Genomic DNA, 87,180 nt, shown 5'->3' with positions numbered 1-87,180 from the left:
AGTTGGTATCCTTAGTTTTCTATTTATACTTTAATTATATTATACTAACTAGTTATAGAGCTCTTCAATTTTTAACAATTGATTAAAAATCGAAAGGTTGTCTTGAGATGAAAAAGACTCAGCACGACTTTACCCAAGGAAATATACTCAAACAGTTAGTTAACTTTTCCGGTCCATTAATTTTAGCAAGCCTCTTACAAACATCGTACCAATTTATCGATAGCTTGTGGGTAGGGAACCTACTAGGCGATGATGCGCTAGGTTCTGTCGCAATCTCAAGTACGATTATTTTTACATTGCTCGCCTTTGCGATTGGAATCAACAACGCCTCTCTTACGATTTTGTCGCAACAAAAAGGACGAGATGATGAAGAAGGCTTGCGGCGTTATTTGAATGGATTTGTTGTAGTATTAACGATTTTAGCCCTGCTCATGGGGACATTGGGATATATTTTTGCTGAATCACTGTTAACCCTACTAGGTACCCCTTCCGCCATGATGCATGAGGCAAAATTATACTTACAGATTAACTTTTTAGGAATCATCTTCTTATTTGGTTATAACTTTATTAGCACAGTATTACGTGCGCTAGGCGATAGTAAAACGCCACTTCGAATCGTTGCTGTGGCCGTGGTTCTGAATATTATTTTGGATCCATTATTCATCTCTGTGTTTGGATTTGGGATTTCGGGTGCGGCGTTTGCGACGATTTTTTCACAAGGCGTCTCGTTTTTAATCGGTTTAGTGTTTATTTTAAAAAGACAGCTCGCACCGTTTACGGTTCCATTTTTACCGAGTAAGGAAGAAGTAAAATTGATCCTGCATTTAGGGATCCCATCAGGCCTTCAAATGACGATGATTTCTGCTGGAGTTGCGGCGATCATGTCAGTCGTCACCTCATTTGCCCCGACTGTCGTGGCTGGGTTCAGTGCTGCGCAACGTCTGGATAGCCTAATCATGTTACCAGCACATGCTTTAGGAACGGCAGTTAATAGTATGGCTGGGCAAAATATCGGAATAGGCAACATGAAGCGAGTCAGTAAAATTGCCAAAACAGCGTTATTATATAATTTCGGCATTATGTTTACAATCGGATTGCTCGTCATTCCGCTTGCTAAATACGGTGTGTCGCTATTTATTGATGAAACGGAGGCCATTGAATTCGGGGCGAGATACCTTCAGGTTATTGCGCTATGTTATCCGTTTTTAGGAATAAATTTCGTTTTAAATGGAATCGTCCGCGCATCAGGGGCGATGTATCAAGTGCTTGTGTTGAACATCATTTCGTTCTGGGTGCTGCGATTCCCACTAGCCGCCTTATTTTCGGACATATTCGGCGAGGTTGGCATTGCGATCGGTATGGGGAGCAGTTTTATCATCAGCAGTTTATTCGCCTACCTCTATTTCAGGTTCGGCAAATGGCGCGAGAAGGTGTTGTTTGACTAGTTGCGAAGTAAATTTGTCTAGTATTTATAAAAATTTTCTAGTAAAAACGCGAAATTGTCTAGTAAATTCCCAAAATTGTCTAGTAAAATCGTGATTTTGTCTAGTAAACACCCCAGATTGTCTAGTAAATCCGAAATTTTTCTAGTAAATTAGCTAAACTAAAAAGAGAGAGGCCGGGACAAAACTTTTGTTAACCTAAAAAAGACGAATATTATGGAGCGTGTGACTCCTGATATTCGTCTTCATTTTTGCTAAGTCAAAATGCATCGCTTACCGCAGGCACGGCTTCAACTTCCCCAAACTCACTTCCGTTCGTTTGGCGTGATTTTCAGCTCGTGCTGTTCCTGCAGGTGTCTCAGCATTTTGACTACGCTAATAGCACTCAATATTCGTTTTCTAATCAGCTACTTTTCTTATGTCCCAACCTCTTCCCATTACACATACTCATAACGAGGGCGTTCAATCGCCTCGCTGATTTTCTTCTCGTCATCAAACCTAACAGCGCGGTAGTAGGCATCATGATAGAACACGAACCAGCTCCCCGCTTCATACGCCTCATCTTGTAGCTTTTTCTTCTCATGAACACTCGTCACCGGAAAATCATCGTAAGCTAATACCCATAGTGGATTCTGGTGCGCGTGCGTTGGCATTAAATCCGCCATGTGTATGAACGACTCATCACCATCTTTGAACTTAATCACCGAGTGCCCATCACTGTGCCCGCTTGTATGATGCATCGTCAAGCCTGGCACAATTTCAATCTCATCTTCAAACGTATTAACCTGATGCTGAACGGGCTTCCAGTTCTCCTCCCAATACGTATTCTTAGAACGCATATTAGGATTCCTCATTTCATCCCATTCAACTTTCGAGGTGAATATTTTCGCATTCGGAAACGTGCTGACAAGCTCGCCATCTCCAGGTTTCGTTAACCCATTCGCATGGTCAAAGTGAAGATGGGTCATTAACACGTAATCGATATCGTCAACCGTTAAGTCAAGCTCACTCAATGACTCTTCAATCTTGGATTCCTCTAACACACCAAAATTGCGTTTCATCTTATCATTTAACTTGTCACGGCCTACGCCAGAGTCGATGACCATGTTCTTCCCATCCACTTGAAGTAAAATCACATCACAACGTAACTCAATTTGGTTTTTGTCATTGTGAGGATACTTCTTGCTCCAAAGCGGGTAAGGTACGACGCCAAACATTGCCCCGCCATCCATATGGGTAACGCCACCATTTAACCACGTTAACTTCGCACGTCCAACTGTCAATGTCTCCATTCGATCCGCTCCTTTTCAACTATGACTGAAATGTAGCAATACAACGATAAATAGGTTGTCCTTTGCTAGAAAACTTCTCTTCATATTCTGTCATCACATTGTTGTCATCTTCTAGAGTGTGTAGATCTAGTGAGACATCTTCAAGCTTCATCCCATATTGTGAAAAGCTCGTTAACGAGTATTCAAATAAACCACGATTGTCCGTTTTTAAAATAACTTTACCACCGTCTTTTAACACATTTTCGTATTGTTCTAAAAATGACTTATAAGTTAAACGACGCTTTTCATGCCTTACTTTTGGCCATGGATCGGAAAAATTTAAGAAAATCGTATCCACTTCATTCTCCGCAAACATATCCCGTAAATCCTCGGCATTTTCATGAACTAAATGCACGTTAGAAACGTCTGCATCTTTCACCTTTTGAATCGCCGTCACTATAATACTCTCGGCCTTTTCAATTCCGATAAAATTCATCTCGGGATGTTGTTTCGCCATATTCGCGATGAACTGACCCTTACCAGTTCCAATCTCAAGTCCAATCGGCTGTTCGCTATCAAATAACAACTGCCATTTCCCTTTTTGTTCAAATGGTTCTAGCACCATTAGGCCTTCATGTTCTTTTATATAATCAGCTGCCCATGGTTTATGTCTTAAACGCATGTTGTCACTCCTAGTTCGTCTATAGTGTAAATCTATTATACTAAAAAAAATCTATATCCAAAAGGCGCCTTTTGGATATAGATTCTCACTTTATGAATATATAGCCATTTTATGTTCCATTAAACGTTGCTTCCACTTATTTGAATACTCCAGATTACCTTTTTCTAAATACCAAATGTAATATGATAGTGATGAAGCAATCATGTACCATTGAATTCTTAAATATAAATTATCATCAAGCTCAACACCATACATTTTCAACCAATTTGACCATTCATTACGTGGCACATATTGATAAAGTAACATACATAAGTCTAATGCTGGATCAGCGATCACGGCTTGATCCCAATCAATTAAGTACAAGTGATCATCTTCACCTTGCAACCAGTTTTCATGGTTGATATCAGAATGACAAACGACCATTTCTTGCGTTCTAACTTGATCCAAATGTTTATGTAAAAACTCTAACGCGTGAGCAATCAGTGCTTGATCAACGTGTTGATTTCCACGATATTGATTAATTAATCGAACTAATAGATTAGAAGGTTCAAGCGGATGTTTCCCCATTCTCATGAACAAATGTAAAATCTCTGATGAGTGGTGAATTTTACTTAATAATTTTGCGACCTTCTCTTTTTTCATTTCTTCTTTTGAGAGAACGCGACCTTCTAACCATTTTTGTGCGGTAATCACATCACCGTTTTCTAACCGCTTCGTCCAAACGAGTTTTGGTACGATACCTTCAGCAGATAACACTGCTAAAAAAGGTGACGAGTTACGCTTTAAGAATAGTTTTTGATTTTCATTTTGTGCTAAGAAAGCTTCTCCTGTAGTACCACCTGCTGGAGATATAACCCATTCGGAACCTAGTACATGTTCCAATTCACTCACCCACTTTTTGCACATGATGTCTTCGTGTTGGCATCCCTAAAATTTAGAGATACTTAATAAGATTACCTTATAATCAGACTCTATTTCAAGAGGATTTCATAAATTTCCTAGATTTTTCTGACCACATTCCGAGATGTCGGTTCTTTCATAACCTCACACTCAAAGCATTTACCAGTAAACCCATCAGCATGATACGTCAACGTTTCCTTCGATTTAATCGAAATCTCAGAACCTATTAACGTCTCAACCTCTTTGAGTCTCGTGTGCTGGCCGAAAAAGACGGTCAAAAATAATAATAATAGTTTCTTCTTAGAAATTTGATGAACAATCGTCACATGAAATGTTTGTTTATTTATTGTAGCATCTGGAGCTATTTTCATGCCACCACCAAAATAAGGGTGATTCATAATGGTAAGCATCCAAATTCCCGTCATTTCACGTGTTTTTCCATCAATGGTTAAATTAAAATTTTTCGGTTTAAAATTAAATATAGTCGATATAAGTCCAAACACATAAACAATGGATGATAAACGAAGTCGATTGAACCATCGCTTCCACTTTGATTCATTCGTCTTTTCAGCCACTTCAGCATCGAAGCCAAACCCTAAACTAGATGCGAATAACTTTTTTAATCTATCAGGTTTTTGATCTGTTAAATAAGTCCCCGCCCAATACGGTTTAAATCTTTTTGTTTTAAAAATAGCTTCTAAACTTTTTCTCGGATTAAGTGGCATGCCACATCCTCTAGCAAAATCATTTCCTGATCCTACCGGAACAAATGCTAGCGGAATGTCTTGAAACTTTTTCATACCGTTTAGGACTTCATAAATTGTTCCGTCTCCGCCTACGACAATTAACATTTGAATTTTGTCTTCATGAAGAGACACGACTTGTTCTACTAGTTTCGTAGCGTGTCCCGGATAATCAGTATAATACGTTTTAAATTTATGTTGGTCACGCCTTTTGTTTAAAAACTCCTTAACAACCTCAATCCCCTTACCTCGACCTGCCACAGGGTTTATAATTAGCACATACATCTCATGACTCCTCGTGTTCTATTTCTAACTCATCATCTAACCAAACCGGACGTTTAACGTAATGGCGTAATGTATGTTCCAGTAGTTTCTCACCAACTTTAAGCTGCAAGGCTTTAATCGGATAACGAGATTGTCGCTGTCTTTGAAACCATTCGTCATAGTTCTGCTTGTCTACGTATTCAGTTTGGAAGGGTACAGATTGATGATTAATTAAACTATCTTTTGCAAGTAAATACTTTTTGATTGGAAAATCAAGTTCATAATAATCAAGTATACTTTGAACTAGTTTCTCGGTGCGCTTAAGACTAATCACAGGGTTAACAATTGTACGCTCTCGCCCCGCTTCAACGACCTTCCACTTACGGTCATCCATTGGGGTAAAAACCGCATCGTTAGTTTGACGATCTAGCACCGAAATACACATCACTTCAGTTGGTGTCAGCATCAACACTTCACCTTCTATGGTCGCATTCTTCAACTTGAAATTAGGTTGATAGAATACGAGATACGTATCAGGAAAACGTTGAAGAAAATATTTAAGCCATGGGTCTCGTTCATATTTACGGTCAAAATAAGACACTTCTTGAAGAGTGCTCGAAGCCCATACAAGTTGTGTTGAAAAGACTTGATCTAAAAAGTGATGCTTGAGCTCTTCTTCATTAGTTGGAAGTTCAACCGTCGCCTCTTCTTCAAACTCTTCTACAAGTTCATCCTGCTTTTTTCGTTTAAATAAACGTTTAATGAGGGATGCTGATTCTACTTCTTGCATCGATTCTTCAGGCTCATCTAAATAAACACCACGTTGCTCCTGTTCCCAACGTGAAACCAATCGTTCATACTGGTCTTTTTTCATACGAATAAACTGACCAGGATACTTATACATGTCAGTTTCATATCTTGATATGTAATCTTGTAATTTAACTAATTGCGCCATAACAACACCTTACTTTAACTCAAAAGTTTCAATCACTTCATACTTTTGTTCCCGACTCGGATGAATACGATATAGATTTAATTGCTCTACTCCAAAAGAAAAAGTTCTTGGCTCTTCTAACTTATTTTCTAGTGCTTCTTTTGATAGGTGTAGCTTACCTTTACCCCATTTCTTAGCGATCGTAATATGTGGTCGATAAGGACGCTTTTCTTTCTCAATTTCAATGGTTTCTAAGTAATCATCCACTTGCTGCTTAAAGTCTAGAACTTCTTGATTGCGTTCAATCTCAGCATACATAACGCGAGGTTGATCTTCTTTCCCAAAAAAATTAAGCCCACTCATCTTCAAATGAAGAGGTGATTGTTCGATATTTTTCAAAAGTCGTTTAATATCACTTAATTTCTTTGCGTTGACTCCACCTAAGAAACGCACCGTAATGTGAAAATCTTGTCCATGAACCCATTTACGATAATCCACAAAAGGCTTCAAGGCCTCCTGCCACTTCGTTAAGTACTCCTTATATTCTTGCGGCACTGGAAACCCGATAAAATAATGAGGATCGTCAGGCATTTACTCGTCACTTCTCTTTCTATTAAAAATTTTTTGATTTTTTTATTTATTTTATAGTACAATATTTTTAAATCAATCATATCATGTATTCAAAAAATTTCCAGAGGTGGTTTTTTGAGTTACCCGTCAGAAACAATGTTAAACCGTATTAAAGACATTTATATGTATCTGAATGAACGAGGAACAGCCACAACTAGAGAACTGTCTGAGCAATTTGGACTGTCAGACCGCACCATTCAACGAGATATTAATATTTTACAGTATAATGGATTAGTTGAAAGTTACAGAAAAGGGGAATGGACGACGACGGATAAAAAAGTCAAACTTCCCAAAGTAGATTAATGCGCTTGTAACTGTTGAATTTCTTCTTCTGTCAATTCGCGATAATCACCACGTTCTAATTGATCATCAAGCACTAGACTTCCCATTTGTAAACGCTCTAATTCAACTACTTTATGACCAAGGGATGCGAACATTCGCTTGATTTGATGAAATTTTCCTTCTGTAATGACAACACGCACATACGAGATGTCACCCGCTTCAGCAATGATTAAATCAGCAGGTTTTGTCACATATCCATCGTCAAGCTCAACACCCTGTTTAAAAGCTTCAACGTCTTGGTCTGTCACATATCCTTCTATGTGTGCTTCATAAGTCTTCTCAACGTGTTTTTGAGGAGATAATAACCTGTGAGCTAATTCCCCATCATTCGTTAATAACAATAAGCCCACCGTGTCTTTGTCCAAACGCCCGACCGGAAACAACGAAAAAGGTCGATAAAATTTGTCTAATAAGTCAGTCACACATGTTTCCACATGGTCCTCTGTCGCGGAAATTACGCCTTTTGGTTTATTCATCATAATATAAATATAATCACGATAATCCAACACTTGTCCGTTCACAACAATTTCGGACTCTTTAGGATCAACGTGGAAAGACGAATCTTTAATCGTCTTCCCATCTATTTGAACCTTACCTTTTTTAATGTACTTCTTCACATCTTTTCTCGAACCAAACCCTTGATTGGCTAAAATTTTATCTAAACGCATGTAGATCCCCCTTATGGGAAAAGTTTTGCCAGACGATTAACACGATCACCTAATAATCGTTGGAGCAAGGTTGTCTTGTATGCTAGCCATAAGTAGACATATCCACCAACAGGAACCGCAACAAGCACTTGTACTATAAACTTGGCACGTGTAGGTTCTGCATCGAACGGTAGACCGACTAGCCATCTCACAATCACAACCACAATAGCCATAACCGCTGTTAAAATCGCAATTAATAAGGACTGCTTAAATAATGGTTTTACTTTAAAGCGCGTCACACGATGAATTTTATAAAAATTTAAAGACGCAGCCGTTAATACAGCAATCCCCGTTGCAAAGACGGCACCTTTAGCTTCGAATATGAATATGAGTGGAAAGTTAAGGGCAATTTTTAACGCTAGCCCGATTCCCAAACTCACGACCGCAAAGTTCTGTCTATTAATTCCTTGTAACATCGCTGCACTCACAGTGAATAAAGCAAAGAATAATGACACAGGTGCATAATAACTCAGTAATGACCCGGCATAATCAACCGCGGTCTCAACCTCATATAACGTACCGTATGCTTGTACTGATAAAATGGACAAGCCAACAGCAGCTGGGAGCACTAGTAACATGACAATTAGAGTCGCTTGATTAATGTATTGAGTATAAAGGTGTCGATCATTTTCAGTATAAGCTTTTGTAATAGCAGGTAAAACCGCCATCGCAAGACCAATCGCTAATGTCACAGGGATGATGACTAGCTTGTGACCGTACACTAGGATTACGGATAACATTTGTTCAGAAACCTCTGCAAGTCCGATTGATGACATAATCCGGTTAAACGTAAACTGATCGACCATTTGATACATCGGTGTCGCAATACCTACTAATATAAAAGGACCAGCATAAGACAACAACTCTTGATAATATTTTTTATCTGGTAAAGCTAATGTTCCACCTGTTTTTTCAAGTTCCCGATCCATCGTTGGTTTATGCCTTCTATAAAACCAAAACAGCACGAAAGCTGATGCAATTGCACCGATGAACGCGGCGAATGCAGCTAGTCCAACAGCATTTCGAATCGTTCCATCCAAGACTTTAATGACGATAAACGCACCTACTAATAAAAACGCAATTCGGACAATCTGCTCGACTACGATCGACACAGCACTTGGAGCCATATCTTGATGTCCCTGGAAATACCCCCGAATTAAACTCATCGGCGCAACTATAATCAGCGCAAAACTCACCATTTTTATCACAAACGCTGCATCATCAGCAGAGTTAGCCAAATCCTCATCGGAAATAAAGTACTGTGCTAGCCAATCAGCACTGAAAAACATAATTAAAAACGTCACAAGCCCCATTAACATCATAAACATGATGCCTGTTTTAAACATCGACTGTTTCGTCGCATGGTCTTCTAATGAATCATACTTGGCAACGAATTTAGCCATGGCCATTGGTATGCCTAATGACGATAAGGTTAAAAATATTTGATAAGGATTATAAGCATATGAATAAAGCGTTCCCCCTACATCACCTACTAGTGCGTAAAAGGGAATCACATATAACATTCCTAGAATTTTAGATGTATAATTGGCACCCGTCAGCATCATCGTGCCACGGATCATCTTGTTTGACATGTTTTCACCTACAATTGTTGTTCAATCTAACCATTATATTTTATCATATAATAGAATGGTATAAATTAAGAAACGCGTACAATCGACCCAATGATTGGGACAAAAGTTATGCATACCCATAAACATTTTATCCTACTTACTTTTAAACAGAAAGGCTTGAAACTAAATTGAAATATGATGTTGTTGTAATAGGTGGTGGCCCTTCAGGATTAATGGCGGCGATTACAGCCGGCAGGAACGGCGCAAACACCCTACTTATTGAAAAAGGAAATAAACTAGGACGCAAGCTTGCAATTAGTGGCGGGGGCCGATGTAATGTAACAAACGTGTTACCTGATGAAGAATTAATCGCGCATATTCCGGGTAACGGCAAATTTTTATATAGCGCGTTTTCGATTTTTAATAATTCTTCGATCATTGAGTATTTCGAATCGCTTGGTGTGAAATTAAAAGAAGAAGACAAAGGCCGCATGTTCCCCGTGAGCGATAGTGCGAAAACGGTTGTGAGCACATTGGTGAAACAGTTGGACGTGCTTGGGGTTAAGGCTCGGATGAATACGAAGGTTGAAGCCGTTCACTATGGTGAGGATTCGCATGAGATTATTTTAGAAAATGAAAAAATCGCAACGTCGTGTGTCGTCATTGCGGTTGGCGGGAAATCTGTTCCGAACACAGGCAGTGAAGGTCAAGGTTACGCCTGGGCCAAGAAAGCTGGCCATACGATTACCGAATTGTACCCAACTGAAGTGCCTTTGACGTCTAATGAGGCGTTCATTAAAGACAAAACGCTTCAAGGCATTTCATTGTACGACGTTGAAGTAACAGCTTTAAAACCTAACGGCAAACCGATTCAAGCTCACAGATGGGACATCCTGTTCACCCATCAAGGCTTATCAGGACCTGCCGCCTTGAGACTCAGCCAGTTTGTCGTTAAAGCATTGAAAAAGTTCAAAGTTGATTCGCTTGATGTCGCGATCGATTGCTTACCAGATGAAGGTGAGCAAAACCTGGCTGATAAGCTGATGAAGATGGCAAAAGAAAGCCCAAATAAGTCGGTGAAACAAGTGTGGAAGGGGCTTGTACCTGAGAGATATTTGTTGTTCCTAATGGATCAAATCGGATTGGACCCAAGCACCACGTATCACCATCTCAAGAAAAAAGAAGTGCTGGATTTAGCAGCCATGATGAAGGGCTTTAAAATGAAAGTTAACGGAACCTTGTCGATTGAAAAAGCCTTTATCACAGGCGGCGGCGTATCGCTTAAAGAAATCGTGCCGAACGAAATGGCATCTAAAATGATGGATCGCCTGTACTTCTGCGGCGAAATTTTAGACATCCATGGCTACACAGGTGGATTTAATATTACCGCTGCCTTTTCAACCGGCTTTGTCGCAGGACTGCACGCTGCACAGAGAGCGAGTGAGGTTAAGGGTTAATGTAGATGCTTTTTCGCTAGTGCGAAAAAGCGACCATATGAATTATAATTGGAGGCTTTTGCGCCTGGCGCGCAAAAGCTTCTTTTTTGAAACTTTTATCTACCCCTTTTTCAGGTTTATCTACCCCGTTTCGGAATATATCTACCTCGAAATTTGTCGACGAAGTAAAAAACGTCATTTTATCTACCCCACAAACGAATTTATCTAACCTTTTAGAATGACGTAGCATTTTCGCCCAAGCGAAAATGCACGATAACAATACCAATTGAAGCTTTTGCCCCCAGCGCGCAAAAGCTTCCTAATTAAAAACCCCTCACCGACACTGGCAAGGGGTATGACCTATTGAAACCTTAAATCATCTATTCTTATATTTTCAAAATCAACATCTTCATCGACAACAATCTTACCTTCGTAAACTGTTTCTCCAGTTGTCGCATCAATAACATGAATGGCATTTCCATCCAGCATGTAAACCCGTTGATCTTTTACATCAAAGAATGGTGATGTTTGATGTTCTAAACCAGATTCTATTTCTGGTTCCGATTGCGGCATTTTAATTCCATCCATGAACTCTTCACTCTCAATATCATAAGGTATAATATTTAGTGATTCTTCGCTAGGTTGCATGAAATAGATCAACTGTCCGTCAAATCGTTGTGCACTTCCGTATTCTTCTGCAGGTAAATCCAGTTGTGTCATCTCACCATTTTGAATGTCATATTTATAGAGCTTCTCTTCTCGTTCCGTTTCGCGAAGACCGTCTTCCCCTTCTTCAAGAAGAACCTCTGTCGCTCTTAGTACCATCGAATCGGCAGGTTCATGCATGATTGATTCTCTTAATTTTCGTACTTCTACATATCGATTTTCACCCGGTTCATCGCTTTCAAACACTTCTTGATCACTTACCATCACTTTCGATTCAACATCGTAGACAAATTCTCTAACCTTTCTTCGATCATTTTGTTGCACAAACTCAACATATAAGTAAATTCGACCATCAATGTACTGAACTTCTAACACATTGGCATAATGAGTATTCTCAAGATTAATGACTTTATGTTGTTCCTCTTCAGTATCCTTATTTAGAAATGATACACGTAGCTCTGCACGAGACTGTCCATTAAAATAGTCCCACTCAGAGTCCACAATCACTAAGGCATCATCACTATTATAAAAATTATCATAAAGGTAAGGTTGACCTCTCATAAAATTACGATATTCATTGATTAATTCGTCCTCAAGAGTCGAACGCCTTCCGATAATCTCTTCAGTAAACGATCGCTCACTACCATAATTTGTATCCTCTCCATCGAAATTGAACGTATTATAACGATTGTCAACTATATAAGAACCTGAAAGTCCTATACCCTCAACTAGACTTTCATCGCCACTGACATGCTCAATCTGGATACGTGGCAAATCACTACTTGCTAATGATGATTGGATAAGATACGTACTTAATCCAATCACAATAAACGCGAGTACAACAACCGACTTCCAATACTTTTTCATAATTTCTCCCCCTTACACACGAATTCGATCGTTTAATAATTTTCGACTAACCATAATTGACACAGCTGCGACAATGACAAGTAATACACCCATAATCGCTAGTAACTCACCATCATATAAATACGCCCTTGATAAAACTTCATAATTTAAAATCCCAGGCAATACTACTAATGCAAGACTTAGCACAAAATAAATCGCACCCAGAATAATCCCTTTAATACGAAAGCTTCGTTCCATTAGGATTCCCGTGAATACAACCATCACGGAAACTAAGCCTATTCCGTACATAATAAAGAAGCCATCGATGCTCTTAGGTAAAATCATATAGGTAACAGGATAACCTTCCATTAACATTCGTAATGACATATCCGCTCTAAACATCTCAGATAACATCGCATCGAACAATGCTCTCTCAAGTACAAGCGCCACAAACTGGAACGTCGCAAGCGCCAGCGTCGCGATGAAAATGGCAATAAGTTTAGAAAAGAAAATATTTAAACGTTCTGTCGGCAACATCAACAGACGATAAATAAACGTATTCTTGCCAAACCAATCACGATACCAAATTAAAAAGATATAAAACAAGATCGCACCAACACTAATGAAAATCGGTCCTAAGAAAAACATGTTGTACATAACCATTTCAAAGGACAATGGCCCCATCTGTTCAAGCGCTTGCGCCTGAGACATCTGGCCATCCGTAATCAAATCATTTAAGCGATTTTTATATTCCGATACAACATATACAACACCGATCATCTGAAATAGCAACACAAATCCCATTAACACAAACAACATCTTACTCATACGGTTAAATTCAAAGTTCGTTAATTTTAAAAATTTCTTCATCCGCGATACACCTCCCGCATGACATCCACAACGGATTTACCTTCCGTCTCACGTATTTCCTCAGTACTGAACTCTTTGTAAATCGTTCCTTCATCTAATAACACAGCTTTGTCAATTAAATGCTCTATATCCTGAATCTCGTGCGTCGTAATAATCACGCCACGATCTTCGATTAAATGTGTCGTAAATACTTCTGCAATCTGTTCACGGCTGAAAATATCTATCCCCGAGAATGGCTCATCCATTAAAATGTAATCCACATCTAATGCAAGGCCGAGTAACAGGTTCACCTTTGCTGTATTACCTTTAGATAAGCTCGAAATTTTTTCTTCGCGTTTTAAGTTAAAAAACTTAAGCAGATCATCTGCGCGCTCTTGATTCCACGCCTCATAATAGTCATTCATGAAATCCATCGCTTCATCGATTGTAAAACTCGGAATCATCGTCGTGGAATCAGGTATAAACGCAATGTTCTCAAATGTCTTTTTCGTGACTTTTTCGCCATCTACTAAAATGTCACCCTTAAATGGCGTTAATTTCATAATGGAATTTAGGATCGTTGTTTTACCAACACCATTGACCCCAATTAAACACGTAATTTCACCTTTATTGGCAGTGAAGCTGACGCCCTTTAATACTTCTTTACGGCCGAACTTCTTTACCAGATCCTTCACTTCAATCATTGGAATCCCCCTTTTCATAATTTCGTTTGACGAGATTTAACGCATCATCAAGTGGCACATTAATCGATTTGACCGACGTGACGAACTCATCGACCGCTTGAACAATTAACTCATCTCTCAAGTTTTGTAATACCGTCTCATCAGAGGTCACACGACTTGGTTGATTCTTCTCTGTCTTAATCAAACCCTCTTCCTCCATTTCCTTATAAGCCCGCTGTGCCGTATTCGGGTTGATCTTCAGCTGATTGGCTAGCTCCCTCCGTGAAGGAATCGCCTGCCCCGGCTCTAGAAACCCTTTCGCGATTTGATTCTTAAAATGGCGAACCACCTGCACATAGACGGGATCACGATTGTTGAATTGTATATTCATCTCAAACACTCCCGTTGTTTCTGAAGTAAGCTTACTCGAGTTAGTGTATTAACACCTTAATACACCCTGCGCAAAAAAAATATGTATTAAGTGCTTAATACACCGATAACTGTATTATAGGGTTAATACACTTCGTAAGTCAATCACTTTTTCGAAAAAAATTTTAATATGGTAAAATGGTGGTCGGAAATTAGAGAGGAGATTGACACCCTATGAAACTCGTATCCTGGAACGTGAACGGCCTACGCGCTGCCGTAAGAAAAGGTTTTTTAGATTATTTTAATGAAGTCGATGCAGACATTTTTGCCGTACAAGAAATTAAATTACAAGAAGGCCAAATAGATTTAGAGTTAGAAGGTTACGAACAATATTGGAATTATGCTGAGAAGAAAGGCTATGCAGGAACGGCTGTTTTTACGAAACACACGCCACTTAATGTTACGTACGACATGAACGGCGACTCACACCCAGAAGGACGAATCATCACACTTGAATTCGAAAACTATTATTTTGTCACGGTCTATGTACCGAACTCACAGCGTACACTCGCGAGACTCCCTCACCGCCTTGAGTGGGAGGATGAGTTTTTCAACTATATTCATAGACTTGATGAAGACAAGCCTGTGATCTTGTGTGGCGATATGAACGTTGCGCACGAAACGATTGACGTACGAAACGACAAAACCAATCATGGTAACTCTGGTTTTACTAAAGAAGAACGTGGAAAAATGAGCCGCCTACTAGACAGCGGCTTTATCGATACCTTAAGACACTTCCACCCCGACCGCGACGACATCTTCACCTGGTGGTCCTACATGAAAACCGTCCGAGAACGCAACATCGGTTGGAGAATAGACTACTTTATTGTGTCTGAACGCCTTCAGGATCAATTAATAGATTCCGACGCCCATACAACGGTCATGGGGAGCGACCACTGTCCGATTTGTTTAGAGATTAACTTATCATAAATTATTAGAAAAGAGGATGGCCAAAAGAAAAAATAGCTTATTAGAAAACGAATATTGATTGTTATTAGCGTAGTCAAAATGCTAAGACTCCAGGTCGGCTAAGGTCGGCCACGTCCTGTGGCCAACGCCGACACTAGACCATCCGGGTCGTCGCAGAACAGCACGAGCTGAAAATCACGCCAAACGAACGACAGTGAGTTTGGGGAAGTTGAAGCCGTGCCTGCAGAAAGCGAAGCATTCTGACTACGCTAATAGAGATGACGAAAGTTAGGAATAACTTGACTCCTAAGTCTAATTCAAAGTTAAGATATATTTTGCCCCAGCCTCTTCTCTATTTTTGTGAGTTCTTAATCAACTTTACTAGTTTTAATTTTTCTAGAAGCAACGAAAAGCATGATACCTGATACGACTAGTGTGACAGGTATCGCATCGTACCATCTCTCGTTTTCTTGCGTTAAAATTGCTTGTTCAGGCAAGACGTATTTAAATGGATTAAACCATGCTAAAGCATCCATTGAAATAGTAGTTGTTAAAATGTAACCTAATACTAAAGTCCCTAACAGGGCAAACAATGTCATAATCGTTTGTTTAAACAACAAGTTGTAAAGTAAGTAAAGTGAAATCGTGAATATCACCATGACGCTCATTAATCCAACAGCCTGTGCTACATACTCAACAACCGTCAGTGCCCTTAAAACACCATCCACTTCAATAATGACTGGGTATTGGAAATCACCTTTCGTCCCAAACAGATAACTAACTCCGAGTGACGCCAACAATACAACCACTAAAACCATTAAATAGACAACTAGAGAGCTTACAAATTTACTGACAATAATATGAGTCCGATTAAATGGTTGCGTAAACAATAAGTTAATCGATCGACTTTCAAACTCATTGGTCATCAAGTCACCAATTAATAGCAATACAACCACTAACGCACCTAACGTCACCCATAAATTGACTACTTGAAGCAAAAAGTTAGGTGGCGCTTGACTATAGTTTTCTATTTCTTTCGGAAGACCTTGTGTTAAAAGTTGATAGTTTAACGCGATCGTATGACGAATTTCCTCTTCAGAAATGGGATACTCTCCCCCTGCCATACGATAATCTCTTACTTGTTCCATGAAAGATACTTCAACATTTAATTGCTGTTGCCAATGATCTGTCCCAACCAAACTATGAAGTTCCTTAGCTGTAACCAAAAGCTCCAAGTTCATCTCTTGAAGCACTTCAATTTCTTCGTATTCTTCTGTACCTTCTTCAAGATGCTGTTCAAGCTGTCGATTATAATGACTTGCATTCATCTCACTTACTTCTATTAAATAGTTGTAGTCAGATAGCTTTTCATCCAAGACATAATCTTCTAAAATAACATTTCGAAAAAACAACAGTATAACTAACGCGACCAAAAAAGCCAATAAAACTAAAAACTTTTTCGAAAAGAACAATTTCTTAAATTCAAAGACTAGTAACTTCATACAGATGCGTCCCCTTCAAACAGCTCACGATAGCGTTTCTCAGCACCGACACGTTCATTTTCAATATCTAAAATTGCTACATCCTGCTTATTTAAATGATTAATGACAGTCTGAAGTTCAACATCTGTTTCTTCAAATTTTATTTGTTCTTGGTTATAAAGTGAAAAAGGGACTGCAGCTCCTTCTAAAACATCTTCAGCCTTCTTCAAGTCATCAACTGTTAAGTAATATTCTTTTGTTGCAAATTGCTCGAGTGACTCTTTTAAAAGCGCCCCATCTTTTAAAAAGTATATTTTATTCGTCAGTCGATCAATTTCATCAAGGTTATGCGACGATACAATAACCGTCGTTCCTTTTTCTCTTAGCTCTAACAAAATATGACGCATATCAATCGCACTCGTTGGATCCAACCCCGTTAACGGTTCATCCATTAATAATACTTTTGGATTATTAATAATAGCCATCGCTAACAACAAGTGCTGCTTCATCCCTAAAGAGAAATTTTGTACGCGTTTCTTTAAGTAACTTTCCATCCCAACGCGCTTAGCGACTTCTTCAACTTTCGATTTCGGCAATCCTTGAACATCGCAAATAAATTTCAAATGATCATAAGCGGTTAACGTTCCGTATAAAATTCGATTATCTTGAAGATATGATACGTCTTTGAAGATTTTCGTATCAGTATTTTTCTGACCGAGCAATTCCACCTCACCTTGATCATACGTCAACAAATTGGTCATGCAATTCATTAATGTTGTCTTACCCGCACCATTTGGGCCTACTAGCGCAATAATCTGTGGTTCTTCTACTTCTATATCGATTCCTTTTAAAACCCAATCCTTTTTGTACTTTTTCTTTAGACCTTTAACTTTAACAATCATGCAAAAACCCCCTCACTACTTCATTCTCACTTTCATTGAAAAATATGACACGATTAAAACTAGTAAACTACTAATTCCAAGTGTCACCACACCATTGACGAAATTGATGTTAAAATTCTCCTGTACTAATGCTGTTTCCAGCGTGATTATGTCGTACACTTCGAAATATAAAAATGGATTATAAGTACCAACGATTAGATCATTGAATTGCACTCCCAAAAACACGACAGCTAAGGTTAAACCAATCGCAATCGATGTTCGTCTTGCTAATACTGAAAATAAAAACAGCCAAGCATAACAGAAAACGAGTACCATTAAGAACAACAACGCCGACCATAATAAAAATATTCCCATCGGCATAAAGCTAAACTGGAACTCAGGTTCATAGATGAGTACAGGATAATCCCATGCACCCAAACGATCAAAAACGACCCCTAGCAGTAACGAAAATAAACCAACACCTACAACCGTCAATAATGACAACATCGCAATGGTGATAACTTTACTGACGTAAACAGATTCACGTCGTACTGGTTGTGTGTATAGAAAATGAATCGGACCATTTTGCCCTAATCCTTCTCTCGTCATGACATTACCAAACAAGAATAAGAAAAAAGCCGCACCGAATACCGTTAAAAACATTTCAAACAATCGGTATAAAAAATACACACCAGTTGAGGAATGGATATTACTAAAGTCATGAGCAATTTCTTCTGCTATTTCTGAATCAAACACTTCATCGTACACCGTTAATTCAGAGAAATTATGAATGGGAAATACGGGACGAATCTCACGGTCTCGAAGCCAGCGATTGCGTTCTAAGTGAACTTCCAGACTGAAGTGTGTCGGCCAAGTATAAACTTGTTCTTCTGCTTGTGTTGGGGATCTTTCAAAATGTTCTTCACCCACACCCACCTCGACTTGTGTAACCTTTTTCCAATCTTGGTTTTCATACGCTTTAAGTCTTGTTTCATTTCTTTCAATTAGCATGAGAATGTTTTCTATTCTTTTAGCGTCTGATAGGGATTTTACGTCATCTATGTCGTCCCCTATTTCAAATCCCATTTCTTCTAAAAAACCTTCATAGCCTATAAGTTGCCGCTCTGTCTCTTCTATGCTGTCTTCCACACGTTCGGTGTTTATGTAATTGTAGATATAATAGCCACTAACCACTAGAACTAATAAAGCTAGCAATATGTAAAAGAATGCGGATTTTGTGGCTTTCTTCATCTCAAACATGATGAATTCATACATAAGATTGCGATCTCCCCTCATAACTTTCAGTGGAAAATTTCCAATATTTCTAATATTTATTTTCTATATATTTTTCAAAATCCCTTCTCGTATGGAAAAAAATTGAATTTATCTAAACTTAATGCTAGAATATTAAAAAAACTCCCATAACAAAGGAGATGTGATAGTGAAGAGATTATTATTTTTACTTTGTGGAATTCTTATATTAACTGCATGTATAGGTGAAGAGGTAAAGCCACCTACTAACGACCTTGAATCAGAGACAGAAATCGTCCAGGAGAACAAAGAGGAGGAGTCAGAAGAAAACGCTAGATTAGATCGTCCGCCCACATTTGAAGTAGCAGTAAGTAATAAACTATATTTTTCTCCACGTGACACGTTATGTTGGGAACCTGAACAAAGGCCATGCGACCTTGAAAAGAATGACCCTCAAGAGATTACGAGTGAGCTACATAACATTACAGTCAATCCTAACGATCAAATATCTTATGAAATCAGCACAACGGAAGAAATTATGGAGAAAATAGGAGACTTTGCTCCTGAGCCTGATCGTGTCGTTGTAACGCGATACCATAAAGGAGAAGTACAAGAAGAATTTGAAATGGAAAATAAATCTTTTAACGCTCCTGAAGAACATGGGTTACATTATTATTTATTTCATGTCATATGGGATGATGAGTATTACGGGGAAGCAATTCATGGCTTTAAACTTTACGTACGGGAGTAATAGTTATGTACACTCTACCTTCCCTTACGAATATGTAAAAACTCCACGGCCCGAGCCGTGGAGTTTCTGTCATGAAGCGACGCGTTGCTTAACGGTTTCTCTCTTAGTTACTTTCACACTTGCTTCCTGAAAAGCACAGTACACAAACATCCCCGCAACGATTAAGTAGCCGAGTGAATACTGAGGAGCTGCATTGAAGGCTAACTCAGGTGCGTGCATGAAGCCTGCAAAAGATAGTCCTGCTGCCACTAACGCGAACAACCCTGCTTTCACAAACTCACGATCAATCACAAACACGGTGATCGCACCTAAGATAATCGCGGTAAACATCGCGCCTTGACCGAGCGGCACGATGCCTTCCGAGATGCCCGCAACCGTCTCACCTGCGCTATTATTAAAACGCGTCATTACATAATTCGCAAAATACGGAAGCATCGCAATCGCCACTGCTGGAAAATATTTTGCTTCGTTGGATTGAAAAGCCGTCCCTACCATTGATAGACCAACAAATACTAGAATCGGTGCTACCGCCGCAATTGGAATAACCGCCGACAACGCCGCAATCACACCGGTCACAGCGGCAAGTCCAAACACGCCTGCGTTTAAAATACTATACCCTCGACCTGCTCCCATTTCTTTTGATCCAACCGTCGCAATATAAATCGTCGTTGGAAACAATCCGCCAAAAACAGCACCTAACATCGTACCAACGCCATCAACAGCCTGACATTCTCGTACATCATACGAATCACCCGCTGCCGCCATGGCATCCACATTGTTCATCGTTTCGATCGCATTGTATAACGTTATCGGCAAAATCACTGCTAACAAGCCAACTAATGCCGTGAACAACAAACTCATTCCATCAAATGCGGCTAAGCTAGGTAAAATAGGGTAAAACCCAACATTCGAAAGACCTTCAGATACTTTATCCGCCGATTGATACCCAAGTGTTAACGCCAACACCGTTCCAATCACAATCGCAAATAACGTTGGCGGAATATTAAATGGCATCGCAACTTTACCGATCACGCCAATAATGATAATGACAAGCGTCACCAACCCAACCACAGGAATCGAAAACGTATTAAACAACATTTCCCCTGCAATAAACGTCAGTGCAACACCGGCTAAAGCCCCGAGCATCGCGGCTCTTGGAATCTGTTTACGGACCCAGTTTCCTGTAAAACTTACTAAAGCTTCAATCAGACCACTTAAAAACGCAGCCGCCACTGCTACTTTCCAAGCAAGCTCAGGGTCATTCGTTAGCGCAAGAGCTGGCGCCGTTACACCAAATAAAAACACAAACATCACAGGCGTGCTAATCCCATAAGACATCGCCGTGACATCGGTTCGGCCCTCTTTTTTCGCCAAACGATTTGCCATATAAGCGTAATACAAATTTCCAACCATCACAGCCACTGCCGCACCTGGTATCACTTTTCCGAACACAATACTAGCCGGAAATCCCATCCCAAGCATCGTCACCGCGATAATCACAAAGTTCGCGAGGTTATTTTGAAAAAGCGCGAAAAACGCATCCGTATCTTCTTTTTTAAACCATGGATAATTAACCGTTTGATTCATAGTTTAAACCTCCTCTTTTGTTTCATCTAAAAATGTCACGCTCGAGCCTTCGAGTGATTGAATTCGTGCTAAAGACTCCACTTGATAACCCGTCTCTTCAATCTTTTGTCGCCCGGACTGAAACGACTTTTCGATTACAAACCCAATCCCGACAATGCTCGCACCTGACTGTTCAACCACATCCAGCAAGCCCAGCGCAGCCTCTCCGTTTGCTAAAATATCATCCAGGATCAGTACTCGATCATCCGAATTCAGAAAATCCTTCGACACCGTAATTTGGTTTGTTTCCTCTTTCGTATATGAATAAACTTGACTCGTGTAAAGATGATCCGTCATTGTTAGTGACTTTTTCTTACGAGCAAACACTAGCGGCACACCCAGCTCATGAGCTGCCATAAAGCTCGGCGCAATCCCTGACGTTTCAATCGTTAACACTTTCGTGATACCAGCATCTTGAAATCGTTTAATAAACTCACGACCAATCTGCACCATCAAGCTAGTATCAATCTGATGGTTCAAAAATTCATCTACTTTAATCACGCAATCTGATAACACAGACCCTCTCTCCTCGATTGCTTTCCGTAGTTGTTCCATGTCAATGCCTCCCTTAAATATAAAAAAGCCGAATGCAAGAATCACCCATGACTATAAGCGATTCATCACATTCGACTTGTCTTTATAAAAAAGTATACAAGGCATCATACAAGCACTAGAGACTTGTATGTTCGTATAATGAAAATCGCTTGTAGTCAAGTCATTTACGGTAACTTGGTAGAAACTCGTGGGCCATATTCCCACTATTATACAAGCGTTAATTTATTTAGTTGTTCGTGTATGATTGTGATTATATATTAAATCATTAAAAAATAAAACCCCATTTTCTAAAAAAACGAACAAAATTTAGAAAATGAGGTCTTAAGTACGTGTTCTTAATTTAATGGTTCTAACTCTTCCTCGGTCACCCACTTATGATTTAATACCTTCATACCATTAGGGAGTTCAAAATCGACAATGTAAACCGTTGTCGGAATGGAATAATCAATCGTATGAACCGTGTCGTTCATCCCTTTCATATGTTGCGCACGAGTAAAAACTTCTTCTCCGCCCTCCAAAGGGTCAGCCGCTACATCCACGACGAGCTCCTCATGCACTACCCATTTATGCTCTTGCACTCGCATACCAGAATTCGTTGATGTATAGGTCGTCGCATAAGCAATGGTCTCATACGCCCCAACAATGGTCACTTCAACCCCATCCATCATCCCAGCCATATGATCAGCCCGACTCAATGCCTGACTCCCAACTGGATACGTCGGATTCTCAGCCACCCTCAATTCACTCGGAACTTCAGGTGACCCCTCATATACCATATCAAGATGATGCATTGCCATTTCATCACCGCTCAGGACCCCGTAATGCGGATTTTGAGTAACGTAAAAAGAAAAGAAACCAACGAATAACACCAGTATAATTAAGACATCTTTCTTCGTCATGCGTGTGCAGCCTTTTGTCCTTTTTGTTTAAACCAAAAGCCCAGTAAAATCAGCACGACACCAGAAGTTAAAAAAGCCAAGTCATAAAGCAAAGGATTCTCCGCCATCGGATTTACTCGATGCACCTGAAGAATATGGTGGTCAATAATTCCTTCAACTAAATTAAACACGCCACCACCAACTAAAATCCCACTTAAAAATATATCCCCGTTGTGACCCAGCTCACCTTTTCTAGCATCACGAAAAATTTTAATCGCACCCAAACCATCAGTGCCGAAAACGCAGCCGTAAACAATCCATCCATATAAATTTCTAAATGAATATTAGGACTCATAATCATATGATGCCACTGAAGCAATTGGTGGAACACAACACCATCAATCGCACCTAAAATACCTAGACCCAATATAAATCCAGCTGTAAATAAGTTCTTATTTCCTTTTGTCATGTTAACCATCCTTTAAGTTTTCATCCTTAAAAGGATAGCCAATAGTTTACAAAGAAATACAAATTAGGAATGTAATTTGTGGTATAATTTACTAAATAAAACCTTGAGGGGGATGAGTGTGAGGTTAATATTAGTGATTATGTTAGTCACATTTATGACAGCTTGCACCGATGATCAAGCAGAAGACTTACTATTACACCAGCCCATCGACACCAACAACGTTGAAAATGTGTATGTTAATGGTGTTGATTCATTAGAGAGCTATGCTTCTGTCATTGATGCCTTTAATAATTATCAAGCAGAAAATGTATCCGAATCGAATGACGCGATTTCCGAGACAAGTGAATTTACTGTAATTGAATTAAAGTCAGGCGCTGAAATTTTTATGATAAAAGATAATGATTCTACATACATCAAACGTAATGACACCAATGAAGGCGGACCGTTAATAACTTATAAACTATTAGACAATGAATCTGAGTTAGAAAGGGTTATCGTGGAACAAATACAGTAGACTCAATTAATGATCTTTTAGAACTCCTAAATACTCCTTCCACGGCCCGACATCTGAATCATACCGCTTAGCCATGACTCTAACTATTTGGTTAATGTGAGTTAAATCATGCACCACCCACGTTGAAAGTAATTCGCTTAATTTCACAGTTCCAAAAGCAGGGTGGACACCTTTTAACTCTAAGTGGAGGTCAGGGTCTATGGCATCTTTTATTTTAGCAATATTTAGTGTCCTGATCCTTTGAAACTCCTGTAACTTATCATCAATGGATACATATTCACTATTATGCAAGTGCGCAAAGCGAGCAAATGGAGAGAATGGCTTACGATATCCTTGTTGGAGAATCCACTCAACTCGAGGAATCCAGTTCGAGTTCTCTCCTTCAATAAGGTGACCAACCACCTCATAAACATTCCAAGTACCTTCACCTTCATGACAAGACAACCATTCATCAGATAAACCAGATAGAAAACTTTCCAAAGTCTTGGGGGTTTTCTCCAGAAGTTCGATAGCTTCTTTCATGTTAAAGTTCATAGTATGGCTCACTTCAGTTGATTTGCGAAATTTATAATCGCTTTATTGTCATCTTTATAAGATAGCTCTGCACCTAATTTACTGACGTACCATTCAGTTGATAACTCTACATTTGTGACTGGAATATAAGTGGTTCCAACCCTTAATAATTTTTCGCTCAATTAAATCATCCATTCTAAGTTAATTTAATAAAAATTTAACGAATTTCTTGTATCTCAATATGATTCTTTTTAAGTTCTAAAACTTCAAACTGACCTAATAAGCCTCTAACTTCTATTGAAAAGTATTCGCTACCACCTGAATCAAATTTGATGTATTGTCTCTTCGTTTGCATTGCCATTCCTAAAAAGCCACTAGATGGACTATAATAAAAATCGCCACTAACATATTTTTCTCCTGTTGATTCTAGGATTATAATATGACATTTTTCATCTTCACATGAGATATTATAATGATCTTCAAACCATTGTACAAAGTCGTTTTCATCTGGTTTAGTAAGATTGAAAATAACTATAAGGATAACAATAATCATAGCCAATCCAACTAAAAAATAAATTTTGTTCTTCAAAAAATCTCCTCTTTACATTTTTATTAGACATTACATGCTAATTAATAAATTTCCCTACCAATTTCAACCCCACTGCTCCAACAGTCAAAGTTGCTGCAACTAACGTGACCACAAAAGCAACAAACTCCGCTTGGGGATTATTGGCTACAACATTTAACAGCCAAATGAGTTCAACAAAAATGACCATCACCCACAAAAGAAATAAGCCTTTCAATTGTTCTTTAGACAATTCTTATTCCTCCTTTAAAAATGGCACTCTTAGTTATTCTTACTAATATTAACAGCGATATATAACAACAATCCAAACGCTGCCCCGCCTAATAAGATCATTCCGAAACCTTCAAGAAAGGCTAAGGCATACGCCAAAACCATGCCTAATAGTACATATAAAAATAGTTTCACTTCTATCACTCCCTACTGATTAACTTGTTCAATTGTCTCAAGCTTCCCTTTTTCTGGTGTGCGTTTATTCCACACAAAACTGATCAAGTACGTCTGTTCTTCTTCAATTAACCGATACTCATTGCTTGAAACTTTCACCTTTTTATCTTCGATGACTATGTAATAATTCCTGTCCTCATGCAATTTTTCTTCAACTTCAAAAATGCCACCTGTTGAGACTTCTTGTGCTTGATGTTCAATAATCAACATCATACCGATAATGGATGCCACAACGAGTGATCTGATTATAATCTTCTTAAATCCCCACTTTCCCCGCTTCTCTCTTTTTATCAAGTAATTTAGTAAAAAAATCACATATAACAAAAACAAGATCGGCACGAAATACAGTGCGATATTAGCTGGCAAATATAATAGCTCATGCAGGGTATAATTATAATCCGCAATCGCCTGAATCCGCCCTAGCTGCAGCCCAATAAACGCTACAAAAATCAGTCCGACCAGCCAATACGATATTACCTTTTGTGCTTTATAAGCTTTCATAAATTAATCTACCATCAACTCGCTTGGTGATAATGAATTTTCTTTCCTACTTTAATCGACAACACGACAACAAAAACCCCAAGCAAGATTTCCATCATGCCAGTTATAATCGGAACCCATCTTAGGCCGAACACCGTTATGATCACACCTGATAAAAAGGCCCCTAGTTGAATCGATAACGAATACGTCGTTTGCCAAGTCGCAAAGATCCGCCCTCTCATATGGTCCGGCACTTCATGTTGCATCGTTGTACGTTCATAAGGTCCATTGAACGCTCCGACAATTCCAAATAAAATAAGCACAATCATCCCTTGAATATAGTTCGACGTCAGGCCGAAACACATCCAAATCAAACCGAACAACATATAGTTCAGACCATAATACACGCGGTTCTTAAACAAAAAGTTCCGCTTAGCAAGTGTATAAGCCACGATGAATGCCACAACCCCGTGCGCGACATATAAATAACTCAATATGTAATCTTCTTCCTGGTAAACTTCAGCTGTAAACTGTTGAAGCATCAGATTAAAGTTTCCAATAATGATTCCTGAGAAAATCGCTGCTACGACCACTGACAGCACCCACTTGTTCACGTTGATCTGAGTGATTCCTTCTTTAAACTCTAGTAAATAGTTTTTACGTGCCACCGTCTTTTCTGGCGTTTCAAAATATTTGGTCGCTTGATAGCTTAATAGCGCAGCCACCAGACACGTGATTACATTTAATAGAAACACAAACTCCAAACTTGAAACAGCTAGTAACACCCCGCCTAGCGAAGCTCCCGTCAGCCTCAACACATTATTAAGCGAAAAACTAAACGAGTTTGCCTTAACTAGGTCTTCCTTTTCAATGATATCTGGAATCACTGTTTGCACACACGTACCATTGATGTTGCCAGATAATAAAATGAACAACCTCGCAACTAAAAACACGACCCACTGCCAGTCACCTGGCGTACTAAACATGACTAAAAAGAATCCAAACCCAATCGCGGCTGTGATTTCCGTTACTACAATCAACTTCTTAACATTTAACCGATCAATCCACACTCCCGAAAAATAGCCCAAGATAAGCGGAATCAAACCACTGACCGCCCATAAAGAACCAAATGCCAGACCACTCTCCGTTAATCGATCTAACAACACAAGCATTGCCAAGAACGCCGCCCAGTTTGTCAAAATAGTCATGATCGAAGCAACTTGCAACAAGCCGTAAGCAGGATATTTTTTATATAAGTGATATAGAACCATTCTATGATCTTCATTTCTATAATATGGAATAAATTAGTCAAGGAAATGGTACTACAATTTTCAAAAAATTACAAACCCACTTATTTACTCTAACTAGTCAACATGATAAGATATCTAAAAACCATGAGAGAAGGCCAAATATGATTCAATATCCATTTCTAGAAAAAGGCGCAACTTTAGGAGTCACAGCCCCATCATCAGGTGTTCCAAGTGACCTACATCACTTACTTCATTCTGCGAAAAACAGTATGGAACAGAAAGGTTACACTATTGAATTTGGGGACACCGTTTGGACCCAAGACAAAGCAAAATCAGCACCAGCTAAAAAGCGAGCTGATGAGTTCAATCAAATGATGCAAAATGATGAGATTCATGCGATCATCCCTCCGTGGGGTGGTGAGCTGTTAATCGAAACACTTGAACATATCGACTTTGAAACCATTCAAAATAAATGGATCCTCGGTTATTCGGATGTCAGTCTACTACTGCTGGCGATCACACTTAAAACTGGAATCGCGACAGCTCACGGGACTAATTTAGTAGATTTAAGAGGGGACTATTCGGATGACACAACAGCCAAGTGGCAACAAGTCCTGTCGACAAAACCGGGCGAGTCAGTCCTTCAACACTCATCAGAAAAATACCAAAAGGAATGGCAATTCGACAAGCCAACCCCACACATATTTAACCTAACAGAACAAACTAACTGGAAATCGACTGAGCGAGGGCCAGTTAAGTTAGAAGGCCGCCTACTGGGAGGATGCATTGATGTCCTGACACACGTAGTTGGCACACCTTATGGTGATGTTGCGAGTTTTAGAGAAAAATATATTAACAATGAGCCAGTCATTTGGTATCTTGAAAATGCCGAATCATCGACTGCAAGTTTACGTCGCTCACTCGTACAAATGAAACTAGCCGGTTGGTTTGAAAATTGCAGTGGAATTATGTTTGGCAGAAGTCCAGCTAACACTCCAGTTGGAAATTATACTGCCGAAGATGTTTACAATGAACTTGCAGAAGAACTTCAAATTCCAATTCTATATGATATTGACTGCGGCCACGTTCCACCACAAATGACGTTTGTTAACGGAGCCTACGCTGAAGTAGAGTTTGAGAGCGGTAAAGGGAAAGTAAAACAGACATTTAAATAGAAAATAATTTTTACACAAAAGAGGACTAACCATGATTCAATCCATACTCAATCAACTAAAAAATTTCGGTGTACACAGTTTAATCAGTCAAGAAGTGATCATCCTAGAGATACTTGAAGACATAAATCAATTAAACCAAATCGATGAGTCAATCGATCAATTGATAGCTGGCATCAAGGAAACGGAGTTTAAGAAAGTCATGTTAGTTTGCCCAAGAGGTTATCTAAACCAGTTAGAATTTGTTGGCAAACATATGGAGATGAAGGGCGAAAGAGTGATCTATAAGCGGTCATTAGAAACACCTTTGGAGAGCGAACCACTAGATTACGAGATTTGGTCGCCAACTGAGGAAAGGTCGATTTCATTCTTATCTGAACTGATGGGAAGAAGTTTGACGGATACCAAGAAATTTCTAAAGAGCATGATGGTCGAACTGCCATCACAGTACCAGAAGATGTTCACCGTTTTTAAAATTAATTCTGAACCAATCGGAGTCGTCCTGCCTCACCTAGAGCCTGGGCGAAATCAAGAAGGGCGTCTATTTTGGATCGGCGTCCACCCAAAACATCGTGGCAAAGGATACGGCCACCATTTGCACCTAATCGGCCTTGAAAGGTTGCGAGAAGATTTCAAAGCCAAAACATATCTAGGCGCAACTGAGATAGATAACGTGCCTATGAGGAAAACGATGCAAGCTAATGGTTGTGTGGAAGACCATCGTGTGCTGACTTTGGAATATAGAACGTAACTGATCAGGTTAGGGATACGTCAACTTTTTGAGATTTATCGGTAAGTTTTCGGAGTTTATCGTCATGTTTTTGAGCTTTATCGGCAAGTTTTCGGAATTTATCGTCATGTTTTTGCGTTTTATCGGCAAGTTTTCGGAATTTATCGTCATGTTTTCGAATTTTATCGGCAGGTTTTCGGAATTTACCTGCAGGTTTACAAAACTATCTTCTAGATTTTCAGTTAAGGTGGAGAAGCATCATGAATAAAAAAAAGGGGATCTTTCTCGTTATAACAGGCGCATTCTTTTGGGGAGTGGGTGGCACCGTTTCGCAAAAGCTTTTTCATGATTTTGCGATTGATGTTGATTGGCTCGTTACGACAAGATTGCTGATTGCTGGCATATTGCTCTTAGTCGTTCAATCTTCCCTAAAAGATCGTGCCCAAGTCATTGATATATGGAAAACACGAAAAACAGCCATCCCATTAATCATCTTCGGATTACTAGGGATGCTAGCCGTTCAATACACCTATATGGCATCCATTGACCACGGGAATGCCGCTGTTGCGACGCTCTTGCAGTACTTAGCACCTGTCATGATTATTTTCTACACGGTAGTTCGCAAACAAGCGACTCTAGAACTAATCGATCTATGGACAGTTTCACTGGCATTAGTAGGATGCTTTCTCCTCTTAACAAACGGCTCAATCACTCAACTGTATGTACCAATCCCAGCCATTATCTGGGGAATCTTATCTGGCGTAGCGTTAGCATTTTACACCCTATATGCCATTCCTTTACTAAAGCAATTCGATGCGCTTGTCGTTGTCGGTTGGGCGATGGTTATTGGTAGTCTAGCACTAAGTTTCGTCCACGCGCCTTGGCAAATGGATTTTAAATCGTTAACACTAGAGTCTTCAGCATATTTAATATTCGTCATTATCTTTGGAACCATGATTGCCTTTTGGTTCTATATTGAAAGTTTACAAACCTTAATTGCTAAGGAAACTAGTTTGCTAGGAAGTATTGAACCATTGGCGGCCGTCTTCACTACTGTCTTTTGGTTAAAAGAACCCTTTGGAATATTTCAGTGGTTTGGAACAGCTTGTATCATCCTCATGATTTTTGTCATAGCGATGAATCAAGACTCTACAAAAACTAGCAATCAGGAATAAACGGGTATCTTTTATCGTATATCTTTAATATTTTTAATTTTCATATCTTAAGAAATAGTGCTTTTATAATTGTTTTTACAGTTGATTCAGTTTCCCTATGAACCCTGACCTTATTTAAAAATGGAAAATCGCTTGGTGTAACAGTTAATTTCGCGAGCGGTTCCAATTCTGTTTCACAAACCCATTCGTCTCTAATTCCGCCTTGTTTGAATAAGGTTTTTGAGAAGAAATATATCGTTCCGTCTTTCCAACGATTCGAATCATTATTATTTGTTGAAAAATAATAATAACGTTGTTTCCCTTTATTAGTAGTAACCGATAAGCACAGATTTCTAATGGAACCAACATAACCTTTTCTGTTTAGAACTGCAAAAAACAATGACCATACCCCGTCTGATGAAGCAAAAACAGCTTTAATAGGCTTGCCATTAAAGAGAGTACTATTTCTTGGCTTAAATATATTTATTGAAGAATTATTGGAACCGTGTACTACTAAGCCCTTTGTTTCAATTACATAATTTAAAAACATATATAATGGGTATCTACTGTTATATGTAAAAATATTACCATCACCTGTTGATATATATCTTATGAACATTTCATCAAATTCTTCAATAGCTTGCTCAGGCATTTTCAATTCTTCAATTTTTAATAATTGGGTTTTGTCTAAAAAAACTTTTTGATTGAGTTCAACATTCCTGTTTTATTAATAAGTCACCCCTCCTGGAGGAAAACTGCATATCCTTCTTTAAGGAACGCCCACAAAGACATAGTGATGAGCAAGGTGAATGTATCATCTGAAGCTCTTTGTGCCGCCCCTTGAAGGTCATAGTAATTTCCTACCATTAAATAAAGTAAAATAATCATTCCTATCGGTATTACTGTAGCACCTAGTATTTTCTTAATAATACCTCCCCCTTCTATTTTGAGTACGAATTACTTAGAATCAATGTCTTAATCGTTGTTCAATGAATCTGTTATTTAACACAATAAATAGTTCAATTAACTTATCGAGATTCAATTTTTTCAGTTAACTCCATAAATTTTTTAATCAGAGAATCCTTTTCCCAACTATTAAACTGATTCATTTCTTTGGATTCAAATCCGACCTCACGAAGAATTTCTCCTAATTCTTCATAATTCCTTTTATCCTCCTCTGTTAAATTGCTATAACTATCTAATGTTTCCATAGGATATTGCTGATAACTCCTCAAACTGTTAATAAAGTTCTGAAGGGTTCCCATATCGCTCTCAGAAAGTGTTTTTGATTCAGAACCGACGTTCATACTATGATCAACCCCACCGAATACTTGTCCTAACTCAGTAGTAACCAAACTTGGGTCTGACCAATCATTATCACTTTGATGGGTAATGCTTTTCTCCAACTCAAATAAGTTATATGCAACATTAACTGTAAGAGTACGCTCTGTAACATAGTTCATATGATAGAATCCCCAAGCTACAATTGCGATTAGTAATATATTTAATACTATTGAAATTCTGAAAAATATCTTTATTTTTTTACTCAATGTTATCCCCCTTTGTAAGGTAGTAAACCTTTCTCTGTATTCAACTATCCTGCCCCGTTAGCTGATCAACGCGCGATTCTCTTCTTCAACTAACTCTCGTTCATTTCCTTTAAGTACCATTTCCTTTAAGAACCATTTCCACAAATTCATTTATTTTTCTACGATAGAACGAACCAACATGATCCCTGCTAAAACCGATAAAACCATATGTGTTTCGGGTAAAAAGAAGATGTTAGGATAAATGAACTGTGATACTCCATACCATTTCACCCAATAGACATTTGGTATAAACACAAGTATAGACAATATCACTGTTGGAATAAGAAGTAGCCAGTTTAAGTTAAACTTTCCTTTGAAAAGGCTCCTTAATCCTTCCCATTCTATCAATACACCAAATAGAAACGCCCACAAAGACATAGTGATGAGTAGGGTGAATGTATCATCTGATGCCCTTTGTGCTGCCCCTTGAAGGTCATAGTAATTTCCTACCATTAAAAAAAGTAAAATAATCATTCCTATCGGTGTTACTGTAGCACCTAGTATTTTCTTAATAATACCTCCCCCTTCTATTTTGAGTACGAATTACTTAGAATCAATGTCTTAATCGTTGTTCAATGAATCTGCTCTTAAGCACAATAAGTGATTACCCATGTTGAACCCTTGCCCCCGTTAATTTAAAAGAGGCAATATGTTAATAACAGGTTCTTCATAAGGATGAACACTTCTAATGATCTTTTTCACCTCTTCTATATCCTTATATAAACAACTAAATTCCATTTTACATTCTGAACCAAAAGATATCTCACCAACAGAACCATTAAATGGCGTTGCTTCCTTTAATGGTCTCCAGTAGCCTTTTACAACCGAATAAGAAACGACGTTATCATAATTTCCGACTGTTAAGACACCTATATCATTTAATTTATTTCTTACAGTTTCAATATACTCTTCTGGTAGTAATATTTCGACTTTAACATGTTTAATTTCCATTAGATTTACGCCTCTTTCCCCTTCTCTTGATAATAAAATATAAGACTAATCTGTCTCATTAAGGGATCATAGGGAAAATTTCTTGTTTAATAATTGAAAATAACAAATCTCTAATATATTAAGATTCAACTTGTTTAATCCATAAATATCTATTATGTCTAAATGTTATGTACCAGAAATAAATTAGAGATTTAAAACCATTCAATCCTCCGCACTGAAATTCTAGAACTTCATTATCCCTGACCTCAAATTCAATTTTTTCACTTCTGCACCAATCAATTTTTAGATACAGAGTGTGTCTTCCTTGATTTAGTGGGTATTCAAAAGTTTCTCCTGCACTGATAAAGCCAATCTCCTTCTCATTTAATATGACTTTATATTCTCTAAATCTATCAGTCCAGTTTGTTTCTCGATTAATTTTAATCATCACAATTCCTTCTTTCTATGGTAGAAAGGAATACCTTGTAATTTTATAATTCATTTCAATGATTTGTTCCACTATCCTCCCCCATTAGTAGATCAAAAGCAATATCCTACTTTAACTTACGCTCCCGTTAATTTAATATGAATTTATAATAATGGAGGCCTGTCAGATAGACAAATCGATAAATTCTAGTTCAGCTTCTGCTTCTGCTTTCGAACGATAAACGGTAATTTCATCATAGAGTTTCATGTTGTCTTGCCATGTTCCTATATTACTCAGAAAATCTTCTGCGTTTTCAGAAATTATAAAGCACTCTAAATCCCTATTGATATAACAAATTGGTGCGTCACTTTCCGAATCACACTGTTGATAAACAGTTCCGATAAATCCACCTTTACTATCTTTTGCCATAATATCTACATGTGGAACCGTAAAAAACTCTATATGTGGAATATCATCGTCAAAAATAAATTGAATATCATAATCGCTAGCACATTTTTGATACTCTTCATTCTTATCATGAGCACTCATAGGAAAAATTGTTGTCCCTGCTATTATAACTTCAGTATCTTCTATATCTACACCCACAGCTCCAATAAATTCTGTTCTATCTAGATAAACTTTCCGCATATAAACCCCCGTTTAATCTTATTTCAAAGTAAATGCGCATTACTTTTGTGATTTCCTACCCCGTTAGTTGATCAACACGCGATTCTCTTGTTTAACTATTGCCCCCCTTACTTGAATAAAGCAAAAGAGATAGATTATTAATTGATCATATAATCTTGTTCATAATTAGCTAAGGAAACAAAAAACTTATGCGTTTATGTAATCTAATACCTCATTTATATATGTATCTAATTGCTCTCCAGTATCAACAACTAAACACTCATAGTCAGATGGTTTTTTAGCGTTTTCAATTGTATATTTAAATGCCTTTTCATCCTTGACTTCTTTTATTTGACTTATTAAATTTTCACGATCTTTCAATCTAGAGTTTATGACGTCAATATCATCAAGGTAACATTCGACATACTTATATTTAGCGTTGTATTTTTTTGCCAACATCGTACCTTTCTCAATCATCTCATCATATAGACAAGGACTATCAAATATAACACTAATCCCTTGCGATAATTGGAATTCAATTATAGACCAATCAATATTGTATGATATCTTACCTGATAATTTTCGGTCTAAAACACCTTCGTTAATACTAAGTAATAATGCCGATTTAACAATATCATGATCAATTACAATTGCCCCAGTTCTCTTAGAAATTTGTTTAGCTAATGTGGATTTACCCGAACCAGAAAAACCTGACATTTGAACAAAAAACATATTTATCATTTCCTTATTATGGAGTGCATTCTTAAACTATTGCCACAGTTACTCTATTTCTTTTCAGCAATAATATAAGTATAATCACCTAAATCGCTACTATATTTATTTACAACGTCTTCTATTTTCTTAGTTTCAATGTCCTTTTTCAGTCTAATACAGCCTTCTTCGACCTCTTCATTTGAAGCTAAATTAGCGAAAGTAGAAATTCCTGAACGGACTTTTTCATCTAAATACATTTTCGGTTTATACTTGCCACTATAAAGAAAAAAATCCTTTAAATCAGGTTGAATTAAAAAGGTCTCATTACCCACGATGTTAAATCCTACTTTTTTTAATGTATCGTTAACTTTATCTACTCTTGGCATTTGATTGGCAGAGTTATCAATCGCTTTGGGAAAATATTCTTTAAGCCAATAGTTATTCATCTGTTCAGGGGAGGAAGTAAAAATGACAAATCTACCTTTATTAAGGACTCTAAAAACTTCTTGAAACGGAGTTACAAGCTCACTAAAGTGATGAATTGCTAATGTACAGGTTGCCCCTTCAAAGACGGTCTACCATTGGTGACTTCATTAACTAATCCATTCCAAAATGCATAGGCAGGTCGATTATTTTCAATTTGAGTAATTCTCCACTCACCTGGATACATGCCGAACAACTTTTTTGCAACATCCTTACCGTAGTCTTGTCCACTATGGTTGGACATAATAAAAAATTCTTCAACAGAATTGGGGCTTGCCTGTGTTGCACTCTGTACTAGTGAAAAACCAATCAACTCATCATCTAGCATTATAAAATGAGCGTGGAAGTTATCACTATTCCAATATCTTTCTAAATTAAACCGTTTGTATGATCCGTCATGTTCCAGTTTAATATCGGGGATATATTTACTAAATTCATAAATGTAAAATTGCATGATCCATGCAAAATAAATTCATTTTCTGATTTTACTTTCTGTAAGTGTAACATGTACTCAATTCCTTACTTATTATTTATATTTTCAACCAGCTTTCTTTGTCAGGATTATATTTCTCCAACCACTTTTCAGCCTCTTGAACCATCCAATGACCCATGCCATTTAAGAAATCTATAATTTCGTTTGGATTGTCTATAGGTTCAATGGCATATTTAAAAGCTTGTTCCATGTCCGCTTCTTTCTCTGGATAATATTTAGAGAAGATTTTATATGCTGGGTACAAGTCTCTTGTATATTTATTTTCTTCCTCTATCACAAGCGCAAGCCCAGCTCTTACGATGATTTTCATAATCCACTGACAACAATCCAAAATATCCTCATCATCTTCGTTACCTTCAAGGTCCTCTTTTGCTTGCTGAATCTGATTTGATAAATTAATGAGATGCTCATTACCTAAGGCTTTGTCAGGTTTATAATCGGGTAAAAAGACACTTAAATCTTTTCCATCAACACAAATGCTATGTGTTTTAATGATAAATGGAATAACGGAAAATCGATTTACTTCTAATATATCTTCAATCGGATAGACACTGAGTTCCAATCCATTGACATATTCAAATTGATTATTGATCTTTACTTCAGCCCTCTCAACCCATTCTAAATCAGCATCTAAAGTCTTTTCAGTTGTAACAGCCAGAGTGTCTAAATCAGACACATGTTCGAGCCCTAATCCACGAGGAATGGACCCTCTAACATATATGCTATGTAGATGATCCCCTAAATGAGCTCGATATGTTCTAATAACTTCTTCAATCACGTTGTAATAAGCAGGCTTAATATTCTTTTTACTGGATTCATTGATGAGGTATCCATCATCATTTAATTCTAAAAAACGTCCAATACTTTTAATTTGTGTCAAACGATCTCTCCCTTAAATGTCTTTAACTATCTATAATCTTCAATTCCACTCTCAAACGCCTCTCGATCATTGTTTTCAATCCCATGCAAAGCTTCCTGCAACGCAAAGGTACTTCTGTAAAATTTCACTCGTTTGTCTAAATCATCACTATTCGGATACTTCTGAACGCAAATTTCATAAAATTCTTCTCCGTAGCTAGAAAGTATACCCGCGAAATCATATGCAGGGTCTCCTAAACCAGAACCGCCAAAGTCTATAACCCCAGATATTCTAACAGACTCCGGGTTCCACAAGATATTAGATGCACCGAAATCGCCATGAATAAGGGCTATGTCTGCAGTTTTGAAACTCTCACCTTTAAGAAATGTTTCAAACGAATGAGAGATTTCCCTTTGAGCCACATCCCTTATGTACGGAAATAATTCAAGCCTAATCTTTTCGTATAATTGACTCATTTGTTCTAAAGGATGATTCTCTGCTAAGTTCAACTCTCCCCTGACTCGACCTATTGAAATTGAATGTAATTCTATTAAAAACGAAACGAGATTATCAGCTAGAGCCTGAACCTGTTCACTGTTCTTAATCGATTCAAATTGACTCTTCCACAATGGTTCGCCTTCAATGAGTTCATAACCAGTAAAAACGTCGCCTGGCTCTAACTTATCAAAAGAATAATAGATTGGATTTGGGATCGCGAGTGAAACTTTGCCTTTAATATAGTTCAAAATTTTAGTTTCAGTTCTAAGTTGATCGACCCCTTCTTTATATTTTGGAAATCTAAATACTAAGGAACCATTCACAATTAAGACATCATTATTTTGACCGATGTCATTTATGTAGTAATCCTCAATATGTAACTCTGGATAGTGTTTCTGAATCGTTTTAATATGTTTATGAGTCATTCGGCGATACATCCTTTTAAATTAAAAACTAAATTTATCCCCTGGATTATATAAGTCGACTCTTTCTTCCATGTCTTGGTTGCCATCTTGCCACTGAATAATCATGTAGATGTCACTAACATCTTTAAGCGTGATGGGATCACCATTTTCCTTAAAATAGGTTCCACCTTCAATGGTTCCAATCGATGTTTGAGCGATATTTTCCTCACCACCAGTCACAGTTACTGACTTTCCTTGAACAACTTCGTCACGTCCATTGATCACCGCATGAACTTTAATGCTAAAAAAATGTGACGTTACTTCTTTATCATTTTTCATCGTTAACTTACCATTGCCCGCACTAAACGTATCCGGCATAATTACGACTTCGTAGGAATTGACTTCCCAATTTTTACTTTCGCCAGATAAGGACAGGTAGTAACTATTTTTAATGACTTCCTCACTATTTTCACAGCTTACAAGGAAAGAAACTATAAAAATCAATCCTATTATGTAAATTAAGTTTGTTCTTTTTAACAAAATGTAATCACCTCAGATGTCCAAATACTAATGTTAATTAAAATTCATCTTGTTTCTTAGTTTTATGGAAATAATAATAGTAACATAATTCGAAGATGAGAAGACCTATTAACATACTCGCCCAAAAGGGGTGGGAAGAGTTAATAATATAAGTCACCAAATATGTCAAAGAGAAAGCAAACAAGCCTATAAGTAGCGATAGCATAAAAGGTTTTTTAACCATCATAACTCCTCCGCTTCTCAACTAACTCATTAAAACGTAATTAATATTTATTACTTTTTATACTTCACCCATTCCAAAACCAAGCACAAGAATGTATAACATTGTGATTAATGCACTTATGTTTAAAATGATTAAAAGCCATTTGCTTATACCCTTTTTACTTTTTAAGCCAAATATAGTTCCTAACAGTGGTAGTAAGCACATTGAAATGATGACGACCTTGCCAAATGAACCGAAAGAAACGTTATTAATCATTAATGAGAATAAAACAATAAATAATCCTAAGCACGTGGTAGAAATCAAACTGTAGTTTTTCATGTATTTTCGCTCCTATTTCATTGGTTAATCTATTATTGTGTTTCCTAGTAAATTTACTGTTGCTTTATAATGTTGTAAATCACCTTCTTCTTTTTATAAAAAAATACACTAAGATTATAAAAAGCAAAACTAATATAACGTAAATGATTTTTGAATAGATTTCCATATATCCCACAATGACTTCCCAAGAGTTTCCCACTGAAGCACCTAAGTACACAAGAACAATATTCCAAATTAAAGTCCCTAAAGTTGTAAAAAACAAAAACAGACCGATATTCATATTTGACATACCAGCAGGAATAGATATTAAACTACGAATCAATGGGATAAACCTGCAAATAAAGACTGTCCACGGACCATATTGATCAAACCAAGCATCAGCTTTATGTAGATCTTCTTTTGTTATTCGAAGGATATGTCCCCACCTGTCTACAATTTTCTCTAATCTTGCTATATCCATTTGTAATCCTACTAAATATAGAATTATAGCACCAGCAACTGAACCTGCTGTTGCCGAACTAACCACACCTAACATACTTAATTTAGTGGTAGTGGTCATAAACCCTCCGAACGTCAGTATGATTTCAGACGGTATAGGTGGAAATATGTTCTCTATAGCAATTAAAAACATAATTCCTACATAGCCAAATTCACTCATAATGTCTGTAATCCAATTTTCCATACTCGATCCCCATTTAAACAAAAATTGCTAAAACTAATTGTAACATATTTTTCCAATCAATCACTTAACATAAAAACAAACTCTTCAACTTCCATATCACGAGCGTTCGCAAATCCACTATCTTCATCTATAATAGTAAATCCACATTTTTCAAGCACTCGCCTAGAACCGATATTATCTTTTGCGGCTCGGGCGTATAATGGGCGTGTTGGATCTAAATTCAAGAACTGTTTAAGCGCAACTGTCGCTATACCTTTTCCCCAGTCCTCACGGTTAATCCAATAAGTCACTTCGCGGTCACCGAACATCTCAAAACTAATCACATGACCTACTATCTGATTCTCGTGAATAATGCTTTTCTTAATGATGTTGTTGTCCGTTAAAATACGATTCCAGTGATTCGAAAATAAACCCCAGTCCGTTGGGTCTTTAGAAGTGAACGCAGCCATGTGACTAGAGACAGGATCCTTCTGATGTTCAAAGAAAATTGGTAGGTCTTCTTGTTGGATATCCCTGAGTGAAACTTGGTGCATAAAGCCCCCTCCTAAATAAACATCTTAAAAATTAGACTTTACACTAATATTAACATAATTTTCTAATCATTTATAAGATAAAAATAAAGCACGTGGACTCTAAACTAGAATCCACGTGCTTCAAAATTATTCACCTTACACCGCACAACGATTTGGTCCGACTTCCATCTCGCGGCGTTCATCTTCTTCAGGATTTTTCTGACCCATGTTCGTTTTACGAATTTCCTCATGGCTATTTGGCTGAGGCGGAAGATTATCAGTCACAAGACTTTTAAAGTCTTCTTCACTGTCAACCTGAAGGCGATCATTCTTTTCGTAAATATTTTTAATCGTATCTTTAACCGTGCCATCGTCATTAATCTCTTTCATTTCCCCGAAATGAGCAGGTAATACCACCAGATCATCCGCAAGCTTCTTATACCGTTCATAAAGCGTCTTGCGAAGGTCATCCACCCACGCATCGGCTTTGCCCGCTAAATCAGGTCGGCCAATTGATTCAATAAATAAAATATCACCCGTTAATAAATACTTCTCATCGACGATATAACTGGTACTGCCAATCGTATGGCCAGGCGAATAAAAGGCCAAGACGTCAACTGAATTGCCGACTTTCACCGTCGTGCCATCTTGAACCTCTTTGTAATCGAATGTTAGACCTTCATCGTCTTTAGTTGGGAAGTAATAATCCGCGCCCACTTCATCCGCAAGCGACTTCCCTCCAGAGATATGGTCTGCATGTAAGTGTGTGTCAAACACATATTGAATCGACACATTCTTATCATCCGCAAACGACTTAAACGTATCCGTCATTCGTACGGGATCAATAACAGCCGCTTCACCATTCGCCATCACCATATAAGATAGACAACCTTTTCCGATTCGAATGAACTGATAAAGCTCTCCTCCATCAGTTAGGTTCCCAATTTTAACCGGCTCAAGATGCTCACTCCAAGCCGTCATGCCACCTTCAACGTACGTCGCCTGCACGAGCCCTTTGCTTTGTAAAAAGTCAACCGCCTTCTGTGACGAAATCCCTTTTGCACATACAACGTAAATCGGTTGATCCTCAGGGAATTGATGTTTCACATTGTCATAGTCTTGCTCTAGCTTTTTAAAAGGAACATTAATGCTACTCACATTCTTACCATTGATGGACCAGTCATTAAAGTCCTCTTCACTACGAATATCTAAAATAAACACATTTTCATGATTTAAAATCTTCTGCGTTAATTCTTTTACCGTTAGCGCCACTCAAATCCCTCCATCGATTTATGAGTTATATAAAACGATACCCGGAGAGGTATGGGAGTAAACATGGTTACCTAAAATGACTTCTTTGGAAAAATCGTATATGACCACGAGTAAATAAAATCAACTATAAACACGATAATCCAAACACTACCTATTCCATACAATGTTTCGTTAGGGTAAGGGGAATCTCTATAATCTCCCGTCTCAAACCAAGATAAATCTTTCAAGTAACCTACCATCTCTTCAAAACCATTCGTCCCATATGACCAAAATACAAACTGCCCAATAACGAAAATAATCAAATGAATCATGGCACTTCGACGATTAACTTTAGCTACGTGCTTAGGGTCTTTCTGACGAACCATAATTTGATAATCTTTTTCTGTAAGAAGTTCAACTCCCCGCCACTGACCAAACTTCTTCCTCATCCACCGATCTAGCTTTAAAAAATCATAGATTCCAAACGTAAACGCATATATGACAAAGATTAAGATAATGAGAGTAAACGTAGAAAACTCTCCTGTTTCTTGATAGATTAATACCCCTAGCACAGCTTCTAGAAGCACTAAACCTAGAAAAGCTACAATTAAGATTAGACCTGTCTTTTTCTGACCTAGATAATACCGAAATAACCCAAATAACAATAAGGCCAACACCGATATAATCTCGATTGTAATAAAAATTTCCCACTGATAACTGATAAGTGTGCTCATGGTCCCTTTCCCTTCATTTGTGTTACTAGATCTATTAAAATAACCTAATTCGCTTAATACTGATTCACAAAAGTCTTCAACTCATTAAATGCCTGTACTCTCTCTTCGTCGCTTAAAGGACCATTTTTCAGATACAACTTTTCTGTTTTCTCCAATAACTTGTATAAGAAATATTCTTCCTCTGCATCTTCAGTTAATGCTAGAAAATGCTTAGTATAATTTGTGCCAAATGATCCTATGTGGTAGTGTAAATCTTCTTCAGTATATGGGTGATCCGTTTTTCCATTGACACTCTTTTTTAATCCCTTCACAAAGTCATCTAAAGTTCTGTATTCTGAATGCGTGATGATGTCTGAGGAAACTGGTTTAACTTTTCTATTTTTCGGTTTGAGATTTTCTTTAATCTCATCATTTAATGGTTCAATAGTTAAAGTTTCATAGTCTTTCTGTTCCAATGCAATTTCTTTAGTATCGTCATTCACATCCATGTAAATATTTGTTCCAATAAATAGCCCACCACTAACCATGACAAACACCAATATTAATAACGACCATTTATACAAATTATGCCACATAACCAAACTCCTCTAATATTCATCCTAACAATATGTTACAATTTATGGTAATGTTAATCAAGTTGGAATAGGAGTGGCTTGAACAGTGGTCGAGCATACCAATGACGCTTTTGAGATAGATATTTTCGAAATATTTAGCCAAACAAATTAATTTGATGTTACACTTTTCTAAGATTACATTGATTATTACTTTAGTGGGAGAGTGCGAAATGAAAAATGAGAAAGAAACACCTGAAGAAAGAAGAGAGAGAATCAGGCAACAAGAGTGGAAAGGGAACCCATTTGGTGTAATGAAAGATTCTTGGGAAAGAGGAAAAAACGGCAGTCTGGTTGATTTGGTAGGAGGTTTAAATTGGAAAGGAACGCTAGTCATTATTTTATTGTTAGTACTGGGATATATAGGCTATAACCTTTTCTTTTAACATTTAGCGAGATTCTAGATTTATAATTTTAGCCCTTGAACAATGCCTGATACATTCATTAGCCTAACTTTCCTAGACACACATCACGATGGTCAATCAACAGAAATCTCTTATCAATTCTTGCCTGAATGGTGGGGAAAAGGTTACGGCTATGAAATCGTGAATGCAATAATTCGATATGCATTTAATCATTTAGGGATTACCAAACTAGTATCTGAAACACAAGCCGCGAACGTGGCCTCTTGTAGATTATTAGAAAAGTTAGAAATGACGGTTATTGATCGTGTTACTAGATTTGGTGAAGAACAAATTATTTTTGAGACCAAAAGTAGTAATAAAAATGAACCTAAACCATAATCATGTCACAACCTCAGGTGCTGCATAAAGAAAGAACTCTTCAAGAAGTATGTTTATACATTTTTTTATACATTTTGGGTGTCTACTTTTTTAAAACTCATTATTAAAATGAATGCAAGGACATACACTGCTGACATCAACAGTGAAAAAGTTTCATAATTTATGGCAAATAGGTAATTCACTCCAAATAACGGTGTTGTGAACAGCAAATAGAATGGATACTGAATTGATGCAAACATATCCAAAACAGCGTAATCCATCAAAGTGACTTCAAACATTTTAATGACATATACAACTAAGCCAGATATAAAACCAAATATTAAATATAGCTTTAATCCTTTATTAGATTTACCACTATATGAAGCTTTTTTAATGAATATTATTAAAGCGATTAGAAACAAGGATGTTGCGAGTAAGTTGAAGATACTCATATTTGAGTCTGGATGTTTCAATGATGGTATAAAATTTGTTGAAAAAGCAATTAAATACGAGCAAATCAGCAAGAATAGCAATTTAAACTTCATTTTATTTCCCCCATAATAATTTAATAATCTGACGATTAAGTAATATACCTATTTTAACAGAAAATTCCTTATGATGAATTTAGTTCAAGAAAAACAATAACCTTTGAGAAAACAGCCTAAATCAATTATTAAAAGATTAAGCAAGTTGTTGCGTTTTTGCCTCAAATAATTCTTCATCTCTCCGAACCAAAGATCCCCACATCCTGAAAATCCAACACAAACCTTTCACCATCCCATTTCAACCGGTTCTGAACGTACCCTAATGAGTCGGCATGGTATCGACCCGCAATTTGTTGATACGCCAACAACATATAGATTTGATCCCTCGAGCTATATCCAATCGGATACAAGCCGCTAACCGGATCCACCCAACCAATTATGGGTTCCTTCAACTTACCATCTTCATGATAGATTTCATTTAAATATTCAGGGTCATGCAAAGTTAAATCAATCATGTAGCGTGTATTATTTTTCTCACTGACCACTTCAACCTTGTAATTATCCTGGTATGTTACAGTGTATGGGTATTCCGCGTTGTAAACATTCGAGTCAAACAGCAATCGAGCCTGTTGATTCACAAACGAATAAATATAATTATAGCTCGTCGCTCCACTTCCACCAGATGGAATGTTTAAGAAAATATCATCCACCCCATCGCCCGTAAAATCTCCCAAAAACAACCCAGGATCATAGCCCATATCTTCTTCTAAATATATATTCGTAAGCAGATTGGTCGCTCCATCATTGATCACAAGCGACATCTTTCTAATAATCGACACATCAGACTCCCTAAACCCCATCACATACACAGTGTCTGGAATCCCATCTCCCGTCACGTCCCCTTGAGTCATCGCAACGATCTCATACATAGTAGGCAGTTCTCCTTTGAAGTCGTGGTGTAATAGTTTATGCGCTTGAATGATGTATATTAACCTTGGTAACAAACCAATCTCCAAATTGAGCCAAACTCACATTTAGAACTGATTTAACAACCACTTTTTAAAACTAGTTTGACATACTACTACCTAAGTAGTAATATTAAGTTGGTGATAATAATATGAAAATTCAAAAAACAATTGATACATTAAAAAAGCTCGGTTTTACCGAGTACGAAGCAAAAGTCTATATTGCTCTATTACAAGAGCACCCGTTAAACGGAAACAGTATAGCCGTTAAATCAGGTGTGCCTAGCCCTAAAATATATGAAACACTTCAGAAAATGCTAGACAAAGGCTATGTCTTCACCGTTTATAGTTCTGAAAAGTCAACTTCAAAACACTATAGCCCTTTACCTTATGATGACTTAATAAGTTCCATCGAGAATGAATTCTTAAGTGACATCACACTGATTAAGAGTTCACTAAATACCATTACCCATACTTCTAACTTAAATTGGACTGAATTATTTGTTATTGAAGGTTACGAAGCAGCTTTAGATACAGTAAAAAGCTCTATCAAATCTTCAGAAGAAGACATATTCCTAAGCTGCTGGAATATTGAATTAAATAAGCTATATGATTCACTATTGTTCGCGCATAATAATGGTGTTTCTGTTAATACAATCACTTTTGATCAACCAACGAAGAACATTCCATGGAAATCTATTAAACATGCTCAATCACCTGTCGCAAATAAACGTCACTCTGACGAATTATCTATTGTTGTCGATTCTAAAAAAGCTATAGTCATTGAATTATTACATAATAAACCGCATGCCGTTGTCTCAAGTCACAAAGCATTAATTAAAACGACACTAAACTACATTAGACATGATATGTATGTAAATAAAATTATTAATGATATAGGACAACCGATTTACGATCAATACGGCACAAACTTAGAGAAACTCCTCCATGATTTTTAAATATCGACTTAAATATTCACTCCACAATATGTAAGCGCTTTATTATTACTCACTTCTTCTTAAGATTAAGACCTACCATGTTGAATCACTGATCTATTTTCACCCTTTAGAATTTTCAACTCTAAATTAAGTTTTTAAAAGGTTAAACATCCTTAACCTTTTTCTATATAAAATTTGAAAGGGGAATAAAAATGGGAAATCGAAACTTCCACATCATAGATTTAAGCTCACCTCTAGACAATGACGTTAAAGAACCGATGCCACCTATGATTGAGTACATGAAACACGAAGAAGGGGCTGTACAGGCGGCGAACCTCCTCGGTCTTGAGCCATCAGACTTTCCTGAGAGTAAAGCCTGGGCAAACGAGCAAGTCACACTCACCACTCACACGGGAACGCATGTGGACGCACCATGGCACTACTGGCCAACCTCAGAAGGCGAACGCGCCAGAACCATTGATGAAATGCCACTAGAATGGTTCTATGGAAATGGCGTTCTATTCGATTTTAGTGACAAACCAGAAGGATATGAGATTCAAACTGAGGATCTACAAGAAAAATTAGAAGAGATGAATTACGAGCTTCACCCCTATGACATCGTCTTAGTCAGAACCGATGCGGATAAAAAGTTATACGAAGAACATTATGCCTTTAGACATGCTGGTGTCTCAGCCGATGCTACCAGATGGCTCATTGACCAAGGCATCAAAGTAATGGGGACTGATGGCTGGGGATGGGATATTCCACTAAACCTCCAAGTACAAGACTATAAAAGCAATCCAAGAGATGGCGTGCTTTGGGCAGCCCATTATGTCGGAAAAGACCAAGAGTATTGTCAGATTGAGAAACTCGCTAACTTAGAACAATTACCTCAGAGCTATGGATTTGATGTCGCAGTCTTCCCAGTCAAAATAAAAGGCGCAAGTGCAGGTTGGGCACGTCCTGTTGCGATTATAAAGGAGGATTAACATGGGGTTTAATAGCTTTTTCTCTATTATATTTATTCTGTTTATTATCGTCTTAGTCATCTGTGGTTGGATTACAAAGAAATGGGTGTCAGGTTCAAATGATTACTTTATTGCAGGACGTGAAGTTGGTGTTCTAAATAATATTTTCGGTGTTGCAGCGATTGGTTTCGCAGGTACCATTATTACACTCGGACCTGGATTAGCGATTCAAAGTGGTTTTTGGGGATCGTATGGTTTTGGGATGGCTTACCTATTTGGTGGCCTTGCACTCTATGGTCTACTTTTCGCCCCGTACATTCGCAGGTCAGGGGCTCATACCTTACCAGAATGGCTAGAGATGCGGTTCGATTCGAAAACTAGAACACTTATAACACTATCTAGTATTTTCGGATTGCTAGGTATTATGGCAAACAACGTTTTATCCATGGCGTTAGTCACAACAGGCTTTACAGGTTGGTCACTCATCGCAACGTTAAGTGCCATATTCCTCATGTTTTTAATCTTTACTTATGTGGGTGGTTTCTGGGCGATCTCGATGACCGACTTTATTCAAATGTGTATTGGTCTTGTCGCCCTCCCTGCAATGTTGATCGGATTAATGACCAACTACGGTGGATTCAGTTTTATCAGTAATAATTGGCCAGGTGACTTGAGTTATCTAACATCTGGAATTACGAATGGTAGTCTTCCAGTATTCTCACTGCAATACCCTAGTTTACTAACATTTATTATATTATTCGCGTGTTTTCTTGTTTGGGGAAACAATTATTACTGGTTACGTGTATCATCTACTAGAAGTGAATCAACGGCTAAAAAGTCATTCGTCTATGCAGCCATTATTTTAGCAGTTGGCCCATATTTAATCTTAACCTTATCAGGACTCTATGCAGGTACAGCATTTGCGGACACGTTCGCACCAAACGGTGATGTGAGTCCAATGTCCGCCTTTGGGGTAGTTTTAAAAGGACTTCCAATTGCGATTGCAGCTTTCGCCTTACTAGGTGCTTTAGCGGCTTCAATCTCAACATCAACAACGTCACTCATTGGCGCATCAAGTACAGCAACTCGTGATATTTATCAAAAGTACTACAGACCGAATGCTACACCAAAAGAATTAACCGTTCCATCGAAAATTATCACGATGGTGTTAGGTTTACTCGTTTGGGTCCTCTGCTTTTACCCAGGTGGACCACTATTCTTATTCGCTTTCTCAACTGCATGGCTTGGCCCACCTTCCGTCTTGGTTTTACTAGGAATCTGGTGGAAGCGAACCACCATGGCTGGTGCCTTCACAGGTGCTGTCGTCGGTATTGGTCTAACTACACTCTTCACCATCTTAGAACTCACAAATATCTTCGTGCTTTCACAATATACTCATATTGGTGTCGTTGGATTAATTACCACCTTACTCGCAACCGTAATCGTGAGCTTATTAACCACACCGAATTATTACGGGCAAGCTGATTGGCAAAATAACGGCAATGACACAACGAATCATCAATTAGACGAGAAAGGATTAGAAGTGTTAACCCTCATTGCGAATGGCTATAACACCATGGCAGAGGTAAGTGACATGTTAGGCGTTGATTCAGCCGTAAGTAATAAAATTATAGAAAAACTCGATCAGAACAAAATTATTTACCGTAAAAAATACTCAGGACCTGGCTTCTACACATTCTACATTTCAGAAGCTGGCCAAAAACTAGTTAAACATGATGAAACATACGACATAGTCGCTCAACTATCCCGCGAAGACGTTATGTTCTTGAAAGAAATTGAAAAAGGCACAGAAAACTTCAAAACGTTTATTCAAACGAACGAATACGACTCATTAAAGGTATCTGTAATTCTATCAAAATTGATCCGACAAGGTTACTTAGATGAAAGTGGCATCTGGAGACGAAAAGTCAAGCTCAATGAAAGCGGTCAAAATTACTTGAATTCGATTAAAGCAACGACAGCTTAAATTTTAGAATAGAGGTGAAAAAGATGAAGTTTGTAACCTTTCAAGACCCAAAAGGGAACACTCAATACGGCATAACGGATGACTTGCATGTGTATCCTTTAGGTGAGGAATTCCCTAGAACAATGCTCGAGTTCATACAAAATCATAATCAATATATGTCTCAACTAAATATAAGTGAACTAGACAAAACGCATTTACTAAAAGAGGTTAATCTATTAGCCCCTTTACCGAACCCACCAAGTATAAGAGACTTCATGGCATTTGAAGAACATATCGTCAACGCAGCTAAACAAATTGGAATAGAAGTGGCAGAAGCATGGTATGAAATCCCAGCTTTTTACTTCACCAATCACCTAGTCGTCTCTGGGCATCAAGATCACGTAGAACGCCCACCTAAATGTATGGCTTTAGACTATGAGTTAGAAATGGCTTGTGTCATTGGAAAGGAAGGCAAAAATATTAAAGCAAGTGAAGCTGAGGATTATATCTTTGGATATACAATCTTAAATGACTGGTCAGCCAGAGACCTACAAGCAAAAGAAATGAAAGTCGGCTTAGGACCAGCAAAAGGAAAAGACTTTGCGACATCAATTGGCCCTTATATCGTAACTAAAGATGAACTAGAGCCATATAAACTAGGTGATCGTTATGATTTAGATATGGTCGCAAGAGTGAATGGTACTCAGCTTTCAAAAGGCAATTTCAAAGACATTCACTATACCTTTGGCGACATGATCGAAAGAGCTTCAGATGGCGTCACGCTTTATCCAGGAGATATTATTGGGTCTGGAACGGTTGGAACTGGGTGCATTTTAGAGTTAGGTGAAGAGGGTAAGTGGCTCGAGATTGGGGATACAGTTGAGCTAGAGATTACTGGGCTTGGGAAGTTGGAGAATAGAGTTAAAACCTAATAGAACTTTAACGTACCACTTGAATTAGTCTAACTCAATAAAACGTAACACAGTGAAACGTTTAAGAAATTATTTATTTCAAACTTATTCTTCTACTATGTGTACAGGTAAGTTTAGACAAATCAAATTAGTTTTCAATATATGTAACAGTTTAATTTTATTAAACACACATCTACAAAAAGGACTAAGAGAAAATATTTATAAGGTTAGAAAAGTAAATTAATTAAAGTGGATTGTAATTAGAATACTTCATAAATTTATTAAGGAAAGCTAGTGAGTATCTTAGCTTTCCTTATAAATTTTATTATTATAAAAGCATTTTCACCTGTTTAATTTTACTTTTTTTATTCTCATTTTGCCATTGCATTTCTATTAAATTGTACCTTTCAATAATATCACTTTTCTGTATTCCGTTTCTTTCTAGGGTATCAAACTCAGACATTAGTTTATTTTGATCAGAAATATTTAATAGATTATTTAAATATGAATCTAATAAAGGTGCAAAATAAGAGTACTCTCTATAAGGTATAATAACTTTATTATACAATTCTTGTTTTCCGAAATGATTCTTGAATTCTATTATATCTTGTACATTAATATTAGAAATTGTTCTTCTAAATAGATTAATACTACCATGTTTCAAGCTTGATAATTTATCATCAAATTTGATATTTAAGGACTCATTTTCTCTTTGTAATAAATTCACATCGTATGCAAATATATAATATTTAATAATGAGATCGTTATTATCTTCAAAATAACCATAAAGGTCATCATATTCTTTTTGAATTATATGCCTAAACTTATCATTGCTTAATAAATTTGTTACTCTATTTGCTATATCTTTAGATAAATGATTATTGTTAGAATTCAAATTACACTTTTCTATAGCAATACGTATTGAATCTCTAAATAATTTCCTTACTACTTTGTCACTCACATTTTTCAAAGTATTAATTATTTCTAAAAAGAATACATAGCTTTCATCTTGATAGTTCGTTTGCTCTATAATTAAATCGTCAATTATTTCATTGTCAGCTTGATTTTCATCAATCATATTTATAAGTAACTCTAAAACTATAAACCAATAGGCATTATTAATATATTTTTTTATAATAGTATTTCTTTTTTGTGGTTTATGTTTCACATCGGTATTCTGAAAAATATTATAAGCCGTGAAGTATTCCATGAATGTTTTGTGTGTAAAGTCATTGTCAAAATATAGAGACCTGTTCTTGGCAAATTCTAAAAATTCCTCCGCCCATTTTATTGCTTCACTATGGTCATCGGTTAAATTTAATTGCATGTGTATTATGCGACTAATTTCTCCTAGTACTAACGAATTAGTTATTTCATTTTTATCTTTAGATTTATTGCTTAAATGCTCATATTGCCACTTAGCTAAGAAAGAAAATATACTCATTTTCTTGTTATTAACCTTAATATCTATATTTAAGTTTTTAGTTTCATCCCATTTATCAACTAATGTCTTAGTACAACTTCTATAAATTTCTAATTTAGAATTGGGTAACTTTCCATTATTTCTATAAAGGATAACAATTAATGAAAGTAAAAGCGGATTTTCTATTAATTCTTTATCGATATCTCTAATATTATTCAATAAATAATCAATTTCTCTCTTTATTTCTTCATCAATATTCACTTCACACTCATACCATTTATTAACATACTCTTCAATTTGTGTTTCATTGAAATTCAATATTTCAAATTCCATGAATAATTTAGGGTCCAGTTTGGCTTCATCATACCCAATGTACCTTGAAGTGACTAACCCTTTACAATTAGTGTATTTAGACAAGAAATTTTCAATATCTCCTTTTACTTCCACCTTATCTTGAATATCGAAGATTTCATCCAGCCCATCAAAAATAATTAAGCAATTTTTGCTGTTTAAGATATCAATCAGATTATTTATATTAAAATAAGAGATTAAAAAATCGGTTTTTACAACATGCACTATATATTCTAATAAATTTGCATCATTTTTCTTTTTATAAGGCAGATATTTTCTTAACTCTATCCTAAAAGGTATACACCCTTTGAGGTTTTCAGAAATATAAGTAAAATCGTCTCTTATAATAGAACAAGTTAGGTATTTTCCTAAAATAGATTTTCCAGCCCCTGGATTTCCTAGCACAACTACATGCTTGTTACTATCAACAAATAAATCTTTTATTTTTGCATTTTCTTCATCATTTTGTTCAAAATTAAGGAATTTTTTTATCTCGTTTTCTGACTTTAAATCTTTTTCAACAGAATCATTTATACTTTTGAACCTCGGTATAACATATATGTCATCAAGTGACTTTTCTCCTCTTTTTACGCTAGGAGATAAACCTAAACCGAAATAGTTTATTTTTTTAAAACTAGGTAACAAAGTATTTTTATATTCTTCTAAAAAGTCTTCATAATTTAAATTTGATTTTGTCAACGCATCATTCAAATTAATACCAATTTCATAAATTTTATCATGCATTTCCGTATCACTGAAAATTCTTTCAAATTCATGATAAGTACTTAGCTCCGTTTTTAACTCATAGATAAACTCTTCAATGATATTATCAGGTAAAGTGGACAAATCAAATTCTTCCTTAATTTTATCAATATTCACCTTTGTGGTCCTAAATAATACCCTTGTTAGTTCTTCAAAAATACTAGGTTCAGAGAATAAAATATCAATACTCCCACCAAAAGCATCTGGGTATTTCTTTTGCACCCTATCAGCAGCAGTATCAATAGCTTCTTCAAATTTCTTGTCTATGTGTGTTTTGTTTTGCCCTCCTATTATTTTTTCAAATAATTGTTTACCAGCAAATTTTATAATTAAATTACTAAAACCGTTACCATCAATACCTACAGGCATACTTATCACCTTCACCTTTAAATTTTAATTGGATATCCAATAATTCCATATTTCGACAATTGTTTTTATTCTCCTTTAAAAAAAATTTTTTAATATTAAGGGGATCCAATAGGTCATTCATAAAAGAAGTAAAAAAATTAAACCTGTAACTCACTAACTATATCTTGATCCAATAATCTTTTACGCTCTTCCCAATCCGGCATCATTGTGTACAACATATCATAAAACTTATCACTATGATCGTTGTACTTGAAGTGTATTAATTCATGTAACACAACATAATCAATACATGGTTTTGGGGCTTTAATTAATTCTAAATTCAAAAGTATTGTATTTGAGTCTATTAAAGCCGACCCCCATCTTGCCTTCATGGAACGTACTTGAAAATCAGGTTTTTCTATACCGTACTTTTCTAATTTAGTGTGTACTTTGTTCAGAGATTCAGAGAAGATTTTTCTGGCTCTTTCACGATACCAATCGTCAATTAATTGCTTTTTCTTTTCTAAATTATCAATTTCCTTAACGTATAGGTGAATAAAACCTCTTAAGTACTTAACACCTTCTTCGTCTTTTAACTCAACTTTCTTTACCCTAAGTCGATACTGTTTCCCTAGGTACTTAAAAGATTCACCACTCACATACTCACGTTCACTTCTTCGTTCAGGTTGGACTTCTTTAAACTGTTTGACGTGTTTTAGAATCCATGGTGCTTTTTTATAAACCAGGTTCTCAATAAAATCTATTGGAACCTGGTTGTTTGCTGAGACTTTCACTGTCATATCAGGTTTAATGTTTACATTAACGTTTTTAACATTCTTTCTTTCAATTTCAAATGTGATGCGTTGATTGTTGTAGTCAATATGATGTTGTGCCATCTTGTCACACCTTAGTAGCGTCTTAAAGCGACGGTTTTTATGTGCTCAATAATTTTATCGATTTGATCAAGATCCAGTCCTAATTCATGCTTCTGGTCAAATTCATATAATAAATCATCTAATTCTTGTTCAATTTTTTTATGGACATCAGTATTGTTGTGCCAATCCACCTTAGTTTCATCTTGAATGATTTTATCCATATCTAAAGCTAAATCTGCTACAACCTCATAAGAAGGAGTGGCCTCTTTCACTTCTTCTAAAATGTCTTTTGTTACACCATAAAAAGCTTGAGCATTGCCATTACCTTTAATGTTTGAAGGATATTGATCCTCTGAAGCGCCTTTGCGGTATTCTTCCTTCATTTCATTCATGCGCTGCCAATACTCTGCTTCTGTGATTCGTTTCTCTTTGTAGTCTTCCAAAGCCTTTTTAATTCGTTCAGAAAACTTCTCATAATAGGCAGGGTTCTCATCATATTTTTCATTAATACTTTTCGTTAAGCGTGTTCGTATAGCGTCTGCTTTAGCACGTTTAGAGCCTAAACGATTCATTTCTTCTTCAAATTTATCACGATCTAATATATCAACTGGCTTCGTGATCTGCATCATGTCTTCTGATGAAATATACTGATCCATTAGTTTCTGCATTTTAGCTTCATACTCTTTATGATCAACGGTATCAGAATAACGTAGTTTCACACTCCGACGTAAGTCTTGGAAGAATTTCAAATCTTTTTTATACCTGCTTAGCTCATCTTCACCTAAAGCATCATAAACCTGTTCAGATTCTAGCGCTATTGCCATATGACGACTGAACTGACTTAATGTGTCATAAAAGTCATCTCGTTTTTCTTTCTCTTCTAATAACACTTCATACTCCTCAGTGTCCTGTTTGTTTTTAACTGGAACAAAGATTTGCCATAAATCAGAATGATACTGACGGATTTTACCGACGACTGAGATGACATCATGCAGGGCACCTTTTAAATCTTTAGGATCAAAATTTTCAAGTCCTGAGCCTGAATACATTTCCATCGCTTCATCTAATTTTTCAAGTAAACCTCTGTAGTCAATAATGACACCATAGTCCTTGCCTTCATATAAACGATTCACACGAGCGATGGCTTGGAGTAAATTGTGTTCTTTTAGTACTTTATCGACATATAATACAGAAGCTTTTGGAGCGTCAAAACCAGTCAAGAGTTTATCAACAACAATTAGTAAGTCAATATCGTCACCGTTAACAAATTCATCTTTAATCGAATCTTCATAACTATCAGCGTCTCCATAGCGGTCCATCATACGTTTCCAGAACAGTTGAATCTTATCTTTAGACTTAACATCCACCGCTTCATGACCTTCGCGTTGGTCAGGTGGAGAAATGACAACTGCACAATTTAAGTCGCCCAATTCATCAAAAGCTTCTAGATAACGAATAGCTTCAATCTTACTATTCGTTGCTAGCATCGCTTTGAAGTTTGAACCTTGTGTTTTATAGTTGTTCATGAAATGCTCATTAATATCAAAAGCAATTGTATTAATGCGCTGATCTGAAGATGCTATACGTTCAAACGTACTCCACTTCTTCATGACTTGATCTTTTTGTTCTTGATCAAGGTGACGTGTGATCATCTCCAAGCGATTATCAATAGCTTTTTGATTGACCGTCTGTTCTACCATACGACCTTCGTATAGAAGTGGTAATATTGCTTTATCCTCTACCCCATCCGCAATCGTGTATTGGTGAATTAACTTACCGAATTTAATCATGGTGTTTTTCTCTTTTTTCATAAGTGGTGTTCCAGTAAATCCAAGATAAGATGCATTCGGAAACACCTTTTTCATCTTAATGTTTAACTCACCGTACTGCGTTCTGTGAGACTCATCAACTAATACAAAAATATCTTTTGACTCGATTGGTTCTTGATTTTTAGCAGCCGTATCAAACTTATGAACAAGTGTTGTGATGACATCCGCATTATTATCATTAATCAAATTAACTAAATGTTTACCAGATGTGGCTTGACTAGCTTTCAGCCGAGAATGATTAAACGTCTTATGAATTTGCTTATCTAATTCCACACGGTCTGTCACTACTACTACTTTAGGGTTATACTCCCAAAGTTCTGATAAAATGTATTTCGCTAACATCACCATTGTTAACGATTTTCCAGACCCTTGGGTATGCCAAATAACTCCTGATTGGCGTTTTCCTTGGTCATCACGTTGTTCAACCGTCTTAATAATTTCCTTAATCGCAAAATACTGTTGATAACGGGCAACTTTTTTGACATCCTTATCAAAGATTATAAAATACCTTGTTATATCTAATAGTCGTTCTGGATGAAATAATGACACTAGATTTTTATCCTGAGTAGTAACCATACGTTCTTTGACAAGTCCACTAAGTTGTGTTCCTAACCATTCTGTATGTTCTTCTTTCCAAACTGACCAGAACTTTTGTGGCGTATTACAAGTGGCGTATTGCGTTTCGTTTTTGTTCGTTGCCATCACGATTTGAACAAACTTAAAAAGCTGTGGAGCATAGTCTTTGCCTTGATTACGAATCATTTGGCTAACCCCTTGAGCCATCGAGACGGATGCTTTCTTACATTCAATCACCGCAAACGGAATCCCATTGACAAATAGCACGATATCTGGTCGAACGGTTCCTCTTCCATCTTGACGTTCAACGGTGAACTCTTCCACCACATGAAAGTCATTATTTTCAAAGTGCTCCCAATCAATGAACTGAAGAGAAAATGATTTCTTCGATCCATCAGGTAGATTCTCCGTATAGCTTCTTCCTAACATCATAGACTCATAGATTTTTTCATTTGTCTTCACTAAGCCATCCGTTAAGGACTCATCTAAATCACGAATCGCCTGTTCGATATTGCCATCACTAAACGGATACGTTTCACCTTTATATTCATAATCATTTAATTCATGTAGTTTTTTCTTCAAAATATCTTTGAGTAACACATTATATAGATTTCCACGCATCCGTTCAGCTTCTTCTGTGGGTAAGTATTGATAATTCATACCTGTCAATATGTCAATTGCAGGCTGTTGACTCGTTGAAAGTTCATCACTCCTTGGCGTTTGCATCCAATCACCTCCATAATAATAGATTAAGAAGAAAGGAGAGAAGGCATTATACCTTCACCCGAACCTTTCCTGTTAAAAGTAACTGCATAAGACCTTTTTTTTGTTGTTTTAATTTCTGTACATATTCTTGGTTTTTTTCTATTTCTACATCTAAAGTGTAAAGAATATTTGAGATAGCTTTTTGTTCTTCTATAGATGGTAATTTAAACCACATTTCTTTTACGAACTTAAAGTGCCTGTTATAACCAGTATTCGGTATTTTTTGTATCAATAAATGATAATAATAAAACTTTGTATCAAATTTTTCTTTCACTTCAAATACTTGTGTACCATCTGCACCAACAATAAAATCAAAGTCAATATATTTTATTTCTCTCGTATGATCCCCAAATATAATTACACCGTCTTTTGGAATTTTATATATTTTGTCAGACTGATTAGAATAAGCAACAATCTTTGTTTTCCCTTGATCAACAACAGGATATTCACCGTTCTCTAAATAATCCTTTGTCTTAATTTGGTATTTCTTAACACTTACCTTATTAAACACCTCTTCAAACGGAACTCTCTTCCACTCACCATCAACCCCTGGCAACCTCACTTCACCCGTCAACAACCTCTGCATTAACCCTTTTTTCTGCTCTTTTTTCTGTTCAATTAATTTTTCTTTCAATTCGATTGCTTTGTCCCAGGCGGAGAGAATGTCCGCGATTTTTTGTTGCTCTTCGGGTTTTGGCATAGGAATATCAAGGGTTTTTATGTCGGAGCTATTAATCGACTCAAACGTACTACCCTGAGAATATCTTTTCCACTTATCCTCATACGTTAATAAAACATAGTAGATATATTCGTTAGATTGCTTAGGTGCTATTGAGCAAACTCCTCTACCTATACAGGCTTGATGCATGGATTTTGCTATTTTTCCTACGGGGGCTCGAACCGTCATTATTATATTTCCAATATCACACTTTTTTGTGATTTGTGTTGTCCATACTTTTGGTTTGGTTTTTCTTTTTTCAATATCTGCATTTCCCTGAATTAGAGGCAAACCTTTATTTTCTGAATTGTAATTCTCAGACTTTGGTGATTGACCCATCGTTACTACTGCAACATCTTCAAGTTTTTGAATTTCCCATTCTTTAGGCAAAATTCCAATTCTGGTATTAATAAGTTCATTCGACTTCATTTAATCACCTACAATCCCAACTCTTTCAAATACACTTCCATCTGCTGTTCGACTTCTTGAAGTTCTGATTTGATATTCGTAATATTTTGTTTCACTGCTTCCATATCAACTGGCTCTTCTTCCTCAAACGTATCAACATACCTTGGAATGTTTAAGTTATAATCATTTTCTTTAATCTCATCGATTGATGCGACATAGGAATATTTGTCAATTGTTTCATAGTTTTCGTATGTCTCTACTATCTTTTGAATGTCTTGCTCACGAAGTTTATTCTGATTTTTCCCTTTTTCATAGTTTCCTTCACCCGACGCATCAATGAATAACACATCTTCACGTGTGCGATTCTTTTGGAAAACCATGATACATGCTGGGATTCCTGTTCCAAAGAATAGTCCTTCAGGTAGACCTATGACTGCATCTAATAGATTCATGTCAAGAATTTGTTTACGAATTTTCCCTTCACTTGCTCCTCGGAATAACACACCATGCGGTAAAATCGTTGCCATCTTTCCACCTTCAGCTAACGAGTAAAGCATATGTTGAACAAAAGCATAATCCCCTTTGGAACTTGGTGGAACACCCCAGTCAAATCGGCGGTAAGGGTCTAAGGAAGCATCCATTTTGAATTTCTTATCCGTATTCGTTTCACCTGCAAAACCCATTGCCCATTTGTCTAATGAGAATGGTGGGTTAGCAACAATACGTTGAAATTTCATGAGTTTATCATCTTCTAAGTGTAGTGGATTTGATAACGTATCGCCCCACTCTAACCTTGCATCATCAATACCGTGTAGATACATATTCATAATAGCCAGGGCATGTGTTTGACCATTACGTTCTTGACCGTATATTTGTACTTTTTTACTCGGCACTTGATTCGCCACTTTAATAAGAAGTGAACCAGAACCACAAGTTGGGTCATATATCCGATCGTTTTCTTCTGGTTGAACCAGTCTTGCTAATAGTTCTGACACCATAGATGGCGTGAAGAACTCTCCACCCTTCTTTCCTGCATCTGAAGCAAAGCGTTCAATCATATATTGATACGAATCTCCAATGACATCTTCTCTTCCAACCACAGAAGGTTTTAATGTAAGCTTGTTGAAATCTTCCAGTACTGAACGAAGCATCGAGTTACGCTCTTTCGCTTTTCCCAATACCGACTCCGAGTTAAAGTCGATGTTACGGAATACACCACGAAGTTTTCCTGTGTTTTCATTCTCAAGTTTCTCTAACGCTTTATTAATGATTTCTCCGATTTCAGGGTCGTTACGTTTACTGTATAGGTAGTCAAACGTTGCATCATCTTCTAATACAAAACGCTCACGAGATAAAGCACGTTGTATACGTCGTTCATCTCCATCATATTTCTTTGTATATTCTTCTAAATGCTCCTTATAAGCATCACTGATGTACTTTAAGAACAACATTGTCAATATGTAGTCCTTGTAGATGCTGGAATCAATTTTCCCTCGAAATGTATCGGCCGCCTGCCATAAAACGGAATTAATTTGCTCTCTTGTCACTTGTTCACTCATTTTTGTTCCTCCTCATTTATTAACAACTGTGTGGTTACAGCTTGAACCAATTTACCTTTTTCTTTTACTAATTGTTCATGTAATAACTTTTCTTTTTGATACAATTGAAGTAAATCCGTAATCTTTTGTTGCTTTTCTAGTGGAATCTCTTTAATTTCTAGGTTTTGTAGTATATTTTTATTCGTACTTGCAATCATAGATCCACTTTGAGCTTTTTCTAATTCATGTTTAATAAATTTAGAGTTCAAATACCACGCGACATACTCAGATAGAAAATTTGGATGGTGGACTTGAATGACTCCAAAAGACGATGGAATCAGTAAGCCTACATTACTTTTACTTATATGCACCGCAGTGTATGGATACGTGAACCTAAAAATAATATCTTTTAATTTAGTAAAATAACGATCATCCAGCACTGTATTACTTTCAAATAATTCAAAAGGTTTGGTATTAAATAAACCCTCTTCATCTAAATTACCTAATGATATCAATTCATATTTCGCTCTTACATCAAAGTCCATCTTTGCCTTTTTTCTTGATAACACTAATCCAGTTTTGATTTGAGCAATTTCTCCAAGCTTCATTTCACACCTCCTTTTCTGTCATAATTAATTTATAACAAAATCGATGTTATAACAAGAATATAACAATTAGAATTTACTGTAAAGAGTTTTACAGAATCTTTTCAAAAACATTTCGGTACATCGCTCTAGCTCTTTTAATAAGTTGATTTTAATTGATGTGAACATCAGTCACCATATGTATTTTTATGGAGAACACATTCATGTATAATAATGGATAACTGAACTCGAGGATTTAAAGGTGGTACATATGAAGGAAAAATTAGTTTCATTACGAGATAAATTAAACAATATCAGTAAAAGTAATCGATCCATTAGACTATTAAAAAAGTACAACAAATGGACGTTTGACTTATATGAGCTGAACAAAATTGGACTTACACCAGATGAAGTTCTGACTCAATTGCTTCAGAATTACTCAAAAACGATTGTCAAAGTAAACCACAGTAAAGAAGAAACACTTAACTTATCTAAGAAGTTAACAACGTTGTACAGAAACATTAATTCTATTGAAGAAGAGACAGGGCTTTACGATCTATATTTGGGATATCCATTTATTGAAGGTAGTATGGCTGATGGTACATATATAAGAGCACCATTATTTTTACACCCTTATAAACTTAATCGTTTTAAGAAGGGAAACATTGAGTGGAAAGTCGATCCAATAACTGACCAACCACCGCAGATTAACAGAACTCTATTCTTAGCTCTTCAAAAATTAAATGAAATGTATTTTCCTGAACAATTCTATGATGAGGCTGAAGAGCTAGCTAAAAGCGGGGATTTGAGTTCATGGTCAGAGTGGCTAAAGAAATTTAACCTTAACCTTTCAGTAAATGAAACTGAACAATTACAACCTATAGATGATTATCGAAAAGAAGAAATCCCAACCTTTAGTCGCAATAGTTTCAGGCTGAATAATCAGGCTGTAATTGGGCATTTTGCTCAAGGTGATTCTGCCATTTTAAAAGATTATGATGACTTTATCGAATTACTTGAAGAAGATGAAGATTTAGGAATCGTGGATGATTTTCTAAATGTAGAGGTTGTAAAGAATGATGATTCAACTGACAGCTTACCTAGTGATAAGAACTTTAAGGAACAAGTCGAACATGAAACGTCCAAATCTCTAGTTTTAGATACAGATGCATCTCAAGAGAAAATCATTGACCTACTCGAAGTCGAAAAAGGCATGGTTGTTCACGGTCCACCTGGTACGGGCAAATCACAAGTCATTGTGAATATGATTGCAAATGCTATGGCGAAAGGTCAAAAGGTCATGTTGGTGACGCAAAAACGTGCTGCTTTGGATGTCGTTTACCAAAGACTTGATGCTTTAAACTTGTCTTCCAATGTCGCTTTATTACATGATGAAAAGAATGACCGTAAAAAGCTATATAACAAGATTAGTAACATATTGAACCGCAGCCAGACACTTGAAGATGTGAAACAAGAGCACAAAAATATATCCGAACAAATCATTAAAACTGAAGAAGAAATGAATCAAGTAACTAAGGCTCTTTTCACACCACAAGGACACGGGTTTAGGGCCTATGATTTATATGGATTAAGTAAGCCATATAAAGATCAAGAAACGGTTATTGATTTAAGAGAAGTATTACCTGGCATTAATAAAAATAATTTAGACGATATATTAAACGATGTCGGGACCTATGCCGATTATTTTGAGTCGTTTGATGGTGTGAATAACCCTGTTAATGACCGAAAACCTTTTAATAATACAGAAATTGCTGATCGGATGAAATTAGTTGAGATTTTACAGAAGCTAACGGATGATTCAAGTAAAATTGTCGAGTACTTAGAGCATTTCAATGATGAAGATATAACTCCAGCCTACAGTTTAGGAATCGATTCGAAGCTTGAGAAAGTATATGACGATTTGAACACTAATGAGGAGAAAACACTTCAGAAGTTAAGACTATGGTTATGGACCAGTTTTACAGGTAAAACAATAATTGAAGATTTACTAGACGGTGATAAATTTAAAGGCCTCTCCTCTAAAGAATGGCCAAAATTAAGAGAGAGTCTTGCCTTTTTATATGAGCTATCACAACAAAGTAATGAACTACTTACTGAACTAAATAAGCTAAAGACCTATTTTAAAGATGAATCGATCGACCAATTTTCCAAACGAATTTCTAAAGGAGATATTCCTCTTAAGGATTTTGAAAAGAAATTAGACTACATTAAAGAGTACTTTGACAAATTAAGAGAAATGGATCGCTTCTATGAATCAAGAGATTCACATGTTCAATTTATTATAAATTCATTAATTGAGTCGAAGCCTAACTCGGGTAACAATTTAAGAGATGACTGGGTCGATATCGCAAGACAGTCCATCTACATTCATTGGATTGACCAGATTGAGGCTAATCATCCTGAGATCGCTAAAATCGGAACCGGCTCATTCAAACAACTGCAGTCTAAATTAGAAAGCTTACTAAAAGAAAAGCAGGATTTAACTATAAAATTATTACAGAATGAGTTACATCAAAAAGTTGACGATGTAAAGGAAGAAAACAGAAAAGCCGTTAAAGATATGAACCATCAGACCAACAAAAAACGCATGATTTGGAAAGTTAGACGATTTGTAAATGAATTCTCTTTAAACGGGTTATTAGACATTATGCCAGTATGGCTTGTGTCACCAGAAGTAGCGTCAGCTATCTTCCCTTTAGAAGAAAAATTGTTTGATTTAGTCGTCTTTGATGAAGCCTCGCAGTGTACCGTAGAAAATGGTATTCCAGCTATTTATAGAGGAGATAAGATCGTGGTCGCTGGAGATGAACAACAATTACCTCCATCTTCTTTATTCAAAAGTTCTGTAGAGGTCGATGAAGATGATGAACTAGACGAATTTGAAGAGTCGGAGAGTTTATTAAACTTAGCTAAACGAATTCTTCCAAATCAAATGTTGGAATGGCACTATCGTTCGAAATCAGAGGAGTTAATCAACTTCTCTAATCATGCTTTTTACAATGGCTCGATGCAAATCGCACCGAATGTGAATCATATGCAGAATCCTCCGGCTATTCAGTGGCATGGTTCTAACGGACGTTGGATTAACCAGCATAACATTGTTGAAGCCTAAGATGTCGTCAAGTTATTAAAAGCTCTCTTAATCAAAGATCATGATAAAACAGTCGGAATCATTACTTTTAACGCTAAACAACAAGTAGCTATAGAAGATATGATTGACAAATATGCTGAAGAAGATCCAGAGTTTAGTGCTGTTTATGAAGAAGTTATGAGCCGTGACTTAGATGAGAGAATCTTTGTGAAAAACATTGAAAACGTACAAGGTGACGAACGAGATATTATTATCTTCTCAATTGCTTATGCCAAAAATGATGAAGGGAAAGTGTACAATCGATTTGGTACGCTTGGCCAACAAGGCGGCGAGAACAGACTTAATGTTGCTGTTACACGTGCTAAAGAAGAAATTCATGTTGTCTCAAGCATTGAACCACATGAACTCAATGTGACCAACACTAAAAACGTAGGACCGAAGCTATTAAAGCATTATTTAAAATATGCTTATGAAGTTTCGGAGCTAAACAAAGAAAAATTGAAGGTGTCATTGCCGAAATCAACAGTGATGTGAATACAACCATCCAAAAATCCGATTTACACTTTGATTCACCATTTGAAGAACAAGTCTATGATCGATTAAGACAGATTGGATATGAAGTAGATACTCAAGTCGGCATGTCAGGCTATAGAATTGACTTGGCTGTGATCGATCCTAATGATCCAAGTAAGTACGTGTTAGGAATTGAGTGCGATGGTGCCATGTATCACAGTGCCCCATCCGCTAGAGAACGGGACATCTATCGTCAACGTTATTTAGAATCTAAAGGCTGGACAATCGAAAGAATTTGGAGCAGAAATTGGTGGAATGATCCTAATAGTGAGATTGAACGGATTGATCAGACTATTAAGATGTTAAGTAAACCTAAAGTTACTGCTTCGCAATAAAAATGCAACACAACATACTGAAATTATGTTGTGCTGTTATTAATATGATAGCCTAGTATTAAAGTTTATTATAAAAATCTCTAATCTTTTGGCCCATCATTTTTCTACGTTCTAGTAGGAAATCATTATAGTCACTGTACTCCATATTATAAATTGAATCTGGAATACAGTTCATTTTTAAATTCTCAATAAGATCTTCATAATTGTCAATTTCTCCGATGTTTCTTTCACCGTTATTAATTTGCTCTTTTACTTTTGCCATATAATCCTTAGGTGCTTGTGCTTTAATTGCTAAATTCACGGCTTGCTCTGTGAATGCATAGTTCGCGATTTGGTTGTAATGCCTTCTATTATTAAAGCCATTGCTTTGCAAGTATTTTTTAGGGAATACATGGTGAACATCTCCGCGTTCTTCTATTAACTGCTGCACCGTAATTGATTTTGATAGAAAAGCATAGTCCTTATCATAAATCTGTGCCATCACGAACAAGTTAAAATATGGACTACTTGCAACTGGTGTCTCGAGATTTGTTGGCAAGATATTGTTCCAGAATGCATCAGATAGTTCCCCATCTTCCATCTGTTTTAGATACTCAACTGGATCTTCATAAGAATTAAATCGCTTAATATCAAAATCGAATTCAGATTCTGGAGAACCTCCTGAATAACGTCCTGTTAAGATTGATGCAACCAACCATTTACGTACAACATGATTTATTACAGAATCATTTACTCCTTTTTCTCTTAACAGTAGGTACAAACTGTAAGCAAAGTTCAATGCATGTTGAGACCTAACGAGTTTGGCATTTATGATTCCAGCAGACTTAAGAATCATAATGAATCGTTTAAAGTTTGTTTCATTTACAAACTTAAGCACACCATCATGTAAGCTTTCAAAAGATTCCTCAATAATTTCTCCTTTATATTCACGAGTTTCAAAGTCACGACCAGAAAGTAAACTAACTAAGTTAGATAAACGTCCGCGTAAAAATTTAAACGTAAATGCTACACGTAAAAGATCTGAATAGCTAGGTTCATAGATATTTGTATTATAGTCTTTTACCCATTTAATTTTGTTAAATTCATCTGTATTTGCAAATTCCTTGTCATTTTCTGCAATATTTTCAAATATCGCTGGACTTTTAATTAGATGACAGAAGTAATCCACCGTTTTCCTAATTAATGGACCTTCATGTAAATCATTTACCGAGATTTTAGACATGGCAAAGTCTGCTTGACTAAGATTAACACCTGATGAATTGATTCTTATAAAAATCTCAGTTACAACTTCAATATCTAAAGTATGTGCAAGTTCTATGACTCCGATCGAGCTATGTTTTATATTAATTAATCGTTGTATGATTTGATTTAATTGATTCGGTTCCATTTCTGGGTTCTTTGCACAATATTCATTAATAAAACCGAATGTATCAAACCCTTGCTCAAAAATCTTAGAAATGTCAGGAATCCACTTTTTATCCTTACGAATGGCAGGGTTTTGAACTTCAAATACCTCATCAATTGGATTGAAAGCAATAGCAATTCGTTTCTTTTTATAGTCCTTATTAACAACTTCTTTACCCGATAGGGCTGCCATAATAGCAGTTACCCGCTGTTGTCCGTCAATTAAAATTTTCTTACCATGTGACACAGTGCCATCTTTTAATCGAGTATCAGGATTTTGCCATGTAATTATGTAGCCTACAGGATAATCATTATATAATGAATCTAGTAAATCTCTGACTTTTGATGATTTCCAAACAAATGGACGTTGAATTTCTGGAATTGCGACAATATCTTGTTCAATCCAGCTAATTAATGCATTAATGTTAGTATTATTTACTTGATAATTAGACAAAAATATCACCTCTTTACCAATAAATTAATTATTTATTACAATTTTAACATAATATTCAATATCCTTTTTCAATAAAATATTGTAGTAAATTCTTAATTTATTTATCACTATTTTAAGCCTGTAGTTCTCCACACTTGCCTTCTATCGACCTATAAAATTAAATAGCTTACATCTTTCTCCCTCTCTTACTTCCAGATCTAGACCCTCCAGAAAAAGTTCCACCAAAAACTTCTCGCCTCGATCTATTACCATCTCTATTAGGTGATTCATTATACTGAAACATATCTGCATAGTGCAGGTCTTTTGTATGTATATCATCTGAAAAATTAGTACCATTTAATTCTCGCTTAGAGTTTCTATATTGTTCTTTTGTTCTTGCCTTTTCAATTCGAGGGAGTAAGGTGTTTTCGTAAAATGAGGCTTTAATGCTCCCCTTCACTTTGACTGACATACCTTCATTAGCTTTAACAACGTATTTAATCCGATATTTACCAAACAGTTTCTTAAACTTTTGTTCAGCCCCTAATTCCTCTACAAATACAATTATATTTCTACCATCAATATTCATATTCGTTGTCTCTGAATCAATCACATGTGATTCTTCAACTAAAGATTTTGCTAACGTTACTTTAACGGCCGCTTTTTGGTGATCATTAATTCTTTTGAGCTTAATCACATATTTGTCCTTCTTTTCCTTAAAGAACGAAATAGGAATATTTATAAGTTGCACTTGGTGTCTGATATCAGACGATGTATTCACTTTATATTTAGTGATCATTTCCATTTTAAAACCTACCAATCCTTAAATAGATGATGAATGATCCAATGTATAAATCTCTCCATCTATAATCCAATTAGTATTACTTGCTTCGTAAGTACTAATCCATATCTGTTCAAACAAGTCATCTGCAGGATTCCACTGTATTCCAGTCCGGTACCTATTGACCAAATTACGCTCTCCCAAAACAGCATTAGATCTGTCTTTTAATAAAGAAATAATTTCACTTTCACTCGTATTTAGATTTTCTCCTAACCATATTGCTACGTCAGTAATATCCGGTTTGGAATGCATATGAAATGAGCTTATTATTCCATCAAGGATAGGCTTACATTTACTTGTGAGGTTAACTTTAGCTCCATGTGGTACTCCAATGTTAATGTGGATTCCGTATTTGGTCTGATTATCAAATTGTTGATTATCATTTATAACATTAGAATTTTTCATCTTATACCAATAATGGTGGGGCTTATCACTTAATTTATCAAGAACCAAATTTTTGAATGTTGCTAATGATTGATCCTTTTACCAATAGTGCTGATGCACTTGACCATAACGATATAAATGATAATGACTGAAACTGTTATCACCTTCATTATTAGGTATTTGCTCATATGTACGTTCTATCATTTTGACTTGTCTTAACTGTTAATTTCCCTCTGAATATGTATGGTGTTGAGGGATTATTATTAATGACACCCTTTAACTCTTCTGGATTATGTAAGGAGTCTTCAGCCAGGTCTTTTTCCATCCAGATGACTTCTTCTATTTCTTCTGGATACAGAATATTAATTTCTCCCCCTACTATTTCTCCAAAAAACGTGAAGAAGATCGCATGATGCCCTTTTTGTTTAAAAAAGGCTTCACTCACAGTAAAAATACCATCCACTTTAACATCCAACCCTGTTTCTTCCTTCACCTCTCTGATGGCAGCCTCTTTAAGAGTTTGTCCTTGTTCAACTGCTCCACCTGGGAGTGTATAATAAGATTCTTTTATTCCTTTATTTTTTACCATTAATACGTTTTCATTGTTTTCATCAAACAACAAAACGTAAACGACATCTACTCTCTTCAAGAATAGCCTCCTCTCTCTATTCACCCTATAAAGTCTAAATACCTTCTCTATATAAAAATCATATTAACATACATGCTATGTCTACCTGGCTTAATCACCCCCCAAGATTAATTACCATACAATATTATGTTCTTATCTTTATCTAACACTTATCTAGAGGTGATTTTGTTGGCAAGAGTAGCTTATAATGAAAACGACGTTAATTTAGTTGCGAGAATGATGAGGGCAGAGGCTGTTGGTGAGGGGCGGTTAGGCATGCTCATGGTTGGTAATGTGATCGTGAACCGTATGAAAGCTGATTGTTTGGATTTTGAAGATTTGAGATCGATTGAAGATGTCATCTACCAAGTTCAGGGTGGCAACTATTCGTTTGAAGCTGTACAAAAGGGTGATATGTTTTATTATCGTGCAAGGGATTCTGAGAAGAAATTGGCTCGACAGGTTTTAGATTACTGGCGACAGCACCCTGCACAGTATGCTCTGTGGTATTTTAACCCGTATGGTCAATGTCCTTCGACATGGTTTGGTCAACCATTTACAGGGCAGTATAAAGAACATTGTTATTACGAACCGCAAGCGGGTACATGTGAAAGCGTTTATAGATGGTAAAGAGATTAGTCGATGAGGCTAGTCTCTTTTTTTAAGAGGATAACTAGCCCTTCTCATCGAATGTTATAGTGAGACGGAAATGAAAGGGTGTACGAGCATGGGAGCGGGTTACCGTATTAGGTGTCGATCATGTATTTATTCAAGTGAATTTTTATTAGGAATCGGTGGAGATCCATCTCCATTCTATGATCATGAGTTTACGATCCTCCATCCTAAAACGCGTAAACAAGTCAAGAGTGTCATTGGTCATGAACCTATACATAACATTGATTACGAGTACCAATTGATTTCCTGTGAGAAGTGCCACATCTTATACAGTCGCCCGATCATGGAAATTAAATATGGTGACGGGCAAGTTTTTACTACCAACAAAAATTGCAGTCAATGTAAAGGGCAAGGAAAGGTTATTAAGAATTTAGAAGACAACATCAATCAACTTAAATGTCCTAGTTGTAAACAAAAGACACTTGAGGTCATGAACTTTATGTTGTGGGATTAGTGCGATTTGTACCATTTAGGTTTTACTCGATCGAAATAATCGTGATCTTCTAAAAACGTATTTATTTTTGCTAACATGTTATCCATATCATTAGGAGTGGCTCTCGAAGTCCATACGACAGATGAGAACACGCACATGGCTAGGTATAGTGAATAGAGTCTCCAGAAATGTTCATCGGGATCTTGATGATCAAAATAACCTTTTATTTGGCCGATAGAAAACGGGGTGCTAATTTGTCTGATAAAGATTCCGATTTTAAGGAACTCATGGATGGGATCGCCCCAATCATATCTCTCGAAATCTATGACCCCGGCTAACTGCTTTTCCTTAACAATGAGATTGCTAAGATGAAAATCATCATGTTGAAACAAGTTTGGGCGTTGTTTCATCAAGTGAAGGTGCTCCTCAATGAATTGGATAATTTTATGATCATTTTTAATCTTAACACCACAATCTAAATAAGCATCCATGTATTTACGATGCTTTTCAACTTTTCTGTTATACCAAGGAGAAATATGACTTGGTGCTTTAAGTTGATGTATGTTCTTCAACTCTCTCCCCTGTGTAAAGCAACACTGCCCACTCTCCTACTTTTGGCAAACTGACAGATGAAGGTATGTGTGCGTCTGCCCCATTGTTTTCGCCTCCAAGTCCTAGCGTCCATCCAGTAGTGAGAATTTGGTGAACTTCTTCAGTTTCCTTATGAAAACCAATCACGGTTAATTTAACTGACCTAGGCTCTTCAATTCCCCAAAGATGCCACATCCATTTTTGATTTTGATTTACACTGGGCATGTCAGCACCAATAATACCCGATTTATTTTCGTTTCCAATAATATTGCCATTGAATGTTTCAGCCTTGTTCTCCCAATCTATTTTGTCAAAATCACTCGTTTCAACAAAATCAGGAATATTGTCAGGTATTTGAATCTCTGATTCTTCTGATGTGCATCCCACCACTAACCATATCAGACTAGCCAAGAAAAGTATTAGTATAAACTTATTAATGATATTCAGCTCCTTACAGATTATTTTTCCATTTTCTGTACTTTAATTAACCTTAACATAATTTTCAGACAGTTTGATATTTATTTGAATCTAGCAAGCTATAATTTGATTCCCCCATTACCCTTGACATTATATCTCAGTACGTTAACATAAAATATATAAAGAACGTTTAAAAAATATTTAACAAACGTTCTTAGCTAGCGCCATATCTGATTTCAAATCTTCTGATGTTGTTTCATAGGCCAAATAATACTATAATCAACAAGTGGCGGATTGCTCAGTTTTAGTTTTTAAACATAAAAGTCTATAGAACATCAGGAGTTTTTAAGTCATCAGGTATTCTATAGAACGGTAGCTGATTCTACCTATTATATGGATCAATGGCTTATCTCATTGTGGGATGAGTTTTTGTTTGGTGCATTCGTTAAAATATTTCTTAACAAATTAAATGTTTTGAAGTGTTTTAATAAAAATCAATAAAGGGGAGTTTTTGAAATCATGAGTAATTGGAAAAAAGTACTTAGTTTAGGCTTAGTCTTGTTAGTTGTTGCTGTCCTAGCAGCATGCGGTGGCAATGATGAAGAAGCTAACAGTGAAGAAAACAATGAACAGACAGAGCAAGAGTCTAATACTGACGTAAATGAAGAAGAAATCTCTATTGGTCAAATTAACTGGGCAGAAAACATTGCCGTCACGAATATGTGGAAAGTCATCCTTGAAGAAAAGGGTTATAACGTGAAATTAAGCGTTTTAGACATGGGTACGATGATGAAGGCCCTTGAAAGTGGCGATCTTGATGTGAGCCTTGAAGTATGGCTACCTGTTCAGGATGCGAACTATCTAGAAGAGTACCAAGATACCGTTAATTTCTCAGATGCAACTTGGTTTGACAATGCGAAAGTAGGACTAGTTGTTCCAGAATATGTTGAAGAAGTTGACAGCATCGAAGACTTAAATGAACATAAAGATTTATTTAACGGTGAAATCGTAGGGTTCGACCCTGGTGCAGGTACAATGGAAGTAACAGAAGATCTTATTGAAGAGTATAATCTAGAATTTGAATTATTACCAAGTTCTGAACCCGCGATGTTAACTCAAATTGGTGAAGCTGTTGCAAATGAAGAGCCAATCGTAGCACCACTATGGACACCACACTGGATTTTCTCAGAATATGACCTGAAGTTCCTTGAAGATCCAGAAAACATCTATGGTGGCGTTGAGAAGATTCACCATGCGACACGCACAGATTTCGCTGATGAATACCCTAACGTAAGCGAATACTTCAAAAACTGGAAGATGGATGACGAACAGATTGGTGAATTAATCAACTATGTTGAAAATGCAGACGAGCCAATCGAAGGCGCAAGAGAATGGGTTGAAGAGAACCAAGATCTAATTGATGAGTGGGTACAAGAGTAATAGAATATGAAGCTATTCTCTCAAATATTAAGTAGTTCAGTTTTTGGATACAAATCATAAAAATCATTAAAAAATGAGTATTGAATTGCATAGCAATTTAATGCTCATTTTTTATTGTTATATCATTGTTCATTTGTATTTCTTATTCAGAAAAAAGCAACCCAAATAGTATTTAAGTCCTGCTAAACCACGTGCAAAATTAATGTAATTTCTACAACAAAAAAGCAATATCATTTTCAGAAACAGAAAGTGCTCTTTCCTATTATAACTAACGCTCCATTAGTTTAAGAAAACTTTTAAAAGAGCTTCATAATATTTTTTTGAGTAAAGGGCAAAATATTAACAAATGAGAAAGGGGAGCCTTTAATGAAACGATTAATACCTTTATTAATACTTACATTCACATTAATACCTTTTCATAATGTTTTAGCAGAAAATGATTCTAAAATAAACCTAGATTACTTAGTAAAGTATGGTGAAGTCAAACACATTGTCCCAGCAACAAAGTTAACTCTAGATGCTCTTCCTTTTACAGTAAAAATGCCTGAGTACCTCCCTTTTAATGGAATCCATCAAGAATTTATAACAAGTGGCATAAATTATTACGAAAAGGAAGGTAAAATTGATAGTGATTTAAGATTAGACAATAAAGGAAATCCAAATGAAAGAATAGAATTAGTCTTTGGGAACTTCCCCCATAAAAATTACGATTCAACTAAGAACAAAAACATTGAAAACAAGGTGTATTATGTAAAGGAAAAAGATCGTTCCATCATTTACTTTGTTTATAATCAAGATATATATTATAGAATAGATTACGTTAACAAAGAAATACCTCATGAAGAAAGGGTTATGGAATTAGAAAAGATATTTAATTCTTTAACTAGTTATAAAAATATATTAACTTATAAGTGATAAAACTCATAGATAATAAACACAAGAGTTTTTAATGGTAACATTAAAAGGGATCACCTCAGGTGGTGTTTCCTATTGTGACTTCAACATATGATCATTCACAAAAGCTTTAATAAAGAAAAGCTCGTTTTCGTTCGGCTCCCTATAATGATTAGTTTTAAATTGTTCTAGGGCACTTTCAATTGATTCAGATTGTGTTGCTTGATTAGCTAAACTGAGTTCATCCCAATAAGTATTCATTTCTTTTAAATCACAAATAGATTCATGGCCAAGAAGAAAATAATCAGCGTCATATTTTTTTATATCTTCTATCATAGGTAACAGCATATCTTGATCATAATGGAATAAAGATTTTCTTGTTCTTCCATACGCACTATCTCCTAAGAATAAAACCTTCTCATCAGGGACAAACACAACAGTAGAGTCATCGGTATGTGTACTTCTTACCCTTTCTATTTGGCAAATTTTATTTCCTACGTCAACAGTTAGTGATTTTTCAAAACTAATGTCAGGGATATTCAACTTAAGTGATTCACCCCAATCACGAATAAGTTGATTGGTGAGAGTATTACCAATAATAGTGGCATCAAACTCATTCATGCCTAAAAAATGGTCCCAATGTGCATGCGTAATCACCAAATATTTTATAGGTGGGACATGTAATTTTTCTATTTGATTTATAAAATCTCTAGCATGTTCAACTGAATTCCCAGCATCGATCACTAGACTATAATCATCCCCACAAACCAGACCTAAAGTTGGTCGTTCATTTTCATCTTGATTAGGTAAATAATAAATCGAGCTACTTAATTTTTTCAGCATATAGTTGCTCCTTGTTTTTAATAAGAGTTCTTTTTATATAAGCTCTATAATTACTTCTACAAGCCTAAATATTTCGTCTCTAATTCAATTTCTTTTACTGTGTTATCATAGTATACTTTATAAGCTTTGGCATAAGGTCTTGAAGTGACTATGTTATTTATTTCTTGATCAATATAATGAAGAGCAACACCATCATCAGTGGCAAGACCTGACTTTATTTTACCCTCAGCAACAAGTTTCTGATAAGCGGGTCTTCTCTTCGTTTCTCCATCATAATGAGGACAATTACTTCCTTTTAGTAATCCTAAACCCTTTAATGGTTCAAGTCCGTCACCAAATGAATCAGTAACACCTTCTTCAAACCAACAAATTGAACCAGCACTGATTCCTGCTAATATTATCCCTTGTTCCCAAGCCTTATTAAGAAGTCTATCTAATCCCCACTCTTTCCAAAGAACAAGTAAATTTTTGGTGTTTCCACCGCCTACATAAATTATGTCTTTCTCTAATAAAAAATCTTCTAAGTCTCTAGTTGGTGGTTTAAATAATGAGAGGTGGGAAGGTATACAATTCTGTTTTTCGAAAAAGTTATAAAACCTTGATATGTAGTTCTCTGAATCTCCACTTGCTGTCGGTATGAAGCAAATCTTAGGGGTCATTTTATCTGATTGATTAAGTATATATAAATCTAACAACGGGTTGTCCGGTTCCATAGAAAATCCACCACCGCCTAGAGCAATTATTTGTTTCATCAGAATAAATCCTTTCTGTTTATTATAACGTCCTCATATTACCCGTTTCTCAATAATTGGCCGTAATTAGTTCAACTATTTCAAAGGTTTACCTGATACGATGTGCCAATGTAGATGTTTTGAATCCTGATATTCCCCTATATTTGTAATAACTCTACTAGCTCCATTTTCTTCAGTAACCATCGTTGCAACCTGTTTGATTACACCTAATAGTTCTAATAATAGTTCGTTATCACTGTCTTCCAATGCAATCAGTGAAGAAATATGTTTCTTTGGAATTGCTACAATATGTACTGGGTAATAAGGTCGAGTATGATAAAAAGCCAATACATTATCCGTCTCCAATACCTTATCTACTTGCGTTTTACCACTTAAAACTTCATCACAATAGAAATCGCTCGTCATTATACCCTCCTTAATATAGCTTTTTATACTATTTATATAAAATCAAGCTCTCCAAACTGCTCCACATCCAGTTGTAAAACCGCATTTTTCATAGAAACTAGTTTTACTCTCTTCATATGTCACTGTTACGATGTCTAGTCCATAACGCCTGGATTCCTTTAATAATTCTTTAACCAGATCAATTCCAATCCCTTGCCCTTGATAATCAGGATGAATGATTATGTCTTCCAAGTAACCATGTTCTAATCCCATTCCACACACATAACCAAAGCCTATAAGTTTTTGATCCTCGTTTCTTACACCTGCCCAAAAATTACAACGTTCGAATAATTTCGGGTAATCTCTCTCACGCCTTTCCCATCCAACAAGCTCTCTTAACTCTGGTACTTCAATATTTGAAATGGTTGTATTTATTACTACTTTATATCTCAACCGAGAACATCCCTTTAAATGAAACCACTAATAATTATTGCTGTTACTTTTAGTATCCGTATCGTCTTTTTCAACATAATCTATATGATTGTCGTTCTTTTTAATAGGAGCATCCCTTTTCTCATCAGGTTTTGTTCCCATTATGATATCGTCATAAGGTGTATAACTAATTTCGGTATTGTCCTGTGACGAATCGTCGTTATTAGATGGCTTCCATTTTTTCTTAATCATTCGAATTAACACAATAACAATCGTTACAAGCATGATTGCCATTATGAAATATGCGATCATGTAATCTCTCCAATTCTATAGCTCCTACTCTACAAGATAAGATTTGAGCTTGCTTAATTCCTTTTAGAAATAAAATAGCATAGACTGATGGTAGCCAAAGTAAACTGCTGATGAGTAATTAGGCTTTATTCTTATTTTCAACAAATTAGGACATTTCTCCTTCTTATGGGAATGCTTGATTAATTATATACGCAGGGTATATAGATTCTTCTCTTGTATAAGGGACTATACTTAAGAGGGGGATGGAATAGCGAGCCGTTTCAACTGGCTAGTGTTTGAGGGTACATATTTAATAGTTTTCTTTGAATTAGAAAGTGACCGATAAATTCCAAAAAGTGACCGATATTTTATGAAAAGTGATTGATAAAATCCAAAAAATGAACGATATATTCCGAAAAGTGACCGATAAAATCTCAAAAAGTGACTGATATATTTTAGAAACTGAACGATAAATCCTGAAAAGGGCGAGGCGGACAATCACGTCACATAAGGAAATGAGCATCGACTAGCGAAAGCTAATCGATGCTCATTTTTTATATTAAAGGGGGTATTACATTTGGATTAAAAAGTTAGTTCTTAACGACGCCTGCTTCTGCTGGGTCGACTCCGTGGCGGTAGTAGTCGATATATTCTGGTTCTAATGGTTCTTTTTCTAAGATTAAGTCTGCTGCTTTTTCTGCTAACATTAAAACGGGTGCGTGGATGTTACCGTTTGTGACGTATGGCATAGCTGATGCGTCAGCGACTCTTAGGTTGTCTAGTCCATGTACTTTCATGGTGTTCGGATCGACAACGGCCATTGGGTCTGATTCTGGTCCCATTTTGGCTGTGCAAGATGGGTGTAGGGCTGTTTCGGCATCGTTTTTGACCCATTCTAAGATTTCTTCATCTGTTTGTACAGATGGTCCAGGTGAGATTTCTCCTGAGTTATATGGTGCGATCGCTGGTTGTGCCATGATTTCTCTTGTGATTCTGACAGCTTCGATCCACTCGCGGCGGTCTTGTTCAGTTGATAGATAGTTATAAACCATGCTTGGGTGCTCTGTTGGATCGTTTGAACGGATCTTAAGTGAGCCGCGTGCATCTGAATACATTGGTCCAACGTGTACTTGGAAGCCGTGTTTTGTATCTGCTTTTTGCCCGTCGTAACGTACCGCTACTGGCAAGAAGTGATACATTAGGTTCGGATATTCTACATCTTCGTTTGAGCGGATAAATCCTCCGCCTTCGAAGTGGTTCGTGGCTGCTGGTCCTTTGCGTCCTAAAAGCCACTGTAAACCGATGAATGGCATTTTTGCCTTGTTCAGGTTCGGTTGTTCCGAGACTGGTTTTGGACAAGAATACTGGATATATGCTTCTAGGTGGTCTTGTAAGTTTTCACCGACACCTGGAAGATCCACTTTTGGCTCAACGCCAACTGAACGTAAGTGATCCGCATCGCCCACACCTGATAGTTGTAGTAGTTGTGGCGTGTTGATCGCACCGCCTGCAAGGATGACTTCGCCTGCTTGTACGTGATGCATTTTGCCATTACGTTTATACGTCACACCTTCAGCTTTGTTGCCTTTAATATCAATGTTCGTCACAAAGGCGCGTGTTCGAATCGTTAAGTTCGGACGGCTTTTTATTGGGTCTAAATAAGCGCGTGAAGCCGAGTAACGTTGGCCTTTGTATACGTGCTTATCGAATGGTGCGAAGCCTTCTTGACGGTAGCCGTTGACGTCTTCGGTACGGTTGTATCCCGCTTCTTCTGCTGCACTGAAGAAGGCTTGGAATAATTCGTTTTTCGCAGGCCCGCGTTCTAATTTGACTGGACCATCGTGACCGCGATAAGGGTCATTCGGGTCTGCTGCTAATGCACTTTCTAAACGTTTGAAGTATGGTAGCACGTGGGCAAAGTTCCAAGTCTCCATGCCTTCATCTGAACCCCAACGTTCGTAGTCCTTAGGGTTACCGCGTTGATAGATCATCCCATTGATTGAGCTTGAACCACCAAGTACTTTTCCGCGAGCGTGCTTAATGCGACGCCCGTTCATATGTGGTTCAGGGTCTGACTCATACTTCCAGTCGTATAAACTTTTACCAGCTGGGAATGGGAGTGCGGCTGGCATTTGGATGAGTAGATCCCATGAGTAGTCGCTACGTCCTGCTTCTAAAATTAATACGTTATTATTTTTATCTTCACTTAAACGGTTGCCTAGTACGGAGCCCGCACTTCCACCACCGATGATGACATAATCGAATTTTTCTGCCATGTTTCGTACCTCCTTGATGTGATGAGAGGGTGAGAGAGTGTCACCCTCTGGATTTATGAATTATTTAAACCAATGAATTGGTTCTGGTTTTAAATTTCTAAAGATGTGCTTCGTTTCGGTATACTCTTCTAGGCCTGTTTTACCTAATTCACGGCCAATACCTGATTGTTTATAGCCACCCCATGGTGCTTGCGCAAAGTATGGGTGGAAGTCGTTAATCCAAACGGTACCCATGCGTAGTTGTGCTGACACGCGTTCTGCTTTATCGATATCCGTAGTGAACACAGCGCCTGCAAGACCATAAATCGTGTCATTCGCAAGTTTGACGGCTTCATCTTCGTCTTTGAAACGCTCAACTGTTAAAACTGGGCCAAAAACTTCCTCTTGAACAATTCTCATTTCTGATGTGCAATTGGTCATGATTGTTGGTAAGTAGAAAAAGCCGTCTTGTAGTTCTGGATCTTCTGGGCGAGCACCGCCTACTAAGACTTTTGCGCCTTCTTTCTTGCCGATCTCAACGTACTCTTCTACTTTTGCGCGATGTTCGGCCGAAATTAATGGACCTGACTGCGTGTCTTCGTCAAAACCGTTTCCTAATTTAATGCGTTTTGTACGTTCAACTAGCGCTTCAACGAATTCATCATGAATTGAATCTTCAACCAGTAGACGCGCGCCCGCTGAACATACTTGACCAGCATGGAAGAAAACCGCGTTTAATGCTTGGTCGACCGCTGTTTCAAAATCTGCATCTGCAAAGACGATATTTGGATTTTTACCGCCTAATTCAAGAGCGATCTTCTTCACGTTGCCGCTTGCGTTTTGCATGATTTTCTTACCTGTGTCAATGCCGCCTGTGAAAGAGATGAGGTCAACATCGTTACTAACCGCTAATTCGTTACCAACTGTTGCGCCTTCGCCTAGAACGAGGTTCACAACACCATCTGGAAATCCGACTTCTTCCATTAACTCTGTGACTTTAATGGTCGTTAATGGTGTGATTTCACTTGGCTTCATCACGATCGTGTTACCTGTTGCTAGAGCCGGAGCAATTTTCCAAGCAGCTTGTAGTAATGGGTAGTTCCATGGTGTAATTTGACCACATACACCAACTGGTTCACGAACGACCTTGCTTTGACTGTCTGGAATAGGTGAATCAATGACTTCTCCACCATCTTTATCGGCAAGACCTGCAAAGTATCTGAAAACCCCCGCGATATCGTCCATGTCTGCACGACTTTCTTCGATTGTTTTACCAGTATCAAGTGATTCAAGTTTGGCTAATTCTTCTTTATCACGTTCAATGAGTTGGGCAATTTGAAGCACTTTATTGCCACGTTCAGCTGCAGGCGTTTTGCTCCAATCACTATGATCAAACGCCTTACGAGCTGCGGCAATCGCTTCTTTTGCATCCTCTTCGTTTCCGTCAGCTACTGTCGCGATAACTTCTTGATTAAATGGATTAATAATCTCCCTCGTGCTTCCAGAACGGGCGTCCGTCCATGTCCCGTTAATGTACATTTGTTTCATGAGGAATTCCTCCTATATTAATTTTATTAAATTATTTTTTAACGTATTTAACAATTTTAATTTAACACAGGTATGAACCTTTGTAAAGCTACGACCTATAATTAAGTATTTTTTTGACAATTTGCCAAGATGAGTTATAGTAAGAGTTAAAGAAGTTAAATATAAATTTAACTAACAAAATGTTAAAATTAATGTAGATAAAGTAAGAAAAGAGGGTTAATCGTGAAAGAAAATAAACAGCAAAAAGCAGAAGAATTGCTTGAAGAAGCTGAAAGTGCCGTCATAGACTCAATTGCAGAAACAATGGACCTTTATGGTGTGACCCCATCTATTGGAAGGTTATATGCAACGATGTATTTTAAACATGACCCTTTAACGCTTGATGATATGAAAGATGACCTTGGTATGAGTAAGCCGAGTATGAGCACGGCTGTCCGTAAGTTACAAGAGATCAATATTGTAAAAAAGGTTTGGAAGAAAGGCTCGCGCAAGGATTTATTTATTGCAGAGAAAAATTTCTTTCAATACTTCTCCCATTTCTTTGGCGATAAGTGGGAACGCGAAGCAAAAATCAACCTAGCAGCGATTGATCATGCTGAAGACATGCTGAATGAGATTTTGAATGATGAAACTGTTGACGAAGACTTGAAAGTAAAAGCTGAGAAGGATTTGCAACAGCTTGAAGATTACCGTAAGTACTGTCACTGGCTAGAACGACTCGTTCATTCCGTAGAGTCAGGTGAGATTTTTGAGTTTTTACCAATCGAGGAAGAGAAAAAGGAATAATTGACAGCCCCTCCAACGATGGAGGGGCTGTTTTTTGTCTAGAAAGGTTAGATAAATCTGTTTTAGGGGTAGATAAATTCGCTTTTTTTACTTCGTCGACAAAATTCGGGGTAGATATTTTTGTGAAAGGGTTAGATATATTCAATTTAGGGGTCGATAAAAAGGCTATTTTTACCGCGTCGACAAATTTCGTGGTCGATATATTTGAAAAAAGGGTCGATATCTTAGATTTAGGGGTCGATAAATGGGGTACATGAGACGCGTCGTCGGACTTCATAGTCAATCTTTTTTTAAATTCATGCTTAATCCGACTGTTTAACACTAAGCACGGTGATTGTCACTAAAATGAGTGCCATTCCCAGAAGTTGAATAATGGACAAATGATCTCCGAGAATGAGAACACCAAATAATGAAGCTGTCACCGGCTCGACCATCGCTACCATCGACGCTGTTGTCGGCGTCGTTCGGCGAATCCCAATCATATACAAGATAAACGATAATCCTGAACCTATAATTCCGATTAGAATAAACCAACCAAGATCACTGGATGACAACACAGCAGCTGCCTCACCTGTGTCCGAAAATCCAAAGAGGATCAGACAAAATGTCACAAAAGCAATGAGTAACGATGGCTGTGTTTTTCCTATAGAAGAAGCGTTTTTAAAGCCGAATATAAATACAGCATAGGAAACACCTGCACCAATACCTGCAGCTACTCCTAGAAAGCTAACTGAAATGGATTCAGTGTTGTAGGCACCTGTCAGTAGAATAATCCCCAAAATCACCCCCACAATACAACACCATTTAAACCAAGTCGATCGTTCTATTCGAAATAGGAAGGAGACTAAACGAACGATGACAGGTGCAGTGTACATGAGAGTGGCTGCCACAGCTACGCTTGAAGACTGAATACCTATGAAGTATAGTGTGAAGTTACCCGCTACACCTAATCCTGCCAAAATAGACCACAAGTATAACTGCTTAGAGTGGGCCCAATTTTGTTTAAAGCGAAACAGAAACCATATGAAAAATGTTAAAAGGCCAACAGCCCCCTGATAAAATGAAATGACAAGTGGATCCCGGCCTTGTTCATTAAAATATCAGCAATTCCTCCAGTTATACCCCAACATATAGCAGCTAGCATCACTAAGGCTACACCAGCAAATCTCATCGCGTACCTCCAATGGTTATTATTACACTTTTAACGTTTACCCTTAAATTCTATGGGTTACTCCTTACCAACCATATGCTTTTAAAAAAGATGCTACTACAATTCCTTTAGTTTCTCATAACTAAACCTGAATAATTAGCAAGAGAGCATGAATGTTTTTTGTGATTTTTAGGTGTGGTGATTAAGAATAAATGAAGGTAGTTTGGTTGACTACAAAAAAGAGCAAATCCCTTATCGGAAAATGCTCTCGCTTTAGATAGATTTTATTAGTCGAACAATTCTTCATCACTATACGCCTGAGACCAATGGTAAGGCTGTACTTCTGTCAGTGTCTTGAATAATAATGGTTGTTCATTCATTGATACGGCAACCTTTACACCATTCCCCCAATACATTAACCTCTCCTGACACACCCCACATGGAGTTAACACTTTGAACTCATCGTTTTCATGATCCCTTACTAAACAGAGTGAATGAGTAATTCTTGTTTTATGTTTATGCGCTTCCAATATAGCGCCTGTTTCAATACACAACTCCGTTGACGCATTAATGACTTCTGGAGCTACACTGGTCAAGACTTCTCCATTCTCAGTGCACATGGCTGCAGCACCTCCCCATCCAGTAGGGTACCTTTTTCTAATTAAATCTTTTGCTGATTGATATAATGTTTGTTCGATACTCAATTATGTTCCTCCTCATTACTTGTCAGGGGCTAAATCTTATCCAACTCATCCATAAATGCCGGACGTTTATAATATAGCTCTCTTAACTCGTTAATGAGTTTGTTGGCTTCTTCATACCCAAAGACTTGCTTATATTCTTGAATTTCTCTGCAGATTTTTCGGTAGTGTTCTCTAGTACCAGAATCTTCAGATAGGGTGAATATATGGCTTCTGAACAAGTTTTTTACTTCGCCTGGGTAATCATCTATTAGGTGCTGGTGATAATAGTTGATAAGTTTAGGTTCTTTTTGGCAGTACTCCAATAACTCTTTAAACATCTTTTCCTCAATGAGTATTTTAGTATAAATATTTGATAAAAAATGACTCGTATTTTCAAGTTTAACTAAGATCTCTGACAATACGTTTGGCCATTCGTCTGACGAGTAATGGCCTTTCAATTTTTCATAGTAACTATAGTCACGATTAGTCAATAATAAATCTTTAGTCAGTTCCTTTTGCTTATTAAGATTACCCAGTTCTTCGTAAGCTTGAAGTTTAAATTCTTTCCACTTTGAAACCAGCCCTGCATACTTTGAATCCCGTTCAATCCCGTTATCGCAAAGTTCGATCACCTTCTCATAAGCGCTATTTTCTAGGTGGTGACGAATAGCTTTCTCTCGGAAATCAGGTGTGTCGACATTATGATGAATGAAATCAAGCGCTTGACTCTCACCATCGTAGCGTTGGATTAGTTTAAACTGGATTTCTTTCAGCTTTGAGACTTCATAATCGTTCATCGAGTCTTTAGAATACTTATCTATAAAATGTTTAACTTGTTTTTCTAATTGCTCTCTAAGTGGATCGTAATCGCAAAAAATGATACAACTATTCATCAACTGTACTCTCCATTCAGGCCAGCCATCATATCGTTCATTGAAAGCTTCATTCATCAGTACATAATACAATTCTTCTTTAGTCTCTAATTTAAAGCGATTAATACCTTTTTCTAGAGCAGTGTCAATGATCGTAAAGGCCTCTTCTATAACTGGCATGACAAACCCACCCGAATCATCAGCAAAATCTAGCATGTCTACTATAGCTGGGATAGCCAATAAGCTTAGCCTGACTGCTGTCTCTTCATCGTTACGCTGCAATTTTCCATAAGCCCTCTCTAAAACCATCTCAACACCAGTTAATGCGTCATCCATTCGATTCCAAGGAATAAATCCGTCAAATTCCTCTGCTTCACCAATATACTGGCTTATTAACCTTTTGCTATTTTCAAGTTCATCTTCGGATGGAGATAGTTGAAACAATAGTTTTCTTTCTACATCTTCATGTTCAAAACTTATTTTTAATATGAGTTCAATGAGTTCTTCTTTACTTAGGCAAGGTAATAAATCCTCTAAGCTTTTCTTCTTTTTGATTTTACCACCTAGCAATTTTTTCTCAAGTGCATAAAGAACCGCCACTTGATGCTTGCAATATTTCCCTACATCATAAGGACAATCGCATTTTAATTTAATAATTTTATCCTGATCGTCCGCAAACTTAACATGTACTAAGTAGATTTCTGTACCTGGCACTAAGGCCATAAAATGATTCTCTTCAACCTCATCCAAATTCTCTACTTTATCATCTATGAAATACTTGTAACCACGCTCTAGAATAATTTCATCTATTTGATCCTCGAAATCTGATAACTTCATATACTGTCCTCCTAACTACATCTATTAGTTCAACCATATTTTATTTATATAAGCATTTCAAGTGTTGTTAATATGGTCGGTTTTCCAAAAACTTTGTATAATAAAGTTAATTACTCTAAATGAGGTGTTTATTATGAATGTTAGCACCATTGAGTTAAAACATAACTTAGAAAAATATCTAGTATTAGCTTCAGCAAAGGACATCATAATTACACAAGAAGGTATCGAAATTGCAAGGTTAACTACTAACCATCGAGGACGTGTGAGTCTTGAAGGGGTCCGTGAAAACTTGCGCATATTTGGTTAGGGCCATAAAGCAAGTTATGAGGAGTTTTTGAGGTTTCGAGACACAACCGATAAACGAGTTGAGTATATTTCTGGTGAAATTTATCTACAAGCATCTTCAAAAACTTCTCACCAGTATGCTGTTACAAAATTAATTACTATGTTCTCTACATATTTGGAAGGTACTAGTTGTACCCCCTTTGTAGCGCCATTTGACATTGAACTAATTAGACCTTCAACGAATGAAAGAAATATGGTTCAACCTGATTTGCTAGTTATTTGTGATCTCGAGGATCAGCTAACGGAGGATGATTATTATAGAGGAACTCCAAAATTAGTAGTTGAGGTGCTTTTGAGAAGTACTCAGAAGCAGGATTAATTTTAAAACTGGATCTCTATATGACGTGTGGAGTGGAAGAATACTGGATTGTGAACCCAGATAATAAAGAGATTATGGTGTATCAATTTCAAAGCCAAAATATAAAACGTTATAAAACTTATAAAATTAATGAGACAGCAAACTCGTTCATTTTTGAAGGTCTAGAGATAGAGGTGGAAAGGGTGTTTAGGAATTAACTAGCCATAATTTATAACCATGAAATCCTTCCAAACAAAAAAGTAGTTCAACTAAGGATCTTATTTATCCAAAACTGAACTACTTATTTCAAATTATTTCTCTTCTTTCAATTCAATCTCCGCAACCAACTCCACATGTGAGGTTAATAGGTGGTAGATAAAATTGAGATGTAGTGGTGTTGATATAAAAAATAATGTTCTTAAAACATCTCCTGTATTGCATATAGCCTTAAAGTCTCTATAAATTCATTATATAATAGCCCTTCATATAAAGATGCCTTCCAATAATTCATACCATATTGGTTCCTTAATGCAAAAATTTCTGATTCAATTATATTTTCTATTGGTGCATCAATATCTTTCATAATATATGTCAATGTTCTACCTTTAATTTCTGAAATAACTTCATTGGATTTAAGGGCGTATCTAGACCTCAAGTTTAATTCTTTAAAATGCGATTCAATAATATTAAATAAATCTTCTTTTACCCCATATTCATTCCTAATATAAAATTTTGCATTTGGTATACCATCATCAAATTTTATCTCTGTAAATAGATATTGTCTATCAGTGGGTAACTTATCAAAATATAATTGTAGAAATCGCCTTTCATCATTGTTACTTATCCATTTACTGCCCTTATTACTATTACATTCAGAACAACAAGGAATAAGATTATAATGTAGCACACTTAATTCTGGAAAAATTTCTTTAGGTATATAATGGTCAAATGTATTAGGGTAATTAATACCACAATATTGACATGTAGAACTGAACTCAATTGGTTGAGTTTGTCTGATTTTTAGTTTTAACTCTTCCAATTTTTGAGTCTGATTGTCATAGCAATGCAATAAAGCTTCTCTTTCTTTGTCAGAAAAGGAGGTTGAAATAAGTGTTTCTAAATTGGATTTACTTTGCCAATAGTTATCGTACTGTTGAAACACTTTATCCTTTATACTTTCAAGTATAGTCTTATTTTCTCCTCTTTTTATATTTGCTATATCTTCAAACCATGTTTTTGGAGAATCTGTTAAATGATAAAAGTTCTTCATAATTTATTACTCCATATCAGCAAGAATATTTTTAATTAGTATTTTTGCATTTAAACTTAATTTGCCGTTAAAAGAATTAATAATATCATCATAATTTAATCCTCTGTTTATCATATCAATTAATGTTTTTTTATAGTTAATATCTGAATCTTGTATTCCAAAGATATCATTTGTAATTGTAGTTAAGTTTTCACCAAAGCATTCAATCTGAGGTTTATATATATATGGATTATTATTTATTTTCTCAATAATATTTACGTATTTAGAAGGGACACTTTGTAAAATTATTGGGGAATGGGTAGCTAAAATAGCGTATGAGTCAAATTCCGTTAACAATTCTTGCAATGCATTAATCAACTTGGTTATGGCATTGGGATGCAAGTAAGATTCAGGTTCATCAAATAACACAAGAGAATTTGAGGTAATATTAGCGATTACGTCAGTTAATGTTGCTAAAATGAAGTTTTGACCAGAACTTAATTTAGTATCTACCAAATTATTCAAATTAATGAAATAATTTATTTTTTTATTAGTAACAATATTATCTAAATTTTTATAACTATCAACATTGTCTAAGTCACCGAAAACTTCGTTAATATCTTCAATTTCTATTACATTACAAATTATACTTTTCCACTTATCTAACAAACCTCTGTCCTCTATTTTATTAATAGACCTTTTAATTTTCTTATGTAATTCTGAGTTTAATTGATTATTTTCATTTCTTAATCCACAATATTTATAAGAAACTGCCCCAGTAGATTTCGGCTTCTCAAAAACATCAAATGCACTATATGATATTGCAATCACTCTACTAAAACTTGGTTTTTCAGGTTTAAAAGTGCCTTGTTTTTTCATTTTCATTCCACTTAGTGAATTGGCTATCTTGGCTAAAATTTGAGTTTTTCCAGTTCCGTTTTTACCAATAAGTAAGTTTATTCTATTAGGTAAGTATTCTTCATCTGTAAAATCAAATTCAAGTTCGTGTGCTAAGTTTGCCCCCTTAAGATTAGCCGTGAAGTTAAACTTTAATATATTCTTTATTTCAATATCTTTATTAAAAATTTTTCTTCCTTTATTTAATGCCTCTCTTGCCTCGCTATTTCTTAATAATGATGTATAGAATGCATTGTTTTCTTCGATTTTATTAGCAAGACTTTCATCATATACAATATCTCTTAATCCAACTAATATATCTTCATAGTTACGTAATTTATAAACTTTTTTATAATACTCCAAATCTTGACCTAATGAATAATAGTTATCTGTTAGTGATGTAAAGGAATTAGGGATTACTGTTTCCTTTGTATTTTTCTTTAGAATCTTAATGCTACCTAAGTCAAATTCATCTATATTTTCATCTATATATTTAAGATGAAACATTGTCTTATAACCATAATCATCCCATCTATCAGAAATCAATATTACACAAGGAAATTTCATGCTATTCGATTCGGAATTTTTAAGCAAAGAAGAATTATATTCAGCAGGCATATTATAAAAATTCAAAGTTTTACCTCCTTTATACTTCTGATGAAAAAATTCAACACTTCTATTAAACTGTAAATTAATTTGTTAATATGTTTATTTCAATACTATTTCTTTAAAAAATTCATTTAATGTTTCGTTATTGTCATCTTTATATAATTGATTTACCTTTTCATCGCTTAGAATAAAAATAAATAAGGACCTTAAATAATTATCAAAACAAATAGACATTTCTTTAAGTTTTTCTATATTTCTATATTTTTTAGGTAACTTATCACCATGGACAAAAGATGACCTTACTAAATAAGCATTTTTTACGAAGGAAAAAATCTCATTACGTTCTTTATAGGTATTACCTAATATCCTTGCCAACCTTTCAGAAATCTTATGAGTAATTTCATTTTTATCAGTAGACAATAATGTCTCTAGTAATGTACAGTACATTGAAAGCCTACTAGGTAAATGTGTTTGAGTTCTAGTAGATTGAAGAAAATAATTAAACCTTTCTATTCTATTAGATGCTGTGTTTACTACAAGAGACATTTCGTCATTCCCACTATCTAAATATTCATAGTCTAATGTATCAAGTCTATTAGTTAGTTCTATTATCTCTTCATTATTGAAAGTTATTTTTTCATTTTCAGCTTGTGCATTAAAGAAAAGTGGTGTCCTCATATTAGAGGTTATGGAATGAGGTGTACCATCTGAACATTTAACATATAAAAAACCTTGTTGTACTGTGACACTATTATCCTTAGTAAGCCATAGTTGATTAGAAAATGATTGCGCAAGTCTAAGGTATCTATCTAAAAAATCTAATCTTTCGTTTTCTCTATCAAAATCCACCTCACCTTTTTCTATATTACCCTCATAATACAGAAAAGGCTTATCATATAATTCATCCACTTCTAACTTTCCTGCTAACTCATAGAAAAAATCATCTACATATCTATCTAATCTAGCCTTACTATTGGATAACCTAATGCCTTTTACTATATTTATTCCTCGATTTAAAACTTTATCCAACTCGAAATTATATACACTTGCAAGAAAATAAAACTTCAAAAAAAGCACCACCTTACTTATACACTTTATAAACTAATCAATTACTTTTATTTCTTAGTAGTTTTTTAATCATTCCTAATGCTAAATAACATACTAAAAGATTTATTGTCTTCTAATTTATTAAATCTTTTAAGAATTTCAATGGATATTCATAATTGTCCTTACTCTCATCAATCACAAAACTAGAGTAACCAGAACCGATTGTAGTGTATAAACCTTTATTACCACCTTGTATAAAATTTTTATTTTTTAAAAAATAACCAAAATAATCTAATTCACTTGAATGCAATGAAAAAGTACTACCATATTCTTTTACTCTTGCTTTAACAAAATTTATAAATAATTCTGGTTCTTTTCTTTTTAAGCATTCTTCTAAAATATTCTCTAATGTAAAAAAATCAACTGCAAACGGATAACTATCTAAATGTTCATCTCTATTCAGAAATAAATGCAAACTAGTTGCTAAGTTCAAGTAAGAAGATAATGTAACAGATATCATCAATACATTCTCACTCTTATACCTGCTTAAATCTATTACTTTATTTCTAGTCTTTTTTTTATCACTATCATAATATATTGCGTCGCTTTTATTTATAGATTTTTTTATCTCCAAAGACTGTTCATATGCTTTTTGAATAGTTGCATTAAAGTTTTG

The 87,180-nt window shown here is 36.3% G+C and carries 95 protein-coding genes, 3 pseudogenes and 1 riboswitch; of the genes and pseudogenes, 26 read left to right on the top strand and 72 right to left on the bottom strand.

The window, feature by feature from the left end:
* The first annotated feature begins 107 nt into the window (after positions 1 to 107).
* Complete coding sequence (locus ACTWQB_RS10410; protein WP_443139120.1) at positions 108 to 1,445, top strand: MATE family efflux transporter; 1,338 nt, start codon at positions 108 to 110, stop codon at positions 1,443 to 1,445.
* A gap of 434 nt (positions 1,446 to 1,879) precedes the next feature.
* Here the strand turns inward: ACTWQB_RS10410 and ACTWQB_RS10405 are convergent, their stop codons facing one another.
* The 6 genes from ACTWQB_RS10405 to thpR all read right to left on the bottom strand — a co-directional run bounded on the left by ACTWQB_RS10405 (position 1,880) and on the right by thpR (position 6,827).
* Positions 1,880 to 2,734 (bottom strand): YtnP family quorum-quenching lactonase, encoded by an 855-nt coding sequence (locus tag ACTWQB_RS10405; RefSeq protein WP_443139119.1) that lies wholly within the window; start codon positions 2,732 to 2,734, stop codon positions 1,880 to 1,882.
* Between the two features lie 19 nt (positions 2,735 to 2,753).
* Complete coding sequence (trmB, locus tag ACTWQB_RS10400; protein WP_443139118.1) at positions 2,754 to 3,395, bottom strand: tRNA (guanosine(46)-N7)-methyltransferase TrmB; 642 nt, start codon at positions 3,393 to 3,395, stop codon at positions 2,754 to 2,756.
* A 90-nt stretch (positions 3,396 to 3,485) separates the two neighbouring features.
* On the bottom strand, positions 3,486 to 4,277 hold the full coding sequence (locus ACTWQB_RS10395; protein WP_443139117.1) for a phosphotransferase: 792 nt from the start codon (positions 4,275 to 4,277) through the stop codon (positions 3,486 to 3,488).
* A 116-nt stretch (positions 4,278 to 4,393) separates the two neighbouring features.
* A complete protein-coding gene (locus ACTWQB_RS10390; protein WP_443139116.1) occupies positions 4,394 to 5,323 on the bottom strand; it encodes a diacylglycerol/lipid kinase family protein in 930 nt (309 codons plus the stop codon).
* 1 nt (position 5,324) lies between these two features.
* Entirely contained in the window at positions 5,325 to 6,257 is a 933-nt protein-coding gene (locus ACTWQB_RS10385) for an NERD domain-containing protein (RefSeq protein ID WP_443139115.1), read from the bottom strand.
* A gap of 9 nt (positions 6,258 to 6,266) precedes the next feature.
* Entirely contained in the window at positions 6,267 to 6,827 is a 561-nt protein-coding gene (gene thpR, locus ACTWQB_RS10380; RefSeq protein WP_443139114.1) for an RNA 2',3'-cyclic phosphodiesterase, read from the bottom strand.
* Between the two features lie 135 nt (positions 6,828 to 6,962).
* On the opposite strand from thpR, the gene ACTWQB_RS10375 reads away from it, so the two are divergent.
* Positions 6,963 to 7,169, top strand: a complete 207-nt coding sequence (locus ACTWQB_RS10375) for a DeoR family transcriptional regulator (protein ID WP_443139124.1) — start codon at positions 6,963 to 6,965, stop codon at positions 7,167 to 7,169.
* Here ACTWQB_RS10375 and ACTWQB_RS10370 read toward each other — a convergent pair.
* Together ACTWQB_RS10370 and ACTWQB_RS10365 are read right to left on the bottom strand one after the other, a co-directional pair.
* Positions 7,166 to 7,876: a pseudouridine synthase gene (locus ACTWQB_RS10370; protein ID WP_443139113.1), complete on the bottom strand. Its 711-nt coding sequence runs from the start codon at positions 7,874 to 7,876 to the stop codon at positions 7,166 to 7,168. The genes ACTWQB_RS10375 and ACTWQB_RS10370 overlap by 4 nt on opposite strands.
* 11 nt (positions 7,877 to 7,887) lie before the next feature.
* Positions 7,888 to 9,507: a putative polysaccharide biosynthesis protein gene (locus ACTWQB_RS10365; protein WP_443139112.1), complete on the bottom strand. Its 1,620-nt coding sequence runs from the start codon at positions 9,505 to 9,507 to the stop codon at positions 7,888 to 7,890.
* A 167-nt stretch (positions 9,508 to 9,674) separates the two neighbouring features.
* On the opposite strand from ACTWQB_RS10365, the gene ACTWQB_RS10360 reads away from it, so the two are divergent.
* A complete protein-coding gene (locus ACTWQB_RS10360; RefSeq protein ID WP_443139111.1) occupies positions 9,675 to 10,943 on the top strand; it encodes an NAD(P)/FAD-dependent oxidoreductase in 1,269 nt (422 codons plus the stop codon).
* Between the two features lie 339 nt (positions 10,944 to 11,282).
* Here the strand turns inward: ACTWQB_RS10360 and ACTWQB_RS10355 are convergent, their stop codons facing one another.
* The 4 genes from ACTWQB_RS10355 to ACTWQB_RS10340 are packed head-to-tail and all read right to left on the bottom strand — an operon-like array spanning position 11,283 to position 14,357.
* Positions 11,283 to 12,455 (bottom strand): hypothetical protein, encoded by a 1,173-nt coding sequence (locus ACTWQB_RS10355; protein ID WP_443139110.1) that lies wholly within the window; start codon positions 12,453 to 12,455, stop codon positions 11,283 to 11,285.
* Between the two features lie 12 nt (positions 12,456 to 12,467).
* The gene (locus ACTWQB_RS10350; RefSeq protein ID WP_443139109.1) at positions 12,468 to 13,304 is read right to left on the bottom strand and encodes a hypothetical protein; all 837 of its coding nucleotides are present in this window, start codon (positions 13,302 to 13,304) and stop codon (positions 12,468 to 12,470) included.
* A complete protein-coding gene (locus ACTWQB_RS10345; RefSeq protein WP_443139108.1) occupies positions 13,301 to 13,987 on the bottom strand; it encodes an ABC transporter ATP-binding protein in 687 nt (228 codons plus the stop codon). The genes ACTWQB_RS10350 and ACTWQB_RS10345 overlap by 4 nt, the downstream gene beginning before the upstream one ends.
* A complete protein-coding gene (locus ACTWQB_RS10340; RefSeq protein WP_443139107.1) occupies positions 13,980 to 14,357 on the bottom strand; it encodes a GntR family transcriptional regulator in 378 nt (125 codons plus the stop codon). Before ACTWQB_RS10340 ends, ACTWQB_RS10345 begins: the two co-directional genes overlap by 8 nt.
* A 212-nt stretch (positions 14,358 to 14,569) precedes the next feature.
* On the opposite strand from ACTWQB_RS10340, the gene ACTWQB_RS10335 reads away from it, so the two are divergent.
* Complete coding sequence (locus ACTWQB_RS10335; RefSeq protein ID WP_443139106.1) at positions 14,570 to 15,325, top strand: exodeoxyribonuclease III; 756 nt, start codon at positions 14,570 to 14,572, stop codon at positions 15,323 to 15,325.
* Between the two features lie 347 nt (positions 15,326 to 15,672).
* Here the strand turns inward: ACTWQB_RS10335 and ACTWQB_RS10330 are convergent, their stop codons facing one another.
* Genes ACTWQB_RS10330 through ACTWQB_RS10320 form a run of 3 tightly spaced genes read right to left on the bottom strand, consistent with a single transcriptional unit; the run spans position 15,673 to position 18,941 of the window.
* Complete coding sequence (locus ACTWQB_RS10330) at positions 15,673 to 16,806, bottom strand: ABC transporter permease subunit (protein WP_443139105.1); 1,134 nt, start codon at positions 16,804 to 16,806, stop codon at positions 15,673 to 15,675.
* On the bottom strand, positions 16,803 to 17,687 hold the full coding sequence (locus ACTWQB_RS10325) for an ABC transporter ATP-binding protein (RefSeq protein ID WP_443139104.1): 885 nt from the start codon (positions 17,685 to 17,687) through the stop codon (positions 16,803 to 16,805). Before ACTWQB_RS10325 ends, ACTWQB_RS10330 begins: the two co-directional genes overlap by 4 nt.
* A 15-nt stretch (positions 17,688 to 17,702) precedes the next feature.
* Positions 17,703 to 18,941 carry an ABC transporter permease subunit gene (locus ACTWQB_RS10320; RefSeq protein WP_443139103.1) on the bottom strand — a complete coding sequence of 413 codons (1,239 nt, stop codon included), beginning with the start codon at positions 18,939 to 18,941 and terminating at the stop codon, positions 17,703 to 17,705.
* A 166-nt stretch (positions 18,942 to 19,107) separates the two neighbouring features.
* Here ACTWQB_RS10320 and ACTWQB_RS10315 point away from each other — a divergent pair, with 166 nt between their 5' ends.
* Positions 19,108 to 19,668: a hypothetical protein gene (locus ACTWQB_RS10315; RefSeq protein ID WP_443139102.1), complete on the top strand. Its 561-nt coding sequence runs from the start codon at positions 19,108 to 19,110 to the stop codon at positions 19,666 to 19,668.
* 69 nt (positions 19,669 to 19,737) lie between these two features.
* On the opposite strand, the gene ACTWQB_RS10310 is transcribed toward ACTWQB_RS10315, so the two are convergent.
* The 4 genes and pseudogenes from ACTWQB_RS10310 to ACTWQB_RS10295 all read right to left on the bottom strand — a co-directional run bounded on the left by ACTWQB_RS10310 (position 19,738) and on the right by ACTWQB_RS10295 (position 23,196).
* Complete coding sequence (locus ACTWQB_RS10310; RefSeq protein WP_443139101.1) at positions 19,738 to 21,255, bottom strand: NCS2 family permease; 1,518 nt, start codon at positions 21,253 to 21,255, stop codon at positions 19,738 to 19,740.
* A gap of 3 nt (positions 21,256 to 21,258) precedes the next feature.
* The gene (locus ACTWQB_RS10305) at positions 21,259 to 21,849 is read right to left on the bottom strand and encodes a xanthine phosphoribosyltransferase (protein ID WP_443139100.1); all 591 of its coding nucleotides are present in this window, start codon (positions 21,847 to 21,849) and stop codon (positions 21,259 to 21,261) included.
* Positions 21,850 to 21,981: 132 nt separating this feature from the next.
* A riboswitch (purine riboswitch) is annotated at positions 21,982 to 22,083 on the bottom strand.
* 101 nt (positions 22,084 to 22,184) lie between these two features.
* The gene (locus tag ACTWQB_RS10300; RefSeq protein ID WP_443139099.1) at positions 22,185 to 22,748 is read right to left on the bottom strand and encodes a DUF1541 domain-containing protein; all 564 of its coding nucleotides are present in this window, start codon (positions 22,746 to 22,748) and stop codon (positions 22,185 to 22,187) included.
* Positions 22,745 to 23,196 (bottom strand): annotated as a pseudogene (locus ACTWQB_RS10295) (DUF2243 domain-containing protein). Before ACTWQB_RS10295 ends, ACTWQB_RS10300 begins: the two are co-directional and overlap by 4 nt.
* A gap of 118 nt (positions 23,197 to 23,314) precedes the next feature.
* Between ACTWQB_RS10295 and ACTWQB_RS10290 the strand changes: the two are divergent.
* The gene (locus ACTWQB_RS10290; protein ID WP_443139098.1) at positions 23,315 to 23,710 is read left to right on the top strand and encodes a hypothetical protein; all 396 of its coding nucleotides are present in this window, start codon (positions 23,315 to 23,317) and stop codon (positions 23,708 to 23,710) included.
* 6 nt (positions 23,711 to 23,716) lie between these two features.
* Here the strand turns inward: ACTWQB_RS10290 and ACTWQB_RS10285 are convergent, their stop codons facing one another.
* The 7 genes and pseudogenes from ACTWQB_RS10285 to ACTWQB_RS10255 all read right to left on the bottom strand — a co-directional run bounded on the left by ACTWQB_RS10285 (position 23,717) and on the right by ACTWQB_RS10255 (position 27,004).
* Positions 23,717 to 24,244: a DinB family protein gene (locus tag ACTWQB_RS10285; protein ID WP_443139097.1), complete on the bottom strand. Its 528-nt coding sequence runs from the start codon at positions 24,242 to 24,244 to the stop codon at positions 23,717 to 23,719.
* A gap of 17 nt (positions 24,245 to 24,261) precedes the next feature.
* Positions 24,262 to 24,405 (bottom strand): annotated as a pseudogene (locus ACTWQB_RS10280) (VOC family protein); the annotation flags it as partial.
* Between the two features lie 35 nt (positions 24,406 to 24,440).
* Positions 24,441 to 24,812, bottom strand: coding sequence for a hypothetical protein (locus ACTWQB_RS10275; protein WP_443139096.1), 372 nt, complete (start codon positions 24,810 to 24,812; stop codon positions 24,441 to 24,443).
* Between the two features lie 37 nt (positions 24,813 to 24,849).
* On the bottom strand, positions 24,850 to 25,041 hold the full coding sequence (locus ACTWQB_RS10270) for a hypothetical protein (RefSeq protein ID WP_443139095.1): 192 nt from the start codon (positions 25,039 to 25,041) through the stop codon (positions 24,850 to 24,852).
* 29 nt (positions 25,042 to 25,070) lie between these two features.
* Positions 25,071 to 25,214, bottom strand: a complete 144-nt coding sequence (locus ACTWQB_RS10265) for a hypothetical protein (RefSeq protein WP_443139094.1) — start codon at positions 25,212 to 25,214, stop codon at positions 25,071 to 25,073.
* A 12-nt stretch (positions 25,215 to 25,226) separates the two neighbouring features.
* Positions 25,227 to 25,754, bottom strand: a complete 528-nt coding sequence (locus ACTWQB_RS10260; RefSeq protein ID WP_443139093.1) for a hypothetical protein — start codon at positions 25,752 to 25,754, stop codon at positions 25,227 to 25,229.
* Between the two features lie 14 nt (positions 25,755 to 25,768).
* Positions 25,769 to 27,004 carry an MFS transporter gene (locus ACTWQB_RS10255; protein ID WP_443139092.1) on the bottom strand — a complete coding sequence of 412 codons (1,236 nt, stop codon included), beginning with the start codon at positions 27,002 to 27,004 and terminating at the stop codon, positions 25,769 to 25,771.
* Positions 27,005 to 27,144: 140 nt separating this feature from the next.
* On the opposite strand from ACTWQB_RS10255, the gene ACTWQB_RS10250 reads away from it, so the two are divergent.
* The 3 genes from ACTWQB_RS10250 (at position 27,145) to ACTWQB_RS10240 (ending at position 30,060) form a co-directional block, all read left to right on the top strand.
* Positions 27,145 to 28,158 carry a S66 family peptidase gene (locus ACTWQB_RS10250; RefSeq protein ID WP_443139091.1) on the top strand — a complete coding sequence of 338 codons (1,014 nt, stop codon included), beginning with the start codon at positions 27,145 to 27,147 and terminating at the stop codon, positions 28,156 to 28,158.
* Between the two features lie 31 nt (positions 28,159 to 28,189).
* On the top strand, positions 28,190 to 28,906 hold the full coding sequence (locus ACTWQB_RS10245; RefSeq protein WP_443139090.1) for a GNAT family N-acetyltransferase: 717 nt from the start codon (positions 28,190 to 28,192) through the stop codon (positions 28,904 to 28,906).
* A gap of 239 nt (positions 28,907 to 29,145) precedes the next feature.
* Positions 29,146 to 30,060, top strand: a complete 915-nt coding sequence (locus ACTWQB_RS10240) for an EamA family transporter (RefSeq protein ID WP_443139089.1) — start codon at positions 29,146 to 29,148, stop codon at positions 30,058 to 30,060.
* Between the two features lie 40 nt (positions 30,061 to 30,100).
* On the opposite strand, the gene ACTWQB_RS10235 is transcribed toward ACTWQB_RS10240, so the two are convergent.
* The 18 genes from ACTWQB_RS10235 to ACTWQB_RS10150 all read right to left on the bottom strand — a co-directional run bounded on the left by ACTWQB_RS10235 (position 30,101) and on the right by ACTWQB_RS10150 (position 41,898).
* Positions 30,101 to 30,691, bottom strand: a complete 591-nt coding sequence (locus ACTWQB_RS10235) for a hypothetical protein (protein ID WP_443139088.1) — start codon at positions 30,689 to 30,691, stop codon at positions 30,101 to 30,103.
* Between the two features lie 376 nt (positions 30,692 to 31,067).
* Positions 31,068 to 31,589, bottom strand: a complete 522-nt coding sequence (locus ACTWQB_RS10230) for a hypothetical protein (RefSeq protein ID WP_443139087.1) — start codon at positions 31,587 to 31,589, stop codon at positions 31,068 to 31,070.
* Between the two features lie 150 nt (positions 31,590 to 31,739).
* A complete protein-coding gene (locus ACTWQB_RS10225; RefSeq protein ID WP_443139086.1) occupies positions 31,740 to 32,102 on the bottom strand; it encodes a hypothetical protein in 363 nt (120 codons plus the stop codon).
* 156 nt (positions 32,103 to 32,258) lie between these two features.
* Positions 32,259 to 32,579: a cytochrome C biogenesis protein gene (locus ACTWQB_RS10220; protein ID WP_443139085.1), complete on the bottom strand. Its 321-nt coding sequence runs from the start codon at positions 32,577 to 32,579 to the stop codon at positions 32,259 to 32,261.
* Positions 32,580 to 32,697: 118 nt separating this feature from the next.
* Entirely contained in the window at positions 32,698 to 33,006 is a 309-nt protein-coding gene (locus ACTWQB_RS10215) for a hypothetical protein (RefSeq protein ID WP_443139084.1), read from the bottom strand.
* Positions 33,007 to 33,168: 162 nt separating this feature from the next.
* On the bottom strand, positions 33,169 to 33,633 hold the full coding sequence (locus ACTWQB_RS10210; RefSeq protein WP_443139083.1) for a hypothetical protein: 465 nt from the start codon (positions 33,631 to 33,633) through the stop codon (positions 33,169 to 33,171).
* A gap of 186 nt (positions 33,634 to 33,819) precedes the next feature.
* The gene (locus tag ACTWQB_RS10205; protein ID WP_443139082.1) at positions 33,820 to 34,344 is read right to left on the bottom strand and encodes an AAA family ATPase; all 525 of its coding nucleotides are present in this window, start codon (positions 34,342 to 34,344) and stop codon (positions 33,820 to 33,822) included.
* A 53-nt stretch (positions 34,345 to 34,397) separates the two neighbouring features.
* The gene (locus ACTWQB_RS10200) at positions 34,398 to 34,772 is read right to left on the bottom strand and encodes a hypothetical protein (RefSeq protein WP_443139081.1); all 375 of its coding nucleotides are present in this window, start codon (positions 34,770 to 34,772) and stop codon (positions 34,398 to 34,400) included.
* Positions 34,773 to 34,870: 98 nt separating this feature from the next.
* Positions 34,871 to 35,263, bottom strand: coding sequence for a GNAT family N-acetyltransferase (locus tag ACTWQB_RS10195; protein WP_443139080.1), 393 nt, complete (start codon positions 35,261 to 35,263; stop codon positions 34,871 to 34,873).
* 76 nt (positions 35,264 to 35,339) lie between these two features.
* The gene (locus ACTWQB_RS10190) at positions 35,340 to 36,182 is read right to left on the bottom strand and encodes a nucleotidyltransferase (RefSeq protein ID WP_443139079.1); all 843 of its coding nucleotides are present in this window, start codon (positions 36,180 to 36,182) and stop codon (positions 35,340 to 35,342) included.
* A 26-nt stretch (positions 36,183 to 36,208) separates the two neighbouring features.
* Positions 36,209 to 37,084, bottom strand: a complete 876-nt coding sequence (locus tag ACTWQB_RS10185; protein WP_443139078.1) for a phosphotransferase family protein — start codon at positions 37,082 to 37,084, stop codon at positions 36,209 to 36,211.
* A 21-nt stretch (positions 37,085 to 37,105) separates the two neighbouring features.
* Positions 37,106 to 37,603 carry a hypothetical protein gene (locus ACTWQB_RS10180; protein ID WP_443139077.1) on the bottom strand — a complete coding sequence of 166 codons (498 nt, stop codon included), beginning with the start codon at positions 37,601 to 37,603 and terminating at the stop codon, positions 37,106 to 37,108.
* 280 nt (positions 37,604 to 37,883) lie between these two features.
* A complete protein-coding gene (locus ACTWQB_RS10175; protein WP_054753323.1) occupies positions 37,884 to 38,144 on the bottom strand; it encodes a hypothetical protein in 261 nt (86 codons plus the stop codon).
* A 79-nt stretch (positions 38,145 to 38,223) separates the two neighbouring features.
* Positions 38,224 to 38,826 (bottom strand): DedA family protein, encoded by a 603-nt coding sequence (locus ACTWQB_RS10170; protein WP_443139076.1) that lies wholly within the window; start codon positions 38,824 to 38,826, stop codon positions 38,224 to 38,226.
* A gap of 56 nt (positions 38,827 to 38,882) precedes the next feature.
* Positions 38,883 to 39,359 (bottom strand): GNAT family N-acetyltransferase, encoded by a 477-nt coding sequence (locus tag ACTWQB_RS10165; protein ID WP_443139075.1) that lies wholly within the window; start codon positions 39,357 to 39,359, stop codon positions 38,883 to 38,885.
* Positions 39,360 to 39,494: 135 nt separating this feature from the next.
* The gene (locus ACTWQB_RS10160) at positions 39,495 to 40,610 is read right to left on the bottom strand and encodes an MBL fold metallo-hydrolase (RefSeq protein ID WP_443139074.1); all 1,116 of its coding nucleotides are present in this window, start codon (positions 40,608 to 40,610) and stop codon (positions 39,495 to 39,497) included.
* 71 nt (positions 40,611 to 40,681) lie between these two features.
* The gene (locus tag ACTWQB_RS10155; RefSeq protein ID WP_443139073.1) at positions 40,682 to 41,323 is read right to left on the bottom strand and encodes a hypothetical protein; all 642 of its coding nucleotides are present in this window, start codon (positions 41,321 to 41,323) and stop codon (positions 40,682 to 40,684) included.
* Positions 41,324 to 41,376: 53 nt separating this feature from the next.
* Positions 41,377 to 41,898: a hypothetical protein gene (locus ACTWQB_RS10150; protein ID WP_443139072.1), complete on the bottom strand. Its 522-nt coding sequence runs from the start codon at positions 41,896 to 41,898 to the stop codon at positions 41,377 to 41,379.
* Between the two features lie 209 nt (positions 41,899 to 42,107).
* On the opposite strand from ACTWQB_RS10150, the gene ACTWQB_RS10145 reads away from it, so the two are divergent.
* Both ACTWQB_RS10145 and ACTWQB_RS10140 read left to right on the top strand, forming a co-directional pair.
* Positions 42,108 to 42,320, top strand: coding sequence for a DUF6366 family protein (locus ACTWQB_RS10145; protein WP_443139071.1), 213 nt, complete (start codon positions 42,108 to 42,110; stop codon positions 42,318 to 42,320).
* A 42-nt stretch (positions 42,321 to 42,362) separates the two neighbouring features.
* Complete coding sequence (locus tag ACTWQB_RS10140) at positions 42,363 to 42,677, top strand: GNAT family N-acetyltransferase (protein ID WP_443139070.1); 315 nt, start codon at positions 42,363 to 42,365, stop codon at positions 42,675 to 42,677.
* A 65-nt stretch (positions 42,678 to 42,742) separates the two neighbouring features.
* Here the strand turns inward: ACTWQB_RS10140 and ACTWQB_RS10135 are convergent, their stop codons facing one another.
* Both ACTWQB_RS10135 and ACTWQB_RS10130 read right to left on the bottom strand, forming a co-directional pair.
* The gene (locus ACTWQB_RS10135) at positions 42,743 to 43,201 is read right to left on the bottom strand and encodes a hypothetical protein (RefSeq protein WP_443139069.1); all 459 of its coding nucleotides are present in this window, start codon (positions 43,199 to 43,201) and stop codon (positions 42,743 to 42,745) included.
* Positions 43,202 to 43,374: 173 nt separating this feature from the next.
* Entirely contained in the window at positions 43,375 to 44,157 is a 783-nt protein-coding gene (locus ACTWQB_RS10130) for a VCBS repeat-containing protein (RefSeq protein ID WP_443139068.1), read from the bottom strand.
* 101 nt (positions 44,158 to 44,258) lie between these two features.
* Between ACTWQB_RS10130 and ACTWQB_RS10125 the strand changes: the two genes are divergently transcribed.
* The 4 genes from ACTWQB_RS10125 (at position 44,259) to ACTWQB_RS10110 (ending at position 48,910) form a co-directional block, all read left to right on the top strand.
* Complete coding sequence (locus ACTWQB_RS10125) at positions 44,259 to 45,065, top strand: TrmB family transcriptional regulator (RefSeq protein WP_443139067.1); 807 nt, start codon at positions 44,259 to 44,261, stop codon at positions 45,063 to 45,065.
* Between the two features lie 191 nt (positions 45,066 to 45,256).
* Positions 45,257 to 46,033: a cyclase family protein gene (locus ACTWQB_RS10120; protein WP_443139066.1), complete on the top strand. Its 777-nt coding sequence runs from the start codon at positions 45,257 to 45,259 to the stop codon at positions 46,031 to 46,033.
* A 1-nt stretch (position 46,034) separates the two neighbouring features.
* Positions 46,035 to 47,999, top strand: a complete 1,965-nt coding sequence (locus ACTWQB_RS10115) for a sodium:solute symporter family protein (RefSeq protein ID WP_443139065.1) — start codon at positions 46,035 to 46,037, stop codon at positions 47,997 to 47,999.
* Between the two features lie 23 nt (positions 48,000 to 48,022).
* Positions 48,023 to 48,910 carry a fumarylacetoacetate hydrolase family protein gene (locus tag ACTWQB_RS10110; protein ID WP_443139064.1) on the top strand — a complete coding sequence of 296 codons (888 nt, stop codon included), beginning with the start codon at positions 48,023 to 48,025 and terminating at the stop codon, positions 48,908 to 48,910.
* A 307-nt stretch (positions 48,911 to 49,217) separates the two neighbouring features.
* Here the strand turns inward: ACTWQB_RS10110 and ACTWQB_RS10105 are convergent, their stop codons facing one another.
* From ACTWQB_RS10105 to ACTWQB_RS10080, 6 genes are all read right to left on the bottom strand, one after another.
* Complete coding sequence (locus ACTWQB_RS10105; RefSeq protein WP_443139063.1) at positions 49,218 to 51,794, bottom strand: NACHT domain-containing protein; 2,577 nt, start codon at positions 51,792 to 51,794, stop codon at positions 49,218 to 49,220.
* Positions 51,795 to 51,931: 137 nt separating this feature from the next.
* Positions 51,932 to 52,669: a M48 family metallopeptidase gene (locus tag ACTWQB_RS10100; protein WP_443139062.1), complete on the bottom strand. Its 738-nt coding sequence runs from the start codon at positions 52,667 to 52,669 to the stop codon at positions 51,932 to 51,934.
* 11 nt (positions 52,670 to 52,680) lie between these two features.
* Complete coding sequence (locus tag ACTWQB_RS10095) at positions 52,681 to 55,779, bottom strand: type I restriction endonuclease subunit R (RefSeq protein WP_443139061.1); 3,099 nt, start codon at positions 55,777 to 55,779, stop codon at positions 52,681 to 52,683.
* A 46-nt stretch (positions 55,780 to 55,825) separates the two neighbouring features.
* The gene (locus ACTWQB_RS10090) at positions 55,826 to 56,965 is read right to left on the bottom strand and encodes a restriction endonuclease subunit S (protein ID WP_443139060.1); all 1,140 of its coding nucleotides are present in this window, start codon (positions 56,963 to 56,965) and stop codon (positions 55,826 to 55,828) included.
* A gap of 8 nt (positions 56,966 to 56,973) precedes the next feature.
* Positions 56,974 to 58,503, bottom strand: a complete 1,530-nt coding sequence (locus ACTWQB_RS10085) for a type I restriction-modification system subunit M (RefSeq protein WP_443139059.1) — start codon at positions 58,501 to 58,503, stop codon at positions 56,974 to 56,976.
* Entirely contained in the window at positions 58,500 to 59,090 is a 591-nt protein-coding gene (locus ACTWQB_RS10080) for a restriction endonuclease subunit S (RefSeq protein WP_443139058.1), read from the bottom strand. Before ACTWQB_RS10080 ends, ACTWQB_RS10085 begins: the two co-directional genes overlap by 4 nt.
* A gap of 247 nt (positions 59,091 to 59,337) precedes the next feature.
* Here ACTWQB_RS10080 and ACTWQB_RS10075 point away from each other — a divergent pair, with 247 nt between their 5' ends.
* The 3 genes from ACTWQB_RS10075 to ACTWQB_RS10065 are packed head-to-tail and all read left to right on the top strand — an operon-like array spanning position 59,338 to position 63,086.
* Positions 59,338 to 62,199, top strand: a complete 2,862-nt coding sequence (locus tag ACTWQB_RS10075; protein ID WP_443139057.1) for an AAA domain-containing protein — start codon at positions 59,338 to 59,340, stop codon at positions 62,197 to 62,199.
* Positions 62,200 to 62,229: 30 nt separating this feature from the next.
* The gene (locus ACTWQB_RS10070; protein WP_443139123.1) at positions 62,230 to 62,712 is read left to right on the top strand and encodes an AAA domain-containing protein; all 483 of its coding nucleotides are present in this window, start codon (positions 62,230 to 62,232) and stop codon (positions 62,710 to 62,712) included.
* Positions 62,709 to 63,086 carry a DUF559 domain-containing protein gene (locus tag ACTWQB_RS10065; RefSeq protein ID WP_443139056.1) on the top strand — a complete coding sequence of 126 codons (378 nt, stop codon included), beginning with the start codon at positions 62,709 to 62,711 and terminating at the stop codon, positions 63,084 to 63,086. Before ACTWQB_RS10070 ends, ACTWQB_RS10065 begins: the two co-directional genes overlap by 4 nt.
* 58 nt (positions 63,087 to 63,144) lie before the next feature.
* Here ACTWQB_RS10065 and ACTWQB_RS10060 read toward each other — a convergent pair whose 3' ends face one another.
* From ACTWQB_RS10060 to ACTWQB_RS10045, 4 genes are all read right to left on the bottom strand, one after another.
* Positions 63,145 to 64,944: a GmrSD restriction endonuclease domain-containing protein gene (locus ACTWQB_RS10060; RefSeq protein WP_443139055.1), complete on the bottom strand. Its 1,800-nt coding sequence runs from the start codon at positions 64,942 to 64,944 to the stop codon at positions 63,145 to 63,147.
* Between the two features lie 166 nt (positions 64,945 to 65,110).
* Positions 65,111 to 65,728, bottom strand: a complete 618-nt coding sequence (locus tag ACTWQB_RS10055) for a hypothetical protein (protein WP_443139054.1) — start codon at positions 65,726 to 65,728, stop codon at positions 65,111 to 65,113.
* Between the two features lie 18 nt (positions 65,729 to 65,746).
* Positions 65,747 to 66,016, bottom strand: coding sequence for a hypothetical protein (locus ACTWQB_RS10050; RefSeq protein WP_443139053.1), 270 nt, complete (start codon positions 66,014 to 66,016; stop codon positions 65,747 to 65,749).
* 316 nt (positions 66,017 to 66,332) lie between these two features.
* A complete protein-coding gene (locus tag ACTWQB_RS10045) occupies positions 66,333 to 66,797 on the bottom strand; it encodes an NUDIX hydrolase (protein ID WP_443139052.1) in 465 nt (154 codons plus the stop codon).
* Positions 66,798 to 66,965: 168 nt separating this feature from the next.
* Here ACTWQB_RS10045 and ACTWQB_RS10040 point away from each other — a divergent pair, with 168 nt between their 5' ends.
* Positions 66,966 to 67,406 (top strand): cell wall hydrolase, encoded by a 441-nt coding sequence (locus ACTWQB_RS10040; protein WP_443139122.1) that lies wholly within the window; start codon positions 66,966 to 66,968, stop codon positions 67,404 to 67,406.
* Positions 67,407 to 67,503: 97 nt separating this feature from the next.
* Positions 67,504 to 67,905: a hypothetical protein gene (locus tag ACTWQB_RS10035; protein WP_443139051.1), complete on the top strand. Its 402-nt coding sequence runs from the start codon at positions 67,504 to 67,506 to the stop codon at positions 67,903 to 67,905.
* Here the strand turns inward: ACTWQB_RS10035 and ACTWQB_RS10030 are convergent.
* Both ACTWQB_RS10030 and ACTWQB_RS10025 read right to left on the bottom strand, forming a co-directional pair.
* A complete protein-coding gene (locus ACTWQB_RS10030) occupies positions 67,902 to 68,456 on the bottom strand; it encodes an aminoglycoside phosphotransferase family protein (RefSeq protein WP_443139050.1) in 555 nt (184 codons plus the stop codon). The genes ACTWQB_RS10035 and ACTWQB_RS10030 overlap by 4 nt on opposite strands.
* Positions 68,434 to 68,886, bottom strand: a complete 453-nt coding sequence (locus tag ACTWQB_RS10025) for a hypothetical protein (RefSeq protein WP_443139049.1) — start codon at positions 68,884 to 68,886, stop codon at positions 68,434 to 68,436. Before ACTWQB_RS10025 ends, ACTWQB_RS10030 begins: the two co-directional genes overlap by 23 nt.
* Before the next feature lie 525 nt (positions 68,887 to 69,411).
* Between ACTWQB_RS10025 and ACTWQB_RS10020 the strand changes: the two genes are divergently transcribed.
* Both ACTWQB_RS10020 and ACTWQB_RS10015 read left to right on the top strand, forming a co-directional pair.
* Positions 69,412 to 70,332 (top strand): glycine betaine ABC transporter substrate-binding protein, encoded by a 921-nt coding sequence (locus ACTWQB_RS10020; RefSeq protein ID WP_443139048.1) that lies wholly within the window; start codon positions 69,412 to 69,414, stop codon positions 70,330 to 70,332.
* 366 nt (positions 70,333 to 70,698) lie between these two features.
* Positions 70,699 to 71,247 (top strand): hypothetical protein, encoded by a 549-nt coding sequence (locus tag ACTWQB_RS10015; protein ID WP_443139047.1) that lies wholly within the window; start codon positions 70,699 to 70,701, stop codon positions 71,245 to 71,247.
* Between the two features lie 72 nt (positions 71,248 to 71,319).
* On the opposite strand, the gene ACTWQB_RS10010 is transcribed toward ACTWQB_RS10015, so the two are convergent.
* The 7 genes from ACTWQB_RS10010 to betB all read right to left on the bottom strand — a co-directional run bounded on the left by ACTWQB_RS10010 (position 71,320) and on the right by betB (position 77,731).
* Complete coding sequence (locus ACTWQB_RS10010; RefSeq protein ID WP_443139046.1) at positions 71,320 to 72,069, bottom strand: MBL fold metallo-hydrolase; 750 nt, start codon at positions 72,067 to 72,069, stop codon at positions 71,320 to 71,322.
* 56 nt (positions 72,070 to 72,125) lie between these two features.
* Entirely contained in the window at positions 72,126 to 72,821 is a 696-nt protein-coding gene (locus ACTWQB_RS10005; RefSeq protein ID WP_443139045.1) for a Type 1 glutamine amidotransferase-like domain-containing protein, read from the bottom strand.
* Positions 72,822 to 72,896: 75 nt separating this feature from the next.
* Entirely contained in the window at positions 72,897 to 73,226 is a 330-nt protein-coding gene (locus ACTWQB_RS10000) for an HIT domain-containing protein (RefSeq protein WP_443139044.1), read from the bottom strand.
* A 42-nt stretch (positions 73,227 to 73,268) separates the two neighbouring features.
* Positions 73,269 to 73,658: a GNAT family N-acetyltransferase gene (locus ACTWQB_RS09995; RefSeq protein ID WP_443139043.1), complete on the bottom strand. Its 390-nt coding sequence runs from the start codon at positions 73,656 to 73,658 to the stop codon at positions 73,269 to 73,271.
* Between the two features lie 27 nt (positions 73,659 to 73,685).
* Entirely contained in the window at positions 73,686 to 73,949 is a 264-nt protein-coding gene (locus ACTWQB_RS09990) for a hypothetical protein (RefSeq protein WP_443139042.1), read from the bottom strand.
* 569 nt (positions 73,950 to 74,518) lie between these two features.
* On the bottom strand, positions 74,519 to 76,204 hold the full coding sequence (gene betA, locus ACTWQB_RS09985; protein ID WP_443139041.1) for a choline dehydrogenase: 1,686 nt from the start codon (positions 76,202 to 76,204) through the stop codon (positions 74,519 to 74,521).
* A 60-nt stretch (positions 76,205 to 76,264) separates the two neighbouring features.
* Positions 76,265 to 77,731 (bottom strand): betaine-aldehyde dehydrogenase, encoded by a 1,467-nt coding sequence (betB, locus tag ACTWQB_RS09980; RefSeq protein WP_443139040.1) that lies wholly within the window; start codon positions 77,729 to 77,731, stop codon positions 76,265 to 76,267.
* A gap of 222 nt (positions 77,732 to 77,953) precedes the next feature.
* Here betB and cudC point away from each other — a divergent pair, with 222 nt between their 5' ends.
* Positions 77,954 to 78,517, top strand: coding sequence for a choline uptake/conversion transcriptional regulator CudC (gene cudC, locus ACTWQB_RS09975; RefSeq protein ID WP_443139039.1), 564 nt, complete (start codon positions 77,954 to 77,956; stop codon positions 78,515 to 78,517).
* Positions 78,518 to 78,819: 302 nt separating this feature from the next.
* On the opposite strand, the gene ACTWQB_RS09970 is transcribed toward cudC, so the two are convergent.
* The 3 genes from ACTWQB_RS09970 to ACTWQB_RS09960 form a co-directional block, all read right to left on the bottom strand.
* The gene (locus ACTWQB_RS09970; RefSeq protein WP_443139121.1) at positions 78,820 to 79,584 is read right to left on the bottom strand and encodes a DMT family transporter; all 765 of its coding nucleotides are present in this window, start codon (positions 79,582 to 79,584) and stop codon (positions 78,820 to 78,822) included.
* 370 nt (positions 79,585 to 79,954) lie between these two features.
* The gene (locus tag ACTWQB_RS09965; protein WP_443139038.1) at positions 79,955 to 80,371 is read right to left on the bottom strand and encodes a cytidine deaminase; all 417 of its coding nucleotides are present in this window, start codon (positions 80,369 to 80,371) and stop codon (positions 79,955 to 79,957) included.
* A gap of 29 nt (positions 80,372 to 80,400) precedes the next feature.
* A complete protein-coding gene (locus tag ACTWQB_RS09960; RefSeq protein ID WP_443139037.1) occupies positions 80,401 to 82,059 on the bottom strand; it encodes an SWIM zinc finger family protein in 1,659 nt (552 codons plus the stop codon).
* A 133-nt stretch (positions 82,060 to 82,192) separates the two neighbouring features.
* Here ACTWQB_RS09960 and ACTWQB_RS09955 point away from each other — a divergent pair, with 133 nt between their 5' ends.
* The 3 genes from ACTWQB_RS09955 to ACTWQB_RS09945 are packed head-to-tail and all read left to right on the top strand — an operon-like array spanning position 82,193 to position 82,920.
* Entirely contained in the window at positions 82,193 to 82,366 is a 174-nt protein-coding gene (locus ACTWQB_RS09955) for a hypothetical protein (protein ID WP_443139036.1), read from the top strand.
* A gap of 27 nt (positions 82,367 to 82,393) precedes the next feature.
* Positions 82,394 to 82,723, top strand: coding sequence for a Uma2 family endonuclease (locus ACTWQB_RS09950; protein ID WP_443139035.1), 330 nt, complete (start codon positions 82,394 to 82,396; stop codon positions 82,721 to 82,723).
* A gap of 32 nt (positions 82,724 to 82,755) precedes the next feature.
* Positions 82,756 to 82,920 (top strand): hypothetical protein, encoded by a 165-nt coding sequence (locus tag ACTWQB_RS09945; protein ID WP_443139034.1) that lies wholly within the window; start codon positions 82,756 to 82,758, stop codon positions 82,918 to 82,920.
* Between the two features lie 200 nt (positions 82,921 to 83,120).
* Here ACTWQB_RS09945 and ACTWQB_RS09940 read toward each other — a convergent pair whose 3' ends face one another.
* From ACTWQB_RS09940 to ACTWQB_RS09925, 4 genes and pseudogenes are all read right to left on the bottom strand, one after another.
* Positions 83,121 to 83,972: an HNH endonuclease gene (locus ACTWQB_RS09940; RefSeq protein WP_443139033.1), complete on the bottom strand. Its 852-nt coding sequence runs from the start codon at positions 83,970 to 83,972 to the stop codon at positions 83,121 to 83,123.
* 6 nt (positions 83,973 to 83,978) lie between these two features.
* Entirely contained in the window at positions 83,979 to 85,481 is a 1,503-nt protein-coding gene (locus tag ACTWQB_RS09935) for an AAA family ATPase (protein WP_443139032.1), read from the bottom strand.
* Between the two features lie 75 nt (positions 85,482 to 85,556).
* Positions 85,557 to 86,525: a hypothetical protein gene (locus ACTWQB_RS09930; protein ID WP_443139031.1), complete on the bottom strand. Its 969-nt coding sequence runs from the start codon at positions 86,523 to 86,525 to the stop codon at positions 85,557 to 85,559.
* A 112-nt stretch (positions 86,526 to 86,637) separates the two neighbouring features.
* Positions 86,638 to 87,180 (bottom strand): annotated as a pseudogene (locus ACTWQB_RS09925) (hypothetical protein); the annotation flags it as partial.

Source organism: Piscibacillus sp. B03, from assembly GCF_052246295.1.
Lineage (GTDB): Bacteria > Bacillota > Bacilli > Bacillales > Alkalibacillaceae > Piscibacillus.
The sequence above is the reverse complement of the archived record's forward strand: the minus strand, read 5'-3'. Positions and strand labels throughout refer to the sequence as shown.

Coding starts and splice junctions, on each gene's coding strand:
- ACTWQB_RS10410 (WP_443139120.1), top strand. CDS start 108: ATGAAAAAGACTCAGCACGACTTTACCCAAGGAAATATACTCAAACAG.
- ACTWQB_RS10405 (WP_443139119.1), bottom strand. CDS start 2,734: ATGGAGACATTGACAGTTGGACGTGCGAAGTTAACGTGGTTAAATGGT.
- trmB (WP_443139118.1), bottom strand. CDS start 3,395: ATGCGTTTAAGACATAAACCATGGGCAGCTGATTATATAAAAGAACAT.
- ACTWQB_RS10390 (WP_443139116.1), bottom strand. CDS start 5,323: ATGTATGTGCTAATTATAAACCCTGTGGCAGGTCGAGGTAAGGGGATT.
- ACTWQB_RS10385 (WP_443139115.1), bottom strand. CDS start 6,257: ATGGCGCAATTAGTTAAATTACAAGATTACATATCAAGATATGAAACT.
- thpR (WP_443139114.1), bottom strand. CDS start 6,827: ATGCCTGACGATCCTCATTATTTTATCGGGTTTCCAGTGCCGCAAGAA.
- ACTWQB_RS10375 (WP_443139124.1), top strand. CDS start 6,963: ATGTTAAACCGTATTAAAGACATTTATATGTATCTGAATGAACGAGGA.
- ACTWQB_RS10370 (WP_443139113.1), bottom strand. CDS start 7,876: ATGCGTTTAGATAAAATTTTAGCCAATCAAGGGTTTGGTTCGAGAAAA.
- ACTWQB_RS10365 (WP_443139112.1), bottom strand. CDS start 9,507: ATGTCAAACAAGATGATCCGTGGCACGATGATGCTGACGGGTGCCAAT.
- ACTWQB_RS10355 (WP_443139110.1), bottom strand. CDS start 12,455: ATGAAAAAGTATTGGAAGTCGGTTGTTGTACTCGCGTTTATTGTGATT.
- ACTWQB_RS10350 (WP_443139109.1), bottom strand. CDS start 13,304: ATGAAGAAATTTTTAAAATTAACGAACTTTGAATTTAACCGTATGAGT.
- ACTWQB_RS10345 (WP_443139108.1), bottom strand. CDS start 13,987: ATGATTGAAGTGAAGGATCTGGTAAAGAAGTTCGGCCGTAAAGAAGTA.
- ACTWQB_RS10340 (WP_443139107.1), bottom strand. CDS start 14,357: ATGAATATACAATTCAACAATCGTGATCCCGTCTATGTGCAGGTGGTT.
- ACTWQB_RS10335 (WP_443139106.1), top strand. CDS start 14,570: ATGAAACTCGTATCCTGGAACGTGAACGGCCTACGCGCTGCCGTAAGA.
- ACTWQB_RS10330 (WP_443139105.1), bottom strand. CDS start 16,806: ATGAAGTTACTAGTCTTTGAATTTAAGAAATTGTTCTTTTCGAAAAAG.
- ACTWQB_RS10325 (WP_443139104.1), bottom strand. CDS start 17,687: ATGATTGTTAAAGTTAAAGGTCTAAAGAAAAAGTACAAAAAGGATTGG.
- ACTWQB_RS10320 (WP_443139103.1), bottom strand. CDS start 18,941: ATGTATGAATTCATCATGTTTGAGATGAAGAAAGCCACAAAATCCGCA.
- ACTWQB_RS10310 (WP_443139101.1), bottom strand. CDS start 21,255: ATGAATCAAACGGTTAATTATCCATGGTTTAAAAAAGAAGATACGGAT.
- ACTWQB_RS10305 (WP_443139100.1), bottom strand. CDS start 21,849: ATGGAACAACTACGGAAAGCAATCGAGGAGAGAGGGTCTGTGTTATCA.
- ACTWQB_RS10300 (WP_443139099.1), bottom strand. CDS start 22,748: ATGACGAAGAAAGATGTCTTAATTATACTGGTGTTATTCGTTGGTTTC.
- ACTWQB_RS10285 (WP_443139097.1), bottom strand. CDS start 24,244: ATGAACTTTAACATGAAAGAAGCTATCGAACTTCTGGAGAAAACCCCC.
- ACTWQB_RS10260 (WP_443139093.1), bottom strand. CDS start 25,754: ATGAAAGCTTATAAAGCACAAAAGGTAATATCGTATTGGCTGGTCGGA.
- ACTWQB_RS10255 (WP_443139092.1), bottom strand. CDS start 27,004: ATGGTTCTATATCACTTATATAAAAAATATCCTGCTTACGGCTTGTTG.
- ACTWQB_RS10250 (WP_443139091.1), top strand. CDS start 27,145: ATGATTCAATATCCATTTCTAGAAAAAGGCGCAACTTTAGGAGTCACA.
- ACTWQB_RS10245 (WP_443139090.1), top strand. CDS start 28,190: ATGATTCAATCCATACTCAATCAACTAAAAAATTTCGGTGTACACAGT.
- ACTWQB_RS10240 (WP_443139089.1), top strand. CDS start 29,146: ATGAATAAAAAAAAGGGGATCTTTCTCGTTATAACAGGCGCATTCTTT.
- ACTWQB_RS10235 (WP_443139088.1), bottom strand. CDS start 30,691: ATGCCTGAGCAAGCTATTGAAGAATTTGATGAAATGTTCATAAGATAT.
- ACTWQB_RS10225 (WP_443139086.1), bottom strand. CDS start 32,102: ATGATTATTTTACTTTTTTTAATGGTAGGAAATTACTATGACCTTCAA.
- ACTWQB_RS10220 (WP_443139085.1), bottom strand. CDS start 32,579: ATGGAAATTAAACATGTTAAAGTCGAAATATTACTACCAGAAGAGTAT.
- ACTWQB_RS10215 (WP_443139084.1), bottom strand. CDS start 33,006: ATGATTAAAATTAATCGAGAAACAAACTGGACTGATAGATTTAGAGAA.
- ACTWQB_RS10210 (WP_443139083.1), bottom strand. CDS start 33,633: ATGCGGAAAGTTTATCTAGATAGAACAGAATTTATTGGAGCTGTGGGT.
- ACTWQB_RS10205 (WP_443139082.1), bottom strand. CDS start 34,344: ATGTTTTTTGTTCAAATGTCAGGTTTTTCTGGTTCGGGTAAATCCACA.
- ACTWQB_RS10200 (WP_443139081.1), bottom strand. CDS start 34,772: ATGAATAACTATTGGCTTAAAGAATATTTTCCCAAAGCGATTGATAAC.
- ACTWQB_RS10195 (WP_443139080.1), bottom strand. CDS start 35,263: ATGCAATTTTACATTTATGAATTTAGTAAATATATCCCCGATATTAAA.
- ACTWQB_RS10185 (WP_443139078.1), bottom strand. CDS start 37,084: ATGACTCATAAACATATTAAAACGATTCAGAAACACTATCCAGAGTTA.
- ACTWQB_RS10175 (WP_054753323.1), bottom strand. CDS start 38,144: ATGAAAAACTACAGTTTGATTTCTACCACGTGCTTAGGATTATTTATT.
- ACTWQB_RS10170 (WP_443139076.1), bottom strand. CDS start 38,826: ATGGAAAATTGGATTACAGACATTATGAGTGAATTTGGCTATGTAGGA.
- ACTWQB_RS10165 (WP_443139075.1), bottom strand. CDS start 39,359: ATGCACCAAGTTTCACTCAGGGATATCCAACAAGAAGACCTACCAATT.
- ACTWQB_RS10155 (WP_443139073.1), bottom strand. CDS start 41,323: ATGAGCACACTTATCAGTTATCAGTGGGAAATTTTTATTACAATCGAG.
- ACTWQB_RS10150 (WP_443139072.1), bottom strand. CDS start 41,898: ATGTGGCATAATTTGTATAAATGGTCGTTATTAATATTGGTGTTTGTC.
- ACTWQB_RS10145 (WP_443139071.1), top strand. CDS start 42,108: ATGAAAAATGAGAAAGAAACACCTGAAGAAAGAAGAGAGAGAATCAGG.
- ACTWQB_RS10140 (WP_443139070.1), top strand. CDS start 42,363: ATGCCTGATACATTCATTAGCCTAACTTTCCTAGACACACATCACGAT.
- ACTWQB_RS10135 (WP_443139069.1), bottom strand. CDS start 43,201: ATGAAGTTTAAATTGCTATTCTTGCTGATTTGCTCGTATTTAATTGCT.
- ACTWQB_RS10125 (WP_443139067.1), top strand. CDS start 44,259: ATGAAAATTCAAAAAACAATTGATACATTAAAAAAGCTCGGTTTTACC.
- ACTWQB_RS10120 (WP_443139066.1), top strand. CDS start 45,257: ATGGGAAATCGAAACTTCCACATCATAGATTTAAGCTCACCTCTAGAC.
- ACTWQB_RS10115 (WP_443139065.1), top strand. CDS start 46,035: ATGGGGTTTAATAGCTTTTTCTCTATTATATTTATTCTGTTTATTATC.
- ACTWQB_RS10110 (WP_443139064.1), top strand. CDS start 48,023: ATGAAGTTTGTAACCTTTCAAGACCCAAAAGGGAACACTCAATACGGC.
- ACTWQB_RS10105 (WP_443139063.1), bottom strand. CDS start 51,794: ATGCCTGTAGGTATTGATGGTAACGGTTTTAGTAATTTAATTATAAAA.
- ACTWQB_RS10100 (WP_443139062.1), bottom strand. CDS start 52,669: ATGGCACAACATCATATTGACTACAACAATCAACGCATCACATTTGAA.
- ACTWQB_RS10095 (WP_443139061.1), bottom strand. CDS start 55,779: ATGCAAACGCCAAGGAGTGATGAACTTTCAACGAGTCAACAGCCTGCA.
- ACTWQB_RS10090 (WP_443139060.1), bottom strand. CDS start 56,965: ATGAAGTCGAATGAACTTATTAATACCAGAATTGGAATTTTGCCTAAA.
- ACTWQB_RS10085 (WP_443139059.1), bottom strand. CDS start 58,503: ATGAGTGAACAAGTGACAAGAGAGCAAATTAATTCCGTTTTATGGCAG.
- ACTWQB_RS10080 (WP_443139058.1), bottom strand. CDS start 59,090: ATGAAGCTTGGAGAAATTGCTCAAATCAAAACTGGATTAGTGTTATCA.
- ACTWQB_RS10075 (WP_443139057.1), top strand. CDS start 59,338: ATGAAGGAAAAATTAGTTTCATTACGAGATAAATTAAACAATATCAGT.
- ACTWQB_RS10055 (WP_443139054.1), bottom strand. CDS start 65,728: ATGGAAATGATCACTAAATATAAAGTGAATACATCGTCTGATATCAGA.
- ACTWQB_RS10050 (WP_443139053.1), bottom strand. CDS start 66,016: ATGCATTCCAAACCGGATATTACTGACGTAGCAATATGGTTAGGAGAA.
- ACTWQB_RS10035 (WP_443139051.1), top strand. CDS start 67,504: ATGGGAGCGGGTTACCGTATTAGGTGTCGATCATGTATTTATTCAAGT.
- ACTWQB_RS10020 (WP_443139048.1), top strand. CDS start 69,412: ATGAGTAATTGGAAAAAAGTACTTAGTTTAGGCTTAGTCTTGTTAGTT.
- ACTWQB_RS10015 (WP_443139047.1), top strand. CDS start 70,699: ATGAAACGATTAATACCTTTATTAATACTTACATTCACATTAATACCT.
- ACTWQB_RS10010 (WP_443139046.1), bottom strand. CDS start 72,069: ATGCTGAAAAAATTAAGTAGCTCGATTTATTATTTACCTAATCAAGAT.
- ACTWQB_RS10005 (WP_443139045.1), bottom strand. CDS start 72,821: ATGAAACAAATAATTGCTCTAGGCGGTGGTGGATTTTCTATGGAACCG.
- ACTWQB_RS10000 (WP_443139044.1), bottom strand. CDS start 73,226: ATGACGAGCGATTTCTATTGTGATGAAGTTTTAAGTGGTAAAACGCAA.
- ACTWQB_RS09990 (WP_443139042.1), bottom strand. CDS start 73,949: ATGATCGCATATTTCATAATGGCAATCATGCTTGTAACGATTGTTATT.
- betA (WP_443139041.1), bottom strand. CDS start 76,204: ATGGCAGAAAAATTCGATTATGTCATCATCGGTGGTGGAAGTGCGGGC.
- betB (WP_443139040.1), bottom strand. CDS start 77,731: ATGAAACAAATGTACATTAACGGGACATGGACGGACGCCCGTTCTGGA.
- ACTWQB_RS09960 (WP_443139037.1), bottom strand. CDS start 82,059: ATGAAGTTATCAGATTTCGAGGATCAAATAGATGAAATTATTCTAGAG.
- ACTWQB_RS09955 (WP_443139036.1), top strand. CDS start 82,193: ATGAATGTTAGCACCATTGAGTTAAAACATAACTTAGAAAAATATCTA.
- ACTWQB_RS09940 (WP_443139033.1), bottom strand. CDS start 83,972: ATGAAGAACTTTTATCATTTAACAGATTCTCCAAAAACATGGTTTGAA.